Here is a 115,343-nt window from a genome sequence, read left to right on the forward strand (position 1 = left end):
TTCCCGAACGACGCCGTCTCCGAGGTGAACCTGTCACCCGTCAACTGCATACCGTCACCGGAGTCACCGGCGAACCGAATGATCACCCGATCGAGCTGGTGCACCTCTTTGCGGGTCGCGGCCCGCTCGCTCAACGTACCGGTGTCCGTCATGGGTTGTCCTTAGGGAAGAAGAGGGGAAGCCGTGGCGAGGGCGATGGCCGCCGCGTACGAGGGCAGGGGCGTCGGCACGTCGTGCACGGCGAAGTCGGCCAGCTCGGCGGCGGTCTCGGACACGCCCACGTAGGGGTCGGCGACGCCGTACGCGAGGCCGACCCCGGTCGCCTTCAGGTACGCCTCCTTACGGGTCCACACCCGGGCGAGGGCCTCGGGACGGGCCGCGTCCGGGAGTGCGCGCAGGGCGCTCTGCTCGCGCGGGTGGAGAGACGGCAGGAGTTCGTCGGTGATGGCCGGGCGCGGGACGCCCTCGACGTCGGCGCCCACCTTCACCCCCGAGACGGCGATCAGGGCGAGCCCGTCGCTGTGCGAGAGCGAGAAGTGCGGTCCACCGCCGGCCAGTGCGGGCCGCCCGTGCGGCGCGCCGCAGCACGGGCAGTCCTCGCGGACCAGGCCGAGGGCCTCGGGGGCGAGCCCCGTGTACCCGCCGAGGACGAGCCGCAGCCCGATGTGGGCGGCCCGGTAGCGGTGCCGGTCACCGGGACGGCGCAGACGGGCGGACCGCTCCCGTTCCTCCGGGCTGAGGGGCGTCCCCTCGGCCGCCACCGGGTGGCCGCCGACGATCTCCCGGTCCGTGTCCAGCCACCACAGGGCGACCTCGCCGCCCTTCGGCGGTCGGCCCGGCTCCGGAAGGGCGCTCTCCGGAACATGGAGGGTGGGGAAGGCGGCGCGGGAGGCGCCGAAGGCCTCGACCGTCCGAAGGCTCTCAGCCATCGACGCCGCCCGCCCCGGCGAGTTCGCGGATCGTGGGCGTGCGGAACAGGTCCCGCAGCGGTACGGCGGGCAGACCGCGAGCCCTCAGGGCGGCGCTGATGCGCACCGCGAGCAGGGAGTTGCCGCCGAGCTCGAAGAAGTCGTCGTCGAGGCCGACCGGCGTCCCCAGCATCGCCGACCAGACCTCCTGGAGCACCGCCGCCTTGTCCTCGCTCTCGGCCGCACCGTCGCCCGCGCCCACGCGCTCGCCCGCCGCCGCGGCGACCGGCGGGGGCGTCGCCGTCCGGGTCGGCTCCGGCAGCCGGGCGGTGTCCAGCTTCCCGTTGGTGGTCAGCGGCAGGGAGTCGAGCGGCGTGACGGTCGCCGGGAGCATGTACGCGGGCAGGACGGTCGCGGCCCGCTTGCGTACCCCTACGGGGTCGAGGTCCGCCGGGACGACGTAGGCGTCGAGGCGCGCGGTCGCCGGGTCGGCCGGGTCGTCGCGGCGCACCACCACGGCCGCCGCGCGGACGTCGGGGTCCTCCAGGAGCACGGACCGGATCTCGTCCAGCTCGATGCGGAAGCCCCGGATCTTCACCTGGCTGTCGATGCGGCCCAGGTGTTCGAGGGTGCCGTCGGGGCGCAGCCGGCCGAGGTCGCCGCTGTGGTACTGGCGGCCCTCCGCGTACGGGTCGGCGGTGAAGCGGGCGGCCGTGAGTTCGGGCTGCCCGAGGTAGCCGAGGGCCACGCCCGCGCCGCCGACACGGATCTCACCGGTGACGCCGGGCGGGACGAGCCGGCCGCGCACGTCGGTCACGTACAGGTGCCAGCCGGGCAGCGCCGGGCCGACGGACTTCGAACCCGCGAGGGCCAGTTCGCGGGTGAGCGTCTGCGCGGTGACGTGCACGGTGGTCTCGGTGATGCCGAACATGTTGACCATGCGGCACTCGTCCTCGGGGTGCCGGTCGAACCAGCGCAGCAGCATGCGGGCGTCGAGCGGCTCGCCGCCGAAGACGACCAGGCGTACGGCGAGGGCGGCGTGGTCGGTCTCCAGGAGCTGGGAGAAGGCGGAGGGCGTCTGGCTGAGGACGGTGACGCCCTCGCGCTCCAGCAGGTCGCGGAACTCCTCGGGTTCGCGGGAGACGACGTACGGGACGACCACGAGCCGGCCGCCGGTCAGCAGGCAGCCCCAGATCTCCCAGACGGAGAAGTCGAAGGCGCCGGAATGGAAGAACGTCCACACGTCGTCCGGGCCGAGGCCGTACTCCTCGCGGGTCGCGTCGACGAGCGCGCCGACGTTGCGGTGCGGGACGACGACGCCCTTGGGGCGGCCGGTGGAACCCGAGGTGTAGATGACGTACGCGGGGTCGTCCGGGCCGCCGGCGCCGGGGAGTGAGGCGGAGTCGACGGAGTCGGCCACCAGGAGGTCGTCGGGGGTGACGGGCGTGCCCGCGCCGGCCGGGTACTCGGTGTGCCGGGTGATCACCAGCTCGAGGCCCGCGTCCTGCGCGGTGTGGGCGAGGCGGTCGGCCGGGTACGCCGGGTCGGTGGGGACGTAGGCCGCGCCCGCCTTGAGGACGCCGAGCATGGCGGCGACGATCTCGTGGGTGCGCTCCAGGCAGATGCCGACCCGGTCGCCGGGCGCGACCCCGCGGGCCACGAGGCCACGGGCCAGGCGGTCGGCCAGGCGGTCGAGTTCGCGGTAGGTGAGGGTCGTCGTGCCGTCGCCGACCGCCGGGGCGTCCGGGCGCTCGGCGACGACCCGCGCGAGGGCGTCGGTGAGCCGCTCGGGCGCGCCGGTCAGGACGGCGTCCGGCCGGCCGAGGGCGGCGACCCGCTCGCGCTCGACGGCGTCCAGGAGTTCGGCGTCGTCGGCGCGCAGGTCCGGTGTCTCACCGAACTGGCTCAGGACGTGGGCGAGATGCCGCAGGAATGCGTCGACCGTCTCCGGAGAGAAGTGACTGCGCCGGTACGCGGCCCAGAGTCGCGGGCCGCCCTCGCCCGCGTCCCCGCCCTCGACCGTGCCCTGCAGCACGGTGACCGTGAGCGGGAACGGTGGTGCCAGGCAGGGCAGGTACTCCCCCGTGTACGGGAACGGCCCTTCCCCGAGGGCCGGTTCGAGCAGGCCGACGGTGACCGGGCGGTCCGTGGGCGACGGTACGGCAGCGTGCAGCGAGGCGAGCGTGGCGTCCGCCGGGACGGTGTGGGCGAGGGATCCGCGCCGATCGGTGGCGAGCGTGATGTCGCCGGTGGCGCCGTGGCCCTCGTACCGGTGCAGGGTGAGGGCGAGGGCGGCGCGCAGCGCGGCCGGGTCCGCCTCGGCCGGCAGGTCGAGGGAACCGGTCGCCCAGGCGGTGGTGCCGCTCGTGCCGCCGCCCCAGTCGGGGGCGGGCCCGGTGGCGACGGCCCGGGGGGCGGCGGCCCCGGAACCGCCCGCCGTGACCCCCTCGCACGCTGCCCCGTCGACGAGGACGGCGGCCAGGCGGGTGAGGTCGTTCCGGTCGAGCACCGAGCGGTCGGCGACGAGGATCAGGTCCTCGACGCCGTCCCCGTGGCGCAGCAGCACGCACCGAACGGCCGGGGTCGGCCGGTTCAGCTCGGTCTGCCGGCGGCGCAGGGCCACGGGCTCGCCGGCACCGGCGGCGACGTCCTCCACCCACAGCCGCCAGGGGCCCGCCGCGCCCAGGCGGGCGGTCAGCTCGGCGGCGGTCACCCGACTGCTCAGCCGGACGCGTAGGGCGTGGCAACGCTCACCCACCATGGGGTGTCCTCCCTCTCAACTCTCACAACGGTCACAACTGCTGGTCCCGCGCCGGTCAGCGCGCGGTGAAGCCGCCGTCCACGGTCACGACGGAGCCGGTCACCTGCCGGGCGTCGTCCGAGACGAGATAGACGACGGCGGCGGCCACGTCCTCGGGCTCGATGAGGGCGTTCATCGGCTGCGCCTCGGTGAACGTCTGCTCGTGCTCGCCCACCTCCACCTCGAGGGCGCGGGCGATCTCCGCGAGCATCCGGCCCTCGGCGGTCGAGTCGTCGCGCACCGAACCGGGACAGACGGCGTTGACCCGGACCTTGGTGGGCGCGTAGTCGAGCGCCGCGGCCTTCGTCAGTCCGATGAGGCCGTGCTTGGCGGCGACGTAACCGGCGAAGTGCCGGTAGCCGACCAGGCCGGCCGTCGAGGAGATGTTGACGATGGAGCCGGAGCGGCGGGCGCTCATCGCCCCGGCGACGGTACGGATCACCCGCCAGGCGCCGGACAGGTCGACGTCGATCATCAGCGCCCACTCGTCCTCGCCGATCTCGTGCGCCGGCCGACCCGAAGGGGCGGCGATTCCCGCGTTGTTGACGGCGGCGTCGATGCGGCCGAAGCGGTCCTCGGCGAGGGCCACGGCGGCCTCCACGGAGGACAGGTCGCGGACGTCGCAGGCCGCGGTGAGCACGGCGGCGCCGTTCTTGCGGCAGAGGGCGGCGGTGTGTTCCAGCTGGCCGCGGGTGCCCAGCGGGTACGGGACGCCGTCGAGGTCCTCGCAGAGGTCGAGCAGCGCGAGGTCGGCGCCCTCGGCGGCGCAGGCGACGGCGGTGGCCCGGCCCAGGCCCCGCGCGGCGCCGGTGACGAGGACGGTCTTGCCGGTCAGACGCACAGTTCCGCCTCCTCGGCCGAGGCCGCCAGCTCCTCGGCGACGATCCGGAGCAGCTCCGGCGCCGACTCGGTGAGGTACATGTGGCCGCCGTCCAGCTCGACGTGGCGGTGGCCGCGGTCCGTGGTGCGGTCCCAGGCCTCGGCCTCGGCGCGGCGCACGAGGGTGTCGGTCGTACCGCGCAGGGTGGTGACCGGGACCGACAGGGTCCGGGCGTCGGCGGGTACGTAGGACTCGTGCATCTCCACGTCGGCGCGGAGCGTGGGCAGGACCAGCTCGCGCAGTTCCGGGTCGTCCAGGGCCTCGTCCGCGTAACCGGCGAACTCGTTGACGCGCGCGAGGAACGCGTCGTCGTCGAGACCCGTCGCGCGGGCGGCACGCGGTTCGGCCGGGTGCGGGGAGCCGCTGGCGAAGAGCCGTACGAGGTGGACGTCCGGGGTGGTCGCCAGGCGCCGGGCCAGCTCGTACGCGAGGACCGCGCCGAGGCTGTGGCCGTAGAGCGCGACCCGGCGCGGGGCGGCCTCGCCGGGCAGGGCCGCGAGGGCCGTCAGGAGGTCGGCGTGGAGGGCGTCGGCGGCGGCGTGCGCGTCGCGGAACGGCTCCTCGTCGATGAGGCGTTCGCGGCCGGGGAGCTGCAGCGGCAGGACGTCGAGGCCGAGCGGCTCGGCGTGGCGCTGCCACGGGCGGTAGAAGGAGGCTCCGGCGCCGGCGAAGGGCAGGCAGACGAGGGTGATGCGGTCGGATGACATGTCAGTGTTCCCCGGTCTGGTCGGCGGCGGCGGTCGGCTCGGCGGCCGCGGCGGCGGTCGGCTCGGCGGTGGCGGTCGGCTCGGCGGCCGCGGGCTCGGGCTCGGGTGCGTCGGCCGGCAGGCGGATGTCGTAGGTGATCGGGAGCTTGACCAGACCACGGCTGGTGGAGTTGTCGAAGAGCCACTCCAGCTCCTCTGCGGGCACGGCCAGGCGCAGGCCGGGGAGGCGGCGCAGCAGGGTCGTGAACGCTATCTGGCCCTCGACCCGGGAGAGCGGCGCGCCGACGCAGAAGTGCGGGCCCTGGCCGAAGGCCAGGTGGCGGTTGGCGGTGCGGGTGATGTCGAGCCGGTCCGGGTCGTCGAACGCCTCGGGGTCGCGGTTGGCGGAGCCCATGAGGAGGTGGACGAAGGCCTCCTTGGGGATCGGGCAGCCGCCGATCTCCATGTCCTCGGCGGCGACCCGCAGGGTGCCCCGGTAGACGGGCGACTCGAAGCGCAGGAACTCCTCGACCGCCGAGCCGGCCAGGTCGGGCCGGGAGCGGAGCAGTTCGAGCTGGTCGGGGTGGGTGAGCAGGGCCTGCACGCCGTTGCCGATGAGGTTGGCGGTGGTCTTGTGTCCGGCGATGATCAGCAGGACGAGGGTGGAGACCAGCTCGTCGTTGGTGAAGCGGCCCTCCTCGTCGGCGGCCCGGAGCAGGATGCTGACCAGGTCGTCGCCGAGGTCGGTGCGCCGGTCGGCGAGCAGGTCGAGCAGATAGCGCTCGATGTTCTCGCTGGCGTCCTTGAGCTTCTCGTTGGACTCGGCGTCCGGGTACGGGGCGCCGCTCAGCCAGTTGCCCCAGCTGTGCAGCTGCGGGCGGTCGTCGACCGGGACGCCGAGGAACTCGCAGATGACGCGCATCGGCAGGGAGAAGGCGAACTCCATCAGGTTCGCCTCGCCGTGCTCGGGCAGGGCGTCGATGAGCTCGTCGGTGATCTCCTGGATGCGCGGGCGGAGCAGCTCCATCCGGCGCGGTACGAAGGCGCGGCTGACGAGCTTGCGCAGCCGGGTGTGCTCCGGCGGGTCGGCGGTGAGCATGTTGCGGATGAGGACGGGACTGGCGTCCTTGACGAGGTCACGGAACCAGGCGGGGGCGTTGTCGATCTGCTTCGACAGCCGCGGGTCGCTGAAGGCCTTGAGCGTGGTCTCGTAGTCGGCGACGACGTAACCCTCGCCGCCCACCGGGTAGTTGATCGCGTGGACCGGGCAACCGGTGGCACGCAGCTTGGCGTTGGGGGTATGGAGGTCGTTGCCCTCGGGCGCGGTGAAGAACGCGGGGGGCAGCTGGTCCGTGGTGCGGGGCAGCTCGGTGGTCATCGGGCTTCTCCTTCCTTGCCGGAGCGGTCGCTCTCAGAAGTGGTGGCGTCGGCGACCGGTGCCGCGTCGGCCGTGGCGGTGTCCGCGTACGCCTCCGGGGGCGCCAGGTTGCGGATGCGCGGGCTGAGCGTGGGCAGCGCGGCCAGGCCGGAGACGACGGCCATGACGGTGAACACCCAGACCGGGCCGGCCGCCTCGAAGACGGTGCCGATGGCGAAGACACCGACCGGGGCGGCGATCATCGACATGAACATCACCGCGCCCAGGACCCGGCCCTGCGCCTTGTCGGGCACCATCGCCGCGAGGTAGGCGAGGAACAGCGCGCTGGTGATGGGGCCGCGCAGGAACACGCAGGCGACGATGATGCCGAGCGGGACGAGCCCGGAGACGTTCGCGAGCAGGATCGCGGCGACCGGGCCGATCCAGGCGGCGGCCAGGAAGAGCTTGGCCGGGGCGACCCTCTTGATGACCGGTCCCGCGACGAGCGAGCCGACCAGGCCGCCGATGCCGGCGATGGACAGCAGCATGCCGGTGAAGCTCGCGGAGGCGCCCCGGCTCTCGGCGGTGGCGATCAGGGCGAGGAAGACGCCGGAGTGGGTGAACGCCATGTTCGAGCCCATGATCCAGACGATCAGCAGCCGCAGGACCGGCTGGTTGCCCAGGATCCTGAAGCCCTCGGCGGTGTTGCGCTTCTCCCCCGGGGTGATCTGCTCCACCTTCATCGGCTTGCGGATGAAGAGCAGCAGGACCGTGGAGACGAGGAAGCCGATCGAGGCGCTCAGGAACGGGAACGCGCGCGCCACGCCGAACAGCGCGCCGCCGACCGGCGGGCCGCCCATGGTCGCCGCGAAGTAGCGGACCTGGTTCTGGGCGGTGGCCTGGGTGAGCTGGGAGGGTGGGACGAGCTGCTTGATGGCGGCGAGCCCGGTGGGGTTGGAGATGCCCAGGCAGGCGGCCGAGCCGACCGCGACGGCGAAGACCAGGACGGGGTGGGTCTGGTCGGCGAAGATCAGCAGGCTGAAGACGCCGAGCAGGACGACCCGGACCAGGTTGCAGATGATCATCAGCAGCCGGCGGTCCACCCGGTCGGCGAGCGTGCCGCCGGGGATGGACATCAGACTGGCGGTGATGAGCTGCGCCGAGCCGACCGCGCCCGCGTAGAAGGCGGAACCGGAGGAGGCGAGGATGAGCAGCGGGTACGCCACCTCCGCGGTCTCCTTGGCGAGCGCGGCGAACGCCTCGCTGGTCCACAGCGCCTGGAAGTCGCGGTTCTTCAGGAGCGGCTTCTCGGCGGGCTCCTTCTTCCGGTTCTCCCCTCCGTCCTTCGCCTCTTCCGGGGCCGTCGCCTCGTCCGGGCCCTTCGGCTCGTCCGGGGCCGTCGCCTCGTCCGCAGCGCTGTCGGGCGGTGTCTGCGAGACCGTCATGAGTCCTTCCTCTCCTTGGATTCCTCTGTCAGTGCTTCGTCGAGGCGGGCGGCGAGCTCGTCGACGTACGGGGGCCGCAGCATCGACCAGTGGTCGCCCGCGACCGGGACCACGCGCAGCCCCGCCGGGTACAGACCTGCCAGGCGGCGCGCGAGCCGGGCGGCCGCCCGCGGGTCCGCGTCCGCCTTGAAGAGCACGGCCGGGCAGTCCACCGGGCCGGGCCGGTGGGCCAGTACGGCGGCCTGACCGGCCAGGAACCGGCGGCGCGCCTCGGGGTCGCGGCGCAGCGCTCCGGCCGTCGGGCCGACGCGGAGCAGGGTGTCGAGGCCGGCCCGAACCCCGCCGAGCAGGAAGTCGGGGGCGGCGGCGACGGGGAGCGGACGGGTGTCGGGGACGTAGCCGTCGAGGGAGACCAGGAGGTCCACCTCCCGCCCGTGACCGATGAGCAGCCGGGCCGTCTCCTGCGCGACGACGGCGCCGAAGGACCAGCCGCCGAGGGTGTACGGCCCCGTCGGCTGGGCCCGCAGCAGGGTGCGGGCGTGCGCGGCGGCGAGGGCCCTGATCGTTCCGGGCCGTGCCGCGGACCGTTCCAGGGCGAGAACCGGGCGGTCGCCGTGCGGGGCGAGCCGTGCGGCCAACTCCCGGTAGGGCAGGGCGTTTCCGAGGGCGTCCGCGACGAGGAAGAACGGGCGGCCGGCGCCTTCGCGGAGGGTGGCCACGCCGGGGGGCAGCGCGGTACCCGGATCGCTTTGGCCGGGCAGCCGTCGCTCGACGAGTTCGAGCAGCCCGGCGAAGGTGCCCTTCAGGGCGAACTCGGTGACGGAGACCTCCGCGCCGAGCCGCTCGCGAACGGCGGTGGTCAGGGCGAGGGCGAGCAGCGACTCGCCGCCGAGGACGAAGAAGTCGTCCCCGTCCGCGACCGCCGGAACGCCGAGGGTCTGGCGCCAGATCTCTTCGAGGGCCCGGCGCGGGGACCCCACGGCCACGGCGGCCTTCACGGCCACCTCGGGCCTCACGGTCTCCGCGGGCCTCACGACCCCCGCGGGCCTCGCCGCCGGAGCCTCTCGTACCGGATCCGGGTCCTCCCCCAGGAACGGGTGGGCGGGCAGCGAGCATCGCAGGGGCCGGTCCTCGGGGTCGGCGTACCGGGTCTCCAGGACCGTGTCGAGGGCGCCGTCCACGCCGAGTTCCCAGAGCGCGCCGAGCGCGTCGAGCAGCCCGGACTCGGGCTCGACCCGGCCGCCCGGGGCGAGCCGTACGGTCCGGTGGCGCGGGTTCCAGCCCGGCGCGACCCGCAGCGAGCCGGTCATGGAGCCGCCGGGGCCCAGCTCCAGGTACGTCGTGCAGCCGGCGGCGAGCAGGGTCGCGGTGCCGGAGTCGAGCCGGACCGGCTCGCGCAGATGGGCGGCCCAGTGGCCGGGGGTGACCACGGACTCGGGATCGGCCCAGTCGCCCGTGGTGTTGGAGATGTACGGCAGCCGTGGCGGGCGGGCGGGCATCGACGACAGATGGTCCCGCACCGCCTCGGCTGCCGAGTTCATGGCCGGCGAGTGGAAGGCCCGCCGGGTGTGGACGGGGGTGACGCGCAGTCCGGTCAGCGCGTCCCCCGAGAGAAGGAGGTCCATGGCGGCTTCGGGGCCCGAGAGGACCGCCGAACCGTTTCCTCGTACGGCGACGGTGACACCGCAGTCCGCGGGCAGCCGGGCCTCGACCTCGGCGGGGGCCGCCTCGACCACGGCCATCCGGCCGGGGTCGGCGTCGCGCATGGCCACCGCGCGCCGGTGGACCAGGCCGACGGCGTCGGGCAGGCTCCACACCTCGGCGAGCGCGGCGGCTGCGTACTCGCCGATGCTGTTGCCGAGCATGGCGTGCGGAGTGACGCCCCACGCGGCCAGCTGCCGCCCGTAGGCGAAGCCCAGCGCGAAGAGCCCGAGTTGCTGGTGGACGGTGTCCGCGTACCAGTCGTCGGAGTCGGGCGACTCGGTCGCCGCGCTCTCCTCGACCGGGACGACCACGGGATCCAGGTCCACCCCGCAGTCGTCGGAGGCGATCTTGCGGATCTCGTCGAAGGCCGCGCGGAACTCCGGCAGCAGCCGGTACGCGGCGTCGCCCACGGCGCTCTTGAGGGTGCCCTGCCCCGGGAAGAGGAAGGCCACCTTGCCCAACCGGCCCGGAGTGCTCGGCCGTTCGGCCGCGGCCGCGCTCGCCGTGCGCAGGGCGTCGGCCGCGTGGGCACGGTCGCGGACGACCACGGCCTGACGGTGCTTGTGGACGCGACGCCCGGACAAGGTCCGTGCCACCGCGTCGAGTTCGAGCGGCGAGGACGCGTCGGTGTCGGCCCCCTCGGCCTCCCCCGTCTCCTCGGCCTCGAGGCGATCCGCCAGGGCCTCGTCCAGGCGAGCCAGCGAGGCCGGGCTGTACCCGGACAGCGGGAGGAGCCGCGGTCCGCCGACGCGCCCCCCGGCGCGCCGGCGGGACGTCGCGACCGTCGGCGCCTCGATCAGCACCGCGTGCGCGTTGGTGCCGCCGACGCCGAACGAACTCACCGCTCCGGCCCGCCGCTCCTGGCCCGCGCCCAGCTCCCACGTACGGAGGGACTCGGTCACGCGGAACGGTGAACGCTCCAGCTCCAGAAGCGGGTTGGCGGTCGTGTAGTGAGCGGTCGGGTAGATCTCGTGGTGCTCCAGCATCAGGGCCGTCTTGATCAGGCCCGTCACACCGGCCGCCGCCCCGGTGTGGCCGATGTTGCCCTTCACGGCGCCGAGCGCGCACCAGCCGGTCGCCGCACCGGTCGGGCGGGCCGGGCCGAAGACCTCGGTGAGCGCCTGCAGTTCGATGGGGTCGCCGAGCCGGGTCGCCGTCCCGTGCGCCTCCACGTGGCCGATCGCGGTGGCGGGGAGTCCGGCCGCGTCCAGGGCCGCGCGGACGACCTCGCTCTGGCCGGCGGCCGAGGGCGCGGTGTACGCCATCTTGTCCGCGCCGTCGTTGTTGACGGCGGTGCCCGCGATGACGGCGGCGATCCGGTCGCCGTCGCGCAGGGCGTCGGCGAGCCGCTTGAGCACGACCACGCCCACGCCCTCACTGGGCACGGTCCCGGCGGACCGGGCGTCGAACGGACGGCAGTGTCCGTCCGGCGCCAGGATCCCGCCGGGTTCGAAGAGGTAGCCCCACTCGCCGGCCGGCATCACGGTGACACCGCCCGCGAGGGCCGCGTCGCACTCGCCGCCGCGCAGAGCGCCGACCGCGAGGTGGACGGCGGTCAGCGAGGTGGAGCAGGCGGTCTGCACGGTGATCGCGGGGCCGCGCAGGCCGAGCTTGTACGCCACCCTGGTGGCGACGAAGTCCTTCTCCCGCCCGATGTAGCGGGCCAGTTCGCCCAGTGCGGCGTCGTTCCGACCAGGCCCCGAGCGGTCGGCGCCCGCGTAGACGCCGACGCGGCCCCGGAACCGTACGGGATCGAGTCCGGCGTCGTCGACGGCGGTGGCGGCGCACTCCAGGAAGACCCGCTGCTGGGGGTCCATCGCCGCCGCCTCCGCCCGGCTGTAGCGGAAGAAGGACCAGTCGAAGCGGCGGGAGTCCTCGATGACGCCCATGGCCGGTACGAAGTTCTCCCGCCCGGCGTAGGCGGGGTCCACACCGCTCGCGAGCAGCTCCTCGCGGGTGGGGCGGCTGATGCCGTCCCGGCCCGCGCGGAGCAGGGCGCGGAAGGCGCGGACATCGTGCGCGCCGGGCAGCCGGCAGGCCATGCCGACGACGGCGACGGCGTCTTCGAGGGACATGTCAGACCTCTCCTCCCAGGTCGACGTACAGGTGGTCGAGACCGACGTAGCTGAGGTTGGGGCCCCAGACGGCGGCCTCGTCGGACAGCCGGGCGTGCGGGAACCGCGCGGCCAGCCGGCGCAGCAGGACGGCGGCCTCCAGACGGGCCAGCGGCGCGCCGACGCAGTAGTGCGGGCCATGGCCGAAGACGAGGTTCCGCTCCCCCTCCGCGAGCGCGGCGGGGATCGCGGCATGCGTTTCGGCCGTCCCCGCGGCCGCCCCCGCCGTCGCCCCGGTCACCGGGCAGACCGCCGCCGGGGGGACGCTCTCCGACTCGACCGGCTCGACCGGCTCGACCTCGTCGAGCGGCCCCTGGCCGGTGAGGCTCACCAGGACGAGGTCCCCCTCGCTCAGCCGTGCCCCGGCGAACTCCTGGTCGTAGGCGACGACCCGGCCGAGGTGCCGCAGCGGCGGCTTGCGGACGAGAACCGACTCGACGAGGTCCGTGATCGCGCCCGGCTCGTCGCGCTTGACGGTCTCCCAGAGGCCGGGGTCGCCGAGGGCGGTGAGGACCGTGGAGCCGAGCAGCGAGGCCGTGGTCTCCAGGCCGCCGAAGAGGCACATGGCCCAGGTCGCGGTGGTCCTGGCCCGGTCCTCCGGCGTGTCGGTGGGGAAGCCCTCCATGGCCCGGGCGCCGGCGAGCGCCTCGGCCATCTCCTCCATCACCTGGTGCGCGGCCAGCGCGTGGTCGCGGCGGTACATGGCGCCGATGAACAGCGACAGGGTCCGCGACCAGCGGTGCAGGACGGGCGGGTCCACGTCGACGCCGACGACGTGTGCCATGACCTTGCCGGAGATACCCTCGGCCACGGCCGGCACGAGGTCCTGCGGGCGGTCGGCGGCGGCCAGTTCGGTCAGGCACTCGTCCGTGATCTCCTCGATGCGCGACGCGAGCGAGCGCACGTACGAGGCGGACAGCATGCGCTGCACCGGGCGCCGCAGCGCCATGTGTTCGGGGGCGTCGGCCTGCACGAACCAGAGCCGCAGGAACTCGGTGAGCTCCCGGTACTCGGCGCGGGCCGCGTCCGTCATGTAGAGCTGGAAGGAGCGCTCGAAGGTCCCCGAGGCGAAGCCGGGGTGGTTGAGGACCTGCTGGGCCAGGCGCGGGTCGGCGACGACCCAGCAGTCGAGGCCCTCGTCCCACTCGGGGGCCCGGACGCCGTCCGCGAGGGACGGCGCCGGGACCGGTGCCGCGGTACGGGTCATCAGTCCGCGGCCTTCTCGATGAGGGCACTGAGCCCGGCGGGCGTGGGCGACAGCAGGAAGTCCCGCAGCCGTACGTTCGCGCCCAGCTCCTGCTTGACCTTGCGCATCAGGCGTACGGCGCCGAGGGAGTTGCCGCCGACCATGAAGAAGTCGGTGTCCTCGGTGACCTGGGTGAGCGGGTCGCCGTCGATGACGCCGTCGAACAGCGCGGCGATGCGCTCCAGGTCCACCCCGGCCGGGGCGACGAGCTCCTCCGCGACAGGCACCGGCGCCGGGGCTGCGGCCGACCGCTTCGCCGGCCCCGCCACGGCCGCGAGGGCGCGTCGGTCGACCTTGCCGTTGGCGGTCACCGGGAGCCGGTCCACGACGGCCCACAGGTTCGGCACCATGTAGGAGGGCAGGGCCTCGGCGAGCAGGGCGCGCAGGCCGACCGCGTCGACGGACGCGCCCGGGGCGAGGACCACGGCCGCCACGAGCCTCTTGTCGGCACCCTCGCCGTCGGTCACGATCACCACGGCGTCCTGGACCTCGTCGTGCGCGGCGAGGACGTCGCTGATGGCGCTCAGCTCGACCCGGTAGCCGCGCAGTTTGACCTGGTCGTCGGCGCGGCCGAGGAAGCGGACGCGGCCGCTGGTGTCGACGCGGACGAGGTCGCCGGTGCGGTAGAGCCGCTCGGGGACGTCCGGGGAGAGGTTCCCGAAGACGCGGGCGGTCTCCTTCTCGTCGCCGAGGTAGCCGTCGGCGAGGCCGGCGCCGCTGGTGTACAGCTCGCCGACCGCGCCGGGCGGGAGCTGGCGGCGCCGGGCGTCGAGGACGTACACACGGGTGCCGGGGACCGGGCGGCCGATGGGCAGCGGGCCGTCCACGTCCTCCACGCGGGCCACCGAGTGGGTGGTGGTGAAGGTGGTGTTCTCGGTCGGCCCGTAGCCGTTGGTGAGGACGATGCCGGGGTGCCGGGCGAGCAGTCGGGCGGTGTGCTCGTGGGGCACCACGTCGCCGCCGGTGAGGAGCTGGCGCAGGCCGCCGAGGGAGTCCGGGGCGAACTCCTCGACCAGCCGGAAGAGTCCTGCGGTCAGCCAGGCGACGGTGACACCGCGCTCCTGGAGGAAGGCGCCCAGCTCGGTCGGCGAGGCGAGCCCCGCCGGGTGTACTTCGAGGGAGGCGCCGGTGAGCAGGGCGCCCCACAGCTCCAGGGTGGAGGCGTCGAAGGAGAGCGGGGAGAGCCGCAGCATCCGCTCGCCCGCGCCCAGGCGGACGTAACCGGCCTCGTGGACCAGGCGGATGACGGCCCGGTGCGGTACGCACACGCCCTTCGGCTGCCCGGTGGAGCCGGAGGTGAAGGCCACGTACGCGAGGCGCGCCGGGTCGGCGGGCGGGGTGGGTACGGCGTCGGCCGGGCCCGGCCGCCAGTCGGGCTCCCAGGTGGCGACGGCGGGGACACCGAGGCCGGCGAAGCGCTCGGCGACGGTGGAGTCGACGGGGCCGGTGAGAGCGGCGGTCGGCTTCGCCCGCTCCAGGATCTTGGTGAGGTGGCTGTCGGGCAGCGTGGGGTCGATGCCGACGTACGCGGCGCCCGCCCAGGCCACGCCGAGGACGGCGACGGCCTCGGCGACCGAGCGGTCCACCCCGACGAGGACCCGGTCCCCCGGCCTGACGCCGGCGTCGAGCAGCAGCCGGGCCTGTTCGGCCGCGGCCTGCTCCAGCTGCCCGTACGTCAGGGTGTGGGCGGCGTCGCGGACGGCGACGGCGCCGGGCTCGCGGACGGCGACCTCGCGGAAGAGGGCGTCGAGGGAGGTGACGGGGAAGTCCCGGCCGCTCTCGTTGATCTCGTCCAGGAGGGCGCGGCCCTCCACGGAGATGCCCCGGACGTCCTCCAGCCGGGCGTCGGGCGCGTCGGCGAGCTGGGCGACCGCGGTCCGGAAGTCGGCGAGGAACGCCTCCGCCTCCGCCTGGCGCCAGACGCTCGTCGCGTACTCCAGGTGGCCGGCGTACGACGGGTCGGCGTGGCCGATGAGCATGGTGAGGTCGAACTGGGAGCCGCCGCCGTGGCCCTCCTCGACGCGTACCCGCAGCGGTCCCGCGGTCAGCTCGCGGGGCACGAGCTGGTCGTGCATGCCGAAGCAGACCTGGACGAGCGGGTGGCAGCCGAGGCTCCGCTCGACGCCGAGGCGGGCGACGAGCTCCTCGAAGGGCAGGTCGCCGGCGTCGATGGCGGCGCCGAGCGAACGGTGCACTCCGCGCAGGTAGTCGGCGACGTCGAGGTCGTCGTCCACGTCCACGCGGACCGGTACGAGGTTGCCCGCGACGGCGACGAGCCGGCGGAGTTCGGAGGAGCCGCGGCCGAGCAGCGGCACGCCGACCAGGAGGCGGCGGGCGCCGGTGCGGCGGGCCAGGGTGAGGCCGAAGGCGCCGAGCAGGAAGGCGTACGGCGTGATGCCGAGGGCGCGCGCCTGTGCGGCGACCCGCTCGGTGACGCCGGGGCCGAGGTCGAGGCCGAGGCGGTCCCCGGCGCCGTCCTGGACGGCGGGGCGCTGCTGGTCGGCGGGGAGTTCGAGGACAGAGGGCACGCCGTCGAGGTGGGAGCGCCAGAACGCGGTCTGCTCGTCCCAGGCGCCCCGGGCGCGGGCCTCCTCCTGGTGGCGGCGGAGCGCGGCCAGCGGGGTGCCGGGGTCGCGGGGCGCGGCCTCGCCGATCTGGTCGGCTTCGACGGCGAGTTCGGCGTACGTCTCGAATATCTCGCGCAGCAGGTGTCCGACGGCGTAGCCGTCGAGGACCATGTGGTGCGCGGCGAGGACGAGGGCGCCGCGCTCGTCCTCGGCGGCGGCGGGGGCCCAGTGACCGAACCGGTAGGCGGGGGCGGCCGCCAGGTCGAAGGGCTCACGGCCCAGCTCCGCGCCCTCGCGACGGACCTGGTTCTCGAAGGCCTCGGCCGGGCCGACGTAGGTGTGCCCGACGAGTTCGGGGGTGTGCGCGGGCAGGATCTCCTGGACCACGTCGTCGGCGGTCTCGCGGAAGACGGTGCGCAGCCCCTCGTGGCGGGCGACGGTGGCGGCGATGGCCTTGGTGAGCAGGTCGCGGTCGAGCCGGCCGCCCTCGGTGAAGCAGTGGAAGACGAGGTTGTAGGGGGAGCCGCCGGCGACCCGCTCGATCAGCCACATGCCGCGCTGGGCGGGGGTGAGGGCCTGTTCGGCGCTGCCGGTGAGCAGGGCGGCGGGGGCCGGGTCGGCGGGCGCGACGGGCGTGGCGCCGTCGAGCACCTGGCCGAGGGGGGCCTCGCCGAGGAGGTCCATGATGGCGACGCGCAGTCCGAGCTTCTCCTGCAGGACGGCGGCGAGGCGCATGGCGCGCAGCGAGTCGCCGCCGAGGGCGATGAAGCTCTCGTCGCCGAAGGCGTCCGGGCCGTCCGGGAGGTCGAGGACCTCGGCGGCCAGCGCGCGGGCCGTCATCGGGCGGCTCCGGTGGACTGGGTGCGGGCGGCGGCGAGGAGTGCGGCGCGGTCGCCGCCGGCGCCGGGGGCGGCGGCCGGGGCAGCGGCGGCGGCGATCAGCTCGGCCTGGCCCTCGACGGTGGGCGAGCGGAACAGGTCCATGGTGCGGACCTCGCGACCGGAGACCTGGCCGAGCCGCTCGACGAGGAGGACGAGGAGCAGCGAGTCGCCGCCGGACTCGAAGAAGCTGACGTCGTCGGCGACCTCGTCGGTCTCCAGGACCTCGCGCCAGATGGAGCGTACGAGTTCGAGGCGGGCCTCCGGGTCGTCCAGGTCGACGGCCGGGGCGGTGGCGTGGGGGCGTACGGACTCTTCGAGCACGGGATTCTCCGGGAAGGTGGCGAGGTCCGCGGCGCTGCGCCGCAGAGCGTTGAGGAAGTCCTGGACTTCGCCGGTGCCGAACACGTGGACCGGGTAGTCGAGGGACAGCCCGAGCCGCCGTCCGTCGGGCGTGTCCTCCAGCCGGACGAACAGGGCCAGGTCGTACTTGATGAACATCGGGTCGAGCGGGCGCAGCCGGCCGGTGGTGCCGGGGATCAGGTCGAGGGACCGGGGCGCCTCGTCGAGGTTGACCAGGACCGGCGACAGTGGCGGCCACAGGGCGTTGCGGTCGGGGTTGAGCGCGGCGGAGACCGCGTCGAGAGGCACGTCGCTGTCGACGAAGGCCTCCATGCCGGCGATCCGTACGCCGCCGAGCAGGTCGTGCCAGGTGTCGTCGGCGTCGACGGTGACCCGGAGCACGACGGTGGTCATGAACATCCCGATCACCTCGGCGGTGGCGGGGTCGTCGCGGCCCGGCCAGGCGAAGGCGATGAGGAAGTCCCGCTGGGGCCCGGTGCGGGCGAGGGTCGCGGCGAGGAGCGCGACGCCGACCATGAAGGGCGTGCAGCCCTCGCGGGCGGCGACCTCCATGATCCGCGCGGTGGTCGCGGGGTCGAGGGAGTCGGCGACGGTGGCGCCGAGGAGCGACTCCTCGGTGCCGTCGTGGTCGGTACGGGTGAAGGGCAGGCGCACCTCGGCGGGTGCGCCGCGCAGCCGGTCGACGACCTCGGCGACCTGCTCGGCGATCGCGTCCGGGTCGCGGTCGGCGACGACGGAGGCGGGGTGCGGTGGGGTGCTCAGGAGCGGTTCGGCCCCGTCGGCGACGGCCCGGTAGAGGGCGACGATGTCGTCGAGGAGCATCCCGCGGGAGACCCCGTCGAAGATGATGTGGTGCACGTTGAGGACGAGGAGGGTGCGCTCGGGGCCGAGTCGCACGACCTCCGCCCGGGCGGGCGCGTCCTTCGCGAGGTCGAACGGCGCGGAGCACAGGGCCCGTACCAGGTTGTCGACCTCCTCCTCGGTCCAGCCCTCGGCCTCGGCGTCGAGGAAGCCGGGCTCGGCGGGCGGTCCTTCGGTCGTGTACTCGACCTGGCGGCGCTTGACGTCGAGCCGGAAGCGGGCACGGAGCGAGGGGTGCCGGGAGAGGGACCGTCCGACCGCCGTGACCAGCGCCGCGTGGTCCACGGGGCCGCTGAACTCGACGACCGTGGGAACCAGTTGCGTGGGGCGCAGCAGCTCGTCCCGGTCCAGGACCCAGATGCCTTGCTGCACCCTCGTGGCCGGATACCAGACGTGTCCGGTCGGTGACGTACCGTACGGCGCTGCGGGCAGCACGAATGGACCTCCGAATTCTGTGGGAACGGTGAGAGCCGTGAGCGGCGGGACCTCTGGGCCCGTGAGGCCTCTGGGCCCGGCGGAAGTCGGGACTCCGTGGAAGTCGGAACTCCGTGGAAGTCAGGGACTGGTGGGCCGGCCCGCGGGGGCCGACGACGCGTTCAGGCCAATATGGTCGGCCGGGCCCGTCCTCAGCCCCACTGCGAGTCGTCGAGCGGCGCGACCGGGGTCACGGGGGTCTTCGGCGGGGTCGGACCCCACTGCGAGTCGGCCAGGACGGTGGCGGCGGGAGCGTCGGTGGTCGTGACGGCCAGTCCCGCGATGGCCGGAATCGCCAGCGCGAGAACAGCCAGAGCGCGGACGGAAACGTGCTTGAACATCTCTATACCTTGCCTTTTCACTGTGGTCGGAAGTGACGCTGCATGGTTTAGACCTGTGTGGTTCCCCGTCCGGAATCATGCGCTGTCCTGACGCGCCGGGTCACCCATGATCGGGGAGGATGATCCTGCAATGCGGAAACCAGCAGGGTGGGGAAATGTGCACGAGAGCGGACAATGGAAGCGAAGATCGCACCGTCGAGATCTGCGCGAACGGACTGCAGTACTACGCGGACTCCCTGGGAGGCCGGCCGACCGCGGGCGAATGCCCTCGCTGCCTGCTTGACCTGGGACTTGTCCAGCGCGTGCCCGACGGGAACCTGGCCCCGATTCCGCCTCGGCTGGCCTCCGGCGCGCAGATGGACCGTATGGAACGCGTCATCGAGGAGAAGAAGAACGCCCTCGCGACGATGCGCGCCTCCATCGCCCAGGCGCAGGAGGTCTATCTGGACAGTTACGGCCAGGGGGATTCGCATCTGATTCGCGTCGTGCAGGGGGCCGACGCGATCAGCGCGACGCTTTCGGCGGCCGTGCACGCCTGTGAAGAGGAACTCCTGACGGCGCAGCCGGGCGGGGGCCGGCCGCAGGAACTGCTGGACAAGGCGCTCGCCAGCGATCTGGAGGCGATCGGGCGGGGGGTCGCCCAGCGCACGATCTACCAGCACACGATCCGCTCCCACCAACCGACGCTGACCTACGTCGAGCACATCGCCCGGGCGGGCGGCGAGGTCCGCACGCTGGACGAGGTGTTCGACCGGCTGATCGTCTGCGACCGGAAGATCGCCTTCATCCCGGACCCGAGCTCGGAGCGGAGCGAGATCGCGCTCGCCGTGGAGCATCCGGGCGTGGTCCGGTATCTGGTGGGCATCTTCGAGCACGCCTGGCAGCGGGCCTCGCCGCTGCGGAACTTCCCCAGCACCCGGCTGCCCCCGCTGCTGACGGACGAGGTACGGCGGGCGATCCTGCGGCACATGGTGAACGGCTACACCGACGACGCGATCGCGGCCCGCCTCGGCATGAGCACGCGCAGCGTGGCCAACCACATGCGGTGGGCGGCGGAGCTCTTCGGCAGCCGCAGCCGGGCCCAACTGGCCTATCTGATCGCCAAGAGCGGTTTCCTGGACGACGCCGCCCCGGAGTGACAAGGCGGCGGCGCGGGGGGACGCTTCACGTTCGTGGCGGTGTCATGTACGTTGTGCCCACAGCACCACCCCCCGCGCGGCCGTCTCCGGCCGCAGCACAGCGCAGACCGGCTGGTTCCCCGTCGCGCCACGCAGGACCCTGCCCCGGGTCGTCGACCCCGGTGGCTGCTGGTCCGTTCCTCCGCACGCGCCCCGCGCCGTCGTCTCCGTACGCCGCGAGCCCGCGTGTCCTGGCGCGTTCCCACCGCCCACCCCGGCGAAAGGAAGACGGGTCTTGACCGTCCACGCCACCACACCGTCCGCCACACCACCGTCTGCCACCACACCGTCCGCCACACCACCGTCCGCCGCACCACCCCTCGTACCGCCGCCCGGCTGCCCGATGCACGCGGCGGCCACCGGTCCCGCCGACGCCCTCGACCTGGTCGACCCGAAGCTCTACAGCGACGGGGACCCGCACCCGGTCTGGGCCCGGATGCGCACGCTCGACACCCTGACCCGGCACGAGGTCGACGCCGACCGCTGGTTCTGGAACGTCGTCCGCTTCGACGACTCCGACCAGGTCCTGCGCGACACCGCGACGTTCACCTCCGAGCGCGGCACCATGCTCGACCTGCTCGGGCTCGACGACCCGGCCAGCGGCAAGCAGCTCGCGGCCACCGACCCGCCCCGCCACACCGAGATGCAGGGCCGCCTCAAGAAGGCCCTGGCCATCAAGTCGGTCGACCGGCAGCGGGAGATGATCCGCGACCTCGTCGTCCCGCTCATCGAACCGCTCGGCGACGGCGGTACGTTCGACTTCGCGCAGGCCATGCTGGCGATGCCGATGTCGGTGACCGGCACCATGATGGGCCTGCCCACCTCGGACTGGTCCTGGCTCAACCGGCTCACCACCGTGTGCATCGCCGCCGACGACCCCGAGTACCAGGACGCGGGCGGCCGGGACGCCACCCTGAAGGCGGCCCACCGGGACCTGTTCGCGTACTTCCAGGACCTGGTCAGGTTCCGCCGCAACAACCTGGGCGACGACCTGCTGAGCGTCCTGATCGCCACCGAGTTCGAGGGCCGGCACATGGCGCCCGACGAGATCGTCGCCAACTGCTACAGCCTGCTGCTCGGCGCGAACGTCACCACCCCGCACGCGCCGAACTTCGTCATGGCCGAGTTCATCGAGTCCGGCGTGCTCCAGGACTGGGCCGCGCACCCGGAGGCCGACGCCACCGGCTTGGAGGAGTCCCTGCGCTGGGCCTCCCCCGTCAACCACTTCCTGCGGTACGCCACCCGCGACATCGAGATCCGCAACACGCTGATCAAGGCCGGGGACGCCGTCGTCGTCTGGCTCGGCTCCGCCAACCGCGACGACCGGGTCTTCACCCACGGGAGCGCGTTCGACATCCGGCGCAAGCCCAACAAGCACCTCGCCTTCGGCATCGGCCCGCACTACTGCATCGGCCACAGCGTCGCCCGCGTCACCCTCAAGACGCTCTACCACGAGCTGTTCACCCGCTTCGAGGACTTCCGGCCCGCCGGTGCCCCCGAGCGGCTGCGCTCCAACTTCGTCTCCGGCTACAAGCACATCCCGATCACCGCCCGCCCCGCGCGCGGCGGCGACGGCCGGGCGCGGAGGACGGCGTGACGACCCCGGCCACCAGGACGGCCGCCGCGCCGACCGGGTCCCGGTGGCTGCGCCGCTTCCACACCGCCCCGGCCGGCGCCCCGCGCCTGCTGGTCCTCCCGCACGCGGGCGGCAACGCCTCCTACTACTTCCCGCTCTCGGCGGCCCTGGCCGAGCACGCCGAGGTCCTGGTGGTGCAGTACCCGGGCCGCCAGGAGCGGTTCGGCGAACCGTGCGTGGAATCGCTGCACGAGCTGGCCGACCTCGTGACCGCCGAACTGCTCGGCGCCCGGGAGACCCTCCTGGACCGGCCGTTCACCGTCTTCGGGCACAGCATGGGCGCCTCGCTCGCCTTCGAGGTGTCCTGCCGGCTCCGCGACGCGGGCTTCCCGCCCGCCGCGCTCGCCGTCTCCGGCCGGCGGGCGCCGTCCATCGCCGCGCCCGGCGCGGTGCACCTCGCCTCCGACGAGCGGCTGATCGCGGACATGAAACTGCTCGGCGGCACCGACGAGCGGATGCTCGACCACCCCGAGCTGCTCGCCGCGATCCTGCCCGCCGTCCGCAGCGACTACGTGGCCACGGAGACGTACCGCTTCCGTGGCGCGATCCCGCTGGACTGCCCCGTCACCGCGCTCATCGGCGACATCGACCCCCGGGTCGACGAGCCGCAGGCGCTGGCCTGGCGCACCCACACCACGGGCGCGTTCCGGCTGCGCTCGTACGCGGGCGGCCACTTCTACCTCGTACCCCATCTGGACGCCATCGTGTCCGAGCTGCTCGCCGATCTCCCGGCCGGCGGCGCGGACACCGTCTCCACCGGCGCACCCACCCACCCCTGATCCGAAAGGACCGTCCGTCATGAAGTACCGCGTCATCGGAAGTTCGCCCGCAACGCGCCGCGAGGTCAGTGTGCTGAGCCTCGGAGCCATGACCTTCGGCACCACGGTGGACGAGGCGACCTCGTACGCGATCCTCGACCGCTTCGTGGAGGCCGGCGGCACGTTCATCGACACCTCCAACAACTACGCGTTCTGGGTCAACGGCACGCAGGGCGGGGAGAGCGAGGAGCTGGTCGGCCGCTGGCTGAAGAGCCGGGGCGTCGGCGACGAGATCACCATCGCCACCAAGCTGGGCGCCCGCCCCAACCAGCCCACCTCGGGCTTCAGCCTGGACGTCGAGGGCCTCTCCGCCAAGGTCGTCCGCGAGTCGTCCGAGCGCAGCCGTGAGCGGCTCGGCATCGAGAAGATCCACCTGCTGTACGCGCACATCATGGACGAGCACACCCCGCTGGAGGAGACCGTCCAGGGCTTCGCCGACGTCGTCGCGGACGGCGTGGCGGGCCTGCTCGGCGCGAGCAACCACTGGGCCTGGCGCGTCGAGCGCGCCCGCGCGCTGGCCGCCGCGGCGGGGGTGCCCGGCTACGAGGTGCTCCAGCACCACCACACCTACCTCCGCCAGCGCATGGACGTCCCGAGCCTGCGCTCCCCCGACGGCAACCAGGGTCTGGTCAGCGGCGACCTGCTCAGCTACCTGCGCGCCAACCCCGAGCTCACGCAGGTCTCGTACTCGCCGCTGATCTCGGGCGCGTACGTACGGGACGACAAGCCGCTCGGCCCGGGCTTCGACCACGCGGGCACGCAGCCCCGGCTCAAGGCGATCCGCGAGGTGGCGGCGGAGACCGGCGCCACGGTCAACCAGGTGGCGCTCGCCTGGCTGATGGGCGGCGACATCCCGGTCCTGCCGCTCGTCGGCGCCTCCTCGGTGGCCCAGCTGGACGAGAGCCTCGGCGCGGTCGAGCTCGAACTGACCGTGGAACAGCGGACGAAGCTCGACTCCGTCAACTGACGCACGTCCGCCACCGCATGCCCCGCGTCTCGAAGGTGGAGACGCGGGGCATGCGGCGTCTACGGCGTCTGCTCGCCGCTGTCCTCCACATGCCGGTCGATCCACTCGTTCCAGCCCAGCGGCCGGTCGTAACCGGGGCGGCCCACGTTGCCGCTCGTGCGGAACGGCTTGCCGTCGTCGTCGATCCGTACCGTGCCGCGCCGCGTGCCGCTGGACCAGTCCAGTTCGAGGTACCAGCTGACGTCGTGCGCCTGGGCGCGCGCCTTCACGTAGAAGACCTCGGGGTCGGACTCGCTGACCTTGTACGGGAAGTCCCGCTGGCCGGCGACGGGGCCCGCGTCGGGGCGGGGCGAGTCGAGGTCCACGGCGAAGGACTTGGTGGACACCTCGCCGCCGCAGCCGACGCCCATGGTGTAGTCGTTCCAGGCGAGCGGGGCGCCCTTCTTCACGACGCGGACGTGCAGGGCCTCCAGGACCACGGTCCGCTGTCCGGTGCCCTGCACGGTCAGCGCGAGCAGGTGCTCGCCGCTCGCCACCCCGCCGAGCGCCGAGACCCAGCCGGGCGCTTCCGCCTCCGAGGGCGGCGGGGGGACCTGCGCGGGCTCCCGGTCCAGCAAGTAGTGCTGGCTGCACGGGTCTTCCCACTTGTACGCGTTGGTGGCGACGGTCGGCGCGGTGGCCTCGGCCGCTTCCGTACGCGCGTCGGCGCCGTTGCCCGCGCCCGTGCCTGTGCCCGTGTTCGTGCTCGGTGACGTGGAGGGGGTCGGGCCCGTGGTGCTGCCGCCCTTGCCCGACGCGGACGGGGGCGGGGTGACGGGGCCGGTCGGCGGGCGTTCGGAGACGGACGAGGAGGAGCCCGCGGCCCCCCGCTTGTCGTCACCGCCCGCGCCGTCGGCGAGGTTCAGCACGAGGGCCACCGAGACGACGGCCGCGACGACGGCCGCACCGGCGACGGCGAGGGTACGCCTGCGCGGGCCGCGCCGGGGGTTCGGCTCGGGGGCGAGCGCGGGGGCGGGAGTTGGGGCGGCGGCGGGGGCGGTGACGACCAGTTCGCTGTCGGCGGGGGCCTCCTTCTCGGCGGCCTCCTCAACCGGCTCCTGCGGTGCGGGAGAGGCAGCGGGTGCGGCGGGAGCGGGTGCGGCCTCGGGCGCCGCGCCCTTGCGCTGGCGTGTCACGTCCGCGTGCACCCAGAGGCGGTGCAGCTCGACGAGTTCGTCCGGCGTGGCCTTGCAGATCCGGGCGAAGCGCTCCACGGGCGCGTAGTCGGCCGGTACGGCCTCCCCGGTGACGTACCGATGCAGTGTGGAACCGCTCAGGTGCAGCCGCTTCCCCAGCGAGCCGTAGCTCAGTCCCGACCGCTCCTTGAGCCGCCCCAGCAGCGTCGCGAACTCGTCCCCGACCACCGATTCATCCTCTCCCGCATCCCGCCCCCGCATCCCGGGGATCGACAACTCCCCAGGTCAGCGGCGCAACTTCGTCCCAGTGTCCCGTACCACGCGGTGGTTCTGGCGGGCGGGACGGATCTTGGCACACGCTCTGGTCATCCAAGCACGCCGCAGCGGCCCGACCGCCCGGCCCGCACTCGACCCACCCAAATCCAGGGGGATCTGTCATGTCCGGACGCCTCACCCGAACCCGCCTCCTCGCCGCGACGACGGTCGCCCTCGCCGCACTCTCGGTGACCGCGTGCGGCGGCACCGACGCCTCCGCCGTACGGAACGAAGGCCCCGCCACCTCGTCGACCCCCGGCTCCCCCACCGCCTCCCACTCCCCCACCGCTTCCGCCTCCACCTCCCCGACGGCGCGGCCCACCACGCAGCCTCCGGCCACCAGCGCGACGACGCGGGCGCCCGAGAAGCCCGCCACGGGCAAGGTCGGAGGCGGGGAGTCCGGGGGCGGGGAGTCCGGAGGCGGAGAGTCCGGGGGCGGGGAGTCCAGGAACCCGCAGTGCGGCGCGGGCACCACACGGACCATCGCCACTCCTGTCGCCCGTCCCCTGAACCACCTCCTCATCACCGTCACCAACACCGGCAAGAAGAACTGCGACCTGCTCGGCTACCCGTACGCCCGCTTCGGCGAGGCCCAGGCCGTACCCCCGGTGGACGAGTCCACCCACCCCCAGGCGGTCGTCACCCTCGCCCCGGGCGAGTCCGGCTACGCGGGCGTCCGGCTGTCGGCCGCGGACGGCAGCGGTACGCACGGCTACACGACGAAGAGCCTCACGGTCGGCTTCAGGAACGGCACGGCCGCGAACCCCTCACTCGCGGGGAAGGGTGTGTACGTCGACTCCTCGCTCCGGGTGACGTACTGGCAGCAGAACATGGGCGACGCCCTCAACTGACCGCCTGGCGCGGCAGGACGATCGCGGTGCAGAGCAGTCCGTCGCGTACGGTCCAGCGTCCGGTCATCCTTCGCCCCGTCGGCCAGGGTCCCTCGACGAGGAGTTCGGCCAGGAACTCGCCCGAGGCGCGGCCGCGGCTGTCGCCGCCGACGTCCAGGTCGATCGTCGCCTCCTCGAAGCCGATGAAGCGTTCGGTCAGCGGGAACCACGCCTTGTAGACGGACTCCTTCGCGCTGAAGAGCAGCCTGTCCCAGCACACGGCGGTGTTCACACGCGCCAGCGCGTGAACGGCCGAGCTCTCCTCCGGGAAGGCGACGGCCTCCAGGACGCCGTCCGGCAGGGGTTCGTTCGGCTCGGCGTCGATCCCGATGGTCAGGGTCCGGTCAGCGCGGGCCACCGCCGCGGCGCGGTAGCCGTCGCAGTGCGTCATGCTGCCGACGACGCCCGCGGGCCACCGCGGCGCCCCGCGCCGTCCCGGCAGGATCGGCACGGAGGGAACGCCGAGACCGGCCAGCGCCTTGCGGGCGCAGGCGCGGGTGGTGGTGAACTCCCGCCGTCGGACGTCGACGGCGAGGGCGATGAGCTGCTCCTCCTCCGGGTGGAGCGGCTCGTGCGGGAGGTCGGTGCGGGAGTCCGCGTACCGGACGCCGGCCGGAAGTATGTCGCCGATCATCCGCGCGGCTCGTCCTGGAGCACCGGGCGCAGCAGTGTCTTCGGCAGCCCTCTCCTGCCCCACTCGCGCGGATAGCCGAGCGAGACCTCCTTGAAGGGGACCCCGTCGTACCGCGTGTCCCGGGGGATGTGCAGGTGTCCGTAAATCGCGGCGGCGGTACGGAACCTGCGGTGCCAGTCGGCGGTGAGCACGGTGCCGCACCACTGGGCGAAGTCGGGGAACCACAGCACCGAGGTGGGCTCCTGGACGAGCGGGAAGTGGTTCACGAGGACGAGCGGGATCTCCGGGTCGCAGGCGGCGAGCCGCTCCTCGGTGGCGGCGACACGGGCGCGGCACCAGGCCTCGCGGCTCGGGTACGGGTCGGGGTGCAGCAGGAACTCGTCGCTGCAGACCACGCCCGCGTCGTAGGCGCGGGCCAGGGCCTGCTCCTGGGTGAGTCCGGGGGCGCGGAAGGTGTAGTCGTACAGCAGGAAGAGCGGCGCGACGGTCACGGGTCCGTCGGCACCGCGCCAGACCGGATAGGGGTCTTCCGGGGTGTGCACGCCCAGGGTCCGGCAGAACGCGACCAGGTGGTCGTAGCGGGCCTGTCCGCGCAGCTGGACCGGGTCCGCCGGGTGGGTCCACAGCTCGTGGTTGCCCGGCGCCCACACCACCTCGGCGAAACGGCCGCGCAGCAGGGTGAGGGCCCACTCGATGTCCGTGGTCAGTTCGCCGATGTCGCCGGCGATGAGCAGCCAGTCGCCCGCGGTCTCCGGCTTCATCTCCTCGACGATGCGCCGGTTCTCGGCGTGGGAGACGTGCAGGTCGCTGACGGCGAGGAGCCGGCCGGTCTTCGGGTCGGTCACGGGTCTCACACCTGCGCTTCCGGTCCGAATTCACTCACCGGATTCCGCGCGGTGGCGCCGCCCTCCAGAAAGGAAAGGTGAATCGAGGTGTTCCCGACGAGCGGGTGCGAAATTCGCGCCGCCGCGTGTCGCGGCGGCGATACGCCGACGCCGACTAAATGCCCCTGCCCAGACACAACGCATCCCCACAACGTCGTCGATAAAAGCAGACTTTCAGTAAATCCCCCGCCAGGCCGCCTCAAGCTATACCAGTGGCCGATCCACTCGCAAGGCATTCGCCGGTGAACCGGCGGGCGGCACACCGGGGTCGGGCCGACGTCCGCGGCCCGACCCCGGGTGCTCGACTCGGCGCCATGGAGCCGTTACTCGACCTTGGCGCTCTGGATGACGACGGGCTCGACCGGCACGTCCTGGAAGCCGTCACGGCGGCCGGTGGGGACAGCGGCGATCTTGTCGACCACGTCGAGCCCCTCGACGACCTTGCCGAACACCGCGTAGCCCCAGCCCTGCGGGGACGGCGCGGTGTGGTTGAGGAAGTCGTTCTTCGCGGTGTTGATGAAGAACTGCGCCGTCGCCGACTGCGGGTCGGACGTACGGGCCATGGCCACGGTGTAGCGGCCGTTGGTCAGCCCGTTGCGCGCCTCGTTCTCGACCGGCGCGTGGGTGGGCTTCTGCGTCATGTCCTCCAGGAAACCTCCGCCCTGGATCATGAACGTCTGGATGACGCGGTGAAAGACGGTGTTGTCGTAGTGCCCCTCGTTGACATAGGTCAAGAAGTTCTCGACCGTCTTCGGCGCCTTCTCGGCGTCGAGCTTGAGCTTGATCACACCGAAGTTGGTGGTGAGCACGACCTGCGTCATCGTGGCTTTCCTCCGCGAACTGTCTGGCCTTCAAGAATGCGCGCACCACCCTATATGACCTGGGGCTGACATCCTCCAGGACCATGTCGCGGCGAGCGGAGTGTTCAATTCCTCCTACGAACGGCCGAAATCACGACCGGGCGGCCGCCCGGTTTCAGGCGCAGCAGCGACAGCCACTCGGCGCGGGTGCGGCCGGGACCGGCGTCTCGGCCTGTGCCGAACGACCGGCGAGGTCGAAGGGGCCGGGGAAGATCGGCAGCGACGTTCGACGGTACGGGGTCGACCGATCCGCGGCACGGGGCGCGGATCGGAGCGCGGCGTGGGCGGGCAGGTGCTTCGCGCGTCCGGCGCGGATGCCGTTGCCGATGACGAGCACTTCGGCGAGTTCGTGGACGGCGACCACGGTGGCCAGACCCAGTGCGCCGGTGGCGGCCAGCGGGACGAGCGCGACCAGGATCCCGCCGGACATCAGCAGGTTCTGGGTGAACACCCGGCGGGCCGCTCGGGTGTGGGCGACCGCGTCGGGCAGGCGGCGCAGGTCCTCGCCCATGAGCGCGATGTCGGCGGCTTCGACGGCGACGTCGCTGCCCATGGCGCCCATCGCGATGCCCGCGTCGGCTGTGGCCAGGGCGGGCGCGTCGTTGATGCCGTCGCCGACCATCGCGACGGGGCCGTGGGCGGCCCGGAGTTCGGTGACGATACGGGACTTGTCCCGAGGGAGGAGTTCGGCGCGTACGTCCCCGATGCCCGCGGCGGCGCCGATGGCCGCGGCGGTACGGGTGTTGTCGCCGGTGAGCATGACGACCCGGATGCCCTGCCCGCGCAGGGCCTTGACGGCCTCGGCGGCCTCGGGACGTATCTCGTCGCGTACGGCGACGGCGCCGAGCAGGACACGGTCGTGCTCGACCAGGACGACGGTGGCTCCGGCGTCCTGGAGCCGCACGACGTCGGCGGCCAGCGGGCCGGCCTCGACGAAACCGGGCTTGCCCAGGCGGGCGGGGCGGCCTTCGACCGTACCGGTGAGGCCGTTGCCTGGGACGGCTTCCACGTCCTCGCCCGGGACCGGGTCCCGCGCCGCGTCGACGGCGGCGAGGATCGCGGCGGCGAGCGGGTGCTCGCTGCGGGCCTCCAGGGCGGCGGCCACGGCCAGCACCCGGTCCCGGGCGGTGCCGGCGACGGGTACGACGTCGATGACGACGGGTTCGTTACGGGTGAGGGTGCCGGTCTTGTCCAGGGCGACCACCTTCACCTGGCCCAGGGCCTCCACCGCCGCGCCGCCCTTGACCAGGACGCCCGCCTTGGAGGCCGCGCCTATCGCGGCGACGACGGCCACGGGCACGGACAGGGCGAAGGCGCACGGGGCCGCGGCGACCAGCACGACCAGGGACCGCTCGATCCACACACCGGGGTCGCCGAAGAGGCTGCCCAGAGCGCCGATCAGGGCGGCGAGCACGAGGACGCCGGGGACGAGGGGCCGGGCGAAGCGCTGCGCGAGGCGCTGACTGGCTCCCTTGCGCTCCTGTGCCTCGTGGACGATGTGGACGAGCCGGGCGAGGGAGTTGTCCCGCGCGGTCGCGGTGACGGTGATCTCCAGGGCGCCGGCGCCGTTGACGCAGCCCGCGAACACCTCGGCGCCGGGGCCGGCTTCGACGGGCACGGACTCACCGGTCACCACCGACGTGTCGAGCGCGCTGCGGCCGGCGGCGACGACGCCGTCGGTGGCGAGCCGCTCGCCGGGCTTGACGAGAAGGACGTCGCCGACCCCGAGTTCGCCCACCGGCACCTCGGTGTCCGTACCCCCGCGTCGCACGGTGGCGGAGGGCGGGACGAGGTCGAGCAGGGCGCGCAGGCCGTGCCGGGTGCGGGCGACGGCGTACCCCTCGAGGCCCTCGGCGACGGAGAAGAGGAAGGCCAGCGTGGCGGCCTCACCGTACTGGCCGAGCGCGACGGCGCCGACGGCGGCGACCGTCATCAGCAGCCCGACGCCGAGCCGCCCCTTGAGCAGTCCGCGCAGAGTGCCGGGCACGAAGGTCGCCGCCCCGACGAGGAGCGCCGCCCAGGTGGCGCCGGTGCTCCAGGGGGCCGGAAGGAAGAGGGAGAGCAGGAGCAGCACTCCGGAGGCGGCGGCCGCCTGGAGTTCACGCACCCGCCATACCGCTGCGACCGGGGGTGTCGCGACCGCCTCTGCGGCCGAGACGGCACGGGGCGCGTCGGTCGCGCAGCACGCGTCAGCCATGGAGGTCCTCTTCGTCGGCGCAGTCGGCGTCGGCGGAGTCGACGAGCAGGACCAGGGAGGCCAGCTCGGCCAGGGCGTGGGCCAGCTTCGGATCGGCCAGCTCGTAGCGGACCCGCCGGCCTACGGCTTCGGTGCGCACGAGACCGCAGCCGCGCAGGCAGGACAGGTGGTTCGACACGTTCCCACGGGTCATGCCGAGGGCTTCGGCAAGGTCGGAGGGATAGGCGGGCGCCTCCAGCAGGGCCAGCAGCAGCCTGCGCCGGTTCTCGTCGGCCAGCGCGGTACCGACCCGGGCGAGCGCGGCGGCGTCGACGGCGACCGCGAGGCCGCGGGGGTGACTCGTCTCCATGAGAGGCACAGTACAGCCATTGCTGAATCAAGCACAGCCTGAATTAAGCACAGCCTGAAGCGGGGGCATTCTGAATCGTCGCGGACGCCAACCGAGACCACCACCGGCCACCTGCGAGGATGAGCCGCGAGACGATCGCCCGGCGGGGGCGTCGGGCGACAGGAAAGAGCAGGGCGGCGTGGAGCTGGAGCCCCGGGAGTCCAAGGGCCTGGTCGAGCGGATGGACGACCATCAGATCGCGATCTACCTCGTGGCGATGGCCGTCGGCGGCCTCCTCGGTCGGCTCGCCCCGGCCGCAGGACCCGGCTTGGAACACGCCATCAACCCCGTCCTCGGGGCGCTGCTGTTCGTGACCTTCCTCCAGGTACCGGCCGGCGAACTGTTCCGCTCCCTGCGCGACGGGCGCTTTCTGGCGGCGGCCCTGGTCGTGAACTTCGTCGTGGTCCCCCTCGTGGTGGCGGCGATGTTCGCGTTCCTCCCGGCCGACCAGGCGGTCCGCCTCGGAGTCCTGCTCGTGCTGCTGTGCCCGTGCGTCGACTACGTGATCGTCTTCTCGGGCCTGGCCGGGGGGTCGAGCCGCCGACTGCTCGCCGCCACTCCGCTGCTCCTGGTGGCGCAGATGCTGCTGCTCCCGGGTTTCCTCTACCTCTTCATGGGCCCCGACCTCGCCGACATCGTCGAGCCCGGCCCGTTCCTGGAGGCGTTCCTCGTCCTGATCGTGGTCCCGCTCGCCCTCGCCTGGGCCCTCCAGGCCTGGGCGTCCCGCCGCCCCACGGGCCGGAGGGTGTCGGACGCGGCGACCACCACGATGGTCCCCCTGATGGCGGCGACCCTCCTCACGGTGGTCGCCTCGCAGGTCCCGAAGCTCGGCGACAGCCTCACGGACGTCGCGGCCGTGATCCCCTTCTACGCGGCGTTCCTCGTGGTGATGGCCTTCGCGGGCAAGGCCGTCGCCCGCCTCTTCCGCCTCGACACCGGCGCCGCCCGCGCGATCGTCTTCACGGGCGCGACCCGCAACTCACTGGTGGTCCTCCCGCTGGCGCTGTCCCTCCCGGACACCCTGGCCGTCGCGGCGGCGGTGGTCGTCACCCAGACCCTCGTCGAAGTCCTGGGCATGATCGCGTACGTCCGCCTGGTCCCGCGCCTGGTCCCGGCACGGCCCCCCATGTGACTTCCGGGCAAACCAGGTCACTCACGGTCAGGTTGGAGTCGAAATTGATCGAACTCTAGGATGTTGACGGCGAGTTCGATCGACAGAGTCGGGGCTGCGTCAACCCCACGCCTCACGAGCCGCCGTCACCATCCACGGGGGACACGCGATGAGCGAGCTCGACACGACCGCGACGACCAGGGCGGACACGGTACCGCCACCTCGCGTACCGGACACACAGGAGCCGGTCGGGGAACCCGAGGAACCGCGGCGGGAAGCCGACGCGCCCTCCGGCCCGGACGCGAAGTCGGCGGAGAGGACCGAGGGCAGCGCCGACAGGGACAGCGGGGACGCCGGGGACGCCGAACCGGAGGAGCCGCTGGCCCCCAGGGAGCGCTTCGACTCGACGGACGGCCGGGATCTCGCGGAAGAGCCGGAGGAACCGGAGGAGCCTGAGGAACCGGAGGAGCCCGAGGAGCCGGAAGGCCTGGAGGAACCGGAGGACCGGGAGGAGCCGGAGGAGCCGGAGGAGCCGGAAGCCCCGGAGGGATTCGTCGACCAGGAGGACGCGGAGAACTCGGACGCCGCGGAGGACGCGGACGACCCGGCCAACTCGGAGGGCGCGGACGACCTTGACGCCACAGACGGCCCTGACGACCCTGACGCCCCGGACGACGAGCTTCCCGAGCTGGAGCTGGAACTCGCGCCGTACCGCGACTCCGTGCCGTACTCGACCACGTACACGGCATCACTCGGCGCCGGGGAGGCAGGCAGGGCCGACGCGCCGGACCTGTCGCGCGAGGAGGGACACGCCGAAGCCCCCGAACGGGCGGACGGTCCGGACTCCGAACCGGAGGAAGCCGATCACGGCGCCGAGGTCGAGGACCGGTCTCCGGCACGGGACTTCTCCAGCAACGACGAGGGCGCCGAGTACGGCCGGACGGAATGGGCCGACGCGCAGAGCCGTCTCACCGACGAGCAGCGGGAGGCGTTCTACGGCTACAGCCTGGAGAAGTACCCCGGCGACGAGGGGCCCCCTGACTACAAGGAGATCAACGGCTTCCTGCGCGGCTACGCTCCAGGCTCCGCGGAGGTCGACGACAGCATCCAGAGGATGGACGAGGGGATGGAGCTTCATCCCGTACCCGAGGACCTCACCGTCATGCGGGAGACCGGCCTCGACTCCTTCACCTGCCCGATCGAGGACATCGAAGGCAGCGTCCAGAGCGACCGGGGATACCTGTCGACCGCTCTCGGGTCCGATCCGGACTTCGACACCAGCAAGGAAGTGGTGCTTCACCTCAGGGTCCCGGAGGGTACCCCCGCCATGTACTTGGAAGGAGTCTCCGAGTACGGCTCGGAACGAGAACTGCTTCTCGGCCGCGGCCTCGAATACCTCGTCACGGAGCTCGACTACAACGAGGACGACGACCGCTATCACGTCCACGGTGAGATCATTCGCTGATGAACGCGCCACAGGGAGAGGGAGAGAAGATGCGACGCGGACCGATGTCCGAGGACCCGCAGTTCACCACGGTGAGCATGCCGGACGACTACGCACGACAGACGGACACCGCCGTCGTGTACGCACCGGTCGTCCGGGGCGATGTGACCGTGGGGCATGTGTGGGCATCGGCCACGGAAGCCGCTGCGGGCTTCCTCGCCTCACCCGCCGCAGGAACCGCCTCACGACCGGCGGCCATCGCCTGGACCCGCCGGCTACGGGAGTCGAAGGCACAGGGGCTCACCGCGCTGGAGGCGCTGCGACGCTGGACCGGGCAGCCGGACGACCCGAAGGCCGGACACGTGCCCACGGACGCCGAGGGCCACGCGCCGAACCTGGCCGCGCTCGTAGCCGACAAGGGCTGAGCCTCACCGAACGGCGCTGCCCGTTCCGGTGAGCGGTGAGCACCGGTGCCGAGACAGACCCTCCGGACTCACCGTCAAACCCCTTACGGCCGCCGGTCCGGAACGGTCGTGAACACCCTTCAACCGGCGAGGCGCCGGATCCGGAGCCCGGGCTCAACCGCCTCCTGACGCCCCGTCGAGCCAGGCGCCGACCCTCGGCAGCGCCTCCGGCCCGCTGTCCCCCTCCACCGACGCGGCGAGGTCGGCGATCGTGACGGCTGCCAGCGAGGCCCGCCATGCCGCGTCGGCGGCTCCCATCGCCCGGGCGATGGGGCATGCCTTCGTGCACTGCTCGGGCGGCGTCCCCAGCGGTCCGCGCTGACGGATCTCGGTGCACACGAAGGCCGGGCTCGCCCCGTCGACGGCCTGCACCACGTCCAGCAGCGAGATGTCCTCGGCCTTGCGGGTGAGGACATATCCGCCGGTCTTCCCCTGGATCGAGTGCACCAGACCCGCCCGCGACAGCGCCTGCATCTGCTTGGCGAGGTAGCTCGGCGACACGTCGTGCAGCGCGGCGAGCCGTGCCGCCGGCACGGGCGCGCTCGCCGCGGTCAGCACCACACAGCAGTGCAGCGCCCACTCGACACCCCCGGACAGTTTCATGCCACCTCCCTTTGACTCAGACACAGAATATCCGAGTATAATCTCGGACAAGATGTATCCGAGTTTGAGTCAGGAAGGCACACCATGAAGATCACCATCATCGGCACGGGCCTGATCGGGTCCCAGCTCGCCGACAAGCTCACCGCCCAGGGCCACGACGTCACGACGGCATCGCTGTCGTCCGGCGTCGACCTGCTCACGGGCGCCGGTCTCGACAAGGCGCTCGCCGACGCCCACACGGTCGTCAACGTGACCAACTCCCCCACCTTCGACGAGAAGTCCGTCGAGTTCTTCCGGACCACGGTGGGCAACCTGCTCGCCGCCGGCGAGCGCGCGGGCGTGGCCCACCAGGTCGTTCTGTCCATCGTCGGCGTGGACCGGGTGCCGCAGCTGGACTACTACCGCGCCAAGCTGCTCCAGGAGGAGCTGCTGCGCGGCGGCCCGACACCGTACTCGATCGTGCGCGCCACGCAGTTCTTCGAGTTCATGGAGCCGACCATGTCGTGGACGTCGGACGAGACGTCCGTACGCCTGCCCGCGACGCCGGTGCAGCCGATCGCCAGCGCGGAGGTGGTCGACGCCCTCGCGGACGTGGCGACCGCCCCACCGCTCGACGGCATCCTCGAGGTCGCGGGACCCGACCGCTTCACCCTCGACGAGATCGGCCGCATCACCCTGACCGCCCGCGGCGACGACCGCCCCGTCGTCGTGGACGCGCAAGCAGGCCTCTTCGCCGCCGTCCAGGGCGACGTCCTCACCCCCGGCCCGAACGCCCGCCTGGCCCCGACCCACTACAGGGACTGGCTCACCACCTGACCGCGGCGGGAGCAGGGGCACACACGCGCACGCGCCCCGGCCCGGCATTGATCTCCTCGTGGACCGCCGCCCGTGCGGCGCTGCTCGCCTCGGCCCTGGCGGTCCAGGCGGTGCTGTTCACGGCGGCCCTGGGCACCGGCCCCGCAAGGAGTCAGCGGGCGGAGGTCTCGCGTACCGGGCGCCTACTCAGGATCGGGCGGAGGTCTCCCGTACGGGGTGCTTGCTCAGGATCGAGACCCGGTTGAAGGCGTTGATCGTGATCGCCACCCAGACCACGGCGGAGACCTCGTCGTCGTTCAGCACCTGCCGCGCCTCCGCGTACGCCCGCTCCTGGGCGAGGGCGTCGGCGGGGTGCGTGGTGGCCTCGGCCAGGGCGAGGGACGCGCGCTCGCGGGCGGTGAAGAGCTCGGCGTCCCGCCAGGCGGCGAGCACCCCGAGGCGCCGGGTGGTCTCCCCGGCGCGGAGCGCGGCCCGGGTGTGGACGTCGAGACAGAAGGCGCAGCCGTTGAGCTGGGACACGCGGAGGTTGACCAGCTCGACCAGGATCCGGCCGAGCCCGGCCTCGGCCGCCGTCGTACGGACGACGTCCGCCGTCCCGACCAGTGCCTGGTACGCGGCCGGGCTCTGCTTGTCGAGGTAGATCCTGCCGTTGGACCGGCGGGTTTCCGAGGCCTGCGCCGTCTCGATCACCGTTGCTCCTTCGTCTGTTGTCCCGGGTTGCCTTCGAGACTATGATCACCCATAGTTGTTGAAAGTAAAACCACTTTGGGGAGGGAGGGCCAGGGAGATGGATCACACGGAGGTCGAGACGGACGTCGAGATCGAGGCCGGAGTCGAGGTCCTCACCGCCCGGGACGTTCCGCTGGGCGGACCGCGGGCGATGACCGTACGGCGCACCCTGCCGCAGCGGACGAGGACGCTGATCGGCGCCTGGTGCTTCGCCGACCACTACGGCCCGGACCGCGTGGCCGACACCGGAGGAATGGACGTCGCCCCCCACCCCCACACCGGGCTCCAGACCGTCAGCTGGCTGTTCAGCGGGGAGATCGAGCACCGCGACAGCCTGGGCACCCACGCCTTCGTACGGCCCGGCGAGATCAACCTCATGACCGGGGGTCACGGCATCAGCCACACGGAGGTCTCCACCCCAGGCACCACCGTGCTCCACGGCGTCCAGCTCTGGGTGGCCCTCCCCGACCAACACCGCCACGCCCCGCGCGACTTCCAGCACCACGCACCCGAGCCGCTCCGCCTCGTCGGAGCGGAACTGCGGGTCTTCCTGGGCACCCTCGCCGGCGGCACCTCCCCCGTGCGCACCTTCACCCCGCTCCTCGGCGCCGAGGTCGTCATCGACGCCGGCGCCACCGTCACCCTCGACGTCGACCCCGGCTTCGAACACGGGCTCCTACGTGCGCTTCGCCGGCACCGCCCTGCGCCCGGCCGAACTCGGGTACGTCGCCCCCGGCCGTACCACCCTCACCCTCACCAACGCCTCCGACCGCCCGGCCCGCACCGTCCTCCTGGGTGGCCCGCCGTTCGAGGAGGAGATCGTGATGTGGTGGAACTTCATCGGCCGCAGCCACGAGGACATCGTCGAGGCGCGGGAGGACTGGGAGCGCGCCTCCGACCGCTTCGGCACCGTCGAGGGCTACCCCGGCGCCAGGCTTCCCGCCCCCGCCCTGCCCAACGCCACCATCGCCCCCCGCAAGAACCCCACCCGCCACTGAACCCCGCACCGAGAGGACCTTCACCATGAGCGAGCAGACCGAAAGCACCGCCACCATCGCCCCCGTCGTCCGCCATGTCGACGCCCGCCATCGCTACGAGATCCTGGTCGCCGACAACCGCGCCGGCCTGACCGCCTACCGCGACCGCGACGACCAGCGGGTCTTCTTCCACACCGAGATCGACGACGCGTACGCCGGCCAGGGACTCGCCGCGATCCTCGTCGAGCAGGCCCTCGCCGACGTCCGCGCCTCCGGGCTGCGGATCGCCCCCGTCTGCCCGTACGTGGCCAAGTTCCTCACCAAGCACGGGGAGTTCGCGGACATCACCGACCCCGTCACGCCCGAGGTCCTCACCTGGCTCGACTCCCAGCTGAAGCGCTGAAGGCGACCGTTCCTGCCCGCACGTGTATGCCGAGACCTGATCACGGTCTCGGCATCGGCGCGATCAGAGCGTGCGGCGCACGCCCGCCTGGCGTTCCAGGTTGCGGAGCTGGACGGACAGATCGCCTTCCACGGCGAGGTGCGCGGGACCGCTGCGCCCGATGGGCAGAACCTCCTTGCTGCGCATGTCCTCCAGCATCAGGGCGAAGGCCGTGTACATGGCCACGAGGGCCACGACGAGGCCGAGGGCGCCCGCCGTACGGGACAGCCATTCGGCCCCGGTGGTGCGGGCGAGTCCGGTGGCCGCCCAGAGGGGCAGGGAGGACCGCCGGCACGAGCCACAGGGCGCGCTTCGGCCGGGTCACGCCCGCCACCCCGAAACAGAGCAGCGCCAGGTTGAAGACGCCCAGGACCTGAAGGTCGTCGGCAGCGCCGCTGAACATGACGAGGGCGCAGGCCAGCCAGCTGCCGGCGAACACCGCCGTCAGCGTCGCCGCGGTCACGTCACGGGCCCCGAAGGCCAGATGAGCCACGAGAAGCTGCAGGACGAAGGCAGGCAGCACGGTACAGGCGACGGCCGCTCCACCACGATCCCCGCCCACCCGGAAGAAGCACAGCTGCACAACCCGCCCTACGGCGGCCGTAGCCCCCGGTCCCATCCCGTCTGCTCCGAGCGGCCCGAACCATGAAGAACCTGGTCATCGCGAGACCGAACCTGTGCAGTTCTGGCTGTGCAGCCTGCTCGCCGACACGGCGCCGGCCACCTCGGTGCGCACCGACCGCCGGCGCCGATATCAACCTGACCAGGCCCTACTAAGTGGCCGCACAAGGCGGGTCGTACGCCAGTTGGGGAACGTATCGGCTCCATTGCTGTCGGCTCAGGGCGCCGGAGCTCGCGGCGCAGATACGGCTGATGGCGGACTCGACGTTCAGGTCCCAGAGCGTGGCCACGCCGTCGTCTGTGGTGGCAGCCAGGGTTTGACCGTCCGGGCTGAACGCCAGAACTGCGACGAATCCGGTCTCCACGGCCAGCGGGCGGCCGATGGGGGTGGGGTGGTCGGGATCAGTGACGTTCCACAGGTTGATGGTGCCGCTGTCGGTGTGGCCGGCCGCTGCGAGGGTGCGCCCGTCAGGGCTGAACGCCACCGACCACATGCTGCCGCCGGGCACGGTCAGGGGACTGCCCCTGCGCGTGAGGTGGTTGGGGTCGGTGGCATTCCACAGGGTGACGGTGCCGCGGCTGTTCCCGGTGGCGAGCGTCCGGCCGTCCGGACTGAAGGCCACCCACGTGCTGGTGGCGGTCGGCTGGTCGATCGGCTTCCCGATGCGGACCCCTGGGTCCGTCGTACTCCACAGTCCGACAGCGCCGTTGCTGCCGTCGCCGCCGGCCGCCAGCATCGTGCCGTCGGGACTGAACGCCAGAGAGAGGACGGACCCAGCCGACGACGGTGTCCCCGTCCAGCGCGAGCGCGGCGGTGAATCCGGGCCTGTGCACGTCGTCACCCAGCCGGCGCAGGTAGGCGACGGCCTGCTCCGGTCCCTCGCCCCAGTGTGGGGAGCCGAACGCGTCCGAGTACACGGCACGGACACCTGCCGCGTACGTGAGGAGGCGGCTACCGGACACCTGCCGGACGAGGGCGGTCATCAGGCGACTCTTGCCGGGGGCGCGGGCAACGGGGTGAGGGAGGCGTACTCCAGGGGCGCCGACGGGTCGATCGACACCCCCAGCGGGGCGGGCTCGGCGCCGGACCGGACGAGGAGGTCGCCGACGGCCGCGATCATGGCGCCGTTGTCCGTGCACAGCGTCATCGGCGGCACGCGCAGCTCCACCCCGGCAGCGGCGCACCGCTGCTCGGCCAGGCCCCGGACCCGGGAGTTCGCTGCGACGCCGCCGACGACGATCAGTGTCTTCACGTCGTACGCCTTGCAGGCCGCGAGCGCCTTGCGGGTCAGGACGTCGGCGACGGCCTCCTGGAGGGCGGCGGCCCCGTCCGCGACGGGCAGGTCCAGGCCCCGGGTCCGGTGCTTCTCGACCCAGCGGGCGGCGGCCGTCTTGAGTCCGGAGAAGGAGAAGGCGTACGGGTCGTCGCCGGGGCGCGTGAGCGGGCGGGGAAAGTCGACCGCACGCGGGTTACCGTCCCGGGCGGCCCGGTCGACGGCCGGCCCGCCGGGGTAGGACAGGCCCATGATGCGGGCGACCTTGTCGAAGCACTCCCCCGCCGCGTCGTCGAGCGTGTCGCCCAGGTGCAGGATCGGCTCGCGCACGAGGTCCCGGACGAGCAGGAGGGACGTGTGCCCGCCGGAGACGATCAGGACGACGCACGGGCTGGGCAGCGGGCCGTGCTCCAGGGTGTCAGCAGCGACGTGACCGGCCAGGTGGTGCACCCCGTAGAGCGGCACACCCGCCGCGTAGGCAAGGGTCTTCGCCCCGGCAAGACCGACCTGGAGGGCGCCGGAGAGGCCGGGACCGGTGGTGACGGCGACCGCGTCGATCTGCCCCAGCCGCAGCCCCGCCTGTTCCAGGGCTTCACGCACGACCGGGTTGAACGCCTGGAGGTGCGCCCGGGCCGCGATCTCCGGCACCACGCCGCCGAAGAGAGCGTGCTCGTCCATGCTCGACGCCACGACATGTGCGAGCAGCTTCCCGTCCCGCACGATCCCCGCACCGGTCTCGTCGCACGACGACTCGATTCCCAGGACGATCGGTCCACCCACTGCCCACTCCTTCTGCCTCACTCTTGCAGTTGCAATATATGTGCAACAAGGGCGCAAGGGGCTAACTTGCGGGCAGTGGGCGCTGGTCGGGGCCGTTGTAGGCGCCCAGGGGGCGGATCAGGGCGTTGTGTTCGAGCTGCTCGGTGATGTGGGCGGTCCAGCCGGTGATGCGGCTCATGACGAAGAGGGGCGTGAAGGTGGGGATGTCGAAGCCCATGAGGTGGTAGGCGAGGCCTGCCGGGTAGTCGAGGTTGGGGTGGATGCCCTTGCGGCTGATCATGGCGTGGCGCAGGGCCGCGTGCAGGGTCGCGAGGCGGGTGACGTCCGGGGCGGCGGCGCGGGCGACGAGGCGGTCGGTGGCCTCCTGCATGATCGGTACGCGGGAGTCCCCGTGCTTGTAGACGCGGTGGCCGAAGCCCATGATCTTGCGCTTGGAGGCCAGCGCCTCGTCCAGCCACCGCTCCGCCCGGTCCGGGTCGCCGATCTCGTTCAGCATGTGCATCACGGCCTCGTTGGCGCCGCCGTGGAGGGGGCCCTTCAGGGCGCCGATGGCCGCCGTGACAGCGCTGTAGAGGTCGGAGAGGGTGGAGGTCACCACCCGGGCGGTGAAGGTGGAGGCGTTGAAGCTGTGCTCGGCGTAGAGGATCAGGGAGATCTCGAAGCAGCGGACCACCGCCGGGTCGGGGACCTCACCGAAGCACATCCGGAAGAAGTTCTCGGCGTAGCCCAGTGCGGGGTCGGGCTGGACGGGGTCGAGCCCGTGCCGGCGGCGGTGGTCGGCCGCGACGACGACGGGGAGCTTCGCCAGCAGGGAGAGGGACTTGGCGCGGTTGGCCGTGGTGCTGCTGTCGTCCTCGGCGGGGTCCTCCGAGCCGAAGAAGCTGACCGCGGTGCGCAGCACGTCCATCGGGTGGCAGGTCTCGGGGAGCCGCGCGAGGACCTCGGCGGTGGTGCGGTCCAGGGGGCGCAGGGCACGTTCCTGCGCCTGGAACTCCCGCAGTTGGCTCGCGTCGGGGAGTTCGCCGTACCAGAGGAGGTACGCGACCTCCTCGAAGGCGCAGCGGGCGGCGAGGTCCTGGACCGGGTAGCCGCGGTAGGTGAGGGAGTTGGTCTCCTGGATGACGGTGGAGATCGCGGTGGTGTCGACGACGACACCGGCCAGTCCGCGGTGGATCTCGGGGGCGGTGGCGGTCATGGTGGCCTCCGGTGCTGTCGGTCAGTTGCCGGGCGGGAGCGTGAAGTCGAAGACGGCCGCGTCGAACGTGCTGTAGTCCTCGTAGCCGAGCACCTCGTACAGACGGGAGCGGGTCTGCATGCGGGGCAGCAGGGACTCCTGGGTGCCTTCGGCGGCCAGGGTGCGCAGTCCGTCCTCGACAGCCCCCATCGCGAGGCGGAAGAAGGTGACGGGGTAGAGCGCGATGTTGTAGCCCAGGTCCTCCAGGGTCGCCGCGTCGAGCAGCCGGCTCTTGCCGAACTCCGTCATGTTGGCGAGCAGGGGGACGTCCACAGCCTTGCGGAACGCATCGAACTCGGCCTCGTCGGCGAGGGCTTCGGGGAAGATCGCGTCGGCACCCGCGTCCACGTACGCCTTGGCGCGGTCGATGGCGGCGTCGAGCCCCTCGACCGAGCGCGCGTCGGTGCGGGCCATGAGGAGGAAGTCCGGGTCGCGGCGGGCGTCGACGGCGGCGCGGAGCCGCCGGACCATGTCCTCGCTGGGTACGACGGTCTTCCCGTCGAGGTGGCCGCAGCGCTTGGGGTTGATCTGGTCCTCCAGGTGGAGGCCGGCCAGTCCGGCGTCCTCCATGAGCTGGACGGTGCGGGCCGCGTTCATGGGCTCGCCGAAGCCGGTGTCCGCGTCGATGAGGACCGGGAGGTCGGTGACCCGTGCGACCTGCTGGGCCCGGGCGGCGATCTCGGTGGAGGTGGTCAGGCCGATGTCGGGCAGGCCCAGGTCGGCGGCGAGCACGGCGCCGGAGAGGTAGGCGGCGTCGAAGCCGGTCTCCTGGATGAGGCGGGCCGAGTACGGGTTGATCGCGCCCGGAATCCGCAGCAGTCGGCCGGAGGCGAGCTGTTCGCGGAAGCGGCGGCGACGGGCGGCGGGGGTGGTGTGGGTGTGCAGCATCAGAACAGGCCCTTCGGGAGGGTCGCGTCGTACGCGGCGACCGCGTCGGTGTCGACGGCCGGGAAGAGGCCCGCGAGCGCGTCGGTGTCCAGCTCCGCGAGCCGGCCGGCGGACCGGAGGAAGGCGTCCTGGGCGGCGGGGGCGACGATGCCGTCGGTGAGGGTGCGGAACTTCGCGGTGTAGCCGGACCGGTCGAAGGGGCGGGCGCCCGCGGGATGGGCGTCGGCGACGGCGAGTTCGTCCTCGACGACGGTGCCGTCTTCGAGGGTGATCACGGCGCGGCCGCCGAAGGCCCGGCGGGCCGGGTCGGGGTCGTGGTAGCGGCGGGTCCACTCGGGGTCCTCGACGGTGGAGATCTTCTGCCACAGCTCGACCGTCGCCGGACGCTGGGCGCGCTCCGGGGCGTAGGAGCGCTCGTGGTGCCAGCCGCCGTCCTCCAGGGCGACGGCGAAGATGTACGGCACCGAGTGGTCGAGGGTCTCGCGGCTGGCGGTCGGGTCGTACTTCTGCGGGTCGCCGGAGCCGGAGCCGATCACCTGGTGGGTGTGGTGACTGGTGTGGAGCACGATCGAGCGGACCTTCTCCAGCGGTCCGGTCTTCTCGCGCAGCCCCCGGGCCAGGTCGATGATCGCCTGCGCCTGGTACTCCGCGGAGTGCTCCTTGGTGTACGTGTCGAGGATCGCGCGGCGTGCTTCGCCGGGCTCGGGCAGCGACACGGTGTACGCGGCCTCGGGTCCGTCGAGCATCCAGGCGAGGAAGCCGTCCTCGCCCTCGTAGATCGGCGAGGGCGACCCCTCGCCGCGCATGGCCCGGTCCACGGCCTCGATGGCGGCCTTCCCCGCGAAGGCCGGGGCGAACGCCTTCCAGCTGGAGATCTCGCCCTTGCGGGACTGCCGGGTCGCGGTCGTGATGTGCACGGCCTGCTGGATGGCCTGGTACACGGTCTCGGTGTCCAGGCGCAGCATCGCTCCGATGCCGCCCGCGGTGGCGGCGCTGAGGTGGGCGACGTGGTCGATGCGGTGGGCGTGCAGGCAGATGCCCTTGACCAGGGCGACGTGGATCTCGTAGGCGGCGGTGATGCCGCGCAGCAGGTCGGCCCCGGAGCGGCCGGTGTGCTGGGCGACGGCGAGCAGCGGCGGGATGTTGTCGCCGGGGTGGGAGTAGTCGGCGGCCAGGTAGGTGTCGTGGAAGTCCAGCTCGCGCACGGCGGTGCCGTTGGCCCAGGCCGCCCACTCCGGCGAGAGCGCGGTCCCGGCCGGGAGGCCGAAGGCCGAGGCACCCGGGGCCGCCGGGTGGCCGGCGGCCTGGGCACGGGCGACGGCGACCGGTCGGCGGCGCAGCGAGGCCACGGCGACCGAGGCGTTGTCGATGATCCGGTTGATCACCATCTCCGAGGCCTCGGGGTCGAGGTCCTGCGCTTCCTGGGTGCCGGTGGCGACGACGGCCAGTTTCCAGGCGAGCTGCTCCTCGCGCGGCAGGCGGTCGGCACTGGGGTGGACGCGAACCTGGTGGTCGATCACGGGACTCCTCGCGGCGTGCGGTGGGAACGGCGTTCGTCGGCGAGTCTTCCCCGCCGACAGGGCCGGATCGAGGGAGCCACTGTGCGTAATCCGTCCACGCCACAGCTGCGAAACTGCGAATCTTGCGAAATCTGCGGATGCTACCTTCACAGGCGAAGGGGACGGAGAGGAGTCTGATCCGCATGGGACGGCCTGCCGGACGGAAGATCTACGCGCACGCGAAGCTGCGCAGGCTGCGCCGGGAGCGCGGCATGAACCAGGTCGAGCTGGCCCGTGCCCTGGGACTGTCCACCAGCTACCTCAACCAGATCGAGCACAGCCGGCGTCCGCTGACCGCGCCGGTGCTGCTGCGGATCGCCGAGGTGTTCGGCATCGACCCGGAGTTCTTCTCCGAGGCCGGGGAGGAGCGCCTGGCCACGGATCTGCGGACGGCGCTCGGGGACGAGGCCTGCGGGGCCCCTATAGCGCAGGACGAGATCGCGGACGTGGCCCGCGACCATCCCGAGGTGGCCCGGGCCCTCGTCACCCTTCACCAGCGCTACCGGGACGCCTCCGAGCGGGTGGCGGCCCTGGCCTCGCCCGAGGAGACCGTGGGGCTCCTGCCCGCCGAACCCCACGACGAGGTACGGGACTTCTTCTACGCCCACCACAACCACTTCGCCGCCCTGGAGACGGAGGCCGAGACGACCGCCGCGGCCCTGAACACGGGCCGGGCCGGCCGCGCGGCCGACGCGCTCACGGACCGACTCACGGTCGGGCACGGCGTCAAGGTGCTCCGGTCGGGCCCGGAAAGGTCCGCCGACGCCCGGCGCTTCGACGCGGAGAGCGGCCTGCTTCTGCTGTCTCCCTGGCTCAGCGAGGGGCAGCGTGCCTTCCAACTCGCCACCCAGCTCGCGTTCTTGGAGCACGGCACCCTGCTGGCCGAACTGGTCGACACGGCCGGACTCACCTCTCCCCAGGCGGAGGGCCTGGCACGCATCGGCCTCGCCAACTACTTCGCCGGCGCGGTCCTCATGCCGTACACCGCCTTCCACACAGCGGCCGAGGAACTCCGCTACGACGTCGAACTGCTCCAGGCGCGCTTCGGCGTGGGGTTCGAGACCGTGTGCCACCGGCTGAGCACGCTCCAACGCCCCGACCGCCGTGGGGTGCCCTTCTCCTTCCTGCGGGCCGACCGCGCGGGCAACATCTCGAAACGCCAGTCCGCCACCGACTTCCACTTCTCCCGGCTTGGCGGCACCTGCCCCCTGTGGACCGTGTACGAGGCGTTCTCCGCGCCCGGCCGGATCCTCACCCAGGTGGCCGAGATGCCGGACGGCAAGAAGTACTTCTGGATCGCCCGGACGGTGACCCGGGGAGGGTTCGGCCACCACGCGGCGCGTGCCGACTTCGCCGTCGCGCTGGGCTGCGAGCTGCGCCACGCGCCACGCCTCGTCTACGCCGAGGGCATCGCCCTGCAGGACCCGCGTGCCGCCACCCCGATCGGTCTGGGCTGCCGGATCTGCGAACGGCAGGACTGCGCGCAGCGCGCCCGGCCGCCCGCCGGCGGTGTCCTCGCCGTCGACCCCGACCGGCGGGCCCTGGTGCCGTACCCGGTGGTGTCCGAGCGCTGAATACGTACGGCTCACCGCCCGGCGCTCCCCTCTCCTCAGCCATCTGTCTCATTTTCATGTCCGTATGGCGGACAAGGGCTCGCCGCTGAGCGATCCGGCACCCTAGTCTGGCCGGGCAGCTGGTTCGCCCCGTCCGCCAGGCGGGATGCGTCGTAAGAGGGAACCCGGTGGGAATCCGGGACTGCCCCGCAGCGGTGAGCGGGAACGACCGCCGTCAGACGCACTGGGATCGGACAACGGTCCTGGGAAGCGACGGCCAGTAGGTGTCCTCCGGTCAGTTCCGGAGAGCGTGCCCGCGAGTCCGAAGACCTGCCCGTTGCCCGCACGCGGACGATTCCGCGCGCGGACATTCCGGTGACCTCGTGGGCGGGTCGGCGTACACAGCGAGCGGCATGCACGGATTTCTCCCGTGCCGTGGTCCGCGCGTTCTGTCGTTCCCTTCGCGTCCGCGTCTCGTCATCCGGGATGTTTTCTGGACACATCTCGCGAAGGAGAGTTCCGTGACAGCGAAGCCCGCAGCCGCGGCAGCACGAGCCACCGTGTACGGCTACCCCCGCCAGGGTCAGAACCGCGAACTGAAGAAGGCCATCGAGGGCTACTGGAAGGGCCGTGTCACCGCCGACGCCCTCCGGGCCGCCGCCACCGACCTGCGCCGTTCGAACTGGCAGCAGCTGGCCGACGCCGGCATCCACGAGGTGCCGACCGGTGACTTCTCGTACTACGACCACGTCCTGGACACCAGTGTCATGGTCGGCGCTGTCCCCGCACGCCACCGCGCCGCAGTCGAGACGGACGCGCTCGACGGGTACTTCGCGATGGCCCGCGGCACGCAGGACGTCGCGCCGCTGGAGATGACCAAGTGGTTCGACACCAACTACCACTACCTGGTGCCCGAACTCGGCCCCGACACCGTCTTCACCGCCGACTCCGCCAAGCAGGTCGCCGAGCTGAAGGAAGCCCTCGCCCTCGGCCTGACCGCCCGCCCGGTCCTCGTCGGCCCCGTCACCTACCTCCTCCTCGCCAAGCCCGCCCCCGGAGTCGCCGCCGACTTCGACCCGCTCACCCTCATCGACCGGCTGCTCCCGGTCTACGCCGAGGTCCTCGCCGACCTGCGCGCGGCGGGCGCCGACTGGGTCCAGCTGGACGAGCCCGCCCTCGTCCAGGACCGCACCCCGGCCGAGCTGAACGCCGCCGCCCGCGCCTACCGGGACCTCGGAGCACTCACCGACCGGCCCAAGCTGCTCGTCGCCTCCTACTTCGACCGGCTCGGCGACGCCCTCCAGGTGCTCGCCTCAGCCCCCGTCGACGGCCTCGCCCTGGACTTCACCGAGCGCGCCGCCGCCAACCTCGACGACCTCGCGGGCGTCGGCGGACTGCCCGGAAAGCGCCTGGTCGCGGGCGTCGTCAACGGCCGCAACATCTGGATCAACGACTACCAGAAGTCCCTGGCCACCCTCGCCACCCTGCTCGGTCTCGCCGACCGCGTCGACGTGGCCGCCTCCTGCTCGCTGCTGCACGTCCCGCTGGACGCGACCGCCGAACGCGACATCGACCCGCAGATCCGACGCTGGCTCGCCTTCGCCCGCCAGAAGACCAGCGAGGTCGTGACCCTCGCCAAGGGCCTCGCCAGCGGAACCGACGCGATCAGCGCCGAACTGGCCGCCAACCGGGCCGACCTGGCCTCCCGCGCCGGCTCCGCCCTCACCCGCGACCCGGCCGTACGCGCCCGCACCGCCGCGATCACCGACGCGGACGGCTGCCGCTCCCAGCCGTACGCCGAGCGGTCCGCCGCCCAGCGCGCCCACCTCGGTCTGCCGCTGCTGCCGACCACCACCATCGGCTCCTTCCCGCAGACCGACGAGCTCCGCGTGGCCCGCGCCGACCTGCGCGCCGGCCGCATCGACACGGCCGGCTACGAGGAGCGGATCAAGGACGAGATCCGCGAGGTCCTGTCCTTCCAGGAGAAGACCGGCGTCGACGTGCTCGTGCACGGCGAGCCCGAACGCAACGACATGGTCCAGTACTTCGCCGAGCAGCTCACCGGCTATGTCGCCACGCAGCACGGCTGGGTGCAGTCGTACGGCACCCGGTACGTCCGGCCGCCGATCCTGGCCGGAGACATCTCGCGCCCCGAGCCGATGACGGTGCGTTGGACCACGTACGCGCAGGCGCAGACCAGCAAGCCGGTCAAGGGCATGCTCACCGGTCCGGTCACCATGCTCGCGTGGTCGTTCGTCCGCGACGACCAGCCGCTCGGCGACACGGCCCGACAGGTGGCGCTCGCTCTGCGCGACGAGGTGAACGACCTGGAGGCCGCGGGCACCTCGGTCATCCAGGTCGACGAGCCCGCGCTCCGGGAGACCCTCCCGTTGCGTGCCGCGGACCACGCCGCCTACCTCGACTGGGCGACGGAGTCCTTCCGGCTCTCCACCAGCGGTGTCCGGCCCGACACCCAGATCCACACCCACATGTGCTACGCCGAGTTCGGCGACATCGTCCAGGCCATCGACGACCTCGACGCGGACGTCATCAGTCTGGAAGCCGCCCGCTCCCACATGCAGGTCGCCGGTGAACTCGCCGAGCACGGCTACCCGCGCGAGGCCGGTCCGGGCGTCTGGGACATCCACTCCCCCCGCGTGCCCAGCACCGACGAAGCCGCCGCGCTCCTGCGCAAGGGCCTGGAGGCCATCCCGGCCGAGCGGCTCTGGGTCAACCCCGACTGCGGACTCAAGACCCGCGGCTGGACCGAGACCCGAGCCTCCCTGGAGAACCTCGTCGCCGCCGCGCGCGAGGTCAGGGCGGGGCTGGCCGGCGACAACGGCTGACGCCCGGCGGACCCGGGCCGGACGCTTCGCCGTCCTGCCCGGGCTCCTACGACCGGACAGCGGCGGAGCGGCCCGGCGATCGGGCGACCCCGGTGACGAAGGGTTCTCACGTGGCGAAGCCGAAACCCCGGCACATCACCCTCGACGGGCAGCCCATGGTGGCTCTCACACCCCGGGAATACGCCGCCCTCCTGGCCATGCGCCGTCAGCTCGGAGCGCTGGGATCCCGGTTGCGCGTCGTCCGCCAGACCCTCAAGACCACGAGCGACCTCTTGTCGGCGCTGGTCGACGCACTCGAAGCGGAGCACCTCACCGGGCGCGGGACGGCCGCGGAGGCCGGGCGCCCGGTGACCGTGCTGCTCTCGTCGGCACCCGACCTTCTCGCCCGCGCCCAGCGTGTGGCGGGGAAGGGCCGCGACCGCGCCGGGCGACGGCGGAGGCGGTGACGGCCCGGCCCCACCGGCGAGGGCGCCCCGGCGCTTTCAGGGATCCCGCGAAAGCGGCCTCATGACGGAGAAACACAGCATGTCCACCCCCGAGACGACTCACCACGTCGAAGTCCTCGGCCCCCCGGGCGACCACCACTTCGAGATCCTGAACCCCGAGGCGCTGGACTTCGTGGCGCGGCTCGACGCCGCGTTCACACGCCGTCGCCGCGAGATCCTCACGGCACGCCGCCACCGTTCGGACAGCCTGGCGTCGGGCCACCCGCTGGACTTCCCCCGCGCCACCTCGGCCGTCCGCGACGATCCGAACTGGCGGGTGGCACCAACGGCGCAGGCGCTCACCGGCCGGCGTGCGGAGATCACCGCGCCGCCGGCCCCCCGGACGGCGGCGAATGCCCTCGGATCAGGTGCCGACGTATGGATCGCCGACTTCGAGGAGACTCCCTCACCGCTCTGGGAGAACGTCCTCGCCGGTCACCTCACCCTGCTCGACATCTGCCGACGCCGCACCGGACCCGCCCCGGCGCGCGGCCGGGACACCCGACCCGGCGGCAGCGTCCCCACCCTCGTCGTCCGCCCCCGCGGCTGGCACCTGGAGGAGGAGTGCTTCCTGGTCGACGGCCACCCCGTCTCCGCCGCGCTCGTCGACTTCGGCCTGTACTTCTTCCACTGCGCGCGGCGCCTGATCGACGCTGGTTCCGGCCCCTACCTCCACCTCGCCCGGCTGGAGAACCGGTTCGAGGCGCGCCTGTGGAACGACGTGTTCGTGCTGGCCCAGGATCTCCTCGGCATCCCGCAAGGGACGGTCCGGGCCACTGCCGTCATCGACACGGTCACGGCCGCGTTCGAGATGGAGGAGATCCTCTACGAACTGCGCGAACACAGTTCCGGACTCGCCGCAGATCGTTGGCACTACCTCTTCAGCGTCATCGGCGCCTTCGGCCACCGGACCCCCTTCCTGCTCCCGGACACCACCGAGGCCGCCCTGGCCGCCCCCTTCATGCGGGCGTACTCCGAACTCCTCGTCCGTACCTGTCACCGCAGGAGCGCCCGTCCGACCGGCGATGTCGCCGAGATCACCGGTGTGCCCGACGACGCGCCGGTGCGCGCCGCCGACCTGCTGTCCGTACACCGGCCCGGTCCGGCGGAAGCGCCGACGAGGCAACAGGTCCGGTCCGCCGTGACCCTCGCGCTGCGTCATGTCGAAGCCTGGCTGCGCGGCCGGGGGACGGCCGTCCTCGGCGGGCAGCCCGCGGGCAGGTCGGCCGCCGAGCTCACCCGTGCCCGGCTGTGGCAGTGGCGAAGGCAGCGTCTGGTCTCCCCGACGGATCTCCGGGCTCTCATCGACGTCGAGTCCGCCGCGATGGCCCGCGAACACTCCGGCGCACTGGTCGCCGAGGCCCGGGAGGTCCTCGAAAGGACCCTGTTGGGGGACGAGCTGCCACCTCCGCTTACTCCGGACACCTACCGCCGGCGCCTGATCTGCCGTACGGAGGGCCCGGCGTGAATCGGCTCCAGGCCCCGACGGGAGTACCACGGCCGTACGGCGACGAGGGCATGGGCAGCGTCGCCGGGTTGCCTCGATGGGATCGGTGCGCCGTCATGGGGGTGGTGAACGTGACCCCCGACTCCTTCTCCGACGGCGGCCGCTGGTTCGACCCGACAACGGCGGTGAAGCACGGTCTGGATCTCGCCGCCGGGGGCGCCGACCTGGTCGACGTCGGCGGCGAGTCGACCCGGCCCGGCGCCTCCCGGGTCGACGAGGAGGAGGAGCTGCGACGCGTCGTGCCGGTCGTGCGCGAACTCGCGGCCGAAGGCGTGCTCGTGTCCGTCGACACCATGCGCGCATCGGTCGCCACGCGGGCGATCGAGGCCGGCGCGGTCCTCGTCAACGACGTCAGCGGGGGACTGGCCGACCCCGGAATGGTCCCTGCCGTCGCCGCCGGCGGCGTCCCCTTCGTCGTCATGCACTGGCGGGGTTTCAGCCACGACATGAACCGACGGGCGGTGTACGGGGACGTGGTCCGCGAGGTCGTCGCGGAGGTCGGCGCCCGTGTGGAGGCTGTGGTGGCCGCGGGCGTTCCCCGGGAGCGGCTGGTGGTGGACCCGGGGCTGGGATTCGCCAAGCGGCCGGAACACGATCTCCGCCTGGTCGCCGGACTGGCCGAGCTCCGTGCGCTGGGCCGCCCCGTCCTGGTCGCCGGCTCGCGCAAGAGGTTCCTGGGCCACATCCTGTCCGACGCGGACGGCACGCCCCCCAGCGCCCACGACCGGGACGCCGCGACGGCCGCCCTCTCCGCGATCGTCGCCCACCAGGGTGCCTGGGCGGTCCGGGTCCATGACGTACGCGCCACGGCGGACGCGGTCAGGGTCGCCCGTGCGCTCGCGTCCGCCTCCTGACCGGCAGCCGCGTACGCCGCCGGCGGCCGCTTCCTCTCCGTGGCGCGAGGAAGCGGCCGTGCGGGTCAGCGGTGGGTGAAGTCCGGGGCCCGCTTCTCCACGAAGGCCGACATGCCTTCCTTCTGGTCGGCCGTGGCGAACACCGCGTGGAACAGGCGTCGTTCGAAGCGGACGCCTTCGGTGAGCGTGGTCTCGAAGGCGCGGTTCACGGCCTCCTTGGCCATCATGGCGACCGGCTTCGACATCCCCGCCACGGTCGTGGCGACCTTGAGAGCCTCGGGAAGAAGGTCGTCGGCGGGGACGATCCGGGAGACCAGACCCGCCCGCTCCGCCTCGACCGCGTCCATCGTCCGCCCCGTCAGGCACAGTTCCATCGCCTTCGCCTTGCCGACGGCCCGGGTGAGGCGCTGGGAGCCGCCGATGCCCGGGATCACACCCAGCTTGATCTCCGGCTGCCCGAAGACCGCCGTGTCGGAGGCCAGCAGGATGTCGCAGAGCATGGCGAGTTCGCAGCCGCCGCCCAGGGCGTAGCCGGAGACGGCCGCGATCGTGGGGGTGCGGAGGTTCCCAAGCCGGTCCCAGGCGGTGAACCAGTCGGTGAGGTACATGTCCATGTACCCCTGGGGCTGCATCTCCTTGATGTCCGCGCCGGCGGCGAAGGCCTTCGGAGAGCCGGTGATCACGACGCAGCCGATGTCCGGGTCCCGGTCGAGAGCCTCGGTGGCGGCCACGACCTCTTCCATGACCTGGAGGTTCAGGGCGTTGAGCGCCTTCGGCCTGTTGAGGGTGAGCAGTGCCGTACGGCCGCCCGTACGCTCGACAGTGATCGTCTCGTAGTCGGTCGCGGTCATGCGGTGGTCGTTCCCTTCGGTGCTTCTGCGGCGGTGTCGCGCAGGGCGTGGACGATCCCGGAGAAGTCCTGTGCCGCTCCCGGCCCTTCGGCGAACGCGGCGTACATCTCGGCGGCCCGCAGCCCGAGCCCCGCGTCGATGCCTCCCGCGCGCAGGGCGTTGGCGGCGAGTCCCAGGTCCTTGGCCATGAGCGGGGCGGCGAATCCGGGGCGGTAGTCGCGGTTGGCGGGGCTGGCCGGTACGGGGCCGGGTACGGGGCAGTTGGTGGTGAGGGCCCAGCACTGGCCGGAGGCGGTGGAGGCGACGTCGTAGAGCGCCTGATGGGAGAGGCCGAGGCTCTCTCCGAGAACGAAGGCCTCGCTCACGGCGATCATCGAGATGCCGAGGATCATGTTGTTGCAGATCTTGGCGGCCTGCCCGGCGCCCGCGCCACCGCAGTGCACGGCTCGCTTCCCCATGGCCGCGAGCAGCGGTTCGGCCTCGGTGAACTCGGCTTCTCCGCCGCCCGCCATGAAGGTGAGGGTGGCGGCCTCGGCGCCGACGACACCGCCCGACACGGGGGCGTCCAGGGCGCGGTGCCCGGCGGCCACGGCGGCCTCGTGGGCGGCGCGCGCGTCGGCGACGTCGATGGTGGAGCAGTCGATGAACAGGGTGCCGGGCCGGGCGGCCGCGAGGAGGCCCTCATCCCGGTAGAGGGCGAGGACATGGCGGCCCGCGGGCAGCATCGTGATCACGACGTCCGCTGCGGCGGCGGCCGCCCGTGCCGAGTCCGCCGTCTCGACCCCGGCCGCGGCGGCGGTGTCCAGAGCCTCCGGGACGAGGTCGAACCCGAGCACGCGATGGCCGGCGGCGACGAGGTTGGCGGCCATGGGGCCGCCCATGTGGCCGAGGCCGATGAAGCCGATGACGGGGGTCACCAGGGCACCTCCTGAAGCGGGTCGGGGGATGTGAGCCGCAGCTCACGGTCGGCTCCGAGCGGGGTGAAGAAGCGGGCCACGTCCTCGTCTGTGACACCTGCGAGCTGGGCAGGGGACCAGCGGGGGTCACGGTCCTTGTCGATGACCTGGGCCCGGATTCCCTCGACCAGGTCGGGCGAGGTCAGCGCCGCGCACGAGACGCGGTACTCCTGCTCCAGGACCCGCTCCAGCGGGCCGAGCGAGCGGGCGCGGCGCAGCGACGTCAACGTCACCTTGAGCGCGGTCGGCGACTTGGTGGCCAGGGTGGTGGCAGCCTCCTTGGCGGCCGGCACACCACTTCCGACGAGTCGGTCGACGATCTCCTCGACGGTGCCGGCGGCGTAGCAGTGGTCGATCCACTCCCGGCGGGCGGCCAGTTCACCGGGTGGTGCCTGGCCGACGTGCTCGGCCAGGGCGTCGTGCACGGAGGTCCGCGAGAGGTCCGCCACCAGCCGGTCGAGCCGTTCGGACGGTACGAAGTGGTCGGCGAGCCCGCACAGCAGGGCGTCGGCGGCGCCGACGGGCGCCCCCGTCAGGGCGAGGTGGGTGCCCAGCTCGCCGGGCGCCAGAGCCAGGAGGTAGGTGCCGCCGACGTCGGGTACGAAGCCGATGCCGGTCTCCGGCATGGCGACGCGGGAACGCTCGGTGACGATCCGCACGGTGCCGTGGGCCGAGACGCCGACGCCGCCGCCCATCACGATGCCGTCCATGAGGGCGACGTACGGCTTCGGGTAGCGGGCGATGAGCGCGTTGAGCCGGTACTCGTCCCGCCAGAAGTCCGCCGAGGCTGTGCCTCCCGCCCGCGCGTCCTCGTGGATGGCCCGGATGTCGCCGCCCGCGCACAGTCCCCGCTCCCCCGCGCCGGAGATCACCACCACTTCGACGGCGGGATCGTCCCTCCAGGCGGTGAGCGCCTCCTCGATGCGCAGCACCATGGGATGGGTGAGCGCGTTCAGCGCCCGGGGGCGGTCGAGGATCAGACGGCCCGTCCGGCCCTCGGTCCTGACGAGCACGTCCTCGGTCATCGGAGACTCTCCGTCAGGCCGCGCGCGACGATGACGTTCATGATCTCGTTGGTCCCTTCCAGGATCCGGTGGACCCGCAGGTCGCGGACGATCTTCTCGATGCCGTACTCGCTCAGGTAGCCGTAGCCGCCGTGCAGTTGGAGGGCGCGGTCGGCGACGGAGAACCCGGTGTCGGTCGCGAACCGCTTGGCCATGGCGCAGAGCTGCACCGCTCCCGGGTCACCGCGGTCGAGGGCCTCGGCGGCCTGCCGTACCAGTGCGCGGGCGGCGGTGAGTTCGGTGGCCATGTCGGCCAGCCGGAACTGCAGGGCCTGGGCGTCGAGCAGTCGTGCGCCGAAGGCCTCACGGTCGGCGAGGTGGGTGAGGCTTCTGTCGAGGGCGCTCTGCGCGCCACCGAGGGAGCAGGCGGCGATGCCGAGGCGGCCGCCGTTGAGGCCGTGCATGGCGATGCGGAAACCGTCGCCCTCGGCGCCGAGGCGCCGGTCGGCGGGGATCCGCACGCCGTCGAGAACGACCTGGCGGGTGGGCTGGGCGTTCCAGCCCATCTTGCGTTCGTTCGCGCCGAAGGAGACACCCGGGTCCGCACGTTCGACTACGAAGGCGGAGATCCCACCGGGGCCACCCCCTCCGGTGCGGGCCAGGACGATGTACAGGTCGGAGGCTCCTGCGCCGGAGATGAACTGCTTCACTCCGGTCAGGACGTAGTGGTCGCCGTCCCGTTCGGCGCGGGTGCGCAGTGCGGCGGCGTCCGAGCCCGCCCCGGGTTCGGTGAGGCAGTAGCTGCCCAGGGTCTCGGCGGAGCAGAGGCCGGGGAGCCATCGGGCCCGCTGGGCGGGGTCTCCGTACCGGTCGATCATCCAGGCGACCATGTTGTGGATGGAGAGGTATCCGGCGATCGAGGGGCAGCCGGTCGCCAGGGTCTCGAAGACGAGGACGCCGTCGGCGCGGGTGAGTCCGGAGCCGCCGTGCTCCTCGCGTACGTAGACACCGCCGAGGCCGAGCGCGGCGGCCCTGCGGATGACGTCGACGGGGAAGTGCTTGTCCTGGTCCCAGGCCACGGCGTGCGGGGCGAGCTGTTCCTGGGCGAAGTCGAGGGTGACTTCGGCGAGGGCGAGCTGGTCCTCGGTGAAAGTGGTCATGGCGGTCATCCCATCGTCGGGATGGTGAAGCTCGCGCCTTCCTTGACCCCGGAGGGCCAGCGCGAGGTGACGGTCTTGGTGCGGGTGTAGAAGCGGACGGCGTCCGGCCCGTGCTGGTTCAGGTCGCCGAATCCGGATCGCTTCCAGCCGCCGAACGTGTGGTAAGCCACGGGCACCGGAATGGGGACGTTGACGCCGACCATGCCGGTGTTGACGCGGCGGGTGAAGTCGCGGGCGGTGTCGCCGTCGCGGGTGAAGATGGCCACGCCGTTGCCGTACGGGTGCTCGCTCGGCAGCCGGAGCGCGCTCTCGTAGTCGGCGGCCCGTGCGACGCAGAGGACCGGGCCGAAGATCTCTTCCTGGTAGATCCGCATGTCCGGGGTGACGCGGTCGAAGAGCGAAGCTCCGGCGAAGAAGCCGTTCTCGTGTCCGGGAAGGGTGAACCCCCGTCCGTCGACGACGAGTTCCGCTCCCTCGTCGACGCCGATGCCGACGTAGTGGTCGACCCGGTCCAGGGCGTCCCGGCTGACGAGGGGACCGAAGTCGGCGTCCGGGTCGTCGGAGGTGCCGATACGCAGGGAGGCGATGCGCTCCCTCAATTTCGCCACCAGCGCGTCGGCGGTCTCCTCGCCGACGGGGACGGCGACGGAGATCGCCATGCAGCGCTCGCCCGCGGAGCCGTAGCCGGCGCCGATCAGCGCGTCGGCGGCCTGGTCGAGGTCGGCGTCCGGCATCACGATCATGTGGTTCTTGGCCCCGCCGAAGCACTGGGCGCGCTTGCCGTTCGCGGCCGCGGTGGCGTAGATGTGCGCCGCGATCGGGGTGGAGCCGACGAAGCCGAGGGCCTGGACGCGGGGGTCGTCGAGGAGGGTGTCGACGGCCTCCTTGCCGCCGTTGACCACGTTCAGCACACCGGGCGGCAGTCCGGCCTCCAGGAACAGCTCGGCGAGCCGCAGCGGTACGGAGGGGTCACGCTCGGAGGGCTTGAGGATGAACGCGTTTCCGCAGGCCAGGGCCGGTGCCGCCTTCCACAGCGGGATCATCGCCGGGAAGTTGAAGGGGGTGATCCCGGCGACGACGCCCAGCGGGCCGCGGAGCGAGTGCACGTCGATGCCGGTACCGGCGTTGTCGGTGAACTCGCCCTTGAGAAGGTGCGGGATCCCGGCGGCGAACTCCACGACCTCCAGGCCGCGTTGCAGGTCGCCGTGGGCGTCGGCGACGGTCTTTCCGTGCTCGGCGGAGAGCAGTCGGGCGAGGGATTCCCTTTCGCCCTCGACGAGTTGGAGGAACCGCAGCAGGACGCGGGCGCGTCGCTGCGGGTTCCACTGGCCCCACTCGCGCTGGGCCTCCTCCGCGTCGGCGATCGCCGCCTCGGTGTCGGCGCGCCCGGCCAGGGGCACCCTGGCCTGGACGGCGCCGGTGTTGGGGTCGTACACGTCGGCGAAGAGACCGGACGTGCCGGCGGTGTGCTTTCCGCCGATGAAATGGGTGAGTTCGCGGACCATCGAAGCCTGCTCTCGTCAGGTACGGATCCGAGGAAGGCGCGGCGAGGGCCGCGAGGACGCACCGATCGGGGCGCGCGCACGCGGGTCCTTCCGCGAGACAGGGGAGGGCGAGGACGCCCTCGTCGAGTCACGAACGCGGGGACAGGGCCTCGGGGTTCGGGTACTCCGCCGGATCACCAGGGTCGTGGTCACGTACCGGTGCCATGCGTGTCTGCTCCATCCTCGTGGACAACACGGAACACCCCACGGCCGGTATCCTGACTCCCGGATCAGCGCATGCTCTCCGGCCTTCCCGACGGATGGTTTCCGTCAGTGGCCTGACCTGCTGGAAGAGCACACTCCCCGGTCACAGTGGCGGGACCGCGCCGGAATCACACCGGCTTCCCTGCACCGCGGGCTCGCCACGAACATATAGTTGGACGTCCTAGTAAGTCCAGCCCCACCCCTGGCGCGGCGGTTCTGGCGCACGTCCTCCACGGGGTCGGGGCGGGAGACCCCGTGTCGACGGCCGAGGCGTTCCTCCTGCCCTGATCCACGGCTCAGGCCGGAGGATCGGCGACGGGGTACGGGACGAAGGTGCTGGCGTTCTGGTCGATCCTGAGCGGGCGCCCGAGGGGCGGGGCCGCGCGCTGGGGGCAGTCGAGGCGCTCGCAGACGCGGCAGCCCATGCCGATGGGGGTGGCGGCGGCCACGTTGTCGAGGTCGAGTCCGTCCGAGTACACGAGCCGGTGGGCGTGGCGGATCTCGCAACCGAGGCCGATCGCGAAGGTCTTTCCGGGCTCGCCCCAGCCGCCCCGGTGCCGGGTGACGGCGCGGGCCGTCCACAGGTGGCGCTGCCCGTCGGGCATGGCGGCGATCTGGACGTGGATACGGCCCGGTGCGGCGAACGCCTCGTACACGTTCCACAGCGGGCAGGTGCCGCCGGCCCGGGAGAAGTGGAACCCGGTGGCGGACTGCCGTTTGGACATGTTGCCCGCCCGGTCGACGCGGACGAACGAGAAGGGGACACCGCGCAGCCTGGGGCGCTGAAGGGTGCTGAGGCGGTGGCAGACCGTCTCGTAGCCGAGCCCGAAGCGGTCGGTGAGCCGTTCGATGTCGTACCGGAACTCCTCCGCCGCCGCGTGGAACGCCCCGTAGGGGAGGATCAGCGCGGCGGCGAAGTAGTTGGCGATGCCGATGCGCGCCAGCTGGTGGGCCGGGCCGCCCGGCGGGAAGTCCTCGGCCGCCTGTCGGTCCAGGCCGTCCCCGTACTCCAGCAGCGCGAGCTGCGTGGCCATGCGGAAAGCGCGCTGACCGGGGCGGAGACGGGTGGACAGCCGCAGGGTGCGGGTCTTCTCGTCGTAGGAGTGCAGCCTGTCTCCCGTCTCGGTGGAGAAACGGACGCCGTGCCGGTCGGAGAGCCGCCCGCTCAGGGCACTGATGATGTCGCCGGGCCTGATGCCGATCTCCGCCGCGAGTGCCTCCGCAGCGAGATCGGTCTCGTGGAGGTAGTTCTGCCGACGGTAGAAGAAGTCTCGGATCTCCTCGTGCGGGGAGCGCGGCAGCTCCGGGTCCGATCCACGCGGGTCCGCCGCGTCGGCGATGCGTTCGGAGAGACGCTGGTTGCGCCGCCCCAGGTCGACCAGGACGTGGGCGACCGCCGGAATCCGTGCGGCCAGGTCGGTGAGGTCGGACGGGGAGACCCGGGCCGCGGCGAGCTCTCCGGACAGTGCTTCACGGAGGTCCGCGACGAGGCGACTGGTGTCCCGCTCGGAGAAGAAGCCGGGATCGACGCCGAAGGCCTCGGTGAGGCGCAGCAGCACGGGCACGGTGAGCGGTCGGGCGTCGTGCTCCATCTGGTTGAGGTAGCTGGGAGAGATGGCGAGGGTGCGCGCCAGCTCGGCCTGGCTCATTCCGCGATCCTCGCGAAGTCGCCGCAGCCGTGCCCCCGCGTACGTCTTGCTCACCCTCGGCCTCCCGATCGTTCAGGACCTCGGCGTCAGCGTATGTCAGCCGGACTCGCCCGCACCATTGGCAAGCTTGGCAAAACGCAGCGGAATGATTCGCAAAACTTGGCACGGGTCCACGGTTGATGGCACTGGGTGCCAGTGCCAGAGTCTGAGTGCGGCCCGCCGGACCCGACAGGTCCAGGGCAAGATCGGGACCCGATTCATGCCCTGACTTCGGCAATCCCGGCCTAAGCACACCCCGGATCGGCACAGATTGCTCATCTCCGCCCGTCCGGGCACCGGCGGGCCGCGCTCCCTTGACAAGACACTTAGTGCCAGACCGCACAGAACCATGGCGGCATTGGCAAAGCACGACCGAAGGAGACGGTGACGGTCATGGCAGACACGAATACGACGACGGCGGCCGCGGCGAACCTGGCCGCGCGCTGGGCGACGGACCCCCGCTGGGCGGGGATCGAGCGCACGTACTCCGCCGAGGACGTGGTCCGGCTCTCCGGCAGCGTCCGTGAGGAGCACACCCTGGCCCGGCGCGGCGCCGAGCGCCTGTGGCGGCAGCTGCACGACCTGGACTACGTGCACGCGCTCGGCGCGCTGACCGGCGGCCAGGCCGTGCAGCAGGTCCGGGCCGGGCTCCAGGCGATCTACCTGTCGGGCTGGCAGGTCGCCGCCGACGCCAACCAGGCCGGCCACACCTACCCCGACCAGAGCCTCTACCCGGTCAACTCCGTCCCGCAGGTGGTACGCCGGATCAACAACGCCCTGCTGCGCGCCGACCAGATCGCCACCGCCGAGGGCGGCACGGACACCACCGACTGGCTGGCCCCGATCGTCGCCGACGCCGAGGCCGGCTTCGGCGGCCCGCTGAACGCCTTCGAGCTGACCAAGGCGATGATCGCGGCGGGCGCGGCCGGCATCCACTACGAGGACCAGCTCGCCTCCGAGAAGAAGTGCGGCCACCTCGGCGGCAAGGTCCTCGTCCCGACCTCGCAGCACATCCGCACGCTCAACGCGGCCCGGCTCGCCGCCGACATCGCGGACACCCCGACTCTGATCATCGCCCGCACCGACGCCCTCGCCGCCACCCTGCTGACCAGCGACATCGACGAGCGCGACGCCCCGTTCGTCACCGGCGAGCGCACCTCGGAGGGCTTCTACCACGTCCAGAACGGCATGGGCCCGGTCATCGCCCGCGGTCTCGCCTACGCCCCGTACGCCGATCTCATCTGGGTCGAGACCGGCACCCCGGACCTGGCGCAGGCCCGCGAGTTCGCCGAGGCGATCCACGCGCAGTACCCGGACCAGATGCTCGCGTACAACTGCTCGCCCTCCTTCAACTGGAAGGCCGCGCTCGACGACGACCAGATCGCCAAGTTCCAGCGTGAACTCGGCGCGATGGGCTACAAGTTCCAGTTCATCACCCTGGCCGGCTTCCACTCCCTCAACCACGGCATGTTCGACCTCGCCCGCGGCTACGCCGAGCACGGCATGACCGCCTACGTCGACCTCCAGGAGCGCGAGTTCGCCGCGCAGGCCCAGGGCTTCACCGCCGTCAAGCACCAGCGCGAGGTCGGCACGGGCTACTTCGACCTGGTCTCCACCGCCGTCAACCCGGCCTCCTCCACCACGGCCCTCGCCGGCTCCACGGAGGAAGAGCAGTTCCACTAAGCAACACCGTGACCGCGACCGGACAGTTCGCGTCCCGGCCGAACGGGGGCGAGCGACCGTCTCCGCCCGCCCCCGTTCCCCTCGCAGCTCAGGAGAGTCCGATGACCATCAGCGCCCCGACCCGTCAGGTCCGTGTCCTGGCCGCCCCCGGTGACCGCCACGACGAGATCCTCACCCCCGCCGCCCTCGACTTCGTCGGCAAGCTGGCCTCCGCCTTCGGCGAGCGCCGCCAGTGGCTCCTCAAGGAGCGCCGCCGTCAGGCCATCAGGCTCGCCGCCGGAACACCGCTCGACTTCCCCGTCGCCACCTCGGACGTCCGCGCCGACCGCAGTTGGAAGGTCGCCGCTCCCGCGCCGGGCCTGACCGACCGCCGCGTCGAGATCACCGGCCCGCCCGAGCGCCGCATGGCCGTGAACGCGCTCAACTCCGGCGCCCGGGTGTGGATGGCGGACTTCGAGGACGCCACCGCCCCGACCTGGGACAACGTCATCGGCGGGCAGCTGGTCCTGCTCGACGCGATCGAGCGGCGCATCGACTTCACGACACCCGAGGGCAAGGAGTACCGCCTCGGGAAGAGCCCCGCCACCATCATGGTCCGCCCGCGCGGCTGGCACCTCGACGAGTCGCACCTGGAGCTCGACGGCCGCCCGGTCCCCGCCTCGCTCGTCGACTTCGGCCTGTACTTCTTCCACTGCGCCCAGCGGCAGATCGACGCCGGCCACGGCCCGTACTTCTACCTCCCCAAGCTGGAGAACCACTACGAGGCACGCCTGTGGAACGACGTGTTCCTCCTCGCCCAGGAACTCCTGGGCATCCCGCGGGGCACCGTCCGCGCCACCGTCCTCATCGAGACGATCACCGCCGCATTCCAGATGGAGGAGATCCTCCACGAACTGCGCGAGCACAGCGCCGGCCTCAACGCCGGTCGCTGGGACTACCTGTTCAGCCTGATCAAGACCTTCGGCCACCGCACCGACTTCCTCCTGCCCGACCGGGCGAAGGTCACCATGACCGCCCCGTTCATGCGTGCCTACACCGAACTCCTCGTCCGCACCTGTCACCGGCGCGGCGCCCACGCCATCGGCGGCATGGCCGCCCAGGTCCCCAGCAAGGACCCGGATGCGAACGAGGCCGCCCTCGCCAAGGTGCGACTCGACAAGGAACGTGAGGTCGAGGACGGCTTCGACGGCTCCTGGGTCGCCCACCCGGGGCTCGTCCCCGTCTGCCGGGAGGTCTTCGACAACGTCCTGGGCCGGCAGCAGGAGCAGATCCACCGGACCCGCGACGACGTGGAGACCACGGCGGCGGACCTTCTCTCCGTCCGCCGGATCAGCGGCCCGCCCACCGCGGAGGGGGTGCGCACCAACATCGCCGTGACCCTGCGCTACTTCGACGCCTGGCTGCGCGGCCAGGGCGCCGTCGCCATCGACGGCCTGATGGAGGACGCCGCCACCGCCGAGATCGCCCGCGTCCAGATCTGGCAGTGGCTGCGCCACCGGGTGATCGACCGGGAGGATGTGCTCCTGGTCCTCGACGAGGAGCTGGCACGGCTCGGCGCGGAGTACCCGTGGGCCGCGCTCGACGAGATCCGCGAACTCTTCGAGCGAACGTCGCTCGCCGCCGAACTGCCCCTCTTCTTCACCCCCGAGGCCTACACGCGCCACCTCGTCCGGACCGCCACCACGGGAGCGACGGCATGAGCGCCGCCCACATCCGCCGCGTAGGGATCGTCGGTGGCGGCCAGATGGGCGCCGGTATCGCCGAGGTGTGCGCGCGAGCCGGTCTCGACACCCTGCTCTGCGAAGCGACCGGCCCCGCCGCCACCTCCGCCCGCGAGCGGATCGCCGTCTCCCTCGAACGAGCCGTCCAGCGAGGCAAGCTCGACCGCTCCTCGGCCGAAGCCGCCCTCGACCGGATCACGACCACAACCGAACTCGCCGATCTGGCCGACCGGCAGCTCGTCGTCGAGGCCGTCACCGAGGACGCCGACGTCAAGACGGCGGTGTTCACCGCCCTCGACAAGATCGTCGAGGATCCGGCGGCGATCCTGGCCACGAACACCTCCTCCCTCCCCGTGATGCGGCTGGGCATGACCACCGGCCGGGCCGACCGGGTCGTCGGGCTGCACTTCTTCAACCCCGTACCCGTGCTCCCCCTCGTCGAGGTCGTCACCACCCTGCACACCTCCGCCGAGGTGACCGGTGCCGTGACGGAGTTCGCCACCCACACCCTCGGAAAGACCGTCATCCACTCGCACGACCGGGCCGGCTTCGTGGTCAACGCCCTGCTCGTTCCCTACCTGCTCTCCGCGATCCGCATGACCGAGTCGGGCTTCGCGACCGCCACGGACGTCGACCGCGGCATGGAGCTCGGCTGCGCCCACCCGATGGGCCCGCTCCGGCTGGCCGACCTGATCGGCCTCGACACGGTCGCCTCCATCGCCGAGTCGCTGTACGACGAGTTCAAGGAACCCCTGTACGCCCCACCGCCCCTGCTCATGCGCATGGTCGAGGCGGGGCTGCTCGGCCGGAAGGCGGGGCGTGGGTTCCACACGTACGACCGGGAGGAGAGACCCGGTAGCCCGGGCTGAGGGCCCTGGGCGGCGCGCAACCATCGGGTCAGGGGCCGGTGGGTGCGACTGGAGGGCGGGAGGCGTGGAGGCTTCCCGCCCTCCTTCGTGTTCCCCCTGTCACCACACCGGCCGGGCGACCGGCGCGGGCCGTTCCGTAACCTGGCCCGGTCCGCCCTCACCGGATGCGTTCCGGACGGGTCCGCAGGGTGGAGGGGATCGGTGGCATCGAAGGGGGAGCAGCGTTGGACGGCACGAGGCACATCGCGGTGATCGGGATCGGATCCGGGGATCCCGACCAACTGACGCTCGGTGCGGTGAAGGCCATGCGGAGGACGGACGTCTTCTTCGTTCTGGAGAAGGGCGAGGAGAAGTCGTCCCTCACCCGCCTCCGACGGGCCATGCTGGCCGAACACGTCCCCGGTCCGCACCGCGTGGTCGAGGCCGAGGATCCGTGGCGCGACCGCGCACAGGGCGCCCGGGGCGGCTACACCGACGCCGTCCACGAGTGGCGGCGACGGCGCGCCGACATCTGCGAGCGGCTGATCCGCGAGGAACTCGCGACCGGGCAGCGCGGAGCGTTCCTGGTGTGGGGCGACCCCTCGCTGTACGACAGCACGCTCGCCGTACTGGAGGAGATCGCGGCCCGCGGGAACGTGACGTTCACCTACGACGTCGTCCCGGGGGTCAGCAGCGTGTCCACGCTGGCGGCGCGCCACCGCGTCGGCCTCAACCGGGTGGGCCGCCCGATCCATATCACGCCCGGACGAAGGCTGGCCGAGACAGTGGGCAACGACGACGGAGACATCGTCGTCATGCTCGATGCTCACGAGTCGTTCCGGCAGTTCGCCGGCGGTGGCACGTGGATCTACTGGGGTGCCTACCTCGGTACCCCGGACGAGATCCTGATCTCCGGCCCGCTCGACGAGGTCGCCGACGACATCCGTCGGGCACGCGCCGCGGCCAGGGCGAAGCACGGCTGGATCATGGACACGTATCTGCTCAGGCCCTGCTCCGACGACACGGTCGGCTGACCGACCCGGACGGACAGCGAGAGCACAGACGTCGCCCTACCTCTCCGGGGTGAGATCCGTCGTCGACTTCCGCATGCCGGCGGCTCGACGGGCGCGGTCGAGGCGCCGGTGTGTCTCGCCGAGGAGGACCACCGCGCCGTCCGCGCCGATGTCGTCCGCTGTGCCCTCGCCGGTGACCGCCTGGTTCCGTCGGTCGAGTAGGGCCGTTCCGAGGGATTCGGCGAGCTCGACCACGTCGAGGAGCGCTTCGCGCACCTTGGCCAACCGGGCCACCTGCGAGCCCAGTTGGCGCCGGGACGAGACCAGGGCCTCGTATTCCTGCTCGCTGAGCAGGACCATGGGCCGGCCGTCGACTGTCATGGTCGTGGGCTCGCTCCTGGCGGCCATTCCTTCTCCGTCCTCCTGCTGGTGGTTCGTGGGACTCAGAGGCGCCCAGAACGGCCCGGCATCCGGTCCGAGCCGACGCCGCAGGCCACTTCCCGAGTGCTCCCGGTCCGGCGCCGCGGCGGGTGAGGGCCCGGCAGCGGGCCCCCACCCCCTGGGGCCTCAGGCGCCCCAGCGCAGCGCGATGGTGTCGCCGACGTTGATCGTCTTCTCGCGCAGGGCGCCCGCGAACGAGGAGCCGTCGACGCTGACCTTCCAGGTGTTCGAGCCGCTGTTGGCCTTGCCGTTGACCTCGGTGATCGCGCCGGTTCCCGACGCCGGGGTCACGGAGGTGACGCAGCCGGTCGGGCTCGCGGCGCTCGTCGCGGCGGCGAGAACATCGCCGAGCGTCGTGGTCGTCCCCGTGGGCGTGAAGGACACCGAGCACACCTTGAGGTTGCCGGCGCCGTCGTCGACGGTCAGGGCCAGCTTGGTGGCGGTGCCCGCCGTGAAGGTGGGCTGGGCGACCCACTGGGTGGCCCCGGGGGTGACCGGGACCGGCGGGGCCGTGGTGAAGCCGCCGCCGGCGACCGCGCGCAGCGCGTCGATGGAGGAATAGGCCGAGGGAACGGTGTCGGCTGGCTTGTACTTGAATCCGCCCGCCGGGTTGTACTGGTTGGCGATGAGGAAGTCGACCGGCGTCTTGCCGCTGATCGTGGTGAAGTCGGCCGACTGCGGGTTGAAACCACAGGCGTTGAGGCCCGCGATGCCCCAGCCGTTGGAGCTGGTGTTGACCCCGTAGAGGGAGTTGAAGGCGCCGGAGGAGGCGACCAGCTTGCCCTTGAGGAAGTTCTTGGCCTGGACGACGTCGGTGTCGGTGTTGGGGACGCCGGAGACGCACAGGGCGGCCATCCCGGCACCGGTCATGTCGATGTCGCTCGCCGAGGCGAGACCCGTGGGGTTGCCCTCGACCTTCTGGTAGGTCCAGCCGCCGTCGTTGTGCTGGTTGGCACGGAGGCGGGTGACGATCGCGTCGGTGAGTGCCTGCGGGACGCGGGCGGTGCCGCCTTGGGTCTTCGCGCCGCCCAGCGAAAGGGCCGCGAAGACCGTGCCGTTGAAGTTCGCGGACGGGCCGAAGTAGCCCGGCTCCGCGGTCTGCCAGTAGGAGTAGATGTTCGCGATGAGGTTGCGTGAGGCCGAGACACGGGCCGGGTCGATGCCCGCGGCGTACGCGTTGAGCGTTCCGCGCTCGTAGTCCGTGACGACCGGGGTCGCCGAGGGCCAGGCGGCCGTCGACAGCAGATTCCGGTAGACGGTTCTGGCGTTCTTGGTGGTGTCTCCGCCCGGGGCCACGTCGACGACGGCCGTGCCGGCCGCGGCGAAGGCGCTGAACGCCCACTCGTTGGACAGACCCGAGCCGGCGTACGAACCGTCAGCCGCCTGAAGGGACTTGAGGTACGCGACGCCGTTGGTCTTGGACGTGGCTATCTGCGCGGGGGTCGAGGTCGCGAGAGCGGGAAGCGTGCCGAGGGCGAGGGCGCCGAGCGCCGCCGGCACCACGAGTGAGAGGCGACGGGAGGTACGGGAACGAGACATGACCTGCTCCTGGAAGTCGGCGGACGCCGGCCGCTCCAGTGCACACCTCGCGTCACCGTGTCGGAGCACGGCCGGGCATCGCCGGGGAGCCGCCGTCCGGAACGCGTGGTACGGCTTCGTGTACTGCATCGCCGTCTGGGCATTCGGGCTCGAAAGACGGCCCCCGCCGTCTCATACCGCTGCGCGTCAGCTCCGGATTCGCACCGGATTCCCCCATGTGGCAGCCCAGGACGCTACCTGAACGATCAAGGTACCGCCAGCGGTGCCGCAGGGAGCGGGCGAGGGCCGGTGCCGGGGATCCCCGTGAGACGGACACCATCTTGACGGTCTCAACGGATCCGTGTTGCACTCCGGCTGACAAGCAATCAGCACCAGGGGAAGCCGGTCGAATTCCGGCGCTGACCCGCAACCGTAGACCCGGATCGTCCCGGGTGAGTCGGAATGCCTGGGGCTGGGACTCAGTACGAAGAACGCCGTCGCGGACTACGGCGTGGTCGTCACCGCCTCGCCATGGCATCTCCACTGTGCGGGGCGCATCGCCACGCACGCAGCCGCCCGGCAGAGACGAGGGGCCGCGGTGGGGACCGAACAGCAGGCGAGACGGTGGTGGAGGGCGAGACGGCGGCTTCTGTCCGTCCTGACCGCCTCCTTTCTGACGCTCGGTGCGGGCCTGACCCACCTCACGGCGGCGGCCCCGGCGAGCGCCGACCCGATCGGGAAGTGCACCCGCACGAAGGGCGCCATCGTCGCCGTCGACTTCGGCCACTGGGGCGGCCCTGTGGTGCGCGGCTGCGACACCACTCCCACGACCGGCTACGAACTCCTGCGCTCCGGCGGGTTCAGCACGGCCGGAACGGAGCACGACGGTCCCGCGTTCATCTGCCGCATAGGCAACGGCTCGTTCAACAGCGGTAAGCAGTACCCCACTCCGGCCCAGGAGGACTGCGTCCTCACCCCGCAGGCCACCGCCTACTGGTCGTACTGGATCGCCTCACCCGGCCAGCGGAAGTGGACGTACAGCCCGCTGGGCGCCATGTCCCGCACCCTCAAGCCCGGTGACGTGGACGCCTGGGTCTTCGGCGGCACGGACATCGGCGGCACCAAGGGCAGGCCCTCGTTCACCCCCGACGACGTCCGGGCCGAGGGCGGCGACCCGCCGAACCCCAGCGATCCGCCGGCGCCCAACGTGCCCCCGGGCACGGTCGATCTGCCCGCCGCGACCCGCTGGCTCACCGACCGGCTGACCAACGGGCAGCGCGTCGTCAACGACGGCGACACCACGCCGAACTACCTCGCCACCACCGAGGTCGCCTACGCACTGGCCTCACTCGACAACGAGAACCCCACAGCCCGGCGAATCGCCGACTTCCTCGCCAGGCCTGAACACACCGACGCCTACGCCTACCCCGCCGGGAAGGACGAGGCGCCCGACGCCACCGCCGCCGCCCGCCTCGCGCTCGTCGCCGAGGCCACCGGCAAGGACCCCCGCGCCTTCGGCGGCCACGACCTCCTCGGCGACCTCATGGCGAACGTCTGCCTCAGCGGCTCGGACGCGCCGCAGCCCGTCCCCGGCTGCGCGACCAAGGGCGACTTCCGGACCACCGGACAGACCGAGGGGCAGACCCTCGCCGTCATCGCCCTGCTCAACGGCGGAGTGACGCCGCCTGCCGAGTCGGTGGCGCGCCTGACCCAACTGCAGTGCGACGACGGCGGGTTCCCCAGCTTCCTGATCCTCGACGGCCAGGTGTGCGAGAGCGAGGCACCGACCACCGCGCTCGTCACGCTCGCCCTCCAGCGCGCCGGCGGCCACACCCCGGTGGTCACCAAGGCCCGCTCCTCCCTCAAGAAGGCCCAGTTCAAGACAGGGGCCTGGCCGGCCGCCTCGTACAGCGTCCCCGGCAGCGCGTACGCCACCGGCTGGGTGGCCCAGACACTGCGTGCCCTGGGTGACCGTGCCCACGCGAACGCCGCGGTCTCCTGGCTCTCCCGCCAGCAGCTCCCCGGTGGTTCCTTCGCCTTCGAGGAGGGCACCACGGACCCACTGCTCTATGCCACCACCGCGGCCGTCATCGCCGGGGCGAAGAGCGATCTGGTGACGCTCACGACGAAGGAGCCCGTCCCGCCGACGACGCCCCCGACGACTCCTCCGACCACCCCGCCCACCACGCCGCCTACGACGGGGCCCACCGCTCCCCCGGCCGGTGAGGGACCGGACCTCAAGAAGGGCTCGGCCTACCTCGCCGACCACAAGCGGCTGATCCAGGGCCGGTACTACGAGGGCAGCCCCCGCTTCGCCGACTACGGCCTGACCATCGACGGCGCCTACGCGCTCGCCGCCACCGGCCACGACAACGCCACCCTGCGCAACATCGTCGACTTCCTCGACAAGGGCGGCAAGGACGCCTCGGGCCGTGGCGTCCACCACTGGACGAAGATAGACACGAAGTACGCGGGCGGCGGATTCATCGGCAAGACCGCCGTGCTCGCCGAGTCCGTGGGCCGCGACCCCCGCGACTTCGGCGGGAAGGACCTGATCGCAGCGCTCGCCAAGGGCACCTGCCAGGCCGCGACGCCGGCCGAGCCCCGCAAGTGCGCGGGCAAGGGCAACTACACGTACGCCACCTCGGTCTTCTCCCAGTCCCTCGGCGTCATCGCCCAGGTCAGGGCGGGCGAGACGGCCGCCGCGGCCGACCCGATCACGTACCTCAAGGGTCTCCGCGACCCGTCGACCGGTGCCTGGCCCAGCCTCATCGGTGAGGCCAGCGCCATCGAGGTCGACTCGACCGCGATGGCGGCCATGGCCCTGGACCTGCTGCCCGACGCCGACACGCAGGCGGCCGTGGACCGTGCTCTCGTCTGGCTCGCCGATCAGCAGCTCCCCGACGGCGGCTTCACCGGCGCCTCCGGCAACTCCGTGAACTCGGCGGCGCTCGCCGTCCAGGGCCTGTCACTCGATGCCGACAAGTACGCGACCGAGATCGGCAAGGCCCGGAAGTTCCTGGCCTCGCAGCAGAACAAGGACGGCGGCTTCAACGTCAGCAAGGGCGGGCAGGCGGGATCGGACGTCCGCGCGTCCGCCCAGGCGGTCGGCGGCGCCACCGGTATCTCCTTCGGCGTACTGACCCGTGACATGAGCGGCACCACCCCGGAACCCGTCCCGAGCATCACCGGGCCCGGCGCCTCCACACCCGTGATCATCACCCCGGGCGAGGATGGCGGAGGCTCCGGTTCCGGCGGCGGTCTCGCCGCCACCGGATCCCAGATCACCGGACTCGCCCTCGCCGCCGTCCTCCTCGTCCTCGCCGGCTGGGGCACGACCCATGCCGCGCGCCGCCGCCGCGAGACAGACGGCGGTCAGGCATGACCGCCCGTCGGGGCACCCGCACCCGCACCCTCGCCCGTACGACAGCCGCGCTGGGGCTCACCGTGGCCGCCTTCAGCGGCACCACGGCCCCGGCCGGAGCCGCGCCCCAGCCGATGGGGCAGTGCACCACCTCCTCCGGTGTGGTCCTCGCGGTCGACTTCAGCCGCTGGGGCGGGCCGATCTACCGTTCCTGCGGTACGACGCCCACCACCGGGTACGAGCTGTTGAACCAGGGCGGCTGGCGGACCACCGGCACGGGCCACGACGGCCCCGCCTTCATCTGCCGTATCGGCTACAGCGGCCACCAGGGCGGCAAGCAGTACCCGACGCCCCAGCAGGACGACTGCGTCCTGACCCCGCCGGCCTCCGCCTACTGGTCGTACTGGCACGCCGACCCGGGCCAGAACACCTGGACGTACAGCCAGCTCGGGGCGATGCTCTACAAGCCCAAGCCCGGCAGCGTCGACCTCTGGATCTTCGGCGGCACCAACATCGAGGGCACCGAGGGGCGTCCGACCGTCACCCCCGACCACCTGCGCGCCAAGAACACGAAGCCGACCGGCGGCAGCAAGCCCGTTCCCAAGGACACCCGGACGGCAGCCCCGCTGCCGCCGAACGTCGACACCGGGCCCGCCCCGGAGAACCCGCCTCCCACCGGTCCGGCGTCTCCCTCGACGAGTGCCCCCTCGGTGACGAACAGCCCGACGCCTTCGACGACCTCCTCACCGAGCCCGTCGAACAGCGTCTCCCCACCCGCTTCGCCCAAAACGGCCGCCTCGGGTCCCAAGGTGGTGGACGCGGCACCTGCGGCGGACGCGGCCCACGACACGGGTTCCTGGGTTCCCGCCGTCATCACCGGTGTCCTGGGCCTGGTGATCGGCGCCGCCGCCGTGTTCGCGGCCAAGCGCCGCCGTCGTACGGAGTAGCCGCGTGCCTCGCACGACCACGGCAGCCGCCGAGCCGTCCGCTTCCGGCCTCGCGCCGGACGCGGGCGGCCGCCGCCTGCCCCGTACCCTGCATCCCGTGGCCTGGTGGATCTGGGCCCTGGCGCTCGCCACCGCCGTCAGCCGCACCAACAACCCGCTGCTGCTGTTCCTGGTACTGGCGGTCCTCGGATACGTCATCACCATGCGCCGCACCGAGGCCCCCTGGGCACGCGGCTTCAAGTACTACCTCTACCTGGCGCTCACCGTCGTCGCGATCCGGGTGGTGTTCCGCGCGGTCTTCGCCACGGGCATCACCCCCCACGACCACTTCCTCTTCTCCCTCCCCCACCTCCCCACTCCCGACTGGTACGCCGGCATTCAGATCGGCGGACCGGTCTCCCTGGAAGCGCTGCTCTCCGCGGCCACAGACGGACTCCGGCTGGCGTGCATGCTCTGCTGCATCGGCGCCGCCAACACCCTCGCCAACCCCAAGCGCGCCCTGCGGGTCCTGCCCGGCGCGCTGTACGAACTCGGCGTCGCCGTCACCGTCTCCATCAGCGTGGCACCCCAACTGGTGCAGAGCGTCCAGCGCGTTCATCGGGCCCGACGCCTGCGCGCCGGGCGTTCCAAGGGACTGCGTGCCTTGCGGGGCATCATCGTCCCGGTGCTCGAAGACGCTCTGGAACGCTCCCTGCGGCTTGCCGCAGCCATGGACTCCCGCGGTTACGGCCGGGCCGGAACGGCCACCCGCCGTTCGCGCCGGGCCACCGGCGCCCTGATGCTGCTCGGCATGTGCGGCCTGTGCGCCGGCGCGTACGGACTGCTCGACGCCACCGCCCCCACGCTGCTCGGCTTCCCGGCACTCGCGGCCGGCGGACTGCTGTGTGTGGCGGGGCTCCGCCTCGGCGGGCGCCGTATCACGCGCACCACCTACCGCCCCGACCCCTGGCAGGCAGCCGAATGGGCCGTCGCCGGCTGCGGCGTCCTGTCCGCCGTACTCCTCTTCAGCAACGCGGGCTTCAACGCCGCCGAACTCAACCCGTCCATCTACCCGCTCAGCTGGCCCACGCTCCCGCTGGTCCCGGCCGCCGCGATCCTCCTCGCGGGGACCGCCGGATTCCTGGCCCCGCCTCCCAGCCCGCCGGTCCGTCCGGCCGTCCCCGCGCAGCGCGCCGAGGAAGCCACGTGATCACCTTCGACCAGGTCACCGTCCAGTACGAGGACACGGCCGAGCCCGTCCTGCGAGACGTGAACCTGACGGTCGAGGAGGGCGAACTCTGTCTTGTCGTCGGCCACACCGGCGTCGGCAAGTCGACCCTCCTCGGAGCCGTCAACGGGCTCGTCCCGCACTTCACCGGCGGCACCCTCCACGGCCGGGTCACCGTCGACGGCCGGGACACCGCCGACCACCCGCCGCGCGAACTCGCCGACGTGGTGGGGGTCGTCGGCCAGGACCCCCTCGACGGCTTCGTCACCGACACCGTCGAGGAAGAACTCGCCTACGCCATGGAACAGTTGGCGGTCCCACCGGCCACGATGCGCAAGCGCGTCGAGGAGACCCTGGACCTCCTCGGCCTGGCCGACCTCCGCCACCGAGCCCTCCACGAACTCTCCGGCGGCCAGCAGCAGCGCGTCGCCATCGGCTCGGTCCTCACCGCGCACCCCCGGATCCTGGTCCTCGACGAACCGACCTCCGCGCTGGACCCGACGGCCGCCGAGGAGGTCCTGGCCGCCGTCACCCGGCTCGTCCACGACCTCGGAGTCACCGTCCTGCTCGCCGAACACCGCCTGGAGCGGGTCGTCCAGTACGCCGACCGCGTCATCCACCTCCCCGGGGACGGCCGAGTCGTCTCCGGCCCGCCTGCGGACATCTTCCGTACGTCGTCCATCGCCCCGCCCATCGTCGAGCTGGGCCGCACCGCCGCCTGGTCTCCGCTGCCCCTGTCCATCCGCGACGCCCGACGGGCAGCGGCACCGCTGCGGACCCGGCTTACAGGTGTCGTGCCCCCGCCGGTCCGGCGCGCGCCCGACGCGGACCGGGCCGTCCTCCTGACGGCGCGCGGTATCACCGTGACGTACCAGGGCGTTCCCGCCGTCCGTGAGGTCGACCTCGACCTCCGCAGCGGGGAGATCACCGCCCTGATGGGCCGCAACGGCTCCGGCAAGTCCTCCCTGCTCTGGGCGCTCCAGGGCTCCGGCCCCCGCAAGGCGGGTTCGGTCTCGGTCGGGGAACCCGGCGACCCGAAGACCCCGGACCCCCGGAAGGTCTCGGCGACCGAGGCCCGCCGCCTCGTCGGTCTGGTCCCGCAGACTCCCACCGACCTCCTCTACCTGGAGAGCGTCAAGCAGGAACTCGACCAGGCCGACGCCGAATCCGGAGTGAAGGCCGACGGAATCCCGGCCCGCACCCTCCTGGACCGGCTCGCTCCCGGCATCCCGGACACCACCCACCCCCGCGATCTGTCCGAGGGCCAGAAGCTCGCCCTCGTCCTGGCGATCCAGCTCGCCGCCGCCCCTCGGGTGGTGCTCCTCGACGAGCCCACGCGAGGGCTCGACTACCGGGCCAAGGGCGAGCTGATCGAGATCGTGGACGGGCTCGCGGCAGAAGGCCGCACGGTCGTCATCTCCACCCACGACGTGGAGTTCGTCGCCCGCGCCGCCGACCGGGTGGTCGTCATGGCCGAGGGGGACATCGTCGCCGACGGCCCCACCACCGAGGTCATCGTCGCCTCCCCGGTCTTCGCTCCGCAGACGGCGAAGATCCTCGCTCCCCTGCCCTACCTCACCGTGGACCAACTGGCCTCGGTCCTCGACGCCGACGGAACGGACCCGGACGCGTGAGCCCCTCCCCCGCAGCCATCCGCATCCGCCCACGGGCCGCGATCGTCATCACCATGGCGGCCTTCCTCGGCGTCGTCGCGTTCTTCTGGCCGTTCCTCGTCGCACCGGGGAAGTTCGGCTCGAACTACGCCCCTCCCCTCATCTTCGGCGTCCTGCTCGTGATCGTGCTCTCGGTCGTGATATCGGAGATCGCCGAAGGCGGCATCAACTCCAAGGCCCTGGCCATGCTGGGCGTGCTCTCCGCGGTCAACGCCGCGATCCGCCCCCTCGGGGCGGGCACCGCCGGCATCGAGACGGTCTTCTTCATCCTCGTGCTGGCAGGCCGGGTGTACGGCCCAGGGTTCGGGTTCACCCTCGGCTGCACCTCGCTCTTCGCGTCGGCGCTCATCACCGGCGGCGTGGGGCCGTGGATGCCCTACCAGATGTTCGGCTGCGCCTTCGTGGGCATGCTCGCGGGCCTCCTCCCGAAGGCCACAGGGCGGCGGGAGGTCGCCCTCCTCGCGGTGTACGGCTCGCTCTCCGGCTACCTGTTCGGCTTCCTCCTGAACCTCTCCTTCTGGCCCTTCTCCCTGGATCCGAACAGCTCCATCGCCTACCTGCCGGGACTGCCGTTCACCGAGCAGTTCCGGCGGTACATCGCCTTCGACCTGGCGACCTCGCTCGGCTGGGACACCGGCCGCGCCGTCACCAACCTCGTCGCCATCACCCTGGCCGGACCGGCCGTCCTCACCGTCTTCCGTCGCGCTGCCCGCAAGGCCCGTTTCCAAGCCCCGATCAGGTTCTCCGGTCGGGGCGGCGCGAGCCCGGACACCACGGCTGGATGAACACGCACCACCCACCTCGTCCCTTACCGAAAGGCACACCATGCGCACGACCCTGCTCCGCCGCGCCGCCGTGACCACCGCCGCGCTCGGCCTCGCCCTGACCACCGCACCCGCCGTCGCGCAGGCCGAGACCGCGGCCACGTACACGAACGCCCCGGTGAGAGTCACCGTCACCGTCCAGGGCCCCGACGGCCTGCTCTTCCAGAAGAAGATCTTCACCTGGGGCCACGACGTCACGACCGCCACCGGCGGCACCCACAAGTGCGACGGCACCAACGGCTCCGCGCACGCCACCAAGGTCCCGACCCCGACGGCCGCCCTCGACCACGCGGCCAAGCGCAACGGCTTCACCTGGGACGGCACCTGGTACGCGTCCTTCGACGACTACGCGGTGGAGACCGTGAAGGGCGTGAGCGGGGGCGGCTCGGCCTACTGGAGCATCTCGGTGAACGGCACCCCGACCCCGGTCGGCGGCTGCCAGTTCGAGATAGAGAACGGCGACCAGGTCGCCTTCACCTGGACCTCCTTCTGACGGACGGCACTCCAAGAGCGGTCCGGGCTCCGGAAGCCCGGACCGCTGCGTCGTACCGCGCGGAGCCAACAGCCGGACGACATGCCTAGGAGTGGTCATGTGGCTCGTGTGGCTCGTACGGGGTGTCAGCCGGCCAGCCAGGCGAACGGGCTGCCCACCAGGTGGTACTGGACCAACATGCTCGTCATCGCGCACGCGCCCGCGGCCGTGAGGGTGAACAGGACGCGGCCCGCGATCTTCCACCAACCGCGGAACCAGGCCGCGATCGCCCCCGCCACAAGGCCCAGCGTCAGCGGCACGAGTGCCGTGCCCAGCATGGTGACGGAGGACAGCAGCGGTGATCCCAACAGTACCGTTTCCATCATCGCGTTGCTGTCCGAGACGACCGCGGCGAGGGCGGCGGCGAACGCGGCGGCGGTCAGCCCGGTCGCCACGGCGGTTGCCCTCGCGGCCCGTGCCGCGGGCGGGTGCGGGGCCGAACCCCGAAGCCGCCGTACCAGGGCGGTCGCGGGAAGGACGGTCGCGGCGAGGAGCAGCACAGCGACGCCGGTGCCGAGCAGTCCCTGGTGCAGGACCGGAGACTGGCGCCATGTCAGCTTCTCGTACGCCGTCGACGGCAGCGCCGAAGAGACGAGCACCCCGCCCTTGGCGAAGGCGAGCGTCGCTCGGCTTCCGCCGCGCTCCTGGAACAAGCCGTCGCCGAGCGCGAGCCAGATCTGTTCGGGCTGGTCGGGGTCGAGCGAGAGCCCGGTGGTGCGCAGTCCGTTCCTGCCGTCCTTCTCGACGGTGACGCCCCCGACAAGGCCCTCCGTCGCCATGAGGCCCGTGCGGCTGACCCGCGCCGAACGGTAGGTGCCGGCATACGAGTCCAGGAAGGGGTCGACGGAGGATTCGGTCGTGGCGCTCGGGGCGGTGGCCGGGCCGTCCGGGAGGAGTGCGGCCACGACCCGGTTGATCAGGTCCTTGCCGTCCCAGGCGGCGCGCCCGTCGGTGCCGTCGCCGTTGAAGACGACGAACACCCCGACATCGTGACCGGGGACGAGCAGCAGGTTGGCGTGGAAGCCGGGGATGTCGCCGTCCTTGAACCAGCCGGTCTGCCCGCCGCGCCGCCACTCCTCGAACCCGTAGCCGAGGCCGGGCAGGCGGGCATCCTGCCGGTAGTGCACCTGCTGCATGAGGCGGTTCGCCGGTGTGTCGTCGGTGAGCTGCCCGGTCATCCAGCGACCCATGTCGGCGGCGGTGCTGACCGCACCGGGCCCGGCCGGGCTCCACGCGCCGTACTGGCCCTTGTCCTGTGTCCAGCCGGATGCGCCGTCGGGGCGGTAGCCGCGGGCGAGGTCGGCTGCGATCGGGGCCGGCTGCGGCTGGGCGAAGGTGGAACGGGTCATGCCCAGCGGCTTGAGAATGTGCTCGTCGACGTAGGCGGGGAAGGACTGGCCGGAAGCCTCGGCGACGAGCTGGCCCGCGAGTGCGTAGCCGTAGTTGTCGTAGGCGGCGAGGGTGCCCGGGGCGCGGACCCGGGGCGGACGGCGCGTCACCAGGCTTTCGGCGAGCGGTTCGACCTCTGTCGCGCGAGGCCTGTTGCGGCCGATGAGGTCGCTGTCGAAGCCCGCGGTGTGGGTGAGGAGCCGGTCCAGGGTGACGGGGCGTCCGGGGTGTGTGTCGGGGACGGTGACCGCCTGGAGGTAGTCGTTGACGTCGGCATGGGGGTCGACCGCGCCCCGGGCCACGAGCTGGGAGGCCGCCTGGGCCGTGAACAGCTTGGCGAGCGATCCGAGGAAGAAGACGGTGCGGTGCGGGTCGACCGGGGTGCGGGCGTGGATGTCGGCGACGCCGTATCCCTTGGCCAGGACCGTCCGGCCGCCGGCCACCACGGTGACGGCCGCCCCGGGAATGCGGTCGTCCTCGAGGTACTCGGCGACGGCGGTGTCGACGAGGGAGTCGAGGCGGGTCGGAGCAGCCGTGTGAGCGGGGGCCGCGAAGGCAAGCAGCGCGGCGGAGGTGATCGTGATCGTGGCGGCCATCGTGGTGAGGGTCCGTATCGACGTCGTACGCATACGTCGACGATCCCGTTCAGGGGTGGGTCGGCGGCAGTGCGAGACACACCGGCCGATGTGTATTTCACATGGGTGGGCGGATGTGGTGGACGCGGGTGCCTCTAACGTGACCTCATGCCCGGCCCCGTCACCGATCCCGATCCCGATTCCGACGCCGGTCCGACGCCGACGGTCGTATCGGTGATCCTCGTCGTCGTCATCCTCGGATTCTCCTTCGAGCCCGGTGTCGTCCTGCCGCGCCCGGCCGCCGTGCCGATGCTGCTGCTCCAGTTGGCCACCTGCCTGCCCTCGACGCGCCGGCTGCGCGGAGCCTGGACCCTGGCCGCACAGATCCTGCTCGCGCCCTGGTCCGGCCTGCTCGGATTCCTCGGCGCCTCCGTGCTGCTGGTCGTCGAACGGCCCGTCCGATGGGCCCTGTTCACGGTCGTCGTGCTGGCCGCCGGGCTACTCGCACCCGGCGACGGCGGCTTCCATTCCGTGCTCAACGGCATCGGCAACGCCCTCGCCCACGGTTTGATCATCTATGCGCTGACCCGGCTCACCGACCTCTACACCGAACTTCGCTCCACCCGTGGCGCGCTGGCGGAGGCCCTGGTCGCGGCCGAGCGGGAGCGCGCAGGGCGGAGCCTGGACGCGGTACTGGGAACGGCCCTGGCGGAGATCACCCGGCTGGCCGGGCAGGGCACGGCCGCCGCACGAGAACTGGTGGCGGTGGCACGGAAGGCGACGGAGCGCGTGAGGGCCGCGCCGCCCGCGCAGTCGGCCGACGGGGCCGGCATCCCTTCGGCTGCCCTGACGCCCAGGATGGTGTGGCCCATCGTGGTCGCCACGCACCTCGAGTACCTGGTGGTGGGTACGGCCTTCCTGCTCGGTACCGGGGTCCCGGGTGGGCGGGTCGTCGCGTACGTGGCCGCGCTGACGGCGGTGGTCGGACTGCAGGCGTACCACTCCTTGCCGCGTCCGCCGGGTGTGCGCCCCCCGTACGCCGCGTGGACGCTGGGCGCGGAACTCGCTCTCGCCCTGGGCGTGCTGGCCGCTCCGGACGGGCCGCACCCCCAACTGGTGGCGTTCGCGGCCGCTTCGGTGCTGATCGTGCTTCCCGGGCGCACCGCCTGGCCGGCGGCCGGGGCGCTGACCGCACTGGCGGCGATCGCGGTGCTGGTACGGACGGACGGGCCCACAACCGGTGGCACCGCGCTCCTCCTGCTGGACATCGTGGTGATCGCCTTGGTCTTCTACGGCCTTGCCCTGCTCACCGCCCTGGTCCACCAGGTACAGGAGGCCCGCGCGGCCTTGGCCGCGCTGGCCGTGGCGCGAGAGCGGCGGCGCATCGCCCGGGACGTCCACGACCTGCTGGGCTACGGGCTGTCGGCGATTGCGCTGAAGGGCGAGCTGGCGGTCCGCGACCCCGACCGGGAGCGGGCCGCGGCTCATCTCGCCGATGCTGCCGCGATGGCGGACCGGGCGCTGGCGGACCTTCGGGCCATACCGGGAGACGGACCGGATCTCACGCTGGGCGGGGAAGTGGCCTCGGCACGGAAGGTACTGGCCGCGGCGGGCGTCGCCGTGCGGGTGCGCGGCGAGGCGAACACGGTGGAGGGGGTGTCCGAGGCGCTGTTCGCCACGGTGCTGCGGGAGGCCGTGACGAACGTGCTGCGGCACGCGACGGGAGCCCGGCGGTGCGAGGTGGATCTCGGGCCAGGACTGCTGCGGGTGGCGGACGACGGCCGTGCGCTTCCCGCACCGGCCCAGGCGGAAGGCACCGAAGCGGGAGCCGACAGTACCGGCGGCAACGGTCTGGGCAACCTCAGGGAGCGAGTGGCCGCGCTCGGCGGTGTCCTCGATGCCGGACCTGCCCCGCACGGGCGCGGCTACGTCCTGACCGTCCGCCTGGAATCCGTGGGATCCGTCCTCGTCTCCCCCTCCGGATGACGCCGTGTCACCCCAACCAGCCCTGATCACGGGCGATCCGTACCGCGTCGAGCCGGTTGCGGGCATCGAGCTTGGCGACGGCCGCGCCCAGGTAGTTCCGTACGGTGCCCTGGGAGAGGTGCAGGTCGCGGGCGATTTCGTCGAGTTCGGCACCGTCGGCGGCCAGCCGGAGCACGTCGGTTTCGCGAGGGGTGAGCGGGCTCTCCTTGGCGGTGAGCGCCGCGGCTGCCAGCCTCGGATCGATGACGTGCTCCCCCGCGGCCACGCTGCGGATCGCGGCGGCAAGCTGATCCGGCTGGGCGTCCTTGAGCATGAACCCGCCCACCCGGGCGGCGAGTGCCGACCGCAGGGCCTCGGGTCGGCCCAGCGCGGTGAGGATCAGGATCCGGCAGTCGGGAAGCGCGGCTCCGAGGTCGCGGGCGGCGGAGAGCCCGTCGGCGCCGGGCATGTCCAGGTCGAGCACCGCGACGGTGGGCCTGTGGGTGAGCGCGGCGGCGACGACGGCGTCACCCCGGGCCACCTGCGCGACGACTTCCATGTCGGCCTCAAGGCCCAGCAGGGCGGCCAGCGCCCCCCGGACCATGTGCATGTCCTCGGCCAGCAGAATACGGATCACTTCGGACGCCCTACCGGACCGGCTCCAGAATCGCCACGCACTCCACGTGATGCGTCATCGGGAACAGGTCGAACGCCCGCAGCGTGCGCACCCGGTAGCCGCCGTCCTTGAAGTAGGCCAGGTCGCGGGCCAGGGCCGCCGGGTCGCAGGCCACGTAGGCGATGCGGCGGGCGCCCAGGCTCGCGAGGTGCTTGACCGTCTGCTTGCCCGCGCCCGCGCGGGGCGGGTCGAGGACGATGAGGTCGACCTCGGTGATCCGGGTGCGCGGGAGGACGGTCTCCACCTTGCCCTGCTCGATGCGCACGCGGTCGTAGGCCTCGAGGTTGTGGCGGGCGTCCTCGACGGCGCGCTTGCCGGACTCGATGCCGAGGACCGCGCCCTGGTCGCCGACGCGGTCGGCGATGGCGCCCGCGAAGAGGCCGACGCCGCAGTAGAGGTCCAGGGCCGTGTCGCCCTTGCGGGGCATCAGGCCCTGCATGACCGCGAGGACCAGGGTCTGGGCAGCCTTCGGGTGGACCTGCCAGAAGCCGCCGTTGCCGACGCGGTACGTGCGGTCGTCGGCCCGCTCGCGGACGAACGGGCGGCCGTGGACCCGGTGCACCCCGCCGTCGTTCTCGTCCACGCGGAGGACCGAGACCGGCTTGTCCAGTTCGACGAGCGGGAGCCGGGCGCCGGGACGCGGGGTCAGGACCACCTGGCGGTCGCCCGAGCCCGTCGCCGCGATCGCCTCGACCGAGGCCATGCCCTCCCAGGTGCGCTTCTCCACACCCAGCTCGGTGACCCCGGGCGCCGCGATCATGCAGTGGTCGATCACCTCGACCTCGTGCGAGCGGTGCCGCCGCAGGCCCGCGTGCCCTTCGGCGTCGACGGCGTACTGCACCCGCGTGCGCCACTGCGGGACCTCGCCCGCCGGGAGCTTGTCGCCCTCGGCCGGCATCACGGTGCCGTCCCAGCCGGCCTCCTCCGGGGTGAGCCCGGCGAGCCGCTGGAGCTGTTCGGCGATGACCTCGCCCTTGAGGCGGCGCTGCGCGCCCGGCTTGGCGTGCTGCCAGTCGCAGCCGCCGCACTTGCCCGGGCCCGCGAAGGGGCAGGGGGCTGCCACCCGGTCCTTGGAGGCCTCCAGGACCGTGACCGCGTCCGCGCGCAGGTAGCGGGAGGTCTCGTCGCCCTCCGTCACCTTCGCCACGACCCGCTCGCCCGGCAGCGCGTGCCGGACGAAGAGGACCCGGCCGCCCTCCGTCCGCGCGATGCAGTGGCCGCCGTGCGCCACCGGGCCGACCTCGACCTCGTACTCTTCCCCGACCAACGAGGGAACAGGTGCGTTCTGCATGATCGGGTGACTCCAGAGGAAAGAGGAAGAGGTGGCGCGGCAGCCCACCAGTCTACGTGCCCTTTCCGGCCGGTTCCTTCGCGCGCTTCTCGACCGGGCCGCGGCGCACCGAACCCGGCGCGTTCCAGTCCTGTCCCTTCCTGGCCCGCTTCTTCGCCGCCTCGGAGGACCGCAGCTGGTACGGGACCGAGGTCACCATCACGCCCGGGGTGAAGAGCAGCCTGCCCTTGAGCCGCAGGGCGCTCTGGTTGTGCAGAAGGTGCTCGTACCAGTGGCCGACGACGTACTCCGGGATGTAGACGGAAACGGCGTCCCGCGGGCTCTCGCGGCGGATGTTCTTGACGTACTCGACGACCGGCCGGGTGATCTCGCGGTACGGCGAGTCGAGGATCTTGAGCGGCACGTTGATCCCGCGCCGGTCCCACTCCTCCCGCAGCGCCTTGGTCTCGACCGGGTCGACGTTGACGCTCAGCGCCTCCAGTTCGTGGGCGTGCAGCAGCTTCGCGTACGCGAGGGCGCGCAGCGTCGGCTTGTGCAGCTTCGAGACGAGGACGACGGAGCGGACGCGGGAGGGGCGGACGTACTCGTCGGGGCGCTCCTCGGCCGCCGCGATCTCCTCGGCCACCGAGTCGTAGTGGCGGCGGATCGCGGCCATCGTCACGTAGAAGATGACCATGCCGAGCAGGGCCACCCAGGCGCCGTGCGTGAACTTGGTCGCGAGGACGACGACGAGGACCAGGCCGGTGAAGAAGGCGCCGAAGGTGTTGATCGCGCGGGAGCGGATCATGTGGCGGCGCTTGGCCGGGTCCTTCTCGGTCCGCAGGTGCCGGTTCCAGTGCCGGACCATGCCGGTCTGGCTGAGGGTGAAGGAGACGAAGACGCCGACGATGTACAGCTGGATCAGCTTCGTCGAGTCGGCTCCGTAGATCCACACCAGCAGCATGGCGGCGCCGGCGAGGAGCACGATGCCGTTGGAGAAGGTGAGCCGGTCGCCGCGGGTGTGCAGCTGGCGCGGCAGGTACCGGTCCTGGGCGAGGATCGAGCCGAGGAGCGGGAAGCCGTTGTACGCCGTGTTGGCGGCGAGGAAGAGGACGAGCGCCGTGGCGGCGGCGAGGAGCACGAAGAAGAACGTTCCGTCACCGAAGACCGCCGCGGCGACCTGCGAGATGACCGGGTCCTGTACGTAGCTCTCGCCGACGGGCTGCCCGTTGCTCAGCAGGTCGTGGGCGGGGTTCTCGGCCATCCGCACGTCGGTGGCGAGCGCCAGGAAGATGATGCCGCAGAACATGGTGACGGCCAGGCCGCCCATCAGGAGCAGCGTGGTGGCCGCGTTCTTCGACTTCGGCTTGCGGAAGGCGGGGACGCCGTTGGAGATCGCCTCGACGCCGGTGAGGGCGGCACAGCCGGAGGAGAACGCGCGGAGGAGCAGGAAGAACAGCGCGAAGCCGGCCAGGCCCTCGTGCTCGGGTTTGATCTCGAAGTCGGCGGTGGGGGCCTTCATGGTCTCGTCGAGGACGATCCCCTTGTAGGCGCCCCAGGCGATCATGATGAAGACGCCGACGACGAAGACGTACGTCGGGATGGCGAAGAGGCTGCCCGACTCCTTGACCCCGCGCAGGTTCATCAGCGTCAGCAGCAGGATGACGGCGACGGCGCAGAGGACCTTGTTCTCGACGACGAACGGAATGGCCGAGCCGAGGTTCTCGATCCCGGAGGAGATCGAGACGGCGACGGTCAGGACGTAGTCGACGAGCAGCGCGCTGGCGACGGTCAGACCGGCCTTCGGACCGAGGTTGGTGTTGGCGACCTCGTAGTCGCCGCCGCCGCTCGGATAGGCGTGCACGTTCTGCCGGTAGGAGGCGACGACCGTGAACATCAGGACGACGACCGCCAGCGCGATCCACGGGCTGAAGTGGTAGGCCGACAGACCCGCGATCGACAGGACGAGCAGCACCTCGCCGGGTGCGTACGCCACCGAGGACAGCGGGTCGGAGGCGAAGACGGGGAGGGCGATGCGCTTCGGAAGCAGGGTCTCTCCGAGCTTGTCGCTGCGCAGAGCCCGTCCGATCAGGATCCGTTTGGGCAGGTCGGTCAGTTTGGGCACGCAGAGGATCGTAAGCGTTAGGAAATCGTCAGGCTCACCACCTCCCCCAATCCGCACCGAATCTCCCAGCCGGCGACGTGACGACGCACTGGACCGGGCCCGCGGCGACCTCGGATGCGGTCCTGTCAGCCGTTGCCGCATAAGCTCGGATCGGGCAGCTCGGCAGGGCGCTGCCCGCCACAGCCCGGGCCAGTCGGGTGAGGAAAGTTGTGAGCAGGGTGTTTTCGCAGGTCAGCAAGACGATCAGGAGTGCGGGGTAAGGGGACGTGCACATCGTCATCATGGGCTGCGGGCGAGTGGGAGCCGCTCTCGCGCAGACCCTGGAGCAGCAGGGGCACACCGTCGCGGTCGTGGACCAGGACCCGACGGCTTTCCGCCGCCTCGGCTCCGGTTTCGGCGGACGCCGTGTCACCGGCGTCGGGTTCGACCAGGACACCCTGCGTGAGGCGGGGATCGAGGAGGCCGGCGCCTTCGCCGCCGTGAGCAGCGGCGACAACTCGAACATCATCGCGGCGCGGGTCGCGCGCGAGATGTTCGGCATCGAGAACGTGGCGGCGCGGATCTACGACCCCCGGCGCGCCGAGGTCTACCAGCGGCTCGGCATCCCGACGGTCGCGACGGTCCGCTGGACCGCCGACCAGATGCTGCGGCGGCTGCTGCCGTCCGGCGCGGAGCCGCTGTGGAGCGACCCGAGCGGGGGCGTGCAGCTGGCGGAGGTGCACACCTCCCCCGCCTGGATCGGCCACAAGGTCAGCAAGCTGCAGGACGAGACGGGTGTGCGCGTGGCGTTCCTCACCCGGCTGGGCGAGGCGGTCATCCCGTCCTCGCAGACGGTGCTGCAGGAGGGCGACCTCGTGCACGTGATGATGCGGACCGACGAGGTCGCCAAGGTCGAGGCGGCCTTCGCCGAGGGTCCTGAGGAGGGCGGTCACTGATGCGTGTCGCAATCGCGGGCGCGGGTGCGGTGGGCCGTTCCATCGCGGGCGAGCTCCTGGAGAACGGCCACGAGATCCTGCTGATCGACAAGGCGCCCACCGCCATCTCGGTGGAGCGGGTGCCGCAGGCGGAGTGGCTGCTCGCCGACGCCTGCGAGATCACGTCCCTGGACGAGGCGGCGCTGCAGCGCTGCAACGTGGTCATCGCGGCCACCGGCGACGACAAGGTGAACCTGGTCGTCTCGCTGCTCGCGAAGACCGAGTACGGCGTGCCGCGCGTCGTCGCCCGGGTGAACAACCCGAAGAACGAGTGGCTCTTCAACGAGTCGTGGGGCGTGGACGTCGCCGTCTCGACGCCGCGTCTGATGTCGGCCCTGGTGGAGGAGGCGGTGAGCGTCGGCGACCTGGTCCGGCTGCTGCGCTTCAGCCACGGCGACGCCAACCTGGTGGAGCTGACGCTGCCGCCGGAGTCGGCCGTCGCGGGCACGGCGGTGGGCGACGTGGCCTGGCCGCAGGACACCTCCCTGGTGACGATCATCCGCGGCTCCCGGGTCCTGACCCCGAGCGCTGAGGAGACCCTGGAGGCCGGCGACGAGCTGCTCTTCGTGGCCGCGCAGGCCCGCGAGGAGCAGCTGGAGGACCTCCTCTCGGTCCGCCGCGACGAGGGCGCGTAAGCGCACCTACCCGTGCGCGCACGGGTACGGGGAACGGCCCGGGACCTCTCAAGGTCCCGGGCCCTTCCCCGTGAACGAGCTACGAGCTACCAGCCACGCGCCACCGGCTATGCCTCCGGCTGCCCGGCGGCCGCCTCCTTGCGGGCCTTCTCGGCCGCCTCCTCCGCCTCCATCTCGGCGAAGACGTCGATCGGCGGCGGGGCCTTCGCCAGGAAGACCCACGTCAGGTAGACCGCGAGCAGGAACGGTGGGATCTTCAGCGCGACGAGCACCCAGCCGAACTGGGTGGTGTCCGCCCACCAGTACAGCGGGAAGAGGATCGCGCACTTGGCGAGCAGGATCAGGCCCCAGGCCCAGCTCGCCTTGGTGTAGGCCTTCTTCCGGCCGGGGTTACGGGTCCGCCAGGAGAGGTTCTCCTTGAAGACCGGGCCCAGGATGAGGCCGATCAGCGGCACACCGGCGAGCGCGGTGATGATGTACGCGAGGGCGAGGCCCAGCGTGTACAGCATGCCCGGCAGGTAGAAGTCCTTGGCGTTGCCGGTCATCATCGCGAAGACCACACCGAACGCCACGCCGAAGACGCCGCTGAAGGCGTGCTTGACCGTGTCCCGGCGGATCAGCCGGACGGCGACCAGGACCAGCGAGACCGCGAGCGCCGCGATCGCCGAGACGTGCAGGTTCTTGTTGATCGTGAAGATCGTGACGAAGAGCAGACCGGGCACGACCGTCTCGATCATGCCGCGCAGGCCGCCGAAGGCCTCGAAGAGCGCGGCCTCGGTGACCTCCTTCGAGGCCTGGTCCTGCTGGGCGCCCTGGCTGTCCGGGGCGTCCTGATCCGTCGTCGGCTTGTCGAGCGACGTCACCGGCTACTCCTGTCCGAGCGGTCGGAGCTCGTATTTGGGGTTGAAGAGGACCCGCCGGCCATGGCTCATGGAGATCCGGCCGGAGGCGATCAGCTTGCGGCCCGGCTCTATGCCCACGATGGACCGCCGGCCGAGCCACACCACGTCCAGCGGGGCCGTGCCGTCGAACAGCTCGGCCTCCAGGGCCGGCACACCGGCCCGAGGACGCAGCGTGACCGTGCGCAAGGTACCAGTCACCTTGACTATCTGGCGGTCGGAACAGTCGGAGATGCGCGTGCAGCCCGATGCCTCGGCGTCCTCCTGGAGCTCTTCGGACTCCAGTTCCTCCTGCGAGGAGGACAGCCGGTCGAGCATCCGGCGAAAGCGGCCGGCCGGCTTCTCTGTACGGGGTGCGGCACTCATACAGAAAGCGTACCGGCCCCCGCCGACAGCGGAACCGGCCCGGATCGTCCCGGACTCCGGCGGCCGGGACGGCCCTGGACCGGCGGCCCAGGACTCACCCGGGCCTTCGGCCAGGACCGCCCGGACCGGCGGCCCGTATCAGTGCTCGAAGCGGTAGCCCATTCCCGGCTCCGTGACGAAGTGCTTCGGGTGCGAGGGGTCGGCCTCCAGCTTGCGCCGCAGCTGGGCCATGTACACCCGCAGGTAGTTGGTCTCGGTGCCGTACGACGGGCCCCAGACCTCCTGCAGGAGCTGCTTCTGGCTCACCAGCCGGCCGCTGTTGCGGACGAGGACCTCCAGCAGGTGCCACTCGGTGGGGGTGAGACGGACGTCCCGACCGTCCCGGTGGACCTTCTTCGCGGCCAGGTCAACGGTGAAGTCCTCCGTCTCGACGGTCACGACGCCGTCGTCCCCGCCGCCGACCGGCTCGGCCCGGCGCACCGCGGCCCGCAGCCGGGCCAGCAGCTCGTCCATGCCGAAGGGCTTGGTGACGTAGTCGTCGGCGCCGGCGTCGAGCGCCTCGACCTTCTCGTCGGAGGTCTGGCGCGCCGAGAGCACCAGGATCGGCACGCGGGTCCAGCCGCGCAGGCCCTTGATGACCTCGACGCCGTCGAGGTCCGGCAGGCCGAGGTCGAGGACGACCACGTCGGGGTGGCGTTCGGCGGCGAGCCGAAGGGCGGTGGCGCCGTCGGGGGCGGCGTCCACCTCGTACTTGCGCGCCTTGAGGTTGATCACCAGCGCGCGGACGATCTGCGGCTCGTCGTCGACGACGAGAACCCGGGTCATCGAAGGCTTCCTTCTCTCTGCTTCGTACGTCTGGAGGAACGGGGTCGTCCCGGAGGACGGGGGGACGGGGAGGGCGGGAGGGGCGAGGAGGACGGGGAGGGTCGTGCGGTCACGTGGTGATCCGGGCGGCGGGCACGTCGGAGTCCGAGGGCGGCAGCTGCCCGGTCACGGCCTTGAGGGACAGCGTCATCGTCAGGCCGCCACCGGGCGTGTCCTCCGCGGTGATCGTGCCCCCCATGGCCTCGACGAAGCCCCGGGCGACCGCGAGACCGAGGCCGACGCCCGACCCCTGCGGGGCGTCCCCGAAGCGCTGGAACGGCTCGAAGATCCGCTCCTTGCTCTCGTCCGGCACTCCCGGGCCCCGGTCGACGACGCGCAGTTCGACCCGGTCGCCCAGCGCGCTGGCGGAGACGGTCACCGGCGTTCCGTCCGGGCTGTACTTGACGGCGTTCTCGACGACGTTGGCGACGACCCGCTCCAGGAGCCCCTTGTCGACCTCCACCATCGGCAGGGTCTCCGGGACGTCCAGCTCGGCGCTCCCGTCCGGCACGCCACCGAGCGCCATGGGGACCACCTCGTCCAGGTCGATGGGGCGGATCAGGGGGGTGACGGTACCGGTCTGGAGCCGGGACATGTCGAGCAGATTACCGACCAGGTGGTCGAGCCGGTCCGCTCCTTCCTCGATGCCCGCGAGGAGTTCCGCCCGGTCCTCCTCGGACCAGTCGACGTCGTCGGAGCGCAGGGAGGAGACGGAGGCCTTGATGCCGGCCAGCGGGGTACGCAGGTCGTGGCTGACGGCCGCCAGGAGCGAGGTGCGGATCTTGTTGCCCTCGGCCAGTTTGCGGGCCTGTTCCGCCTCGCCCACGAGCCGCTGCCGGTCCAGGACGACCGCGGCCTGGGCGGCGAAGGCGCCGAGTACGCGACGGTCCTCGGCGGGCAGGACCCGGCCGGTCAGCGCGAGCGCCAGGTGCTCGCCGACGGGCATGTCCACCTCCGCGTCCTCGGGGCGGGTGACGGGGTGCTGTCCGACGCTGGCGGCGCAGACCCACGGCTCGACGTCGCTCTCGCGTTCGAGGAGGGCGACCGACTCCATGGAGAAGGTCTCGCGGACCCGTTCGAGCAGGGCCTCCAGGCTGGACTCCCCACGCAGCACGCTCCCGGCCAGGTACGAGAGCACCTCGGACTCGGCCCGCAGCCGGGCGGCCTGGTGGGTGCGCCGGGCGGCGAGGTCGACGACGGAGGCGACGGAGACGGCGACGCCGAAGAAGACGGCGATGGCGACGATGTTCCTGGGGTCGGCGATGGTCAGCTGGTGGACCGGCGGGGTGAAGAACCAGTTGAGCAGGAACGAGCCGAAGGCCACCGACGCCAGGGCCGGCAGCAGCCCGCCGAGCAGTGCCGAGGCCACGGTCAGCGCCAGGAACAGCAGCATGTCGTTGGCGAGGCCGAGGTCGGCGTCGACGTGCGTCAGGAGCAGGGTGAGCAGCGCGGGGCCCGCGATGCCGACCAGCCAGCCCCAGATGATCCGGGAGCGGCCGAGCCGGGCGCCGCGGGCGACGGGCAGGCCGCGGCCCTTGGCGACCTCGTCGTGGGTGACGATGTGGACGTCCAGGTCGGGGCCCGACTCGCGGGCCACGGTCTGGCCGACGCCGGGCCCGAACATGTACTGCCAGGTCTTGCGGCGGCTGGAGCCGAGCACGATCTGCGTGGCGTTGACGCCCCGGGCGAACTCCAGGAGGGCCGAGGGGATGTCGTCGCCGATAACGTGGTGGAACGTTCCGCCCAGGTCCTCGACCAGCGTCCGCTGGACGGCCAGCTCCTTGGGCGAGGCGGCGGTGAGGCCGTCGCTGCGGGCGATGTAGACGGCGAGCACCTCGCCGCCCGCGCCCTTCTCGGCGAGGCGCGCGGCGCGCCGGATGAGGGTACGGCCCTCCGGGCCGCCGGTGAGGCCCACGACGATCCGCTCGCGGGCCTGCCAGGTGGAGCGGATGCCGTGCTCGCCCCGGTACTGCTGGAGGTACTCGTCGACCCGGTCGGCGGTCCACAGCAGGGCCAGCTCGCGCAGGGCCGTCAGGTTGCCGGGGCGGAAGTAGTTGGCGAGGGACGCGTCGATCCGGTCGGGTTTGTAGATGTTGCCGTGGGCCATGCGTCTGCGCAGGGCCTGGGGCGACATGTCGACGAGTTCGATCTGGTCGGCGCGGCGCACGACCTCGTCGGGGACGGTCTCCTGCTGGCGCACACCGGTGATCGACTCGACGACGTCGCCCAGCGATTCGAGGTGCTGGATGTTGACCGTGGATATGACGTCGATCCCCGCCGCGAGCAGCTCCTCGACGTCCTGCCAGCGCTTGGAGTTCCGGGAGCCCGGCACGTTGGTGTGGGCCAGTTCGTCCACCAGCGCGACGGCGGGCTTCCGCGCGAGGACGCCGTCGACGTCCATCTCGGTGAAGGTGGTGTCGCGGTACTCGAGGGTGCGGCGCGGGACCTGCTCCAGGCCGTGCAGCATCACTTCGGTACGCGGCCGCCCATGGTGCTCCACGAGCGCGACGACGCAGTCGGTGCCTCGTTCGACGCGGCGATGTGCCTCGGAGAGCATCGCGTACGTCTTGCCGACGCCCGGTGCCGCGCCGAGGTAGATCCGTAGCTTGCCGCGTCCCATGCCATGACCTTACGTCCAGAGAATCGGACATTCCGCACCAGGGGCAAGCCCGACAAGCTGTATTGACGTGATTCTGATGGGCCCCGCGGCGATACGGCGGAAAGGTGGCTGGCGCTTCCTCTCGGCGCCACCATCGGCCTGCGTGGGATGCCCTGGGTTCGGCGGCGCGCGGCGGTCAGTGCTCGATGATCTCGCCGTCGTTCAGTTCGAGCACGCGGTCCGCGAGGCCCAGGAGCTGGGCGTCGTGGGTCGCCACCAGGGCTGTCACGCCCTCGCTGCGGACCACGGCGCGCAGCAGGTGCATCACGGCGAGTCCGGTCTCCGCGTCGAGCTGGCCGGTCGGCTCGTCGGCGATCAGCAGGGCCGGCTTGTTGGCGAGGGCCCGGGCGATGGCGACGCGCTGCTGCTGGCCGCCCGAGAGCTCGCCGGGCCGCTGGGCCGCGTGGTCGGCGAGGCCGACCAGGGCGAGCAGGAGGGCCACCCGCTCCTCGCGCTCCTTGGGGTCGGCCTTGCGCAGCCGCAGCGGTACACCCACGTTCTCGGCGGCGGTCAGGATCGGGATGAGCCCGAAGGACTGGAAGATGAAGCCGATGCGGTCCCGGCGCAGCGCGAGCAGCCCGTCCTCGCCCAGCTCGGCGAGGTCGGTGCCGTCGATGGTGATCCGGCCGTCGTCGGGGCCGTCCAGACCGCCGACCAGGTTGAGCAGGGTGGTCTTGCCGGAGCCTGAGCGGCCCTTCAGCGCGACGAGCTCCCCGCGCGCGAGGTCGAAGGAGACCCCGCGCAGGGCGTGGACGGCGGCCTCGCCCGTACCGTACGAGCGGCGCAGCTCCTCGACGCGGACCATGGGTCCACCGGTCGGGTCCTCGGCGACGGCCGTGCCGGACCGGGCGCTGCTCTCACTCATCGCTGTGCTCCCCCTCGTCGAACGTGTGCGCCCGCCAGTATGGGCCGCCGAGGGCCCGCCAGGCCAGGGTCCGGACATGCCGGTGGGCCGTATTCCGGACAGCTTGTCCGGAATACGGCCCACCGGGCTCACTCACGAGGGAGTACGAATGCCAGGTCAGCGGACCTCGGTGATCTCCGGTCCGCGCTGGAGCTGGCCCATGCCGCCGGAGAAGCGGGAGCCCTCCTGCTCGTCCTGCTGCACGCCGTCCGGCACCATCTGCGCGTCGTTGGGCAGCTTGAGGACGATCGGGTCGCGCGGGGCCATCGGGCCCTCGCCCCGGACCACCACGGTGTCCCGGACGATCTGCTCCAGCAGACCGGCGGCCTCGGGCTGCACCGCGCCCTGACCGGAGATGACTCCGCGCAGGAACCAGCGGGGCCCGTCGACACCCACGAAACGCACCAGCTGCACACCGCCGGTGCCGTCCGGCAGCTGCACCGGGACCTGGGCCCGCAGCTCCCAGCCCAGCGGCCCCTCGACCTCGTCGATGACACCGCCCTGCTGGGTGATGCCGGAGGCGATCTCCTCGCGGACCTCGCCCCAGATGCCTTCCTTCTTCGGCGCGGCGAAGGCCTGCAGCTGTACGGCGCTGTTCTGCAGCACCACGGTGGCCGCGACGATCGCGTCGCCCGCCACCTCGACCCGGAGCTCCATGCCCTCGACTCCGGGCACGAAGATCCCGCCGAGGTCCACCCGGCCGTCCTCCGGCTTGGAGACCTCGGAGATGTCCCACGGTCCGTCGGGCCGGGGCGCCGGCGGAAGGTTCACCCGACGCGGCGCACCGGCCGTGTCGTCAGTGTCGACCTCGTCGACGACCTGCTCGGCCTCGCCCGCCGCGTCCTCAGCGGTACCGCTCTTCTTGCGACGTCCGAACACGTCACTGTCCTTCCCGGTCGGATACGACCGAAGCGTATCGATTCCCACCCGTTGTGCCGTCCACGGCGGCATGACCGCCGGTGGACCCGAAGCCCCCCTCGGCCCGCGCCGAGCCGGGAAGCTCCGCCACCTCGTGGAAGCGCACCTTCTCGACCTGCTGGACGACCAGTTGGGCAATCCGGTCGAACCGCTCGAACCGCACGCTCTCGCGCGGGTCCAGATTGACCACGATCACCTTGATCTCTCCACGGTACCCGGCATCCACCGTCCCTGGGGCATTCACGAGTGCCACTCCGCACCGAGCGGCCAGGCCGGAGCGGGGGTGCACGAACGCGGCGTAGCCGTCGGGGAGCGCGATGGAGACCCCGGTGGGCAGCACGGCCCGCTCACCGGGGGCCAGGACGGCCGCCTCGGTGGTCACCAGATCGGCCCCGGCGTCGCCGGGGTGGCCGTAGGCCGGGATGGGCACGTCGGGGTCGACGCGGCGGATCAGGACGTCGAGAGGGGGGTTGCTCATCAGGGGTTCACCTCGAAGGCGCGGGCGCGCCGGACCTGGTCGGGGTCGGACATGGCGGCCTGGATCTCCTCCGGGCGGCCGTTGTCGATGAAGTGGTCGACCTTGACCTCGATGAAGAGGGCGTCGGCGCGGACGGCGACGGGGCCTTCGGGCCCGCCGATCCGGCCGACGGCGGTCGAGTAGATCTTGCGCCCGTGCACGGCGGTGACCTCGGCCTCCAGGTGCAGGACGGTGCCGACGGGAACGGGCCGGGCGAAGTCCGTCTCCAGGCGTCCGGTGACGGCGATGACCCGCAGCAGCCAGTTCAGGGAGCCGAGGGTCTCGTCGAGCGCGGTGGCGAGGACGCCGCCGTGCGCGAGGCCGGGGGCGCCCTGGTGGTCGGGGGTCACCGTGAACTCGGCGGTGACGCGCACACCCTCGCCGGCCCGCGCCTCCAGGTGCAGCCCGTGGGGCTGCCCGCCGCCGCACCCGAAGCAGTACGCGTAGTGCGCGCCGAGCAGCTCGCCCGGGGCGGGCGCGTCGGGGTGGCGTACCGGCGGTATGGCGTCGGCCGGCGGGGTGAGGGCAGGAGATGTCGCGGTCACAGGCGCAGACCTTACCCGCGAGTCCGGGCGCCGGTCGCGCCGTGCCAAGCTTGGACGCATGCAGCCTTCCGCCTCCTCCCCCGTTCCGCCTGCCGCCGCGGCCTCGGAGCCGCGTTTCGACGAGCGGCTGACCGCCCCGGGATCCTGGTGGGTCATCGCGGCTCTGCTGGGCCTCAGCGGCGGCCTGGTGACGTTCCCGCTGGGCACGGTCCCGTTGCTGGGCGGTGTGATCGCCGCGGGTGCGCTGGCGGCGGTGGCCGTGTCCTCGTACGGCTCGGCGCGGATCCGGGTGGTGGCCGGTTCGCTGGTCGCGGGCGACGCGCGGATCCCGGCGTCGGCGCTCGGGACGCCGGAGGTGCTCGACGAGGAGGAGGCGCGCGCCTGGCGCACCTTCAAGGCCGATCCGCGCGCCTTCATGCTGCTGCGCAGCTATGTGCCGCGGGCGGTCCGGATCGAGGTCACGGACCCCGCGGACCCGACCCCGTACGTCTACCTCTCCAGCCGCGACCCGGAGGGTCTGGCGGCCGCGATCGAGGCGGCCCGCGCGGAGGGCTGAGCCGGCCCGCGCCCGCCGCACCAGGGGTCGGCGGCTAGAAGCCGATCTGCTTGGGGTTCTCGGGCTGCTCCAGCGGGGGCAGCCCCTCCAGGGCGTCCCAGGGGACCTGTCGCGCCCGCAGGTCCTTGCGGACGTGCTGGGCGAGCTTCCTGGTGTCCCGGCGGTTCATCACGGCGCCTACGGCCGCGCCGACCATGAACGGCATGAGGTTGGGCAGGTTGCGCACCATGCGCTTCATGATCTGCTGGCGCAGCTCGCGCTTGAGCTGTCCGCCGAGCGCCGCGTTCACGGTGGTCGGCTTGGTGGGGTCGATGCCCCGCTCCTCGGTCCAGGACGTCAGATAGGCGGTCGACCGCTGGGTGATACCGCCGGGGGGCCTGAGTCCGTACACCTCGTGGAGTTCGGCGATGAGCTTGAGCTCGATCGCGGCGACTCCGGTGATCTCCGCGGCCAGCTCGGCGGGCATGGCCGGGGGTACGGGCAGCATGGCGGCCGCGCCGACGCCGGCGCCGACGGTCGAGCTGGCGTTGCAGGCGCCCGTGACGAGTTTGTCGGCGATCTGCTCGGGGCCGAGCCCGGGGAAGTGCTTGCGCAGGGTCGCCAGGTCCCGGACGGGAACGCGCGGGGCGATCTCGATGATCCGGTCGGCGAGGTAGCCGATACCCGCTCTGGCGCTCTCGCCGCCGCGCTTCACGCCGCGTTTGACGGCGTCGATCCGCGCGCGGTCGAGTTTCATACGGTCCAGCTGGGCGCGCGCCGGGTCGGCGACGCGTTTGGCGAGGCGGCCGCCGCGTGAGGCGTCCCGCTCCTCCGGTTCCGGAGCCGTGGCTGCTTCGAGCGAGGCCGAGGGGCCTCGCTCGTCGTCACGTGCGCCGAGGGAGGGCAGGAGGGCGGTCTGCTCGGCCGGCGCGGCCTCCTGGGCCACGTCGGCCGCGTTCGAGCCGCCCTGGTACGTCTCCGGCCTCCCAGGAAGCCGGAAGCGTCGCTTCCGAGACGGTGAGTCGCCTGCCACGGTCGACCGATCTCAGTCGCAGTCGCGGCAGATCGGCTGGCCGTTCTTCTCCCGAGCCAGCTGGCTGCGGTGGTGCACGAGGAAGCAGCTCATGCAGGTGAACTCGTCGGCCTGCTTCGGCAGGACCCGGACGGCCAGCTCCTCGTTCGAGAGGTCGGCCCCGGGCAGCTCCAGGCCTTCGGCGGCCTCGAACTCGTCGACGTCGACCGTCGAGGTCGACTTGTCGTTCCGGCGGGCCTTCAGTTCCTCAAGGCTGTCCGAATCGACGTCGTCGTCGGTCTTGCGTGGGGTGTCGTAATCCGTTGCCATGTCGCTCTCCCCCTCTGGGTGGTTGCGGTGTCTCCAGCGCACGTAACGCGTGAGAGGCCGGACTTGTGCCCGACCCGAGGCGGAGATTTTGCCTCACATCAAGGTCTGTTACTCAATCGACACCCAACCGGCCCTCTCACGAGTGATCGGCGTTGGGTGGCGAACCGGACCGTACACGGTCCTCCTGCCGCCCTTCACGGGCGCCACCCCGTGTACTTCCCGTCATCCAGGGCCCGGGAAACCCGGACTTTTCCGGGTTTTCCCATGAATTCTCGATCACGGAGAGTAGAGCGCCGGATGCGCGTCCCTGTGATCGATCACACACGTGCGTCTCAGGAACGGGACCCGGGAATTCCGCGCAAAGCGAACGGAACCGGTTGGTACTCGAAGTGTGTCAGATCGGCAGAGTGACACGCATCACGAGACCGCCGCCTTCGCGGGGCTCCGCGATGATACGGCCACTGTGGGCCCGCGCGACGGATCGGGCGATCGACAGGCCGAGTCCGACGCCCTTGTCGCTCCCGGTCCGCTCCTGCCGGAGCCTTCTGAACGGCTCGAAGAGGTTGTCGATCTCGTACGCGGGAACCACGGGACCCGTGTTCGAGACGACGAGGACCGCCTGACCGTGCTCGGTCGCGGTGGTGACCTCGACCCAGCCTTCCTCCGGCACGTTGTACCGCACGGCGTTCTGGACCAGGTTCAGGGCGATCCGCTCCAGGAGCACGCCGTTGCCCTGCACGACGGCCAGGGCGCGCTCGCCACGGATCTCCACGCCCTTGGCCTGGGCCTCGGCGTGCACCTGGTCGATGGCGCGCGAGGCGACCTCCGCGAGGTCGACCGGCTTGCGCTCGACGATCTGGTTGTCGCTGCGGGCGAGCAGCAGCAGGCCCTCGACCAGCTGCTCGCTGCGCTCGTTGGTGGCGAGCAGGGTCTTGCCGAGCTGCTGGAGCTCGACCGGCGCCCCGGGGTCGGAGAGATGGACCTCCAGGAGCGTGCGGTTGATCGCCAGCGGGGTGCGGAGCTCGTGCGAGGCGTTGGCGACGAACCGCTGCTGGGCGGTGAAGGCCCGCTCCAGGCGCTCCAGCATCTCGTCGAAGGTGTCCGCGAGCTCCTTCAGCTCGTCGTCCGGGCCGTCCAGCTCGATCCGGCGCGCCAGGTCGGAGCCGGCCACCTGGCGGGCGGTCCGGGTGATCCGGCCCAGCGGGGACAGGACGCGGCCGGCCATGGCGTAGCCGAAGGCGAAGGCGATGATGCTCAACCCCATGAGGGCGAACAGGGAGCGCCGCAGGAGGTCGCCGAGCGCCATGTCCCGCTGGTGCTGCAGACAGGCCGAGACGGCTTCGTTGAGCTGCTCGCCGGTGCCCTGGACGGGGAGCTGGCACCAGGAGGTGGTCGGCTGGACCTTGCCCTCGACGACCTTGAAGGGCAGCTCGGACGCGCTGTCGCCGAGGGCCTGCGCGGTGAAGAGGTAGATGATCGACAGCAGCAGGATGCCGGCGATCAGGAACATGCCGCCGTACAGCAGCGTGAGCCGTATCCGGATGGTCGGGCGGAGCAGGGGCCTGACCGGGTCCCTCGGGTCCCAGGTCGGCTTCGGGGGCGCCTGTGGGTGCGCCGGTGTCGAGGCCACCGCGTCAGATCCGGTAGCCGGAGCCGGGCACGGTGACGATGACCGGCGGCTCGCCCAGCTTGCGGCGCAGGGTCATGACCGTGACCCGTACGACGTTGGTGAACGGGTCGGTGTTCTCGTCCCAGGCCTTCTCCAGGAGCTGCTCGGCCGAGACGACCGCGCCCTCGCTGCGCATGAGGACCTCCAGGACCGCGAACTCCTTCGGCGCGAGCTGGACCTCCTTGCCCTCGCGGAAGACCTCGCGGCGGTTCGGGTCGAGCTTGATGCCCGCGCGCTCCAGGACGGGCGGCAGGGGCACGGTGGTGCGGCGGCCGAGGGCGCGCACGCGCGCGGTGAGCTCGCTGAAGGCGAAGGGCTTCGGCAGGTAGTCGTCGGCGCCGAGCTCCAGGCCCTCGACACGGTCGCTGACGTCGCCCGCGGCGGTGAGCATCAGGATCCGGGTGGGCATGCCGAGCTCGACGATCTTGCGGCAGACGTCGTCGCCGTGGACCAGCGGAAGGTCGCGGTCGAGGACGACCACGTCGTAGTCGTTCACCCCGACCCGCTCCAGGGCGGCGGCGCCGTCGTACACGACGTCGACGGCCATGGCCTCCCGGCGCAGTCCGGTGGCCACCGCATCGGCGAGCAGCTGCTCGTCCTCGACGACGAGTACGCGCACGTCGGTCATTCCTTCCTGTGGGCCCCTGCCCTCAACGCGGACCGGGCGGTCTGAGCACTACTCCGAGCACTGACTGTGCGTGTCCATCCTGCCCCGTACGCGCGTAAACCGGCTGTAAGACGGCCTGCGGGAGGCGGGCCCGGGGCGTCACGGAAGGTGGGGGGCGTACGGAAGCACGGCGGGGGCCAGAGGGGGGCGTGCGAAGAATTCACCTTGTTCTCGGGCCAGTTGAGGTTTCTCTGAGGAAACAGCTGGGGAGGACGTCTGCACACCCCGTGATCACACTCTGCTTCGTGGCACGCGTACGTGGCCGCCACTGGCCGCTCTGTCCCCCCAGAGGCTCGCAGCGTGTGGTCCACCCACCCTCGGCACACCCCCGTGCCAACGACCCATGACGAGGGGGCGCAACCATGGACGCTTTCACCGCAGGACTGCTGCAGCGCATAAGGACCGCGCAGACCGACCTCACACGGGCACGCGAGACGGGCGACGACTTCCTCGCGGAGGTCGAGCAGGCCGAGCTCGACGACCTGCACCGACTGGCCGCCGAGCACGGCGTGGAGGTCGGCGCCGCCAGCGTCTGACCTCGTGCGGAGAGGCCCCGGTGTCCACAGCACCGGGGCCTCTCCGCATGTCCGGACCCTGGCGGGCACGGGGCGCTCAGTCGTGCCAGGCCCCGAGCTCCTCCAGGAGCGTCTGGAGGGGCTCGAAGACGCCCGGCGGGGCCGCGACGGCCAGTTCGCCCGACGGGCGCTCGCCGGGCCGTCCACCGGTCAGGGCGCCCGCCTCCCGGGCGATCAAGTCCCCGGCGGCGAGGTCCCAGGGGTTCAGGCCCCGCTCGTAGTAGCCGTCGAGCCGGCCGGCGGCGACGTCGCAGAGGTCGATGGCGGCCGACCCACCGCGCCGGATGTCACGCAGCCGCGGGATCATCCGCTGGGCGATGTCGGCCTGGTGGGCACGGCGGGTCTGGACGTAGGCGAAGCCGGTGGAGATCAGCGCCTGGTCCATCGGGGGCGCGGGGCGGACCGCGAGGCGGCGCTCGCCGTCCGGGGCGGTGACGTACGCACCGCCGCCGAGCACCGCCCGGTACGTCTCGTTCCGCATCGGTGCCTCGACGACGCCGATGAGGGTCTCGCCGTCGCGCTCGGCGGCGATGGAGACGGACCAGGTCGGCAGCCCGTAGAGGTAGTTCACGGTCCCGTCGAGGGGGTCGATGACCCAGCGGACGCCGCTGGTGCCGGGGGCCGCGGCGCCCTCCTCGCCGAGGAAGCCGTCGTCCGGCCGGTGCTCGGCGAGGAAGCCGGTGATCAGCTTCTCCGCCGCGATGTCCATCTCCGTGACGACGTCGATGGGGCTGGTCTTGGTCTTGGCGACCGCCAGGTCGTCCGGCCGGCCGTCACGCAGCAGCGCGCCGGCCAGGCGTGCCGCCTCCAGGGCGAGGCCGAGCAGCTCGGTCGACAGGGCGTCGTGCGGTGCGGGGTTCTCGGTCACGGGGCTCCTCAGGCGTACGGGCTGTCGGCGCCGGCCGCGGCGGGTCGCTCCGCGCGGGCGGGGCAGCAGCCGATCGGGCAGAGGTCGTGGGAGGCGCCCAGGCTGCCGAGCGCGCAGCGCTCGACCCGGGCACCGCGCTCGCCCGCCGCGCGCTCCAGGACCAGGTCCCGTACGGCGGCGGCGAACCGGGGGTCGGAGCCGACGGTCGCGGAGCGGCGCACCGGCAGGCCCAGCTCGGCGGCCTTCGCGGTGGCTTCGGTGTCGAGGTCGTAGAGGACCTCCATGTGGTCCGAGACGAAGCCGATCGGGACCATCACCGCGGCCGGGGCGCCGGCGCCGTGCAGCTCCTCCAGGTGGTCGCAGATGTCCGGCTCCAGCCACGGGATGTGGGGGGCGCCGCTGCGCGACTGGTAGACGAGCTTCCAGGGGTGGGCGACACCGGTCTCCTCGCGGACGGCGTCGACGATCACCCGGGCCACGTCCAGGTGCTGGCGCACATAGGCGCCGCCCTCCCCGTGGTCCCCGAGGGGGCCGGAGGAGTCCGCCGCCGAGTCCGGGATGGAGTGCGTGGTGAAGGCGAGGTGCGCCTCGGCCCGGACGGACTCGTCCAGCTCGGAGAGCGAGGTGAGCACGCCCTCGACCATGGGGCGGACGAAGCCGGGGTGGTTGAAGTAGTGCCGGAGCTTGTCGACGCGGGGCAGCGGCAGCCCCTCCGCCTCCAGCTCCGAGAGCGCGTCGGCGAGGTTCTCGCGGTACTGGCGGCAGCCGGAGTACGAGGCGTAGGCGCTGGTGGTGAGGACGGCGATGTGGCGCCGGCCGTCGGTGACCATCTCCCGCAGGGTGTCGGTGAGGTACGGCGCCCAGTTCCGGTTTCCCCAGTAGACCGGCAGGTCGAGGCCGGCCCGCGCGAAGTCCTCGCGCAGCGCGTCGAGCAGCGCGCGGTTCTGGTCGTTGATCGGGCTGACGCCGCCGAACAGGAAGTAGTGCTGCCCCACTTCCTTCAGCCGTTCCTTCGGGATGCCTCGGCCGCGCGTCACGTTCTCCAGGAACGGGACCACGTCGTCCGGGCCCTCGGGGCCGCCGAAGGAGAGCAGCAGAAGGGCGTCGTACGGGGCGGGATCGTGCTGATCGGACATGGCACCGATCCTCCCACCCTTCCCCCGCCCGCGGCGGGGAGGCCCCGGTGGTCGGCCTTCGACGGCCCTCGGTCCAGCCCGACCGAAAAAGTGGCTGCGGCATCCAGTTCAAAGCCGTAGGCTTTAGCTATTAATTACACGTTTGAGTCGCAGCCCGCCCGGAGATCACCTTGCCCAGTCCCTACCGCGCGATCTTCGCGGCGCCCGGCACCGCGTCGTTCTCCGTGGCCGGTTTCATCGGCCGGATGCCGCTGTCCATGATGGGCATCGGCATCGTCACCATGATCTCGCAGGTCACCGGCCGTTACGGCCTCGCCGGCGCGCTCTCCGCGACCATGGCGATGTCGGCCGCCGTCCTCGGCCCGCTGGTCTCCCGGCTCGTCGACCGGTACGGCCAGCGCCGCGTCCTGCGCCCGGTCACCCTCGTCTCGCTCGTCGCCGCCGCAGGGCTGCTGCTCTGCGTGCAGCAGAAGGCCCCGGACTGGACGCTGTTCGTCTTCACCGCGGTCATCGGCTGCGTGCCGAGCCTCGGTGCCATGACCCGGGCCCGCTGGGCGTCCATCTACCGGGGCGAGGCCCGCCGGCTGCACACCGCGTACTCCTGGGAGTCGATCGTCGACGAGGTGTGCTTCATCTTCGGCCCGATCATCTCCATCGGTCTGTCGACGATCTGGTTCCCCGAGGCGGGCCCGCTCTTCGCCGCCGTCTTCCTGGCGATCGGCGTCTTCTGGTTGACCTCGCTGCGGGCCACCGAGCCCGCGCCGCACCCCAAGGACGCCCACTCCGGCGGCTCGGCGCTCCGCTCCCCCGGCCTGCAGGTCCTCGCGCTCGCCTTCGTCGCCACCGGCGCGATCTTCGGCTCGGTCGACGTGGTCACCGTGGCCTTCGCCGAGGAGCAGGGCCACAAGGCCGCCGCCAGCCTGGTCCTCGCGGTCTACGCGCTGGGCTCCTGCCTGGCCGGTGCCGTCTTCGGGCTGCTGCACCTCAAGGGCGAGCCGTCCCGCAGGTGGCTGGTGGGTGTCGTCGCGATGGCCGTGAGTATGATCCCCCTCCTACTGGCCGGGAACTTGCCGTTGCTGGCCGTGGCGCTCTTTGTCGCGGGCCTCTCCATCGCACCGACGATGGTGACCACGATGGCCCTCGTCGAAGCACACGTACCGCGCACACAACTGACCGAGGGCATGACCTGGACAGGGACCGGGCTGGCGATCGGTGTGGCGCTCGGCTCCTCGGCCGCCGGCTGGGTGGTCGACGCGTCGGGTGCGGAGGCGGGGTACGTGGTGCCCGTCGTCTCGGGCGCGCTCGCGGTCGCGGTGGGTCTCCTGGGGTACCGCCGGCTACGCAGGCCGGTGCCGACGCGGGAGGGGCAGCGTGAGCACGAAGCCGAGAACACGGTGGACGAGCACGAGGGCGGCGAGCAGCCCGTGGCGTAACTGGGCCGGGAACGTCACCTCCCGCCCCGCGCGGGAGGTGAGCCCCGCCTCGGCCGACGAGCTGGCCGAGGCCGTCAGGGCGGCCGCCGCCGAGGGGCTGCGGGTGAAGACGGTCGGCACCGGCCACTCGTTCACCTCGATCGCCGCCACGGACGGCCTGCTCGTCCGGCCGGACCTGCTGACGGGCATCCGGCGGATCGACCGCGAGGCGATGACCGTGACCGTGGAGTCCGGCACTCCGCTCAAGCGGCTCAACGTGGCGCTGGCACGCGAGGGCCTGTCGCTCACGAACATGGGCGACATCATGGAGCAGACGGTCGCCGGGGCCACCTCCACCGGGACGCACGGCACCGGCCGCGACTCCGCCTCGATCGCCGCGCAGATCCGGGAGCTGGAGCTGGTCACCGCGGACGGCGGACTCCTGACCTGTTCCGAGAAGGAGAACCCGGAGGTCTTCGCGGCCGCCCGGATCGGGCTCGGCGCACTGGGCGTGGTCACGGCGATCACCTTCGCCGTCGAGCCGATATTCCTGCTCACCGCGCGCGAGGAGCCGATGACCTTCGACAGGGTCACTTCGGAGTTCGAAGCGCTGCACGCGGAGAACGAGCACTTCGAGTTCTACTGGTTCCCCCACACGGACAACTGCAACACCAAGCGCAACAACCGGAGCGCGGGCCCCGCGGCCCCGCCCGGCCGTGTCGGCGCCTGGATCGACGACGAGCTGCTGTCGAACGGCGTCTTCCAGCTCGCGTGTTCGGTGGGCCGGGCGGTGCCCCCGGTGATCCCGTCGATCGCCAAGGTCTCCAGCCGTGCCCTGTCGGCCCGTACGTACACCGACATCCCGTACAAGGTGTTCACCTCCCCGCGCCGGGTGCGCTTCGTGGAGATGGAGTACGCCCTGCCGCGCGAGGCTGCCGTCGCGGCGCTGCGCGAGCTGAAGGAGATGGTCGAGCGTTCGCCGCTGAAGGTCAGCTTCCCGGTGGAGGTGCGGACGGCGCCCGCCGACGACATCGCGCTCTCCACGGCCTCGGGCCGCGAGACGGCGTACATCGCCGTGCACCTCTACAAGGGCACGCCCCACCGCGCGTACTTCACCGCGGTGGAGCGCATCATGACCGCGCACGGCGGCCGACCGCACTGGGGCAAGGTGCACACGCGGGACGCGGCGTACTTCTCCGAGGTCTATCCGCGCTTCGCCGAGTTCACCGCGCTGCGCGACCGGCTCGACCCCGACCGGCTCTTCGCCAACGACTACCTGCGCCGCGTCCTGGGCGACTGACGGTCCACCAGGTGGTATGTCACCCGGCGGGCGTTCCGGCCTGCTCCGGAGCGCCCGCGCCGGTGGACGGTGTGTCCGTCGGGGGCGTCGTGGGCGTCGTCGGACCGCTGGGGGTCGGGGTCGGCGTGGGGGTCGGCGGCGGGGTCGGCGTGGGCGTCGGGTCGCCGCCGGCGTCCGAGGGGGTGGGCGTGGGGTCGGGGGTGCGATTCCCGGAGTCGGGCGTCCCGCCGTCGGTGGGAGCGCCGCCACCCTTCTCCTGCTGGTCCTGCCGCTGTTGGGTGGGCTCGTCACGGGACGGCTGCTGCTCCTTCGCCTCGCCGCCGCGTCCGACGACCGTGCCGAAGGTCGTCGTCCCCTTCGTGCCGCTGAAGTCCTGATCGGAGATCAGCTCGTAGGCGGTGATGCCGCCCATGGCGACCACGAAGACGAGCGCGGCCCCGACGGCCGACCGCTTCCAGCCCCGGACGCGGGTGCCGTGCGTGGTCGCCTCGCTGAACTCCTCGTCGTACGGGGGTACGGCGGGCCCGCCGACGGTCGTGAGCAGTTGGGTGCGGTCGGGCGCGGGGAGATCGACCCGGACCCTGGACGGCTCGGCATGGACGGTGACCTCCCGGATCTGCTCGCCCGTGCGCTTGAAGACGTGCTGGAAGATCGAGCCGCCGCAGGTGGCGATGACACTGATCACACCGGCGCCGAGGATCGTGCCGTACACACCGAGCGTGGAGGCGAGTTTGGCCGCCACGACGGCGGCGACCGCGGAGCCCGAGACCTGAGCGACGCTCAGGTCGAGCTTCTTCTTCTCACCGTTCTTCTCCTGCTCCATACCCACAAGGGACAAATGGGCGAAGTGAATAGTTCCGTTTCCGGGGTTTCTGTGAAGAGCGCCACGTGCGGTCGGAGATCACGGAGACTCAACTCCCGTACCTCCGGAGAAGTTGAGCGGCGCGCCGGTCCACCCAGGTGGCCCGAATGGAGTACTGTGGCGATCCCTGGGTCCGGGCTCCCTCATGGGTACCGGGTCACGGGGAGGGGGCCGAACGTGGCACTCGAACCGGCGGTGCCGCGGCACCGCACGATCGCCCACTGCGGAGCGTGACCGTCCGTCACTCTGCGTCGTAGATGGGTAACCGTGCCATAACGGCGTTCCAGGGTCCATGCCCGACACGCCGGGCAACTCGGCAAGGTTGTGGCAGGCTGCACCCGGGCAGGCCACACTCGACTAGCGGAAGCAGCGACGCACGTGACGTCGGCAGGCACCACCCGGGAGGTCCCCATGCCCGAACTGCGTGTCGTGGCCGTCTCCAACGACGGCACACGACTGGTGCTGAAGGCTGCTGACAGCACGGAGTACACGCTTCCGATCGACGAGCGGCTGCGCGCCGCCGTGCGCAACGACCGCGCGCGGCTCGGTCAGATCGAGATCGAGGTGGAGAGCCACCTCCGCCCGCGCGACATCCAGGCGCGGATACGTGCCGGTGCCTCCGCCGAGGAGGTCGCCCAGCTCGCCGGCATCCCCGTCGACCGCGTACGGCGCTTCGAGGGCCCCGTACTCGCGGAGCGGGCGTTCATGGCCGAGCGGGCCCGCAAGACGCCCGTGCGCCGGCCCGGTGAGAACACCGGACCGCAGCTCGGCGAGGCGGTGCAGGAGCGGCTGCTGCTGCGCGGCGCCGAGAAGGACACCGTGCAGTGGGACTCCTGGCGCCGGGACGACGGCACCTGGGAGGTCCTGCTCGTCTACCGCGTCGCCGGTGAGGTGCACACGGCGAGCTGGACGTACGACCCGCCCCGGCGGCTCGTCCAGGCCGTGGACGACGAGGCGCGCGCGCTGATCGGCGAGACCGACGACACCCTCGCGGCCGCGCCGGAGCCGAGCTTCCCGTTCGTGCCCCGGATCGCCCGGCTGCCGCGCGACCGGCCCCTGGACCGCACGCTCGACCGTCAGATCGAGCGCCCGGCTCCGGTGCCCGAGCCCGAGGAGGAGCGGGACTCGCTGACCAGCCTGCTGGAAGCGGTACCCAACTTCCGGGGCGACATGGTCGTCCCGGACCGGACCACCGAACCGGCCTCGACCGAGCCCGGCGAGGAGCCCGAGGCCGAGGAGCCCCCGGCTCCCGCCGCCTCGGCGGGGGCGGGATCGGCCTACGCCGACGTCCTGATGCCCCGCGCGGTCTCGGGCCACCGCGACCGCCTGACCGGCACCACGGACCGCCAGGCGGAAGCGGACGGCGTCCGCCCTGGCCGCCGCGCGGCGGTCCCGAGCTGGGACGAGATCGTCTTCGGTACGCGAAGGAAGAAGCAGGACTGACGCCCGTACAGCCGGACGGCCGGACGGCCGGACGGAACACGTCATACGGAGAAGGGGCTCGCGCCGGGATCGGTGCGAGCCCCTTCGGCTTGTCGACTCTCGGCCTGTCGGCTACTGCGGGTCCGGGCCCTTGGCCACCGGGCGCGCGGGGTCGTTGGACCATTCCGACCAGGAGCCCGCGTAGAGGGCGGACGGGATGCCCGCGATCGCCAGGGCGAGGACCTCGTGCGCGCCCGAGACGCCGGAACCGCAGTAGACGCCGACCAGGCCGTCCTCCTGGGCGCCGAGCCCGTTGAAGCGGGCCGCCAGCTCCCGCGCGGGCAGGAAGCGGCCGGTCTCGTCCACGTTCTCCGCCGTCGGGGCGGAGACCGCGCCCGGGATGTGACCGCCGACCGGATCGATCGGCTCCACGTCACCGCGATAGCGCTCCGCGGCCCGCGCGTCGAGCAGCAGGCCCGTGCGGGCCAGGGCCGCGGCGGCGTCCGCGTCGAGCAGCCCGACCTCGCTCGGGCGCGGCGCGAAGTCGCCGGGCTCCGGGCTCGGGGTCTCCTTCGACAGCTCGTGCCCTGCCGCCGTCCAGGCCGCGAGGCCGCCGTCGAGGACCCGTACGTCCGTGTGCCCGGTCCAGCGCAGCAGCCACCAGGCCCGCGCGGCACCCCAGCCGAGCCCGCCGTCGTAGACGACGACCGGCGTGCCGGCGGAGACACCCGCCCGGCGCATCGCCGCACCGAAGACCTCCAGGTCCGGCAGCGGGTGACGGCCGCCCGAGCCGGGCGGAGCGGCCAGTTCCGCGTCCAGGTCGACGTAGACCGCGCCGGGCACGTGCCCGGCCTCGTAGTCGGGTCGTCCGGGCGGGCCGCCGAGCTGCCAGCGGACGTCGAGGAGCACCGGGCGGCGCGCCGCGGCCAGGTCGCTCGCGAGATCGCTTGCGGAGATGATGGGCTTCATGGGTGCCATCCTCGCGCAGCCCGCGCCTGAACGGACCACGGCCTAGACCTCCCCGGGAGACCGCCGGGCCGCGGGAAACCGGCGCGGCCGAGGCGCGCGCGGCGCCCGTCGGTGCGAGCATCGTGCACGGGCGCGCCCGAGGGGCGTGTACGGGGCGTGGTCGGCGGGCAGGAAACCCGCTGCGGAAGCCGAGACATCCCCAGGGCCCCCGCTCCCACCCCGCCCGCACGGATGCGTGCGCCCGGGTCCCCCGCACGGCCACGACGATGGTCCGAGGAGAGAGTGACGATGACCGAGGTGACTCGGCGCACACCCGGTACACCCTCTTGGGTGAGCTTGATGGTGCATGGGCTTGACGCGACGCGGGAGTTCTACGGCGCGCTCTTCGGCTGGGAGTTCGTCCCCGGTCCGCAGCAGCTCGGGCCGTACGACCGTGCCCTGCTCGACGGCAAGGAGGTGGCGGGCATCGGCCAGCTGCCGCCCGACCGGCACCTGCCGGTCGCCTGGACCACGTACCTGGCGACCGACGACGCCGACGAGGCCGCGGAGACCATCCGCTGCTGCGGCGGCACGGTCGCCGTCGGCCCGCTCGACGCGGGCGAGGCCGGCCGCCTGGTGATCTGTTCGGACCCGGTCGGCGCCGTCTTCGGCGTCTGGCAGTCCGGGGCGCACCGCGGCACGGCGACCGCCGGGACGCCCGGGACGCCGGTCTGGAACGAACTCCTGACGTACGAGACCTCGGCGGTCGCGAAGTTCTACCAGACGGTGTTCCGGTACGAGGTCGAGCCGGTCGTCTCCGCCGACTTCGACTATCTGACCCTCCACCTGGACGGACGCCCGGTGGCGGCCCTGCACGGCGTCGGCACCGCGCTCCCCCGTGACCGGGGTCCGCACTGGATGACGTACTTCGAGGTCGCCGACACGGACGCGGCCGCGCGGCTCGTCACCGAGCTGGGCGGCCAGGTCATGCGGCCGCCCAGGGAGGGCGCGACGGGGCGGATGGCGCTGGTGGCGGACCCGGAGGGGGCGGTCTTCACGATCGTCCACTCGGCGGCAACGGCCTGACGAGCGCAGTCGGCGGAGGCCCCGCGGTCTCGGGCCTCGCCGTGTTCGGGCCTCGTCGTGCGGCCCCGCCGTTCAGCCCCGTCGTTCAGCCCTTGCCTGTGCGGATCAGGCTCCGGCGGAGTCGGGAGGACGCCCCGACGCGCGGGGCCGGGCCGCCGCCGGGCAGACCGAGCTGGGTCAGCCGTTCGGCGTCGAAGTAGCGCGCCATGTCCGCGTCGCCCCTGTGGGCGTCGAGGAAGCGGGCGGTCTCGTCCCGAAGCAGGGGGTACAGCTTGGGCTGCATGCAGTGGCCCACGGCCCGGACGAGCGGGGTCAGCGTCTCGGGGCCAGCGCCCGGGACGGCCGGTCCCGCGCCGGTCTCCAGGTCGGGCACGATGTGGTCCACGACGGTCAGCGGCACCCGGTTGCTGTTCTCGACCGGCTTCAGCCGCTCCAGGACCGTGCCGGTGCCCACGCGCGCGATCGGCACGCCGTAGTAGACGGACGCGGTGACCATCGCGGTCGAGAAGCAGCCGACGACAAGGCGGGGCCGGCACCGCTCGTAGAAGGTCTCGGCGAGCAGCGGGCCGTCCAGGACCGTCAGCCGTACGCCGGCCTCCTCGGCCGCCTCGTTCAGCGCCGTCGAGTAGCGGGCGGGCGCGGTCGGGTGCGGCTTGAAGATCACCGACGTGTGCCCGGCCGCCGCGGCCCCGCGCATCATCCGGATGTGCAGCTCCTCCTCCTCGTCGGCGGTGAGGATGTCGAGCGCCGCGAGGTACTGGCCGAGGAGGAGCGCGGTGGGCTCGGCCGCGACCGCCTCGGTCAGCGTCCGGTCGCCCTCCGCCGCCTCGGCGATCTCCGCGAGGACCCCGCGGAAGGCGTCGTCCGGGACGAGCTCGGGCTCGACCCCGTACTCGGAGAGCAGCAGCGGGCGCAGGCCGGGCACCAGGTCGAGGTGGAGCAGGCGTCCGATCCGGCAGGCGATCGACTGCGGCAGCTCCTCGCGGGTCGGGCCGTAGCTCATCAGGCCGTCCGCGTAGACCTGGACGGTGGACTCGGCGAAGACGAAGGCGAGCGCCTTGGCCGGGTTGACCTGGATGGACTCCACGATCAGCTCGACGGGGGCGTCCCCGAGGTCCCAGGCCGTGCGGAAGACCCGCTGCCAGAGCGGGGCCTCCTCGGTGCGCGGCGACCAGGTGGCGGGGTGGTGCGGCTGGATCGCCTCGTTCCAGTCGACGACCTCGTCGAAGCGGGTGGCGATCCGGTCGTAGCCGGTCATCGTCTCCATCCGCAGCGCGGTCTCGGGGATCGCGGCGTTGTTCGAGACGAGCAGGATCCGGCGGGCGTCGGCGGCGGCGCCGAACTGGCCCGCGTCGATCGCCGCGGCGAGGGTGGCGGCGCCGTAGAGCGTGGACACCTCGAAGATCTGGATGCGCGGCTTCGCCGTCGTCGTACGCGGTTTCGCGGCCGTGGTACGCGGGTTCGCGGGCGTCGCGGTCATGATCAGGCGGTCCTTCCGGTGGCGCGCAGGCCGCGGAGCAGGGTGCTGCGCGCGGTGTCCATCGTCGCGAGGGTCTCGTCGAGCACCTGCTGCGGCATCCGGCGCAGGGCGTCGGTCACGTTCTGCTTGAGCCGCTTGGTCACGGCCGGTTCGTACTGGTCGGCCTTGCCCATGTGGAAGGCGATCATGGCGCAGTACGTGCGCACCGCCTTCGGCAGGAAGCGGTCGGCGTCGCGGTCGGCGGAGACCTCCTCCAGGAGGAGGTCGTACGAGGGGATGAAGTCGAGCTGGCGGTTGTCGGTGATCTGGGTGAGCGAGGTGGTGACCCCGCGCCGGTAGAAGACACCGTGGACGCTGAGGGAGGCGTAGGTGGCGGCGTTGAGGTGCAGGCGCCAGATCCAGAGCCGGTCCTCGGCGGTGCGCAGCTTGGTCTCGAAGCGCGAGCCGCCGTTCTCGAAGAGCCGGCCGCTGTAGACGCCGAAGGGGACGAAGGGGTAGTCGACCATCGTGATCATGCTGGCGGGGGCGATGCCGTCGCGCGGGTCCATCACGGTCTCGCGCTGCTTCGCGGGCGCGTAGCGGATGGCGCGCTTCGTGCCGGTCGACAGGACGTGGTCGGTGCGGGCGAAGTCGCAGCCGAGGGCGTCGATGCCGTCGACCATGGCGCGCAGGTGGCCAGGCGCGTACCAGTCGTCGCCGTCGAGGAAGGTGAGGTAGTCGCCGGTGGCCGCGTCGATCCCGGTGTTGCGCGCCTGGGCCACGCCGAGGTTCGTCTCGTGGCGGATCACCCGGGCGTTCGGGATCCGGTCCCGCCACCGGTCCAGGACGTGCGGCGTCTCGTCCGTCGAGCAGTCGTCGACCAGCAGGAACTCGAAATCCGGGTCCGCGTTGCTCGCGAGGCTGCGCATGGTGTCGGAGGCATAGCTCCCGACGTTGTGGAACGGCACGATGACGGACAACTTGGGCACTCGGACATCCCCACACTCAAGCCGGACGAACAGAAGAGCAGACGAACGGACCAGCGGACGAACAGATCGGCGGATCGGCGGACGGGCGCGCGTCCGCTCGGCGGACGAGCGGGCTCGCGGCGACGTTCACCTGGGCGAACGCCGGTCGGACGGGCAGCGTAGCCACCGTCATTTCCCGTCCGACGAGCCGGACGCGGACTCCAGGTGAACTCTTGACGCCCTCCTGGCGAACCGGCCCCGGAATCCGAGCGCGAGCAGAACGAGCAGGGCGACGGCCCCGATCGCACCGCCGGCGCGCAGCCCCGGCGGCCGGAACGAGCACGTGATCGATGTCGTCGCCGAGTCGAGCGGTACGGCGAGGAAACCGAGGTGGCGCTGGGCGGGTTCGGGGGCCGCGTCGCCCGCCGCGCAGCTCCAGCCGGAGATGCGCGGTACGGCGATGACGGCGGTGCCCGTGCTGCCGGGCGGGAGTTCGGCGGTCAACGTGCGACCGGAGACCTCGACGTCGGTGGCGCCGGTCGCGGTCAACTCCCGTACGGCGGTGTCGAGTCGCTTCTGGTCCAGGCAGCCGATGGGCTGCCGCGGCAGGGCCGGCCGCTCGGAGCCGCGCAGTTCGATCGTGACGGAACCGGAGGCGGGGACGGTGCCCAGGGTCTTCATCGGGCCCTGCACGGCAGGAAGTCCGCCGAAGAAGGAGACGGGCCGCCCGCCGGCCAGGGTCGCGTGGGCCTTGAGTTCGGGCGCCCAGAGCCAGACGCCGGAGCCGGCCGGGCAGGAGGCCGTCAGGGTCGTGGCACCGCCGGGACCGTCGGTGCGCCGGACCCGCTCCGGAACGGTGTAGACCCGCGAGCCGAGCAGCAACTCCTGGTTGGCGAAGGCGGAATCGCCGAAGCCGCTGCCGGTGTCGGACTCGGTGCCGGTACCTGTGCCGGTGCCGGTGCCAGTCCCGGTGTCGGTACCGGTCCCTGCCCCCGCCCCTGCCTCTCTCCCGCTCGCGGGCAGCCGTACGTCCGGACGGACCGTCACGAGCGGCGGCACGGGTGTGTCGGTGACGGTGATGTCCGCCTCGGGGAGGGCGTCGGTCGTCACGCGGTTCGTGGGCGTGGACCGCATCCGGGTGCCGACGGAGAAGATCGCGTCGGTGACCGGGTTGTCGAGCGTGGTCAGATGGCGGCCCTTGGCCCAGAAGCCGAAGCCGAGCGCGGAGAGGGTCTCGTTGTACGACTCCGCGGTGAGGCTGGAGTAGTACTCGGAGCTCTGGCCGCCGACGAGCAGGACGTCGTTGCCGCCCGGCAGTTCGCCGGGGTCCGTGCGGTGGCGTGGCCAGCCGTCGCTGTCGGCGACGGCCCGCCGTACGTCCTCCTGCCAGGGGCCGACGCGTGGGGACCAGTGGACCTGGTTCAGCGACTGTTCGGCGATCCTGCCGCCCGTGACGGCGGCCTCGCCCGCCTGGGCGACGACGAGGAGGACGACGGCGAGGGCGGGCAGGACCTTGACGCCGACCCCGTACCGCCGGGCGAGCAGGACGGCGACGGCGGCGAGCGCCGCGAGGGCCAGGGCGGCGGCGAAGGCCGGGTAGGTCCAGCGGTCGACGACGAGGCTGCCCCGGGCGGCGAAGGCGAGGGCGGCGAGCACGGCCGCCCCGCCGAGGAGGGCGGGCAGCGGGGGCAGCCCGCGGGCGGTGGAGAGCCAGGCAGCGATCAGCAGCAGCCCGCAGAGCACGAAGGTCTGCCGGTACGGGATGCCGTTGGGCGAGGCGCCCGCGTGCCAGAGGAGGTGGGTGGGGCCCCATTGCAGGGAGAGCGCGACCAGGACGATCGCGGCCGTCCAGGCGAGGCGGGTCCTGAGCGCCACCGTGCCGTTGAACGGCAGCGCGAGCGCGAGCGCGAGCGCCGGGGTGCCGATGAAGAGGGCTGGGCTCGCGACGCTGGCCGTGGCGGGCAGCAGTCGGGCGAACACCTCGGTCCAGGCGACGGCGGTGAACGTCACCTCGGGCGTCGGGTCGGCGGTCTTGGTGGCGGTGTAGATGACCAGGACGAGCGGGGTGGCGAGGCCGATGCCGAGGAGGACCGAACGGGAGGCGCGCAGCAGCCCGGCCAGTCGACGGCGGGCCGGTCCGCTCTCGGTGAGCAGGCGGACCGTCAGGACGACGGCCGCGCCGAGGGTCGCCATGTACGCGGTGTAGAAGTTGGCGTACCAGGCCAGGGCGACGACGAGCGGCCCGAGGACGGGCCTGCGGCCGCCGCGGGCCCACTCGCCCACGAGGCAGAGAAGGGGGAAGGCGAGCAGTCCGTCGAGCCACATCGGCACGGTGGTGCCGTAGTTGAGCGTCCAGCCGCAGAGCGCGTAAGCCGCGCCAAGGACGGCCGCGACCTGCCAGGGGCCCCGGCGGAGCCGGAGGAGCAGGACGGCCATGGCCGCGCCTGCGGCGGTGATCTTGGCGGCGGTGATGACGTAGAGGGCGAGTTCGATCCGGTCGGCGGGAAAGAGCACGACCAGCAGGTCGAACGGGCTGCTCAGATACGTGCCGTAGTCGCCGAGGAAGTTCGACCCGAAGCCCGCGCTCCAGTTGAGGAACAGGTCGCCGTCGGCCTCGCCGAGCAGGAGTCGACGCCAGTGGGCATGGAAGGGCAGGTACTGCTGGCCGAGATCGACGGTGTTGCGGGTGGTGGGCCCGAACGGATGGTGGCCGGCGACGAGTCCACCGAGGCCGAGGACGAGACAGGTCAGCAGGGTGGCAGCGGCGGCCGCCCGGACGCGGATGCTGCGCCGGACCCGGGCGAGGAAACGCTGCTCGCGGGGTCGGCTCCCGCCGCTGTCCGGAGCGCCCGGACGCTCGGCCTCCGTGCGCGCGCCTTCGCCCCGGTCGGGCACGGTCTCGGCAGCAGGGGGCACACGTCCTCCGGGGTGTCTCGCGCGGCGCGCGGTTGCGCGTAGGCCCGGTGTTCACGTCCACGTCACGGGCAGAGAGCCATTACCGCCGAGCCGGACGACTCGCGTCCGATCAGCAGGCGGTCTTCCGGCACACCCGAGGTGAACACGAGGTGTTGCGACAGGGCCCAACAGGCGCGGGGAACCCCGCGTACGGCAATACCGCACCACCCCCGCCCGCAATACCCACCGCTTGCACTTAACCCGCGTATGCAATTATTGTCGAAGCAAGCAAGAACCCCCTGCAAGCATTCTGGAAGGTGCTCCACCATGCCTCTCGCGCTCCTGGCCCTCGCCATCGGGGCCTTCGGGATCGGCACCACCGAGTTCGTGATCATGGGCGTGCTTCCCCAGGTCGCCGGCGACTTCGGTGTCTCCATCCCCACGGCCGGCTGGCTGGTGACCGGCTACGCCCTCGGTGTCGTGTTCGGCGCCCCGCTCCTGACCGTGCTCGGCACGAAGGTGTCCCGGAAGAAGATGCTCCTCTTCCTGATGGGCCTCTTCGTCGTCGGCAACCTGCTCTCCGCCGTCGCGCCGTCCTTCGGCATGATGCTGGCCGGCCGGGTCGTGGCCTCGCTCGCCCACGGCGCCTTCTTCGGCATCGGCTCGGTCGTCGCCGCGGACCTGGTCGCCCCGGAGAGGAAGGCGTCCGCGATCTCCCTGATGTTCATGGGCCTGACCGTCGCCAACATCGTCGGCGTCCCGCTCGGCACGTACATCGGCCAGGCCGCCGGCTGGCGCGTCACCTTCGCCCTCGTCGCCGCGCTCGGCGTGATCGGCTTCCTCGGCGTGGCCAGGCTCATCCCCGCGAACGCGACGGGGCGGCCCGGGACCGCGAACGTCCGCACCGAGTTCGCCGCCTTCAAGAACGTGCAGGTCTGGCTGGCCATGGCGATGACCGTCCTCGGCTACGGCGGTGTCTTCGCGGCCATCACGTACATCACGCCGATGATGACCGAGGTCGCCGGCTACACCGAGGCCGCCGTGACCTGGCTGCTCGTCCTCTTCGGCATCGGCATGTTCCTCGGCAACCTGCTCGGCGGCAGGTTCGCCGACCGCGCCCTGATGCCCATGCTGTTCGTGTCGCTCGGCGCGCTGTCCCTGACCCTGCTGCTCTTCACGGCCACCGCGCACCACAAGGTCCTCGCCGCGATCACCCTCACCCTGATCGGCGCCCTCGGCTTCGCCACCGTGCCGCCGCTCCAGAAGTGGGTCCTGGACCAGGCCAAGCAGGCCCCGACGCTCGCCTCGGCCGCCAACATCGGCGCCTTCAACCTCGGCAACGCCCTGGCCGCCTGGCTCGGCGGTGTCGTCATCGCCGCGGGCCTCGGCTTCACCGCCCCGAACTGGGTCGGCGCGCTGCTCTCCGGTACGGCGCTGCTCCTCGCCTTCCTGGCCGCCTTCCTGGACCGCCGCACGCGGACCGCGACGGACTCGGCCGAAACCGACACCACCACCGACATCGACACCGAGACCGGCCGACCCCAGGCCACCGCGCCGGTACCGGCTGGCCTGCACTGACCTCCCGCAACTCCGTACTCCCCCAACTCCCCCTCACCGAAGAAGGAAGACAGCACCATGAGCACCACCGCCCCCGCCACCATCACCCCGCTGACGACCCAGGACGCCGAGATCCTGCTCTCCGCCGCGCGCCGCGCCGCCGAGGACGCCGGGGTCACCGTCAGCGTGACCGTCCTTGACGCGGGCGGCCACCTGCTCGCCTTCCGCCGCGACGACCGCGCCGTCCTGATCTCCGGCGAGACCAGCACCCGCAAGGCGTACACAGCCCTCCAGCTGAACGCCCCCACGGCCGACCTGGTCGACCTGGTGAAGCCGGACGGCCCCTTCCACAGCCTCACGACGGCCCTCGACCGCCCGCTCCTCTTCATCGCCGGCGGCCTGCCGGTCCACCGCGACGGCCGCCTGATCGGCGCCATCGGCGTCGGCGGCGGCGCCCCGGAACAGGACCACGGCTTCGCCTCGACGGCCGTGGAGGCGCTCGCGGCGCGGTAGCCCCGCCGGCCGGCGGGGGCCCTGACTCCCTAGGCCAAGGACGTGCGACGGGCCGCTCTCCGAGCCACGATGAGCATGAAGCCCGAGCTCACCAGGAACCACGACGCGCCCACCGCCAGCTCGGCCCAGAGCTGCGTCGGGTCCCATGAGCCGGTGCCCGTGCCGGGGGCGACGAGCTTCATGAGGTGCGTCAGCGGAAGGGCGTCGCTCAGCGGATGCAGGAAGCCGGGAAGGTGTTCCTGGGGCACCAGCGTCCCCGACAGCACCATGAGGACGAGTTCGGCGGCGTTCGGGCCGACGAACAGGTCCTCGATCAGCAGCGCGAGGGCGGACAGTCCGAGCCCGAGCCCGGACGTCGTCACCACCCCCACGGCGAGAAGCCCGCAGAACGCGGCGATGCCGAGGGGGAAGGTGCCGTACAGCAGGCAGCACACCACGTACGTGCACAGCCCGCCGACGAATCCGTCGACGACATGCGGCAGCGCCCGCTGGCACGCCGCGGCCAGCTTGTTCTGCGGGGACGCCAGCCAGCCGCCGAGCGTGCCGAAGGAACGCTCGTTGCCGACCGCGAGCGCCATCCCGTAGAGAACCGCTCCGGCCCCCGCCAGCAGGCTCGCACCCACCAGCATCCTGCCGGTGCCCGCGCCGTAGTAGGACGACAGGGACGTGAAGGCGATGGCCATGCCGATCGGCCTGACGACACGGGAGCTGAGGTACCCGAGCGGGTTGAGCCAGGTGAACAGCGCCCGGTAGGAGAGGGCAGCCCCACGCAGCGTGTCGTAGGGACCCGTCCAGGTCCGCCGCGGGGAAGGGGTTCGCGTCGCCACGGGTATCAGACCTCCAGGGGAAGGGCGTGGCGGCGAGCGACCTGCTCCACCCGCCGGACGGACAGCACCACCAGACCGCAGTAGACGGCGGTGAGCGCGACGGCGGACAGCAACTCGGTCCAACTTCCGCCGCGCACCCAGCTCATGGCGTGCGACTGCGGAAGGAGCAGCGAGACGGCGCGGACGGGGCCCGGCAGCGCGGACTGCGGCACGATGAGGGCACTGAGAGCCAGCACGAGGCCCGTCAGCCCATTGGTCATCCCCGCCGAATACGGATAGCGCAGCACCGCGAAGCCGAGGAGTCCCACCACCGCAGAGGTGGCGAAGGCCAGCACCACACCGCCCACCAGCCAACGGCCCCAGCTGAAGCCGCCGTCGATGCCCCACAGCAGGGCCAGGATGACGAACGTGCCGGGCAGCGCGGTGAGGGACTGGGCGGCGATGCCTGTCAGTCGGCCGAGCACCACCGGCACGAGTCCCCCGGGACTGGCGAGGGCGCTGTACAGCGTCTTCCACTGCTTCTCGTCCATCAGGCTGAAGACGACGAGCACGATGATGGCGTCGAGCATGCCTATGCCGGCGGATCCGACGGCCATGTCGCTGGTGGTCTCGCTCGGACCGCTGCCGTTCTTGGCGCTGCTGTGCACGATGAAGGCGAAGACGCAGGGCATGGCCAGGGTGGAGAAGACCGCCATGGGGCTGGACGCGTGCATGCGGATCTGGTCGACGATCGCCCGCCGGAACGTAGGCAGACCCAGGAGGCGCGGCGAGCGCGGCGGACGCGAGGAGATCTCCGTCATGACGCGGCCACCATGTCCAGAAAGACCTCCTCCAGAGTGGGCGGTGTGACCGCCACGCTGGTGGTCATCCCCGGGAAGGTCCGGAGGATCCACTCCACCGAGGCGGCCCCCTCACGGACCCGCAACGTCGCCGTGCCCGCGTCGGTGTCCCTGCTGATGAGCCCGGGACAGCGGTCAAGACCGTCCGGCACCTGCCCGTCGGCGAAGGAGACCCGCACCGCGTGTCCCATACGTTCGGCGGCGGCCGCGCGAAGCTCCGGCGCGGTGGACTCCGTGTGGACCCGGCCGCCCTTCATCAGCACGATGCGGTCGCTGAGCTCCTCCGCCTCACGCATGTCGTGCGTGGTCAGCAGGATGCTCCTGCCCTCGCTGGAGAGTCGCGACACCAGTGCGCGCATGGCCGCGGCCGACTGGGGATCAAGCCCCGCGGACGGCTCGTCCAGGATGATGACGGAGGGGTCGTGCAGCAGCGCCTTGGCCAGATGCAACCGCTGCTTCATGCCGCGGGAGAAGGACCCGGCCTGGTCCCCAGCGCGGTCCGCGAGGTCCACCTCCTCCAGCAGCCGGCGGGCCTTGCGGTCCAGCGCGGCCCCGCCCAGGCCGTACATGAGGCCGAAGAAGGTCAGGTTCTGCACCGCACTCAGGCGCGGGTAGAGGCCGGTGTCCCCGCCGAGGGTGAATCCGCAGGCCAGCGCGGCGCGGCGGCGCTCCCGCACGACGTCGTACCCGCCCAGGAACACCGTTCCGGAGGTTGGCAGCAGGAGCCCCGTGAGCATCTTGACCATGGTGGTCTTGCCGGCACCGTTGGGGCCCAGCACAGACACCAGCTCACCGGGCCGGACCGTCAGGTCCACACCGTCCACGGCCTTGCGCACCGACCCGTCGGCAGAGCGGAACTCGCGGGACAGCTGCCTCACTTCGAGTCCCGAGCCGACGGACGTCGCCGAGTCCCCCGAGTCACCGAACGTTGTTGACACCATCACACTTCCTTTCTCGAGGGCAGGCTGGAGAGGTCCATCACCAAGGTGGCGCCGGCGGTCGCGAAGGGGCCCGGGCTGTACGACACGGGCGCGCCGACGGCGAGCACCGCGGCCAGGAAGTCGACGGCCTCGCCCTCCACCGACACCGGTGCGAAGGCCTCGTACGGTCGACCGTCCGCCACCCGTACCATCCGCAGCCGGAAGGCGAGCTGACCTCCCGACCGGAGCTCCTCCACGCCCAGACTCCGCACGTCCACCACCACACAGTGCTCCCCCGCCAGCGCGTCGCGGGTGTCGCCGCAGGGCGCCA

96 protein-coding genes, 2 pseudogenes and 4 riboswitches (1 of these 102 running past the window's edge) are annotated in these 115,343 nt (G+C 72.2%); of the genes and pseudogenes, 37 read left to right on the plus strand and 61 right to left on the minus strand.

The window, feature by feature from the left end; genetic code table 11:
• Positions 1-161 precede the first annotated feature (161 nt).
• From ACF09C_RS34825 to ACF09C_RS34875, 11 genes are all read right to left on the minus strand, one after another.
• A complete protein-coding gene (locus ACF09C_RS34825; protein WP_392097361.1) occupies positions 162-929 on the minus strand; it encodes a 4'-phosphopantetheinyl transferase family protein in 768 nt (255 codons plus the stop codon).
• Positions 922-3,669 carry an amino acid adenylation domain-containing protein gene (locus tag ACF09C_RS34830; protein ID WP_392097363.1) on the minus strand — a complete coding sequence of 916 codons (2,748 nt, stop codon included), beginning with the start codon at positions 3,667-3,669 and terminating at the stop codon, positions 922-924. Before ACF09C_RS34830 ends, ACF09C_RS34825 begins: the two co-directional genes overlap by 8 nt.
• A gap of 55 nt (positions 3,670-3,724) precedes the next feature.
• Positions 3,725-4,549 carry an SDR family oxidoreductase gene (locus ACF09C_RS34835; RefSeq protein WP_362414423.1) on the minus strand — a complete coding sequence of 275 codons (825 nt, stop codon included), beginning with the start codon at positions 4,547-4,549 and terminating at the stop codon, positions 3,725-3,727.
• Positions 4,540-5,295 carry a thioesterase II family protein gene (locus ACF09C_RS34840; RefSeq protein ID WP_392097364.1) on the minus strand — a complete coding sequence of 252 codons (756 nt, stop codon included), beginning with the start codon at positions 5,293-5,295 and terminating at the stop codon, positions 4,540-4,542. The genes ACF09C_RS34835 and ACF09C_RS34840 overlap by 10 nt, the downstream gene beginning before the upstream one ends.
• Position 5,296: 1 nt before the next feature.
• Positions 5,297-6,652, minus strand: a complete 1,356-nt coding sequence (locus ACF09C_RS34845) for a cytochrome P450 (protein WP_392097366.1) — start codon at positions 6,650-6,652, stop codon at positions 5,297-5,299.
• Positions 6,649-8,076, minus strand: a complete 1,428-nt coding sequence (locus ACF09C_RS34850; RefSeq protein WP_392097367.1) for an MFS transporter — start codon at positions 8,074-8,076, stop codon at positions 6,649-6,651. The genes ACF09C_RS34845 and ACF09C_RS34850 overlap by 4 nt, the downstream gene beginning before the upstream one ends.
• The gene (locus ACF09C_RS34855; protein WP_392097368.1) at positions 8,073-11,855 is read right to left on the minus strand and encodes a type I polyketide synthase; all 3,783 of its coding nucleotides are present in this window, start codon (positions 11,853-11,855) and stop codon (positions 8,073-8,075) included. The genes ACF09C_RS34850 and ACF09C_RS34855 overlap by 4 nt, the downstream gene beginning before the upstream one ends.
• Position 11,856: 1 nt before the next feature.
• Positions 11,857-13,101, minus strand: a complete 1,245-nt coding sequence (locus tag ACF09C_RS34860) for a cytochrome P450 (RefSeq protein ID WP_392097370.1) — start codon at positions 13,099-13,101, stop codon at positions 11,857-11,859.
• Positions 13,101-16,547 carry an amino acid adenylation domain-containing protein gene (locus ACF09C_RS34865; protein WP_392097372.1) on the minus strand — a complete coding sequence of 1,149 codons (3,447 nt, stop codon included), beginning with the start codon at positions 16,545-16,547 and terminating at the stop codon, positions 13,101-13,103. The genes ACF09C_RS34860 and ACF09C_RS34865 overlap by 1 nt, the downstream gene beginning before the upstream one ends.
• Positions 16,544-18,244 (minus strand): condensation domain-containing protein, encoded by a 1,701-nt coding sequence (locus tag ACF09C_RS34870; RefSeq protein ID WP_392097374.1) that lies wholly within the window; start codon positions 18,242-18,244, stop codon positions 16,544-16,546. Before ACF09C_RS34870 ends, ACF09C_RS34865 begins: the two co-directional genes overlap by 4 nt.
• A gap of 191 nt (positions 18,245-18,435) precedes the next feature.
• Complete coding sequence (locus ACF09C_RS34875; protein WP_392097375.1) at positions 18,436-18,624, minus strand: hypothetical protein; 189 nt, start codon at positions 18,622-18,624, stop codon at positions 18,436-18,438.
• Between the two features lie 365 nt (positions 18,625-18,989).
• Between ACF09C_RS34875 and ACF09C_RS34880 the strand changes: the two genes are divergently transcribed.
• The 4 genes from ACF09C_RS34880 to ACF09C_RS34895 all read left to right on the plus strand — a co-directional run bounded on the left by ACF09C_RS34880 (position 18,990) and on the right by ACF09C_RS34895 (position 23,223).
• Positions 18,990-19,763: a LuxR C-terminal-related transcriptional regulator gene (locus ACF09C_RS34880; protein ID WP_392097376.1), complete on the plus strand. Its 774-nt coding sequence runs from the start codon at positions 18,990-18,992 to the stop codon at positions 19,761-19,763.
• Positions 19,764-20,037: 274 nt separating this feature from the next.
• A complete protein-coding gene (locus ACF09C_RS34885; protein ID WP_392097378.1) occupies positions 20,038-21,399 on the plus strand; it encodes a cytochrome P450 in 1,362 nt (453 codons plus the stop codon).
• Entirely contained in the window at positions 21,396-22,217 is an 822-nt protein-coding gene (locus tag ACF09C_RS34890; protein ID WP_392097380.1) for a thioesterase II family protein, read from the plus strand. The genes ACF09C_RS34885 and ACF09C_RS34890 overlap by 4 nt, the downstream gene beginning before the upstream one ends.
• A 19-nt stretch (positions 22,218-22,236) precedes the next feature.
• Entirely contained in the window at positions 22,237-23,223 is a 987-nt protein-coding gene (locus ACF09C_RS34895) for an aldo/keto reductase (protein WP_392097381.1), read from the plus strand.
• Between the two features lie 59 nt (positions 23,224-23,282).
• Here ACF09C_RS34895 and ACF09C_RS34900 read toward each other — a convergent pair whose 3' ends face one another.
• Positions 23,283-24,626 carry a helix-turn-helix domain-containing protein gene (locus tag ACF09C_RS34900; protein ID WP_392097383.1) on the minus strand — a complete coding sequence of 448 codons (1,344 nt, stop codon included), beginning with the start codon at positions 24,624-24,626 and terminating at the stop codon, positions 23,283-23,285.
• 209 nt (positions 24,627-24,835) lie between these two features.
• Between ACF09C_RS34900 and ACF09C_RS34905 the strand changes: the two genes are divergently transcribed.
• The gene (locus ACF09C_RS34905) at positions 24,836-25,564 is read left to right on the plus strand and encodes a DUF4232 domain-containing protein (RefSeq protein ID WP_392097384.1); all 729 of its coding nucleotides are present in this window, start codon (positions 24,836-24,838) and stop codon (positions 25,562-25,564) included.
• Here the strand turns inward: ACF09C_RS34905 and ACF09C_RS34910 are convergent.
• From ACF09C_RS34910 to ACF09C_RS34930, 5 genes are all read right to left on the minus strand, one after another.
• Positions 25,557-26,237 (minus strand): 4'-phosphopantetheinyl transferase, encoded by a 681-nt coding sequence (locus ACF09C_RS34910; RefSeq protein ID WP_392097386.1) that lies wholly within the window; start codon positions 26,235-26,237, stop codon positions 25,557-25,559. The genes ACF09C_RS34905 and ACF09C_RS34910 overlap by 8 nt on opposite strands.
• Complete coding sequence (locus ACF09C_RS34915) at positions 26,234-27,082, minus strand: metallophosphoesterase family protein (protein ID WP_392097387.1); 849 nt, start codon at positions 27,080-27,082, stop codon at positions 26,234-26,236. The genes ACF09C_RS34910 and ACF09C_RS34915 overlap by 4 nt, the downstream gene beginning before the upstream one ends.
• A 362-nt stretch (positions 27,083-27,444) precedes the next feature.
• Positions 27,445-27,942, minus strand: coding sequence for a peptidylprolyl isomerase (locus ACF09C_RS34920; protein WP_392097389.1), 498 nt, complete (start codon positions 27,940-27,942; stop codon positions 27,445-27,447).
• Between the two features lie 154 nt (positions 27,943-28,096).
• Positions 28,097-30,178 (minus strand): heavy metal translocating P-type ATPase, encoded by a 2,082-nt coding sequence (locus ACF09C_RS34925; RefSeq protein ID WP_392097391.1) that lies wholly within the window; start codon positions 30,176-30,178, stop codon positions 28,097-28,099.
• The gene (locus ACF09C_RS34930; protein ID WP_392097392.1) at positions 30,171-30,527 is read right to left on the minus strand and encodes a winged helix-turn-helix domain-containing protein; all 357 of its coding nucleotides are present in this window, start codon (positions 30,525-30,527) and stop codon (positions 30,171-30,173) included. The genes ACF09C_RS34925 and ACF09C_RS34930 overlap by 8 nt, the downstream gene beginning before the upstream one ends.
• 220 nt (positions 30,528-30,747) lie before the next feature.
• Between ACF09C_RS34930 and ACF09C_RS34935 the strand changes: the two genes are divergently transcribed.
• The 3 genes from ACF09C_RS34935 (at position 30,748) to ACF09C_RS34945 (ending at position 33,546) form a co-directional block, all read left to right on the plus strand.
• Entirely contained in the window at positions 30,748-31,698 is a 951-nt protein-coding gene (locus ACF09C_RS34935) for a bile acid:sodium symporter (protein ID WP_392097660.1), read from the plus strand.
• A 148-nt stretch (positions 31,699-31,846) separates the two neighbouring features.
• Positions 31,847-33,142: an ADP-ribosyltransferase gene (locus tag ACF09C_RS34940; RefSeq protein ID WP_392097393.1), complete on the plus strand. Its 1,296-nt coding sequence runs from the start codon at positions 31,847-31,849 to the stop codon at positions 33,140-33,142.
• A gap of 29 nt (positions 33,143-33,171) precedes the next feature.
• Positions 33,172-33,546, plus strand: coding sequence for a hypothetical protein (locus ACF09C_RS34945; RefSeq protein ID WP_392097394.1), 375 nt, complete (start codon positions 33,172-33,174; stop codon positions 33,544-33,546).
• A 153-nt stretch (positions 33,547-33,699) separates the two neighbouring features.
• Here ACF09C_RS34945 and ACF09C_RS34950 read toward each other — a convergent pair whose 3' ends face one another.
• Positions 33,700-34,188 carry an RrF2 family transcriptional regulator gene (locus ACF09C_RS34950; protein WP_392097395.1) on the minus strand — a complete coding sequence of 163 codons (489 nt, stop codon included), beginning with the start codon at positions 34,186-34,188 and terminating at the stop codon, positions 33,700-33,702.
• Positions 34,189-34,272: 84 nt separating this feature from the next.
• On the opposite strand from ACF09C_RS34950, the gene ACF09C_RS34955 reads away from it, so the two are divergent.
• On the plus strand, positions 34,273-35,004 hold the full coding sequence (locus tag ACF09C_RS34955; protein WP_392097397.1) for an SDR family oxidoreductase: 732 nt from the start codon (positions 34,273-34,275) through the stop codon (positions 35,002-35,004).
• Positions 35,005-35,190: 186 nt separating this feature from the next.
• On the opposite strand, the gene ACF09C_RS34960 is transcribed toward ACF09C_RS34955, so the two are convergent.
• Positions 35,191-35,694 (minus strand): carboxymuconolactone decarboxylase family protein, encoded by a 504-nt coding sequence (locus ACF09C_RS34960; RefSeq protein WP_392097398.1) that lies wholly within the window; start codon positions 35,692-35,694, stop codon positions 35,191-35,193.
• A gap of 97 nt (positions 35,695-35,791) precedes the next feature.
• On the opposite strand from ACF09C_RS34960, the pseudogene ACF09C_RS34965 reads away from it, so the two are divergent.
• Positions 35,792-36,731 (plus strand): annotated as a pseudogene (locus ACF09C_RS34965) (pirin family protein).
• Between the two features lie 25 nt (positions 36,732-36,756).
• Positions 36,757-37,113, plus strand: a complete 357-nt coding sequence (locus ACF09C_RS34970; RefSeq protein ID WP_392097399.1) for a GNAT family N-acetyltransferase — start codon at positions 36,757-36,759, stop codon at positions 37,111-37,113.
• A 63-nt stretch (positions 37,114-37,176) separates the two neighbouring features.
• Here ACF09C_RS34970 and ACF09C_RS34975 read toward each other — a convergent pair whose 3' ends face one another.
• The 7 genes and pseudogenes from ACF09C_RS34975 to ACF09C_RS35005 form a co-directional block, all read right to left on the minus strand.
• Positions 37,177-37,338 (minus strand): hypothetical protein, encoded by a 162-nt coding sequence (locus ACF09C_RS34975; RefSeq protein WP_392097400.1) that lies wholly within the window; start codon positions 37,336-37,338, stop codon positions 37,177-37,179.
• A gap of 587 nt (positions 37,339-37,925) precedes the next feature.
• Positions 37,926-38,510, minus strand: a complete 585-nt coding sequence (locus ACF09C_RS34980) for a WD40 repeat domain-containing protein (RefSeq protein ID WP_392097661.1) — start codon at positions 38,508-38,510, stop codon at positions 37,926-37,928.
• 3 nt (positions 38,511-38,513) lie between these two features.
• Positions 38,514-38,702 (minus strand): annotated as a pseudogene (locus tag ACF09C_RS34985) (hypothetical protein); the annotation flags it as partial.
• Positions 38,703-38,756: 54 nt separating this feature from the next.
• Positions 38,757-39,815: a tRNA (adenosine(37)-N6)-threonylcarbamoyltransferase complex transferase subunit TsaD gene (gene tsaD / locus ACF09C_RS34990; protein WP_392097663.1), complete on the minus strand. Its 1,059-nt coding sequence runs from the start codon at positions 39,813-39,815 to the stop codon at positions 38,757-38,759.
• A gap of 73 nt (positions 39,816-39,888) precedes the next feature.
• Positions 39,889-41,022, minus strand: coding sequence for a bifunctional 2-methylcitrate synthase/citrate synthase (locus tag ACF09C_RS34995; RefSeq protein ID WP_392097401.1), 1,134 nt, complete (start codon positions 41,020-41,022; stop codon positions 39,889-39,891).
• A gap of 21 nt (positions 41,023-41,043) precedes the next feature.
• Positions 41,044-41,949 carry a methylisocitrate lyase gene (prpB, locus tag ACF09C_RS35000; protein ID WP_392097402.1) on the minus strand — a complete coding sequence of 302 codons (906 nt, stop codon included), beginning with the start codon at positions 41,947-41,949 and terminating at the stop codon, positions 41,044-41,046.
• Positions 41,949-43,469, minus strand: coding sequence for an MmgE/PrpD family protein (locus ACF09C_RS35005; protein ID WP_392097404.1), 1,521 nt, complete (start codon positions 43,467-43,469; stop codon positions 41,949-41,951). Before ACF09C_RS35005 ends, prpB begins: the two co-directional genes overlap by 1 nt.
• 182 nt (positions 43,470-43,651) lie before the next feature.
• Here ACF09C_RS35005 and ACF09C_RS35010 point away from each other — a divergent pair, with 182 nt between their 5' ends.
• The 5 genes from ACF09C_RS35010 (at position 43,652) to folP (ending at position 50,753) form a co-directional block, all read left to right on the plus strand.
• Entirely contained in the window at positions 43,652-45,082 is a 1,431-nt protein-coding gene (locus tag ACF09C_RS35010) for a short-chain fatty acyl-CoA regulator family protein (RefSeq protein WP_392097406.1), read from the plus strand.
• Between the two features lie 103 nt (positions 45,083-45,185).
• A riboswitch (cobalamin riboswitch) is annotated at positions 45,186-45,414 on the plus strand.
• Positions 45,415-45,582: 168 nt separating this feature from the next.
• The gene (gene metE, locus ACF09C_RS35015; RefSeq protein ID WP_392097407.1) at positions 45,583-47,907 is read left to right on the plus strand and encodes a 5-methyltetrahydropteroyltriglutamate--homocysteine S-methyltransferase; all 2,325 of its coding nucleotides are present in this window, start codon (positions 45,583-45,585) and stop codon (positions 47,905-47,907) included.
• 110 nt (positions 47,908-48,017) lie between these two features.
• Entirely contained in the window at positions 48,018-48,353 is a 336-nt protein-coding gene (locus ACF09C_RS35020) for a hypothetical protein (RefSeq protein ID WP_392097409.1), read from the plus strand.
• Positions 48,354-48,432: 79 nt separating this feature from the next.
• On the plus strand, positions 48,433-49,860 hold the full coding sequence (locus ACF09C_RS35025; protein WP_392097411.1) for a malate synthase A: 1,428 nt from the start codon (positions 48,433-48,435) through the stop codon (positions 49,858-49,860).
• Positions 49,861-49,910: 50 nt separating this feature from the next.
• Positions 49,911-50,753 carry a dihydropteroate synthase gene (folP, locus tag ACF09C_RS35030; RefSeq protein ID WP_392097665.1) on the plus strand — a complete coding sequence of 281 codons (843 nt, stop codon included), beginning with the start codon at positions 49,911-49,913 and terminating at the stop codon, positions 50,751-50,753.
• A 65-nt stretch (positions 50,754-50,818) separates the two neighbouring features.
• On the opposite strand, the gene ACF09C_RS35035 is transcribed toward folP, so the two are convergent.
• The 6 genes from ACF09C_RS35035 to ACF09C_RS35060 form a co-directional block, all read right to left on the minus strand.
• Complete coding sequence (locus ACF09C_RS35035; protein WP_392097413.1) at positions 50,819-51,604, minus strand: enoyl-CoA hydratase; 786 nt, start codon at positions 51,602-51,604, stop codon at positions 50,819-50,821.
• Positions 51,601-52,521 (minus strand): 3-hydroxyisobutyrate dehydrogenase, encoded by a 921-nt coding sequence (gene mmsB, locus ACF09C_RS35040; protein WP_392097414.1) that lies wholly within the window; start codon positions 52,519-52,521, stop codon positions 51,601-51,603. The genes ACF09C_RS35035 and mmsB overlap by 4 nt, the downstream gene beginning before the upstream one ends.
• On the minus strand, positions 52,518-53,585 hold the full coding sequence (locus ACF09C_RS35045; protein ID WP_392097416.1) for an enoyl-CoA hydratase/isomerase family protein: 1,068 nt from the start codon (positions 53,583-53,585) through the stop codon (positions 52,518-52,520). The genes mmsB and ACF09C_RS35045 overlap by 4 nt, the downstream gene beginning before the upstream one ends.
• Positions 53,582-54,733: an acyl-CoA dehydrogenase family protein gene (locus tag ACF09C_RS35050; protein WP_392097418.1), complete on the minus strand. Its 1,152-nt coding sequence runs from the start codon at positions 54,731-54,733 to the stop codon at positions 53,582-53,584. Before ACF09C_RS35050 ends, ACF09C_RS35045 begins: the two co-directional genes overlap by 4 nt.
• Positions 54,730-56,229: a CoA-acylating methylmalonate-semialdehyde dehydrogenase gene (locus ACF09C_RS35055; protein WP_392097419.1), complete on the minus strand. Its 1,500-nt coding sequence runs from the start codon at positions 56,227-56,229 to the stop codon at positions 54,730-54,732. Before ACF09C_RS35055 ends, ACF09C_RS35050 begins: the two co-directional genes overlap by 4 nt.
• Before the next feature lie 229 nt (positions 56,230-56,458).
• Positions 56,459-56,650: riboswitch (cobalamin riboswitch) on the minus strand.
• A gap of 118 nt (positions 56,651-56,768) precedes the next feature.
• Complete coding sequence (locus ACF09C_RS35060; protein WP_392097420.1) at positions 56,769-58,175, minus strand: short-chain fatty acyl-CoA regulator family protein; 1,407 nt, start codon at positions 58,173-58,175, stop codon at positions 56,769-56,771.
• Between the two features lie 378 nt (positions 58,176-58,553).
• On the opposite strand from ACF09C_RS35060, the gene aceA reads away from it, so the two are divergent.
• The 4 genes from aceA to cobF all read left to right on the plus strand — a co-directional run bounded on the left by aceA (position 58,554) and on the right by cobF (position 63,446).
• Complete coding sequence (gene aceA / locus ACF09C_RS35065; protein ID WP_392097422.1) at positions 58,554-59,843, plus strand: isocitrate lyase; 1,290 nt, start codon at positions 58,554-58,556, stop codon at positions 59,841-59,843.
• Positions 59,844-59,944: 101 nt separating this feature from the next.
• Positions 59,945-61,543 (plus strand): malate synthase A, encoded by a 1,599-nt coding sequence (aceB, locus tag ACF09C_RS35070; RefSeq protein WP_392097424.1) that lies wholly within the window; start codon positions 59,945-59,947, stop codon positions 61,541-61,543.
• Positions 61,540-62,433 carry a 3-hydroxybutyryl-CoA dehydrogenase gene (locus ACF09C_RS35075; RefSeq protein WP_392097426.1) on the plus strand — a complete coding sequence of 298 codons (894 nt, stop codon included), beginning with the start codon at positions 61,540-61,542 and terminating at the stop codon, positions 62,431-62,433. Before aceB ends, ACF09C_RS35075 begins: the two co-directional genes overlap by 4 nt.
• Positions 62,434-62,657: 224 nt before the next feature.
• Positions 62,658-63,446 carry a precorrin-6A synthase (deacetylating) gene (gene cobF, locus ACF09C_RS35080; RefSeq protein ID WP_392097427.1) on the plus strand — a complete coding sequence of 263 codons (789 nt, stop codon included), beginning with the start codon at positions 62,658-62,660 and terminating at the stop codon, positions 63,444-63,446.
• 36 nt (positions 63,447-63,482) lie between these two features.
• Here the strand turns inward: cobF and ACF09C_RS35085 are convergent, their stop codons facing one another.
• A complete protein-coding gene (locus ACF09C_RS35085; protein WP_392097429.1) occupies positions 63,483-63,806 on the minus strand; it encodes a hypothetical protein in 324 nt (107 codons plus the stop codon).
• A 186-nt stretch (positions 63,807-63,992) separates the two neighbouring features.
• Positions 63,993-65,405, minus strand: a complete 1,413-nt coding sequence (locus ACF09C_RS35090) for a hypothetical protein (protein ID WP_392097431.1) — start codon at positions 65,403-65,405, stop codon at positions 63,993-63,995.
• 115 nt (positions 65,406-65,520) lie between these two features.
• Positions 65,521-65,666: riboswitch (cobalamin riboswitch) on the minus strand.
• Between the two features lie 68 nt (positions 65,667-65,734).
• Positions 65,735-65,873: riboswitch (cobalamin riboswitch) on the plus strand.
• Positions 65,874-65,982: 109 nt separating this feature from the next.
• Between ACF09C_RS35090 and ACF09C_RS35095 the strand changes: the two genes are divergently transcribed.
• From ACF09C_RS35095 to ACF09C_RS35120, 6 genes are read left to right on the plus strand one after another with little or no spacing between them, the layout of a single operon-like run.
• A complete protein-coding gene (locus ACF09C_RS35095) occupies positions 65,983-68,769 on the plus strand; it encodes a prenyltransferase/squalene oxidase repeat-containing protein (RefSeq protein ID WP_392097433.1) in 2,787 nt (928 codons plus the stop codon).
• Entirely contained in the window at positions 68,766-69,695 is a 930-nt protein-coding gene (locus tag ACF09C_RS35100; RefSeq protein WP_392097434.1) for a hypothetical protein, read from the plus strand. Before ACF09C_RS35095 ends, ACF09C_RS35100 begins: the two co-directional genes overlap by 4 nt.
• Before the next feature lie 4 nt (positions 69,696-69,699).
• Complete coding sequence (locus ACF09C_RS35105; protein ID WP_392097435.1) at positions 69,700-70,884, plus strand: energy-coupling factor transporter transmembrane component T; 1,185 nt, start codon at positions 69,700-69,702, stop codon at positions 70,882-70,884.
• Entirely contained in the window at positions 70,881-72,536 is a 1,656-nt protein-coding gene (locus ACF09C_RS35110) for an ABC transporter ATP-binding protein (RefSeq protein ID WP_392097437.1), read from the plus strand. The genes ACF09C_RS35105 and ACF09C_RS35110 overlap by 4 nt, the downstream gene beginning before the upstream one ends.
• Positions 72,533-73,360 carry an ECF transporter S component gene (locus ACF09C_RS35115; protein ID WP_392097439.1) on the plus strand — a complete coding sequence of 276 codons (828 nt, stop codon included), beginning with the start codon at positions 72,533-72,535 and terminating at the stop codon, positions 73,358-73,360. The genes ACF09C_RS35110 and ACF09C_RS35115 overlap by 4 nt, the downstream gene beginning before the upstream one ends.
• 40 nt (positions 73,361-73,400) lie before the next feature.
• Positions 73,401-73,892: a DUF4430 domain-containing protein gene (locus tag ACF09C_RS35120; RefSeq protein ID WP_392097441.1), complete on the plus strand. Its 492-nt coding sequence runs from the start codon at positions 73,401-73,403 to the stop codon at positions 73,890-73,892.
• A 125-nt stretch (positions 73,893-74,017) separates the two neighbouring features.
• Here the strand turns inward: ACF09C_RS35120 and ACF09C_RS35125 are convergent, their stop codons facing one another.
• Positions 74,018-75,949 (minus strand): serine hydrolase domain-containing protein, encoded by a 1,932-nt coding sequence (locus tag ACF09C_RS35125; RefSeq protein WP_392097442.1) that lies wholly within the window; start codon positions 75,947-75,949, stop codon positions 74,018-74,020.
• A 114-nt stretch (positions 75,950-76,063) separates the two neighbouring features.
• On the opposite strand from ACF09C_RS35125, the gene ACF09C_RS35130 reads away from it, so the two are divergent.
• Positions 76,064-77,881: a sensor histidine kinase gene (locus ACF09C_RS35130; RefSeq protein ID WP_392097443.1), complete on the plus strand. Its 1,818-nt coding sequence runs from the start codon at positions 76,064-76,066 to the stop codon at positions 77,879-77,881.
• A 7-nt stretch (positions 77,882-77,888) separates the two neighbouring features.
• On the opposite strand, the gene ACF09C_RS35135 is transcribed toward ACF09C_RS35130, so the two are convergent.
• From ACF09C_RS35135 to ACF09C_RS35145, 3 genes are read right to left on the minus strand one after another with little or no spacing between them, the layout of a single operon-like run.
• Positions 77,889-78,497 carry a DNA-binding response regulator gene (locus ACF09C_RS35135; protein WP_392097444.1) on the minus strand — a complete coding sequence of 203 codons (609 nt, stop codon included), beginning with the start codon at positions 78,495-78,497 and terminating at the stop codon, positions 77,889-77,891.
• Between the two features lie 10 nt (positions 78,498-78,507).
• Positions 78,508-79,827 (minus strand): class I SAM-dependent RNA methyltransferase, encoded by a 1,320-nt coding sequence (locus ACF09C_RS35140; RefSeq protein WP_392097445.1) that lies wholly within the window; start codon positions 79,825-79,827, stop codon positions 78,508-78,510.
• Between the two features lie 52 nt (positions 79,828-79,879).
• Positions 79,880-81,931: an APC family permease gene (locus ACF09C_RS35145; protein WP_392097447.1), complete on the minus strand. Its 2,052-nt coding sequence runs from the start codon at positions 81,929-81,931 to the stop codon at positions 79,880-79,882.
• A 266-nt stretch (positions 81,932-82,197) separates the two neighbouring features.
• On the opposite strand from ACF09C_RS35145, the gene ACF09C_RS35150 reads away from it, so the two are divergent.
• Both ACF09C_RS35150 and ACF09C_RS35155 read left to right on the plus strand, forming a co-directional pair.
• On the plus strand, positions 82,198-82,866 hold the full coding sequence (locus ACF09C_RS35150; protein ID WP_362414550.1) for a TrkA family potassium uptake protein: 669 nt from the start codon (positions 82,198-82,200) through the stop codon (positions 82,864-82,866).
• A complete protein-coding gene (locus ACF09C_RS35155; RefSeq protein ID WP_392097448.1) occupies positions 82,866-83,540 on the plus strand; it encodes a potassium channel family protein in 675 nt (224 codons plus the stop codon). Before ACF09C_RS35150 ends, ACF09C_RS35155 begins: the two co-directional genes overlap by 1 nt.
• 107 nt (positions 83,541-83,647) lie before the next feature.
• On the opposite strand, the gene ACF09C_RS35160 is transcribed toward ACF09C_RS35155, so the two are convergent.
• The 8 genes from ACF09C_RS35160 to ACF09C_RS35195 form a co-directional block, all read right to left on the minus strand.
• Positions 83,648-84,403, minus strand: a complete 756-nt coding sequence (locus ACF09C_RS35160) for a DUF3159 domain-containing protein (protein WP_392097450.1) — start codon at positions 84,401-84,403, stop codon at positions 83,648-83,650.
• Between the two features lie 3 nt (positions 84,404-84,406).
• Entirely contained in the window at positions 84,407-84,805 is a 399-nt protein-coding gene (locus ACF09C_RS35165) for an OB-fold nucleic acid binding domain-containing protein (protein WP_362012333.1), read from the minus strand.
• Positions 84,806-84,943: 138 nt separating this feature from the next.
• A complete protein-coding gene (locus ACF09C_RS35170; protein ID WP_362414558.1) occupies positions 84,944-85,630 on the minus strand; it encodes a response regulator in 687 nt (228 codons plus the stop codon).
• A gap of 109 nt (positions 85,631-85,739) precedes the next feature.
• Positions 85,740-88,289, minus strand: a complete 2,550-nt coding sequence (locus ACF09C_RS35175) for an ATP-binding protein (RefSeq protein WP_392097452.1) — start codon at positions 88,287-88,289, stop codon at positions 85,740-85,742.
• Positions 88,290-88,464: 175 nt separating this feature from the next.
• Complete coding sequence (locus ACF09C_RS35180) at positions 88,465-89,193, minus strand: ABC transporter ATP-binding protein (RefSeq protein ID WP_392097453.1); 729 nt, start codon at positions 89,191-89,193, stop codon at positions 88,465-88,467.
• A gap of 156 nt (positions 89,194-89,349) precedes the next feature.
• Complete coding sequence (locus ACF09C_RS35185) at positions 89,350-90,111, minus strand: DUF3710 domain-containing protein (RefSeq protein ID WP_361967363.1); 762 nt, start codon at positions 90,109-90,111, stop codon at positions 89,350-89,352.
• A 1-nt stretch (position 90,112) separates the two neighbouring features.
• Positions 90,113-90,628, minus strand: coding sequence for a dUTP diphosphatase (dut, locus tag ACF09C_RS35190; RefSeq protein WP_362012322.1), 516 nt, complete (start codon positions 90,626-90,628; stop codon positions 90,113-90,115).
• Entirely contained in the window at positions 90,628-91,212 is a 585-nt protein-coding gene (locus tag ACF09C_RS35195) for a PaaI family thioesterase (RefSeq protein ID WP_392097455.1), read from the minus strand. The genes dut and ACF09C_RS35195 overlap by 1 nt, the downstream gene beginning before the upstream one ends.
• A gap of 58 nt (positions 91,213-91,270) precedes the next feature.
• On the opposite strand from ACF09C_RS35195, the gene ACF09C_RS35200 reads away from it, so the two are divergent.
• The gene (locus ACF09C_RS35200; protein WP_392097457.1) at positions 91,271-91,768 is read left to right on the plus strand and encodes a DUF3093 domain-containing protein; all 498 of its coding nucleotides are present in this window, start codon (positions 91,271-91,273) and stop codon (positions 91,766-91,768) included.
• Between the two features lie 34 nt (positions 91,769-91,802).
• Here ACF09C_RS35200 and ACF09C_RS35205 read toward each other — a convergent pair whose 3' ends face one another.
• The 4 genes from ACF09C_RS35205 to ACF09C_RS35220 all read right to left on the minus strand — a co-directional run bounded on the left by ACF09C_RS35205 (position 91,803) and on the right by ACF09C_RS35220 (position 95,377).
• The gene (locus tag ACF09C_RS35205) at positions 91,803-92,780 is read right to left on the minus strand and encodes a hypothetical protein (RefSeq protein ID WP_392097458.1); all 978 of its coding nucleotides are present in this window, start codon (positions 92,778-92,780) and stop codon (positions 91,803-91,805) included.
• A 12-nt stretch (positions 92,781-92,792) separates the two neighbouring features.
• Positions 92,793-93,089, minus strand: coding sequence for a DUF4193 domain-containing protein (locus ACF09C_RS35210; RefSeq protein ID WP_003955561.1), 297 nt, complete (start codon positions 93,087-93,089; stop codon positions 92,793-92,795).
• A gap of 394 nt (positions 93,090-93,483) precedes the next feature.
• The gene (locus tag ACF09C_RS35215; RefSeq protein ID WP_392097459.1) at positions 93,484-94,719 is read right to left on the minus strand and encodes a sensor histidine kinase; all 1,236 of its coding nucleotides are present in this window, start codon (positions 94,717-94,719) and stop codon (positions 93,484-93,486) included.
• 4 nt (positions 94,720-94,723) lie between these two features.
• Entirely contained in the window at positions 94,724-95,377 is a 654-nt protein-coding gene (locus ACF09C_RS35220; RefSeq protein WP_362414573.1) for a response regulator transcription factor, read from the minus strand.
• Positions 95,378-95,787: 410 nt separating this feature from the next.
• Here ACF09C_RS35220 and ACF09C_RS35225 point away from each other — a divergent pair, with 410 nt between their 5' ends.
• Entirely contained in the window at positions 95,788-95,961 is a 174-nt protein-coding gene (locus ACF09C_RS35225; RefSeq protein WP_361967377.1) for a hypothetical protein, read from the plus strand.
• A gap of 76 nt (positions 95,962-96,037) precedes the next feature.
• Here the strand turns inward: ACF09C_RS35225 and ACF09C_RS35230 are convergent, their stop codons facing one another.
• Together ACF09C_RS35230 and ACF09C_RS35235 are read right to left on the minus strand one after the other, a co-directional pair.
• Complete coding sequence (locus ACF09C_RS35230) at positions 96,038-96,868, minus strand: inositol monophosphatase family protein (RefSeq protein ID WP_392097462.1); 831 nt, start codon at positions 96,866-96,868, stop codon at positions 96,038-96,040.
• 8 nt (positions 96,869-96,876) lie between these two features.
• A complete protein-coding gene (locus ACF09C_RS35235) occupies positions 96,877-98,004 on the minus strand; it encodes a ferrochelatase (protein WP_392097464.1) in 1,128 nt (375 codons plus the stop codon).
• 170 nt (positions 98,005-98,174) lie between these two features.
• Between ACF09C_RS35235 and ACF09C_RS35240 the strand changes: the two genes are divergently transcribed.
• Positions 98,175-99,437: an MFS transporter gene (locus ACF09C_RS35240; protein ID WP_392097466.1), complete on the plus strand. Its 1,263-nt coding sequence runs from the start codon at positions 98,175-98,177 to the stop codon at positions 99,435-99,437.
• Positions 99,376-100,716, plus strand: coding sequence for a D-arabinono-1,4-lactone oxidase (locus ACF09C_RS35245; RefSeq protein WP_392097468.1), 1,341 nt, complete (start codon positions 99,376-99,378; stop codon positions 100,714-100,716). Before ACF09C_RS35240 ends, ACF09C_RS35245 begins: the two co-directional genes overlap by 62 nt.
• Positions 100,717-100,735: 19 nt before the next feature.
• Here the strand turns inward: ACF09C_RS35245 and ACF09C_RS35250 are convergent, their stop codons facing one another.
• Positions 100,736-101,539, minus strand: a complete 804-nt coding sequence (locus ACF09C_RS35250) for a hypothetical protein (RefSeq protein ID WP_392097470.1) — start codon at positions 101,537-101,539, stop codon at positions 100,736-100,738.
• A 417-nt stretch (positions 101,540-101,956) separates the two neighbouring features.
• On the opposite strand from ACF09C_RS35250, the gene sepH reads away from it, so the two are divergent.
• Positions 101,957-103,021 (plus strand): septation protein SepH, encoded by a 1,065-nt coding sequence (gene sepH, locus ACF09C_RS35255; RefSeq protein WP_392097471.1) that lies wholly within the window; start codon positions 101,957-101,959, stop codon positions 103,019-103,021.
• 111 nt (positions 103,022-103,132) lie between these two features.
• On the opposite strand, the gene ACF09C_RS35260 is transcribed toward sepH, so the two are convergent.
• A complete protein-coding gene (locus ACF09C_RS35260; protein ID WP_392097473.1) occupies positions 103,133-103,969 on the minus strand; it encodes a sulfurtransferase in 837 nt (278 codons plus the stop codon).
• A gap of 288 nt (positions 103,970-104,257) precedes the next feature.
• Here ACF09C_RS35260 and ACF09C_RS35265 point away from each other — a divergent pair, with 288 nt between their 5' ends.
• The gene (locus ACF09C_RS35265) at positions 104,258-105,034 is read left to right on the plus strand and encodes a VOC family protein (RefSeq protein ID WP_392097475.1); all 777 of its coding nucleotides are present in this window, start codon (positions 104,258-104,260) and stop codon (positions 105,032-105,034) included.
• Positions 105,035-105,119: 85 nt separating this feature from the next.
• Here ACF09C_RS35265 and ACF09C_RS35270 read toward each other — a convergent pair whose 3' ends face one another.
• The 3 genes from ACF09C_RS35270 to ACF09C_RS35280 form a co-directional block, all read right to left on the minus strand.
• The gene (locus ACF09C_RS35270; protein WP_392097476.1) at positions 105,120-106,514 is read right to left on the minus strand and encodes a polysialyltransferase family glycosyltransferase; all 1,395 of its coding nucleotides are present in this window, start codon (positions 106,512-106,514) and stop codon (positions 105,120-105,122) included.
• Between the two features lie 2 nt (positions 106,515-106,516).
• Positions 106,517-107,482 carry a glycosyltransferase family 2 protein gene (locus ACF09C_RS35275; RefSeq protein ID WP_392097478.1) on the minus strand — a complete coding sequence of 322 codons (966 nt, stop codon included), beginning with the start codon at positions 107,480-107,482 and terminating at the stop codon, positions 106,517-106,519.
• Positions 107,483-107,650: 168 nt separating this feature from the next.
• Positions 107,651-110,377 carry a YfhO family protein gene (locus ACF09C_RS35280; RefSeq protein WP_392097480.1) on the minus strand — a complete coding sequence of 909 codons (2,727 nt, stop codon included), beginning with the start codon at positions 110,375-110,377 and terminating at the stop codon, positions 107,651-107,653.
• 306 nt (positions 110,378-110,683) lie between these two features.
• On the opposite strand from ACF09C_RS35280, the gene ACF09C_RS35285 reads away from it, so the two are divergent.
• Together ACF09C_RS35285 and ACF09C_RS35290 are read left to right on the plus strand one after the other, a co-directional pair.
• Entirely contained in the window at positions 110,684-111,934 is a 1,251-nt protein-coding gene (locus ACF09C_RS35285; protein WP_392097481.1) for an MFS transporter, read from the plus strand.
• Between the two features lie 57 nt (positions 111,935-111,991).
• Positions 111,992-112,426, plus strand: coding sequence for a heme-binding protein (locus ACF09C_RS35290; RefSeq protein WP_392097483.1), 435 nt, complete (start codon positions 111,992-111,994; stop codon positions 112,424-112,426).
• A gap of 29 nt (positions 112,427-112,455) precedes the next feature.
• Here the strand turns inward: ACF09C_RS35290 and ACF09C_RS35295 are convergent, their stop codons facing one another.
• The 4 genes in view from ACF09C_RS35295 to ACF09C_RS35310 are tightly spaced (at most 5 nt apart) and all read right to left on the minus strand, a layout consistent with a single transcriptional unit that may run on beyond the window.
• Positions 112,456-113,253 (minus strand): ABC transporter permease, encoded by a 798-nt coding sequence (locus ACF09C_RS35295; protein WP_392097485.1) that lies wholly within the window; start codon positions 113,251-113,253, stop codon positions 112,456-112,458.
• A gap of 5 nt (positions 113,254-113,258) precedes the next feature.
• Positions 113,259-114,053, minus strand: coding sequence for an ABC transporter permease (locus ACF09C_RS35300; protein WP_392097487.1), 795 nt, complete (start codon positions 114,051-114,053; stop codon positions 113,259-113,261).
• Positions 114,050-115,033, minus strand: coding sequence for an ATP-binding cassette domain-containing protein (locus ACF09C_RS35305; protein ID WP_392097488.1), 984 nt, complete (start codon positions 115,031-115,033; stop codon positions 114,050-114,052). The genes ACF09C_RS35300 and ACF09C_RS35305 overlap by 4 nt, the downstream gene beginning before the upstream one ends.
• On the minus strand, positions 115,033-115,343 hold the final stretch of the coding sequence (locus ACF09C_RS35310; RefSeq protein WP_392097489.1) for a metallopeptidase TldD-related protein. The gene runs 1,081 nt beyond the window's last position; the window shows 311 of its 1,392 coding nt (coding positions 1,082-1,392); its start codon lies beyond the right edge, outside the window; it ends in the stop codon at positions 115,033-115,035. Before ACF09C_RS35310 ends, ACF09C_RS35305 begins: the two co-directional genes overlap by 1 nt.

This window comes from Streptomyces sp. NPDC014870 (genome assembly GCF_043081505.1).
GTDB lineage: Bacteria > Actinomycetota > Actinomycetes > Streptomycetales > Streptomycetaceae > Streptomyces.

Coding starts and splice junctions, on each gene's coding strand:
- ACF09C_RS35045 (WP_392097416.1), bottom strand. CDS start 53,585: ATGACCGAGGACGTGCTCGTCAGGACCGAGGGCCGGACGGGCCGTCTG.
- ACF09C_RS34920 (WP_392097389.1), bottom strand. CDS start 27,942: ATGACGCAGGTCGTGCTCACCACCAACTTCGGTGTGATCAAGCTCAAG.
- ACF09C_RS35090 (WP_392097431.1), bottom strand. CDS start 65,405: ATGTCTCGTTCCCGTACCTCCCGTCGCCTCTCACTCGTGGTGCCGGCG.
- ACF09C_RS35270 (WP_392097476.1), bottom strand. CDS start 106,514: ATGACCGCGACGCCCGCGAACCCGCGTACCACGGCCGCGAAACCGCGT.
- ACF09C_RS34950 (WP_392097395.1), bottom strand. CDS start 34,188: ATGAAACTGTCCGGGGGTGTCGAGTGGGCGCTGCACTGCTGTGTGGTG.
- ACF09C_RS35155 (WP_392097448.1), top strand. CDS start 82,866: ATGCGTGTCGCAATCGCGGGCGCGGGTGCGGTGGGCCGTTCCATCGCG.
- ACF09C_RS35285 (WP_392097481.1), top strand. CDS start 110,684: ATGCCTCTCGCGCTCCTGGCCCTCGCCATCGGGGCCTTCGGGATCGGC.
- ACF09C_RS35075 (WP_392097426.1), top strand. CDS start 61,540: ATGAGCGCCGCCCACATCCGCCGCGTAGGGATCGTCGGTGGCGGCCAG.
- ACF09C_RS35200 (WP_392097457.1), top strand. CDS start 91,271: ATGCAGCCTTCCGCCTCCTCCCCCGTTCCGCCTGCCGCCGCGGCCTCG.
- ACF09C_RS34905 (WP_392097384.1), top strand. CDS start 24,836: ATGTCCGGACGCCTCACCCGAACCCGCCTCCTCGCCGCGACGACGGTC.
- ACF09C_RS34930 (WP_392097392.1), bottom strand. CDS start 30,527: ATGGAGACGAGTCACCCCCGCGGCCTCGCGGTCGCCGTCGACGCCGCC.
- ACF09C_RS34850 (WP_392097367.1), bottom strand. CDS start 8,076: ATGACGGTCTCGCAGACACCGCCCGACAGCGCTGCGGACGAGGCGACG.
- ACF09C_RS35050 (WP_392097418.1), bottom strand. CDS start 54,733: ATGACCGCCATGACCACTTTCACCGAGGACCAGCTCGCCCTCGCCGAA.
- ACF09C_RS34855 (WP_392097368.1), bottom strand. CDS start 11,855: ATGTCCCTCGAAGACGCCGTCGCCGTCGTCGGCATGGCCTGCCGGCTG.
- ACF09C_RS34980 (WP_392097661.1), bottom strand. CDS start 38,510: ATGCTGGCGGCCGGCGGCGACGGCAGCAACGGCGCTGTCGGACTGTGG.
- ACF09C_RS35290 (WP_392097483.1), top strand. CDS start 111,992: ATGAGCACCACCGCCCCCGCCACCATCACCCCGCTGACGACCCAGGAC.
- ACF09C_RS35130 (WP_392097443.1), top strand. CDS start 76,064: ATGCCCGGCCCCGTCACCGATCCCGATCCCGATTCCGACGCCGGTCCG.
- ACF09C_RS35025 (WP_392097411.1), top strand. CDS start 48,433: ATGTCCACCCCCGAGACGACTCACCACGTCGAAGTCCTCGGCCCCCCG.
- ACF09C_RS35010 (WP_392097406.1), top strand. CDS start 43,652: ATGGGACGGCCTGCCGGACGGAAGATCTACGCGCACGCGAAGCTGCGC.
- ACF09C_RS34875 (WP_392097375.1), bottom strand. CDS start 18,624: ATGTTCAAGCACGTTTCCGTCCGCGCTCTGGCTGTTCTCGCGCTGGCG.
- ACF09C_RS35300 (WP_392097487.1), bottom strand. CDS start 114,053: ATGACGGAGATCTCCTCGCGTCCGCCGCGCTCGCCGCGCCTCCTGGGT.
- ACF09C_RS35175 (WP_392097452.1), bottom strand. CDS start 88,289: ATGGGACGCGGCAAGCTACGGATCTACCTCGGCGCGGCACCGGGCGTC.
- ACF09C_RS34925 (WP_392097391.1), bottom strand. CDS start 30,178: ATGGCTGACGCGTGCTGCGCGACCGACGCGCCCCGTGCCGTCTCGGCC.
- ACF09C_RS34840 (WP_392097364.1), bottom strand. CDS start 5,295: ATGTCATCCGACCGCATCACCCTCGTCTGCCTGCCCTTCGCCGGCGCC.
- ACF09C_RS34825 (WP_392097361.1), bottom strand. CDS start 929: ATGGCTGAGAGCCTTCGGACGGTCGAGGCCTTCGGCGCCTCCCGCGCC.
- dut (WP_362012322.1), bottom strand. CDS start 90,628: ATGAGCAACCCCCCTCTCGACGTCCTGATCCGCCGCGTCGACCCCGAC.
- ACF09C_RS34865 (WP_392097372.1), bottom strand. CDS start 16,547: ATGACGGCCCGCGCGCTGGCCGCCGAGGTCCTCGACCTCCCGGACGGC.
- ACF09C_RS35055 (WP_392097419.1), bottom strand. CDS start 56,229: ATGGTCCGCGAACTCACCCATTTCATCGGCGGAAAGCACACCGCCGGC.
- ACF09C_RS35125 (WP_392097442.1), bottom strand. CDS start 75,949: ATGCGTACGACGTCGATACGGACCCTCACCACGATGGCCGCCACGATC.
- ACF09C_RS35165 (WP_362012333.1), bottom strand. CDS start 84,805: ATGAGTGCCGCACCCCGTACAGAGAAGCCGGCCGGCCGCTTTCGCCGG.
- ACF09C_RS35265 (WP_392097475.1), top strand. CDS start 104,258: ATGACCGAGGTGACTCGGCGCACACCCGGTACACCCTCTTGGGTGAGC.
- ACF09C_RS35085 (WP_392097429.1), bottom strand. CDS start 63,806: ATGACAGTCGACGGCCGGCCCATGGTCCTGCTCAGCGAGCAGGAATAC.
- ACF09C_RS35260 (WP_392097473.1), bottom strand. CDS start 103,969: ATGAAGCCCATCATCTCCGCAAGCGATCTCGCGAGCGACCTGGCCGCG.
- ACF09C_RS34995 (WP_392097401.1), bottom strand. CDS start 41,022: ATGACCGCCACCGCCCCCGAGATCCACCGCGGACTGGCCGGTGTCGTC.
- ACF09C_RS35180 (WP_392097453.1), bottom strand. CDS start 89,193: ATGAGTGAGAGCAGCGCCCGGTCCGGCACGGCCGTCGCCGAGGACCCG.
- ACF09C_RS34935 (WP_392097660.1), top strand. CDS start 30,748: ATGGACGACCATCAGATCGCGATCTACCTCGTGGCGATGGCCGTCGGC.
- ACF09C_RS35225 (WP_361967377.1), top strand. CDS start 95,788: ATGGACGCTTTCACCGCAGGACTGCTGCAGCGCATAAGGACCGCGCAG.
- ACF09C_RS34970 (WP_392097399.1), top strand. CDS start 36,757: ATGAGCGAGCAGACCGAAAGCACCGCCACCATCGCCCCCGTCGTCCGC.
- ACF09C_RS34910 (WP_392097386.1), bottom strand. CDS start 26,237: ATGATCGGCGACATACTTCCGGCCGGCGTCCGGTACGCGGACTCCCGC.
- ACF09C_RS35120 (WP_392097441.1), top strand. CDS start 73,401: ATGCGCACGACCCTGCTCCGCCGCGCCGCCGTGACCACCGCCGCGCTC.
- ACF09C_RS35210 (WP_003955561.1), bottom strand. CDS start 93,089: ATGGCAACGGATTACGACACCCCACGCAAGACCGACGACGACGTCGAT.
- ACF09C_RS34830 (WP_392097363.1), bottom strand. CDS start 3,669: ATGGTGGGTGAGCGTTGCCACGCCCTACGCGTCCGGCTGAGCAGTCGG.
- ACF09C_RS34860 (WP_392097370.1), bottom strand. CDS start 13,101: ATGACCCGTACCGCGGCACCGGTCCCGGCGCCGTCCCTCGCGGACGGC.
- aceB (WP_392097424.1), top strand. CDS start 59,945: ATGACCATCAGCGCCCCGACCCGTCAGGTCCGTGTCCTGGCCGCCCCC.
- ACF09C_RS35100 (WP_392097434.1), top strand. CDS start 68,766: ATGACCGCCCGTCGGGGCACCCGCACCCGCACCCTCGCCCGTACGACA.
- ACF09C_RS35250 (WP_392097470.1), bottom strand. CDS start 101,539: ATGGAGCAGGAGAAGAACGGTGAGAAGAAGAAGCTCGACCTGAGCGTC.
- ACF09C_RS35140 (WP_392097445.1), bottom strand. CDS start 79,827: ATGCAGAACGCACCTGTTCCCTCGTTGGTCGGGGAAGAGTACGAGGTC.
- folP (WP_392097665.1), top strand. CDS start 49,911: ATGGGCAGCGTCGCCGGGTTGCCTCGATGGGATCGGTGCGCCGTCATG.
- ACF09C_RS34895 (WP_392097381.1), top strand. CDS start 22,237: ATGAAGTACCGCGTCATCGGAAGTTCGCCCGCAACGCGCCGCGAGGTC.
- ACF09C_RS34940 (WP_392097393.1), top strand. CDS start 31,847: ATGAGCGAGCTCGACACGACCGCGACGACCAGGGCGGACACGGTACCG.
- prpB (WP_392097402.1), bottom strand. CDS start 41,949: ATGCTGCACACCCACACCACCCCCGCCGCCCGTCGCCGCCGCTTCCGC.
- ACF09C_RS35170 (WP_362414558.1), bottom strand. CDS start 85,630: ATGACCCGGGTTCTCGTCGTCGACGACGAGCCGCAGATCGTCCGCGCG.
- ACF09C_RS34955 (WP_392097397.1), top strand. CDS start 34,273: ATGAAGATCACCATCATCGGCACGGGCCTGATCGGGTCCCAGCTCGCC.
- ACF09C_RS34880 (WP_392097376.1), top strand. CDS start 18,990: ATGGAACGCGTCATCGAGGAGAAGAAGAACGCCCTCGCGACGATGCGC.
- aceA (WP_392097422.1), top strand. CDS start 58,554: ATGGCAGACACGAATACGACGACGGCGGCCGCGGCGAACCTGGCCGCG.
- ACF09C_RS35035 (WP_392097413.1), bottom strand. CDS start 51,604: ATGACCGCGACCGACTACGAGACGATCACTGTCGAGCGTACGGGCGGC.
- ACF09C_RS35305 (WP_392097488.1), bottom strand. CDS start 115,033: ATGGTGTCAACAACGTTCGGTGACTCGGGGGACTCGGCGACGTCCGTC.
- ACF09C_RS34945 (WP_392097394.1), top strand. CDS start 33,172: ATGCGACGCGGACCGATGTCCGAGGACCCGCAGTTCACCACGGTGAGC.
- ACF09C_RS34845 (WP_392097366.1), bottom strand. CDS start 6,652: ATGACCACCGAGCTGCCCCGCACCACGGACCAGCTGCCCCCCGCGTTC.
- ACF09C_RS35235 (WP_392097464.1), bottom strand. CDS start 98,004: ATGTCCGATCAGCACGATCCCGCCCCGTACGACGCCCTTCTGCTGCTC.